Annotated in this window: 71 protein-coding genes and 2 pseudogenes; 33 read left to right on the top strand and 40 right to left on the bottom strand. The window is 60.7% G+C overall.

Annotated elements, in window-relative coordinates:
• Window positions 1–22: 22 nt before the first annotated feature.
• From B7L09_RS14220 to cbiE, 3 genes are read right to left on the bottom strand one after another with little or no spacing between them, the layout of a single operon-like run.
• Complete coding sequence (locus B7L09_RS14220; protein ID WP_094469334.1) at window positions 23–751, bottom strand: cobalt-precorrin-6A reductase; 729 nt, start codon at window positions 749–751, stop codon at window positions 23–25.
• Entirely contained in the window at window positions 748–1,845 is a 1,098-nt protein-coding gene (locus B7L09_RS14215) for a cobalt-precorrin-5B (C(1))-methyltransferase (protein ID WP_094469333.1), read from the bottom strand. The genes B7L09_RS14220 and B7L09_RS14215 overlap by 4 nt, the downstream gene beginning before the upstream one ends.
• On the bottom strand, window positions 1,838–3,049 hold the full coding sequence (cbiE, locus tag B7L09_RS14210) for a precorrin-6y C5,15-methyltransferase (decarboxylating) subunit CbiE (RefSeq protein ID WP_094469332.1): 1,212 nt from the start codon (window positions 3,047–3,049) through the stop codon (window positions 1,838–1,840). The genes B7L09_RS14215 and cbiE overlap by 8 nt, the downstream gene beginning before the upstream one ends.
• Window positions 3,050–3,291: 242 nt before the next feature.
• Between cbiE and B7L09_RS14205 the strand changes: the two genes are divergently transcribed.
• The 6 genes from B7L09_RS14205 (at window position 3,292) to B7L09_RS14180 (ending at window position 16,134) form a co-directional block, all read left to right on the top strand.
• Entirely contained in the window at window positions 3,292–3,963 is a 672-nt protein-coding gene (locus B7L09_RS14205; RefSeq protein WP_094469331.1) for a hypothetical protein, read from the top strand.
• Window positions 3,964–4,104: 141 nt separating this feature from the next.
• Window positions 4,105–5,427 (top strand): precorrin-3B synthase, encoded by a 1,323-nt coding sequence (gene cobG / locus B7L09_RS14200; protein WP_094469330.1) that lies wholly within the window; start codon window positions 4,105–4,107, stop codon window positions 5,425–5,427.
• On the top strand, window positions 5,420–6,046 hold the full coding sequence (locus B7L09_RS14195) for a precorrin-8X methylmutase (protein ID WP_094469329.1): 627 nt from the start codon (window positions 5,420–5,422) through the stop codon (window positions 6,044–6,046). Before cobG ends, B7L09_RS14195 begins: the two co-directional genes overlap by 8 nt.
• Window positions 6,046–6,777 carry a precorrin-2 C(20)-methyltransferase gene (locus B7L09_RS14190; protein WP_094469339.1) on the top strand — a complete coding sequence of 244 codons (732 nt, stop codon included), beginning with the start codon at window positions 6,046–6,048 and terminating at the stop codon, window positions 6,775–6,777. The genes B7L09_RS14195 and B7L09_RS14190 overlap by 1 nt, the downstream gene beginning before the upstream one ends.
• On the top strand, window positions 6,777–8,480 hold the full coding sequence (gene cobJ, locus B7L09_RS14185) for a precorrin-3B C(17)-methyltransferase (RefSeq protein WP_094469328.1): 1,704 nt from the start codon (window positions 6,777–6,779) through the stop codon (window positions 8,478–8,480). Before B7L09_RS14190 ends, cobJ begins: the two co-directional genes overlap by 1 nt.
• Window positions 8,481–8,991: 511 nt before the next feature.
• On the top strand, window positions 8,992–16,134 hold the full coding sequence (locus tag B7L09_RS14180; RefSeq protein WP_176457705.1) for a TcdA/TcdB pore-forming domain-containing protein: 7,143 nt from the start codon (window positions 8,992–8,994) through the stop codon (window positions 16,132–16,134).
• On the opposite strand, the gene B7L09_RS14175 is transcribed toward B7L09_RS14180, so the two are convergent.
• Window positions 16,103–16,699: a MarC family protein gene (locus B7L09_RS14175; RefSeq protein WP_007937197.1), complete on the bottom strand. Its 597-nt coding sequence runs from the start codon at window positions 16,697–16,699 to the stop codon at window positions 16,103–16,105. The genes B7L09_RS14180 and B7L09_RS14175 overlap by 32 nt on opposite strands.
• Window positions 16,700–16,958: 259 nt before the next feature.
• On the opposite strand from B7L09_RS14175, the gene B7L09_RS14170 reads away from it, so the two are divergent.
• Both B7L09_RS14170 and B7L09_RS14165 read left to right on the top strand, forming a co-directional pair.
• Entirely contained in the window at window positions 16,959–17,750 is a 792-nt protein-coding gene (locus tag B7L09_RS14170; protein ID WP_094469326.1) for a hypothetical protein, read from the top strand.
• Between the two features lie 58 nt (window positions 17,751–17,808).
• Window positions 17,809–18,531 carry a hypothetical protein gene (locus B7L09_RS14165; protein ID WP_094469325.1) on the top strand — a complete coding sequence of 241 codons (723 nt, stop codon included), beginning with the start codon at window positions 17,809–17,811 and terminating at the stop codon, window positions 18,529–18,531.
• 21 nt (window positions 18,532–18,552) lie between these two features.
• Here the strand turns inward: B7L09_RS14165 and B7L09_RS14160 are convergent, their stop codons facing one another.
• The 13 genes from B7L09_RS14160 to gcbA all read right to left on the bottom strand — a co-directional run bounded on the left by B7L09_RS14160 (window position 18,553) and on the right by gcbA (window position 36,492).
• Window positions 18,553–21,339: a hybrid sensor histidine kinase/response regulator gene (locus B7L09_RS14160; protein WP_094469324.1), complete on the bottom strand. Its 2,787-nt coding sequence runs from the start codon at window positions 21,337–21,339 to the stop codon at window positions 18,553–18,555.
• A gap of 99 nt (window positions 21,340–21,438) precedes the next feature.
• Window positions 21,439–22,734, bottom strand: a complete 1,296-nt coding sequence (gene purD, locus B7L09_RS14155) for a phosphoribosylamine--glycine ligase (RefSeq protein ID WP_094469323.1) — start codon at window positions 22,732–22,734, stop codon at window positions 21,439–21,441.
• A 188-nt stretch (window positions 22,735–22,922) separates the two neighbouring features.
• Window positions 22,923–24,530, bottom strand: a complete 1,608-nt coding sequence (gene purH / locus B7L09_RS14150) for a bifunctional phosphoribosylaminoimidazolecarboxamide formyltransferase/IMP cyclohydrolase (protein WP_064450481.1) — start codon at window positions 24,528–24,530, stop codon at window positions 22,923–22,925.
• Between the two features lie 81 nt (window positions 24,531–24,611).
• The gene (gene fis, locus B7L09_RS14145; RefSeq protein WP_002555375.1) at window positions 24,612–24,932 is read right to left on the bottom strand and encodes a DNA-binding transcriptional regulator Fis; all 321 of its coding nucleotides are present in this window, start codon (window positions 24,930–24,932) and stop codon (window positions 24,612–24,614) included.
• The gene (dusB, locus tag B7L09_RS14140; RefSeq protein ID WP_094469322.1) at window positions 24,929–25,942 is read right to left on the bottom strand and encodes a tRNA dihydrouridine synthase DusB; all 1,014 of its coding nucleotides are present in this window, start codon (window positions 25,940–25,942) and stop codon (window positions 24,929–24,931) included. Before dusB ends, fis begins: the two co-directional genes overlap by 4 nt.
• 185 nt (window positions 25,943–26,127) lie before the next feature.
• A complete protein-coding gene (locus B7L09_RS14135; protein WP_094469321.1) occupies window positions 26,128–27,345 on the bottom strand; it encodes a DUF3426 domain-containing protein in 1,218 nt (405 codons plus the stop codon).
• A 30-nt stretch (window positions 27,346–27,375) separates the two neighbouring features.
• Window positions 27,376–28,254 carry a 50S ribosomal protein L11 methyltransferase gene (gene prmA, locus B7L09_RS14130; RefSeq protein WP_094469320.1) on the bottom strand — a complete coding sequence of 293 codons (879 nt, stop codon included), beginning with the start codon at window positions 28,252–28,254 and terminating at the stop codon, window positions 27,376–27,378.
• A 270-nt stretch (window positions 28,255–28,524) separates the two neighbouring features.
• Window positions 28,525–29,889 carry an acetyl-CoA carboxylase biotin carboxylase subunit gene (gene accC / locus B7L09_RS14125; protein WP_094469319.1) on the bottom strand — a complete coding sequence of 455 codons (1,365 nt, stop codon included), beginning with the start codon at window positions 29,887–29,889 and terminating at the stop codon, window positions 28,525–28,527.
• A gap of 17 nt (window positions 29,890–29,906) precedes the next feature.
• Window positions 29,907–30,365, bottom strand: coding sequence for an acetyl-CoA carboxylase biotin carboxyl carrier protein (accB, locus tag B7L09_RS14120; protein ID WP_094469318.1), 459 nt, complete (start codon window positions 30,363–30,365; stop codon window positions 29,907–29,909).
• Between the two features lie 24 nt (window positions 30,366–30,389).
• The gene (aroQ, locus tag B7L09_RS14115; RefSeq protein ID WP_094469317.1) at window positions 30,390–30,845 is read right to left on the bottom strand and encodes a type II 3-dehydroquinate dehydratase; all 456 of its coding nucleotides are present in this window, start codon (window positions 30,843–30,845) and stop codon (window positions 30,390–30,392) included.
• 131 nt (window positions 30,846–30,976) lie between these two features.
• Window positions 30,977–32,734, bottom strand: a complete 1,758-nt coding sequence (locus B7L09_RS14110; RefSeq protein WP_094469316.1) for a protein-disulfide reductase DsbD — start codon at window positions 32,732–32,734, stop codon at window positions 30,977–30,979.
• Between the two features lie 88 nt (window positions 32,735–32,822).
• Window positions 32,823–34,769 (bottom strand): methyl-accepting chemotaxis protein, encoded by a 1,947-nt coding sequence (locus B7L09_RS14105; RefSeq protein ID WP_094469315.1) that lies wholly within the window; start codon window positions 34,767–34,769, stop codon window positions 32,823–32,825.
• A 52-nt stretch (window positions 34,770–34,821) separates the two neighbouring features.
• Window positions 34,822–36,492, bottom strand: coding sequence for a diguanylate cyclase GcbA (gene gcbA / locus B7L09_RS14100; RefSeq protein ID WP_094469314.1), 1,671 nt, complete (start codon window positions 36,490–36,492; stop codon window positions 34,822–34,824).
• Between the two features lie 288 nt (window positions 36,493–36,780).
• Between gcbA and B7L09_RS14095 the strand changes: the two genes are divergently transcribed.
• From B7L09_RS14095 to B7L09_RS14065, 7 genes are all read left to right on the top strand, one after another.
• Window positions 36,781–37,848, top strand: coding sequence for a DUF2333 family protein (locus B7L09_RS14095; protein WP_094469313.1), 1,068 nt, complete (start codon window positions 36,781–36,783; stop codon window positions 37,846–37,848).
• A 3-nt stretch (window positions 37,849–37,851) separates the two neighbouring features.
• Window positions 37,852–38,409 carry an NUDIX hydrolase gene (locus tag B7L09_RS14090; protein ID WP_094469312.1) on the top strand — a complete coding sequence of 186 codons (558 nt, stop codon included), beginning with the start codon at window positions 37,852–37,854 and terminating at the stop codon, window positions 38,407–38,409.
• A gap of 178 nt (window positions 38,410–38,587) precedes the next feature.
• Window positions 38,588–38,959 carry a translation initiation factor Sui1 gene (locus tag B7L09_RS14085; protein WP_094469311.1) on the top strand — a complete coding sequence of 124 codons (372 nt, stop codon included), beginning with the start codon at window positions 38,588–38,590 and terminating at the stop codon, window positions 38,957–38,959.
• Between the two features lie 223 nt (window positions 38,960–39,182).
• The gene (gene speA, locus B7L09_RS14080) at window positions 39,183–41,096 is read left to right on the top strand and encodes an arginine decarboxylase (RefSeq protein WP_094469310.1); all 1,914 of its coding nucleotides are present in this window, start codon (window positions 39,183–39,185) and stop codon (window positions 41,094–41,096) included.
• A 232-nt stretch (window positions 41,097–41,328) separates the two neighbouring features.
• The gene (locus tag B7L09_RS14075) at window positions 41,329–42,651 is read left to right on the top strand and encodes a type VI secretion system Vgr family protein (RefSeq protein ID WP_094469309.1); all 1,323 of its coding nucleotides are present in this window, start codon (window positions 41,329–41,331) and stop codon (window positions 42,649–42,651) included.
• Window positions 42,648–43,439 carry a DUF4123 domain-containing protein gene (locus B7L09_RS14070; RefSeq protein ID WP_094469308.1) on the top strand — a complete coding sequence of 264 codons (792 nt, stop codon included), beginning with the start codon at window positions 42,648–42,650 and terminating at the stop codon, window positions 43,437–43,439. The genes B7L09_RS14075 and B7L09_RS14070 overlap by 4 nt, the downstream gene beginning before the upstream one ends.
• Before the next feature lie 24 nt (window positions 43,440–43,463).
• Window positions 43,464–44,339 (top strand): alpha/beta hydrolase, encoded by an 876-nt coding sequence (locus B7L09_RS14065; RefSeq protein WP_094469307.1) that lies wholly within the window; start codon window positions 43,464–43,466, stop codon window positions 44,337–44,339.
• On the opposite strand, the gene B7L09_RS14060 is transcribed toward B7L09_RS14065, so the two are convergent.
• Window positions 44,333–45,682 carry an MATE family efflux transporter gene (locus tag B7L09_RS14060; RefSeq protein ID WP_094469306.1) on the bottom strand — a complete coding sequence of 450 codons (1,350 nt, stop codon included), beginning with the start codon at window positions 45,680–45,682 and terminating at the stop codon, window positions 44,333–44,335. The two genes, B7L09_RS14065 and B7L09_RS14060, sit on opposite strands and share 7 nt — an antisense overlap.
• Window positions 45,683–45,745: 63 nt before the next feature.
• Window positions 45,746–46,039, bottom strand: a complete 294-nt coding sequence (locus B7L09_RS14055) for a hypothetical protein (RefSeq protein ID WP_010463857.1) — start codon at window positions 46,037–46,039, stop codon at window positions 45,746–45,748.
• A gap of 243 nt (window positions 46,040–46,282) precedes the next feature.
• Between B7L09_RS14055 and B7L09_RS14050 the strand changes: the two genes are divergently transcribed.
• The 5 genes from B7L09_RS14050 (at window position 46,283) to B7L09_RS14030 (ending at window position 50,561) form a co-directional block, all read left to right on the top strand.
• On the top strand, window positions 46,283–46,585 hold the full coding sequence (locus B7L09_RS14050) for a MazG-like family protein (RefSeq protein ID WP_094469305.1): 303 nt from the start codon (window positions 46,283–46,285) through the stop codon (window positions 46,583–46,585).
• Entirely contained in the window at window positions 46,585–47,334 is a 750-nt protein-coding gene (locus B7L09_RS14045; protein ID WP_094469304.1) for a methyltransferase domain-containing protein, read from the top strand. Before B7L09_RS14050 ends, B7L09_RS14045 begins: the two co-directional genes overlap by 1 nt.
• A 12-nt stretch (window positions 47,335–47,346) precedes the next feature.
• Window positions 47,347–47,964: a DUF4136 domain-containing protein gene (locus B7L09_RS14040; protein WP_094469303.1), complete on the top strand. Its 618-nt coding sequence runs from the start codon at window positions 47,347–47,349 to the stop codon at window positions 47,962–47,964.
• Between the two features lie 54 nt (window positions 47,965–48,018).
• A complete protein-coding gene (locus B7L09_RS14035; RefSeq protein ID WP_094469302.1) occupies window positions 48,019–48,576 on the top strand; it encodes a DUF4136 domain-containing protein in 558 nt (185 codons plus the stop codon).
• Between the two features lie 140 nt (window positions 48,577–48,716).
• Window positions 48,717–50,561, top strand: coding sequence for a pilus assembly protein TadG-related protein (locus B7L09_RS14030; protein ID WP_094469301.1), 1,845 nt, complete (start codon window positions 48,717–48,719; stop codon window positions 50,559–50,561).
• On the opposite strand, the gene B7L09_RS14025 is transcribed toward B7L09_RS14030, so the two are convergent.
• Window positions 50,558–53,290, bottom strand: a complete 2,733-nt coding sequence (locus tag B7L09_RS14025) for a PAS domain-containing sensor histidine kinase (RefSeq protein WP_094469300.1) — start codon at window positions 53,288–53,290, stop codon at window positions 50,558–50,560. The genes B7L09_RS14030 and B7L09_RS14025 overlap by 4 nt on opposite strands.
• Window positions 53,287–53,727: a TadE/TadG family type IV pilus assembly protein gene (locus B7L09_RS14020; protein ID WP_094469299.1), complete on the bottom strand. Its 441-nt coding sequence runs from the start codon at window positions 53,725–53,727 to the stop codon at window positions 53,287–53,289. Before B7L09_RS14020 ends, B7L09_RS14025 begins: the two co-directional genes overlap by 4 nt.
• A 74-nt stretch (window positions 53,728–53,801) precedes the next feature.
• Between B7L09_RS14020 and B7L09_RS14015 the strand changes: the two genes are divergently transcribed.
• From B7L09_RS14015 to B7L09_RS13995, 3 genes and pseudogenes are all read left to right on the top strand, one after another.
• On the top strand, window positions 53,802–54,272 hold the full coding sequence (locus B7L09_RS14015; protein ID WP_094469338.1) for a prepilin peptidase: 471 nt from the start codon (window positions 53,802–53,804) through the stop codon (window positions 54,270–54,272).
• A 124-nt stretch (window positions 54,273–54,396) separates the two neighbouring features.
• Window positions 54,397–55,179, top strand: coding sequence for a response regulator transcription factor (locus B7L09_RS14010; RefSeq protein ID WP_094469337.1), 783 nt, complete (start codon window positions 54,397–54,399; stop codon window positions 55,177–55,179).
• A gap of 763 nt (window positions 55,180–55,942) precedes the next feature.
• Window positions 55,943–56,235, top strand: a pseudogene (locus B7L09_RS13995) (DUF6124 family protein).
• A 92-nt stretch (window positions 56,236–56,327) separates the two neighbouring features.
• Here B7L09_RS13995 and B7L09_RS13990 read toward each other — a convergent pair.
• The 8 genes from B7L09_RS13990 to cpaB form a co-directional block, all read right to left on the bottom strand.
• Entirely contained in the window at window positions 56,328–56,597 is a 270-nt protein-coding gene (locus B7L09_RS13990) for a DUF3613 domain-containing protein (protein ID WP_010463836.1), read from the bottom strand.
• 10 nt (window positions 56,598–56,607) lie between these two features.
• Window positions 56,608–57,321 (bottom strand): tetratricopeptide repeat protein, encoded by a 714-nt coding sequence (locus B7L09_RS13985; protein WP_010463835.1) that lies wholly within the window; start codon window positions 57,319–57,321, stop codon window positions 56,608–56,610.
• A gap of 10 nt (window positions 57,322–57,331) precedes the next feature.
• On the bottom strand, window positions 57,332–58,222 hold the full coding sequence (locus tag B7L09_RS13980; RefSeq protein WP_094469298.1) for a type II secretion system F family protein: 891 nt from the start codon (window positions 58,220–58,222) through the stop codon (window positions 57,332–57,334).
• Window position 58,223: 1 nt separating this feature from the next.
• Window positions 58,224–59,120: a type II secretion system F family protein gene (locus B7L09_RS13975; protein WP_094469297.1), complete on the bottom strand. Its 897-nt coding sequence runs from the start codon at window positions 59,118–59,120 to the stop codon at window positions 58,224–58,226.
• Between the two features lie 13 nt (window positions 59,121–59,133).
• The gene (locus B7L09_RS13970) at window positions 59,134–60,402 is read right to left on the bottom strand and encodes a TadA family conjugal transfer-associated ATPase (RefSeq protein WP_064450507.1); all 1,269 of its coding nucleotides are present in this window, start codon (window positions 60,400–60,402) and stop codon (window positions 59,134–59,136) included.
• Entirely contained in the window at window positions 60,399–61,592 is a 1,194-nt protein-coding gene (locus B7L09_RS13965; protein ID WP_064450508.1) for a CpaE/TadZ family protein, read from the bottom strand. Before B7L09_RS13965 ends, B7L09_RS13970 begins: the two co-directional genes overlap by 4 nt.
• On the bottom strand, window positions 61,589–62,848 hold the full coding sequence (locus B7L09_RS13960) for a type II and III secretion system protein family protein (protein WP_094469296.1): 1,260 nt from the start codon (window positions 62,846–62,848) through the stop codon (window positions 61,589–61,591). The genes B7L09_RS13965 and B7L09_RS13960 overlap by 4 nt, the downstream gene beginning before the upstream one ends.
• Window positions 62,849–62,869: 21 nt before the next feature.
• On the bottom strand, window positions 62,870–63,799 hold the full coding sequence (gene cpaB / locus B7L09_RS13955; RefSeq protein ID WP_094469295.1) for a Flp pilus assembly protein CpaB: 930 nt from the start codon (window positions 63,797–63,799) through the stop codon (window positions 62,870–62,872).
• Window positions 63,800–64,125: 326 nt separating this feature from the next.
• On the opposite strand from cpaB, the gene B7L09_RS13950 reads away from it, so the two are divergent.
• Together B7L09_RS13950 and B7L09_RS13945 are read left to right on the top strand one after the other, a co-directional pair.
• Window positions 64,126–64,338, top strand: a complete 213-nt coding sequence (locus B7L09_RS13950) for a Flp family type IVb pilin (protein ID WP_010463828.1) — start codon at window positions 64,126–64,128, stop codon at window positions 64,336–64,338.
• 68 nt (window positions 64,339–64,406) lie between these two features.
• The gene (locus B7L09_RS13945) at window positions 64,407–64,823 is read left to right on the top strand and encodes a response regulator (RefSeq protein WP_094469294.1); all 417 of its coding nucleotides are present in this window, start codon (window positions 64,407–64,409) and stop codon (window positions 64,821–64,823) included.
• A gap of 91 nt (window positions 64,824–64,914) precedes the next feature.
• On the opposite strand, the gene B7L09_RS13940 is transcribed toward B7L09_RS13945, so the two are convergent.
• Together B7L09_RS13940 and B7L09_RS13935 are read right to left on the bottom strand one after the other, a co-directional pair.
• Complete coding sequence (locus B7L09_RS13940; RefSeq protein ID WP_094469336.1) at window positions 64,915–65,769, bottom strand: MaoC family dehydratase; 855 nt, start codon at window positions 65,767–65,769, stop codon at window positions 64,915–64,917.
• Between the two features lie 2 nt (window positions 65,770–65,771).
• Window positions 65,772–67,124 carry a 3-oxoacyl-ACP reductase gene (locus tag B7L09_RS13935; protein ID WP_094469293.1) on the bottom strand — a complete coding sequence of 451 codons (1,353 nt, stop codon included), beginning with the start codon at window positions 67,122–67,124 and terminating at the stop codon, window positions 65,772–65,774.
• A 223-nt stretch (window positions 67,125–67,347) separates the two neighbouring features.
• Here B7L09_RS13935 and B7L09_RS13930 point away from each other — a divergent pair, with 223 nt between their 5' ends.
• Window positions 67,348–68,625, top strand: a complete 1,278-nt coding sequence (locus B7L09_RS13930; protein ID WP_094469292.1) for an acetyl-CoA C-acetyltransferase — start codon at window positions 67,348–67,350, stop codon at window positions 68,623–68,625.
• On the opposite strand, the gene B7L09_RS13925 is transcribed toward B7L09_RS13930, so the two are convergent.
• Window positions 68,612–69,640 (bottom strand): bile acid:sodium symporter family protein, encoded by a 1,029-nt coding sequence (locus B7L09_RS13925; RefSeq protein WP_094469335.1) that lies wholly within the window; start codon window positions 69,638–69,640, stop codon window positions 68,612–68,614. The two genes, B7L09_RS13930 and B7L09_RS13925, sit on opposite strands and share 14 nt — an antisense overlap.
• A gap of 84 nt (window positions 69,641–69,724) precedes the next feature.
• Here B7L09_RS13925 and B7L09_RS13920 point away from each other — a divergent pair, with 84 nt between their 5' ends.
• Window positions 69,725–70,516 carry an AraC family transcriptional regulator gene (locus B7L09_RS13920; RefSeq protein ID WP_094469291.1) on the top strand — a complete coding sequence of 264 codons (792 nt, stop codon included), beginning with the start codon at window positions 69,725–69,727 and terminating at the stop codon, window positions 70,514–70,516.
• A gap of 161 nt (window positions 70,517–70,677) precedes the next feature.
• On the opposite strand, the gene B7L09_RS32820 is transcribed toward B7L09_RS13920, so the two are convergent.
• Together B7L09_RS32820 and B7L09_RS32815 are read right to left on the bottom strand one after the other, a co-directional pair.
• Window positions 70,678–71,445, bottom strand: a complete 768-nt coding sequence (locus B7L09_RS32820; protein ID WP_438269324.1) for a methyl-accepting chemotaxis protein — start codon at window positions 71,443–71,445, stop codon at window positions 70,678–70,680.
• A gap of 90 nt (window positions 71,446–71,535) precedes the next feature.
• A pseudogene (locus B7L09_RS32815) lies at window positions 71,536–72,468 on the bottom strand (cache domain-containing protein); the annotation flags it as partial.
• A 603-nt stretch (window positions 72,469–73,071) separates the two neighbouring features.
• Here B7L09_RS32815 and B7L09_RS13910 point away from each other — a divergent pair.
• Together B7L09_RS13910 and B7L09_RS13905 are read left to right on the top strand one after the other, a co-directional pair.
• Window positions 73,072–73,965, top strand: a complete 894-nt coding sequence (locus tag B7L09_RS13910; protein WP_094469289.1) for a PA4780 family RIO1-like protein kinase — start codon at window positions 73,072–73,074, stop codon at window positions 73,963–73,965.
• A 138-nt stretch (window positions 73,966–74,103) separates the two neighbouring features.
• Complete coding sequence (locus tag B7L09_RS13905; protein ID WP_094469288.1) at window positions 74,104–75,321, top strand: MFS transporter; 1,218 nt, start codon at window positions 74,104–74,106, stop codon at window positions 75,319–75,321.
• Here the strand turns inward: B7L09_RS13905 and cueR are convergent.
• The 3 genes from cueR to B7L09_RS13890 form a co-directional block, all read right to left on the bottom strand.
• The gene (gene cueR, locus B7L09_RS13900) at window positions 75,275–75,688 is read right to left on the bottom strand and encodes a Cu(I)-responsive transcriptional regulator (protein WP_094469287.1); all 414 of its coding nucleotides are present in this window, start codon (window positions 75,686–75,688) and stop codon (window positions 75,275–75,277) included. The two genes, B7L09_RS13905 and cueR, sit on opposite strands and share 47 nt — an antisense overlap.
• On the bottom strand, window positions 75,685–78,081 hold the full coding sequence (locus B7L09_RS13895; RefSeq protein ID WP_094469286.1) for a heavy metal translocating P-type ATPase: 2,397 nt from the start codon (window positions 78,079–78,081) through the stop codon (window positions 75,685–75,687). The genes cueR and B7L09_RS13895 overlap by 4 nt, the downstream gene beginning before the upstream one ends.
• 229 nt (window positions 78,082–78,310) lie before the next feature.
• Entirely contained in the window at window positions 78,311–78,694 is a 384-nt protein-coding gene (locus B7L09_RS13890) for a hypothetical protein (protein WP_094469285.1), read from the bottom strand.
• 147 nt (window positions 78,695–78,841) lie between these two features.
• On the opposite strand from B7L09_RS13890, the gene B7L09_RS13885 reads away from it, so the two are divergent.
• A complete protein-coding gene (locus B7L09_RS13885) occupies window positions 78,842–79,039 on the top strand; it encodes a heavy-metal-associated domain-containing protein (protein ID WP_094469284.1) in 198 nt (65 codons plus the stop codon).
• 219 nt (window positions 79,040–79,258) lie between these two features.
• Window positions 79,259–80,455, top strand: a complete 1,197-nt coding sequence (locus B7L09_RS13880; RefSeq protein WP_094469283.1) for a multidrug effflux MFS transporter — start codon at window positions 79,259–79,261, stop codon at window positions 80,453–80,455.
• Window positions 80,456–80,463: 8 nt separating this feature from the next.
• Here B7L09_RS13880 and B7L09_RS31990 read toward each other — a convergent pair whose 3' ends face one another.
• From B7L09_RS31990 to B7L09_RS13870, 3 genes are all read right to left on the bottom strand, one after another.
• Window positions 80,464–80,634 carry a hypothetical protein gene (locus B7L09_RS31990; protein WP_165557415.1) on the bottom strand — a complete coding sequence of 57 codons (171 nt, stop codon included), beginning with the start codon at window positions 80,632–80,634 and terminating at the stop codon, window positions 80,464–80,466.
• A 134-nt stretch (window positions 80,635–80,768) separates the two neighbouring features.
• Window positions 80,769–81,782, bottom strand: coding sequence for a zinc-binding alcohol dehydrogenase family protein (locus tag B7L09_RS13875; RefSeq protein WP_094469282.1), 1,014 nt, complete (start codon window positions 81,780–81,782; stop codon window positions 80,769–80,771).
• Window positions 81,783–81,814: 32 nt separating this feature from the next.
• Entirely contained in the window at window positions 81,815–82,108 is a 294-nt protein-coding gene (locus B7L09_RS13870; RefSeq protein ID WP_010463795.1) for a putative quinol monooxygenase, read from the bottom strand.
• Window positions 82,109–82,226: 118 nt separating this feature from the next.
• Between B7L09_RS13870 and vimR the strand changes: the two genes are divergently transcribed.
• Both vimR and B7L09_RS13860 read left to right on the top strand, forming a co-directional pair.
• A complete protein-coding gene (vimR, locus tag B7L09_RS13865; RefSeq protein WP_094469281.1) occupies window positions 82,227–83,156 on the top strand; it encodes a transcription regulator VimR in 930 nt (309 codons plus the stop codon).
• A gap of 295 nt (window positions 83,157–83,451) precedes the next feature.
• On the top strand, window positions 83,452–84,186 hold the full coding sequence (locus B7L09_RS13860; protein ID WP_094469280.1) for an ArsR/SmtB family transcription factor: 735 nt from the start codon (window positions 83,452–83,454) through the stop codon (window positions 84,184–84,186).
• The last annotated feature ends 61 nt before the right edge of the window (window positions 84,187–84,247 follow it).

Below are 84,247 nucleotides of genomic sequence, written 5' to 3'. Positions count from 1 at the left end.
GATTCGCAGGGTTAGGCAGAAATCAGGATTCGTCTGACACCGACAGGGCTTTCAGCACTTCACCCACCGACCCAAACTCCCGATCCACCCCCGGCAACACCGGCCGCTGCAACACAATCACCGGCACCCCACGCTCCCGCGCCACTTCCAGCTTCGGCTCAGTGGCCGCACTGCCACTGTTCTTGCTGATCAGCACATCAATCCCACGCCGCTCAAACAATGCGCGCTCGTCCTCGATCAGAAACGGCCCACGCGCGCCGATGACTTCGCAGCGTTCGTTACCGGGGTAAACGTCCAGGGCGCGCAAGGTCCAGAATTGCTCCGGCGGGATTTCGTGCAGGTGCTGCAACGGTTCGCGGCCGAGGGTGAACAGCGGTCGGCGGAAGGGTTTCAGGGCTTCGATCAGGTCGGCCCAATCGCTGACGTCCCGCCAGTCATCCCCAGCCTGTGGTTGCCAGGCAGGACGGCGTAACGCCCAGCATGCAATGCCGCTCAGCTGCGCGGCGGTCGTGGCGTTGTGGCTGATTTGTGCGGCGTAGGGATGGGTCGTGTCCAGCAGCAGGTCGATGCCTTCATCGCGAATGAATTGCGCCAGGCCTTCGGCGCCGCCGTAACCGCCGACGCGCACCTGGCAGGTCAGGTCCGTCGGCACGCGACCGACGCCGGCCAGGCTGTAGATGTGTTCCGGTCCCAAGGTGCGGGCGATGGCCAAGGCTTCGGTGACGCCGCCCAGCAGTAAAATACGTTTCATTGAAAAGCGCCCGCATGGCCGACAATCCCGCCCTGGCGATCGATGGCGAACACTTCAACCTGAACCTGCGCCGGCACCACGCTGCGGGCGAAATCCAACGCGTGCTGACACACCGCATCACCGAGTGCGATGCCCGCCGCGCTGGCCATCGCCAGCGCTTGCTGACTGGTATTGGCTTCGCGAATGCCTTGCTGCAACGCCTCGTCGGCGCCAATCGCGGCGGCCCATTCGGCCAGTTGCGGCAGGTCGATGCTGGAATGCCGGCTGTGCAAATCCATGTGCCCGGCCGCCAGTTTGCTGATCTTGCCGAAGCCACCGCACAGGCTGAGTTTATCCACAGGCACTTTGCGCACGTGTTTGAGGACGGCGCCGACGAAGTCGCCCATTTCGATCAAGGCGATTTCCGGCAGGTCGTAGACGCGGCGCATGGTGTCTTCGCTGGCGTTGCCGGTACACGCGGCGATGTGCAGGAAACCGTTGGTTTTGGCGACGTCGATGCCCTGGTGGATCGAGGCAATGTAGGCCGCGCAGGAAAACGGCCGGACGATGCCGCTGGTGCCGAGGATCGACAGCCCACCCAGAATGCCCAGTCGCGGGTTCATGGTTTTCAAGGCCAGCGCCTCGCCGTCCTCGACGTTGACCGTGACCTCGAAGCCGCCGGCGTACCCGAGTTCTTCGGCCAACAACGTCAGGTGCTCGGTGATCATTTTGCGCGGCACCGGGTTGATCGCCGGCTCGCCGACGCCCAGCACCAGCCCCGGCCGGGTGACCGTGCCGACGCCACGTCCGGCGCTGAAACGGATACCCGGCTCGCCGCTCAGTCGCACCTGGGAATACAGCAACGCGCCATGGGTCACGTCGGGGTCATCCCCAGCATCCTTGATTGTCCCGGCTTCGGCGCCATCGTCGATCAGTCGGCAGAACTCCAGGCGCATCTGTACCTGCTTGCCCTTGGGCAGCACGATCTCCACGGCATCAGCGCTCATCCCGCCCAATAACAAACGGGCCGCTGCCAGGCTGGTCGCGGTGGCGCAGCTGCCGGTGGTCAGGCCGCTGCGCAGCGGGGCGGGTTGTTCGGCGGTTTCGTCACGCATCGAGGGGCTTCGTCACGTCCAGCAAGGTAATAGGCAGCGCCTGACGCCAGGTGTCGAACTCCCCCAGCGGCTGGGCCTGGGCAACGTGAATGCGGGTCAGCTCACCGCCATGGCGTTCGCGCCAGGCCATCAGGGTCATTTCGCTTTGCAGGGTCACGGCATTGGCGACCAGACGCCCGCCGGGGCGCAGGTGTTGCCAGCAGGTGTCGAGCACGCCGTCGCGGGTGACGCCGCCGCCGATGAAGATCGCATCCGGGGGTTCAAGACCGGCCAGGGCCTGCGGCGCACTGCCGCGAATCAGTTGCAAACCGGGTACGCCGAGGGCGTCGCGGTTGTGTTCGATCAGGCCTTGGCGGCCTTCGTCGGCTTCGATGGCCAGCGCACGGCAACTGGGGTGCGCGCGCATCCATTCGATGCCGATCGAGCCGCTGCCGGCGCCGACATCCCACAGCAGTTCGCCGGGCACTGGGGCGAGGCGCGCAAGGGTGATCGCGCGGACGTCGCGTTTGGTCAGTTGACCGTCGTGCTGGAAGGCCGAGTCTGGCAGGCCGGCCAGTCGCGAGAGCCTCGGGGTGTCCGGCGCGGCGATGCACTCGATGGCGATCAGGTTCAGATTGGCGAAAGCTGGAGCGTTCCAGTCATTGGCCACCCCATCGATGCGCCGTTCGTCTGCGCCGCCCAAATGTTCCAGCACCGTGAGACGGCTTGGACCGAAACCGCGTTCACGCAGCAGTGCGGCAATGGCGGCCGGGCTTTGGCCATCGTTGCTCAGCACCAACAAACGCACGCCGCTGAACAACTGCGCGTTCAGTGCGGCGAGGGGCCGGGCCACCACCGAAAGCGTCACTACCTCCTGCAATGGCCAGCCCATTCGCGCCGCCGCGAGCGAGCAGGAGGAGGGCGCGGGCAGGATCCGCATTTCAGCGTCAGGCACTTGCCGGGCCAGGCTGGCGCCTACGCCGAAGAACATCGGATCACCGCTGGCCAGCACGCAGACCGGTTCGCCACGCAGCGCCAGCACGGGCTCAAGGGAAAACGGACTGGGCCACAACTGCCGCTCGCCACGGATGCAGGCCGGCAGCAAATCCAGTTGTCGCTGACCGCCTATGATCCGCGAAGCGCGCAACAAGGCATGCCGGGCATTTCTGCCCAGCCCCTTGAAGCCGTCTTCACCGATGCCTACTACCGTCAGCCAGGGCGACATATGAATTCCTTGAACGACATCCGACGGGCAGGCTTTTCATGCCGCCGGACAAAGCAGGCATAATACCGCGCCTTTACCCGTCAACCGGTAGCCCCGTGAACCCACTTATGTGGTTGAAAACTTGTTGGGTGTTGGGTTGGTTTTGTTATTTTTGTTTTTGGGTCAAGTTTAAAGTTTGCTGTAAGGCATGCTTGATTTGTTTTCGAGTAACTACTTTTTAAGTTGGATGGATAGTCGCCTTTATGGCGTTAATGGATATGGATATGACTGTGATAACGGATGATATGAAACATAATGCAGCCCTGGTGGGGGATATCTTGCTGACCGGTGTTCAAGGACAGTCGCGCGAGGATTATCGTTTCGCATTGAATTGTACTTATCTGGCACAGCGGCAAGCGGACAATACTTACAACAGCGCAATCCGGCCCGGACGCTGGATCGATTATTACGCCGATGTACTGTGGTCGCATGGCTGGAATCGTGATCATCCGCCGATTGAGCATGTTCAAACGCAGTTTTATGGAAGTGTGCGGCAGGTCTGGTCGAAGCTGGCTTCTCCTATTCTCAGCCGGGACCAGGTGGAAGGGGTGAATCTGGGACTTGCTGCACTGGAAAAAGACGTTGAACTGTTAAAGAAGGTCAAGGGGGTAAGTGGAAAGGCCTTCGACTTTAAGATAATGCCGATTAGCTACAACGCAAATGGGGATATGGAGTTAGTGGTCAGTAATATCAGGTTCATCAAGTCAAGCATGAATACCGAATACCTTTTTTGGGATATATCGCAAGTCATGAATCAGCTGGATGTCCTGGCTCGAAAGGTAGTGATCTCACGGCGGGAGATGGACGCCGTTCGACAAAGCGTGGAAGACGCCACTCGAGCCCTGGCACTCAAGTTCAGCGAGTACGAGCTTTAATCCACACAAGTCGAAGCGTTCTTTTTTGCTGATGGATACTTCGGCAGCGTTTCCGACCGGCAGACTTTTCATGCGCTCGGGCAAAGCAGGCATAATGGCAGCCCTTCGCCCTTCACGTGCATCCAGTCAGCCGGTCACTCATTGAACGAACACCCGAAGTCCTCAGCCTTACGCCCCTCGGCCTGCCCGGGGTTGCTGCGTATTGTCCAGGCACTGGATGGCGGCATCTGCCGGATCAAGTTGACTGGCGGCTCGATCAGCGCGGCTCAGGCCGAAGCGGTGGCGGATGCGGCCGAGCATTTCGCCGGCGGGGTGATCGAGGCAACCAACCGCGCCAACCTGCAGATTCGCGGGATCGGCAGTGAGCACGCCGCTTTGATCGACAGCCTGATGGCGGCCGGACTCGGCCCGACCAGCGCGGCGGGCGATGACGTGCGCAATCTGATGCTTAGCCCCGGCGCCGGCATTGATCGGCAGATGCTGATCGATACGCGCCCGCTGGCCGAACAGATCCTCGCCACGCTGCAAAGCGATGAACGCTTTCACGACCTCAGCGCCAAGTTTGCGGTGCAACTGGATGGCGGCGAAGGGCTGGCAATGCTTGAACACCCTCATGATCTTTGGTTGTCCGCTGCTGAGCGACACGGTGAGCGAGTGTTTGTCTTCGGCCTGGCGGGTTGCCTTGTCGACCTGCCCGCAGGCGCGGTGTCGCTGGAACAGGGCCATGCGCTGGTGGTCGCGGTGCTGGAATTGTTTCTGGAACTCGCGCGGCCCGACCAGACCCGCATGCGGCACCTGCTTGCCGAATGTTCGCTAGAAAGGTTTCTCGCGCGTCTCGCCGAGCGTGTGCCGTTGATGCCCATCGAGGGGTGGCAGCGCGAGGCAACGCCAAGTGCCCTGCACATCGGCGCTCATCCTCAGCGTGACAGCGGCCGTGTGTACATCGGCGCAGTGCCGCCGCTGGGCCGCCTGAACCCGGCGATGCTCAGAGGCGCCGCACAACTGGCCCGCGAACAGGGCAACGGCACGCTGCGTTTCACGCCTTGGCAAAGCCTCTTGGTGCCCGGGGTCCATGATAACCAGGCGCCTCACGTTATCCACAGCCTTGAACACCTCGGCCTGCGCTGCTCAGCCGACGATGCCCTGGCGCATCTCATCGCCTGTACTGGCTCGACCGGCTGCAGTAAAGGCCTGGCTGACACCAAGGGCGATGCCCGACAACTGGCGGCGCTGTTGCAACGTCACGGCCAGACGCTGAACGTGCACCTGTCCGGCTGCCCGCGTTCCTGCGCGGCGGCGCACATCGCGCCGGGCACGTTGCTGGCGGTTTCTTCCGGTCATTACGACCTCTATTTTCGCGATGCAGCGCAGCCGGGTTTCGGCGCGCTGCACGCTCGCAATCTTACTATTGAAGCGGTCGCGACCTTGCTCGACGCCCGCTCACGGAGCCCTTTAGATGCTTGATTACATCCGCGACGGTCAGGAGATCTATCGCAACTCCTTCGCCATTATTCGTGCCGAGGCCAAGTTGGACCGCATCCCGGCCGACCTGGAAAAACTCGCGGTGCGGGTGATTCATGCGTGCGGCATGGTCGACGCCATCGACGGCCTGCAATTTTCGCAAGGCGCGGGCAAGGCCGGGCGTGAGGCGCTCGCCGCCGGTGCACCCATCCTGTGTGATGCGCGAATGGTCTCCGAAGGCGTGACCCGCGCGCGCCTGCCAGCCAACAATGAAGTGATCTGCACCTTGCGCGACGACAGCGTGCCGGACTTGGCGCGGGAATTGGGCAACACCCGTTCCGCCGCCGCGCTGGAGCTGTGGCGCCCGCACCTGGAAGGCAGCGTGGTGGTGATCGGCAACGCGCCGACCGCCTTGTTCTACCTGCTGGAAATGCTCGATGCCGGCGCGCCGAAACCGGCATTGATCCTGGGTTTCCCGGTGGGGTTTGTCGGCGCCGCCGAATCCAAGGCGATGCTGGCGGCCGACAGCCGTGGCGTACCGTTCGTGATCATGCAAGGCCGGCTGGGCGGTAGCGCCATGGCCGCCGCCGCCGTCAATGCCCTCGCCACGGAGATCGAATGATGCAGCAGCCTGGACGCTTGATTGGCCTGGGCGTGGGCCCCGGCGACCCGGAGCTGATTACCCTCAAGGCCCTGCGCCTGCTACGCGAATCGCCGGTGGTGGCGTACTTCGCGGCCAAGGGTAAAAAGGGCAACGCCTTCGGCATCATCGAAGCGCATTTGCAGGACGCACAAACGCTGCTGCCGCTGGTGTATCCGGTGACCACCGAAGCGCTGCCGGCACCGCTGTCGTATGAGCAAGTGATCAGCGATTTCTACGATGCGGCCGGCGAAGAACTCGCCGCGCATCTGGATGCCGGTCGTGACGTGGCGGTGATCTGTGAAGGCGACCCGTTCTTCTACGGTTCCTACATGTACCTGCACGACCGTCTGGCCGAGCGTTATGACGCGCAAGTTATCCCTGGCGTGTGCTCCATGCTCGGCGGCGCCTCGGTGCTCGGCGCACCGTTGGTGTATCGCAATCAGAGTCTGTCGGTGCTCTCCGGTGTGTTGCCCGCTGACGACCTCAAGCGGCGCCTGGCGGATGCCGATGCGGCGGTGATCATGAAGCTGGGCCGCAACTTCCCCAAGGTGCGCCAGGTGCTGGAAGAACTGGGGCTGGCAGAGCGGGCGTTGTACGTCGAGCGCGCGACCATGGCCAATCAGAAGATCGTGCCGCTGGATCAGGTCGAGCCGATGTCCTCGCCGTACTTCTCGTTGATCATCGTTCCCGGCGAACGGTGGCAAGGCTGATGGCCCGTCCAGTTCCGGCGATTGTCATTCTTGGCAATGGCAGCCTCGCGACCGCACGCAAGATCCAGCAGGTCTACCCCGGCGCCTTGATNCATGGCCTGGCCGGACGGGTTGAAGGTGCGGACCNTGTCTATCACGAGTTCGGCGCGACCGTGCGCGAGTTCTATCAGCAGGACACGCCGATCATTGCCTTGTGCGCGGCCGGGATTGTGATCCGCACCTTGGCGCCGTTGCTGCTTGAGAAGGGCGCCGAGCCGCCCGTGCTGGCCGTCGCTGAAGATGGCAGTGCCGTGGTGCCGTTGCTCGGTGGCCTGGGCGGTGTGAACGTCATGGCCCGGGAGATTGCTGACGGTCTCGAAGTGGCGGCGGCGATCACCACCAGCGGTGAACTGCGCTTTGGCACTTGTCTGCTCAATCCACCCAGCGGCTACGCCCTCGGCGATCTGGAACTGGGCAAACGTTTTGTCTCGGATCTGCTCGCTGGCCAAAGTGTGCGCATCGAAGGCACCGCGCCGTGGCTGGCGCAAGCGCAGCTGCCGGAAGATCCACAGGCGCCGTTGTCGATTCATGTCGGCAGTGCCGAGCGCACGCCGGCGGCCAATGAATTGCTGATCTACCCGCGCAGCGTGCTGGTGGCAGTGAGCGCCGAGGTGGTGAATCTGCCGAACGCGATTCGCGCGGCGCTGCATCAGGCAAACATCGCCGTGCAATCGCTGGCGTGCTTGCTGGCCAGCGATCTGCACATGGCCAATCCGGCATTGCGTGAAGCGGCGCTTGAGCTGGGCGTGCCGCTGCGGTTTGCCTCGGTCAGCGGCGGCGTCAGCGAGCTGGCCCGCCACACCGTGCCGAACGCTACCGTCGTGGCGGCGGATACCGGCATCGCGATCGCGGTGGCCAGTCAGCCACTGGAGCTTGCGCAGATCGGGCGTGCACGCGGTCGTCTGGCCGTGATCGGCCTGGGCCCTGGCGCTGCCGAACTGATGGTGCCAGCGGTGAAGACCGAACTGGCGCGCTGCACCGATGTGCTGGGCTACGAAACCTACGTGCGCATGGCCGGGCCGTTCCGCAATGACCAGGTGCAGCATTGCACCGATAACCGCGAAGAAATGCAGCGCGCGCGTCATGCCTTTGAGCTGGCCGCGCAAGGGCGGTCGGTGGTGGTGGTTTCGTCGGGGGATCCGGGCGTATTCGCCATGGCGGCCGCCGTGCTCGAAGCGCTGCACGAGTCGAGTGAGCCGGGCTGGCACAACGTCGATCTGGAGATTCTTCCAGGCGTCTCCGCGTCGCTGGCCACCGCCGCTCAAGCGGGTGCGCCGCTGGGGCATGACTTCTGCGTGATGTCGCTGTCGGACAACCTCAAGCCTTGGTCGATCATCGAAAAGCGCTTGGACCTTGCATCTCAGGCCGACCTGGCGCTGGCGTTCTACAACCCGATTTCGCGGTCGCGTCCTTGGCAACTGGGTCGGGCACTGGAGATTGTCGCGCAGCACCGCACCGCTGAAACGCCGGTGGTGTTGGGGCGAGACATCGGCCGTCCGGGCCAGACATTGCGTGTCACCACGCTGGGTGATCTGACCCCGGATCAGGTCGACATGCGCACCATGGTGCTGGTCGGCTCTTCCACCACCTGCGTGTTCCCGCGTGCCGAGGGAGGCCAGTGGGTGTATACGCCTCGGTGGTACGGCGACAAGCCCTCTTCGTGAGTGTCGGCGGCCTCGTTCTGAGGCCGCTTTTATAATGTTCTGCCGTGAATGAACAGGACGTAAATGCGGCAGGCCGTTCGATGTTTTGATGTAAGTCGATGTTTTACTCAAGTGTAAGGTAACTGCCGAATTTATTGATCAGACAATTCAATATCCGCGTTTCATGTTCTGATACAACCGACGCAGGCCGTTTGATTCGCGGCTGTGCGCAGTGTGTTAGTAACCGTTTCCGATAAAGATAAAAGTTACACTTGTTTGTCCGGTTTAAGTGTAATTAATTAATTGCGCTGTTGTTGGATTGAGGTTGTTATTTTTATCGCATAGTATTTTTTGGGTGGGCAGCTTGGACAGTGTTTTTTGCCTGCTGTTTCTGTGGTTGGCGTATTAGCAATGCCAGTGCTTTCGGCGCTGGTTTTAAATATCAGTTCAGGTTCGCAAACATCGACGGATGGCGTGTGCGCGACGCTGTGGGCTACGTGTATTTCAAGTTTGTTATAAGGGCATGGATGTGATGAATCAATATCAGGGATCAAACACGGCGGGTAAGTCGTTTCTTCAGTATTTCAGACTCGATGATATTCAAGCACTCTCGAACGAGTTTCGCGCCGCGCCGGAGTATGAAGCGCTGGTTGGCTATTACTCAGCGTGCGCAAAAGATCAGCCATGGGCTGACCAGATGGCGCCATTGTTATTGCTCAAAGAGACGCTCGACTCACTGATTGGCCAGCACGCCGGACCGATTTCCGCCGCGTTGGCCGACCTCTCTGCGCGGCTTGAAAACTATACAAACCGGCTGGTCCAGACCGTGCGAATGTTGAATCCGGTTGCGCCCGAAGTGCCGAAAATAATGCACTTCGTTTGGGTCGGCGGGAGCGCGGTTGGCGCTATTCAGCGAGACTACATCAATATATGGAAGGCGGTCATGGTCAAGGAAGGCCATACGTTCAACCTCTGGTACGACAGTGATGCAGTACTGGCCTTCGAGATGAATCGAGTGATCCTGGAAAGTGCCAGGGCGCATGCCATGGAGTCAGGGGGAGCCACTATCGCCACGCCTGTGGAGCTGGCCCGGATGATCGAACATCGAGCCCGGGTGCTGAAAATGCAAATGTCGGCTCACCTCAGGCAGGAGCGCTGGGCCGGAAAGGCGGATGAAGCGCGTATTGATCTGATGGTTCGCGCCTATGGCAAGGACGAAGCCACCCTCATTGCGTTCAGACAAAAATGCCTGGACAGCCACTTGGCCATGGTTGATCAACATCTGCGGTTACGCGACGTGCGTGAGGTCTTCAAAGAACACTTGTTATGGGATGTCTATGAGCGCGAAGTGGCAGGGCGAGGCAACTTTGCTGCGGCCAGCGATGTGGTTCGCCTGCAGGTCGAAGCACTGGAGGGCGGTCGCTACAGTGATGTGGATTACTTGCCGCAACTGAAAAACGTATTGGGCGGAGTCGATATTACGGCGTTCGATGAAAGTGCGCGAATTGGCGTATTACAACTCCTGCTCAATAACAACGAATCGCTGATGCCAGGGCGCGACCCCAGTCGATACCCTGACCGCACAATGAGTATTCCTGAACAGCACAGGACAGCATTAAACGAGTTTGCACTGCAGCGTCCGGGGCCCTCCGACATATTTTCTGCGCCGGGCAATAGTCAAACGCCCACGGACGGTATTCGCATGGCCATCCAGATCAACAGTGAAATGAACTCTCATATCGTTGCGCATGCCGGCGCTGGCTCGACCCAGGCGATTATCGAGTTGATCAGGTTCAACTACGACTTCCTGTCAGAGTTTGAGTCTCGATTGAACGCGACGGCTGTGGACTGGAGCGACAGTGCAGCCGTACAAGATATTCTCGTGGCGATGGTGAATGAAAAGATTGCCGAGGTGCCTGGACTGTCGAAAACGCGCCGAGGGTATTTAGGCAAGCTGGTTAGCGCCATTGGCGCTTACTACAGTGACGGTATTCGTTATGAATCCCGTGGGACCATTGATTTGACCGGGCCTGGAGCGGCGATTACAGGGCTTGAGGAGTATGTGGAAAAGCATCTCCTGATTGATGGGAAAAACGAAATACGAGACCGATTGAAATTGTCGGATGGCTACAACGTGGCCACCGAAGAAGAGAAGGTTTCTGGCTGGACGATCAACGCTACACCGCAAGAATGGCTGCAAAAAGAACAAGCAAACTGGGCCGACGGCAAATTACAAACACGCTATCAGGGGACTTTTTCCGAGCTGTTGAAAGGGCGCACCATCAGCTTCGAAAAAGGCTGGCCGATCATGGAAGGGCGCCCGGTTTTGTTGACCGCCATCCTGCAGCGCTGGATGGATGAGTTGGGGGAGCCCTTCATCCGTGCGATGAACGAAAAGCTCAGCGGTGAGTTGAATTTCGCTAAACCTTTTTCCCTGGACTTTGATGACCGGCAAAGGATTCTGAACCAGCCTGTAGCCGAGCTACCGGTTTCCCATGGTTTCTATCCGATTGGCAATCTGAATGAAATGATCGTTCGCATCGGTCATGGGACTCTGCCGCTCGATCAGTTGAGTCCGGTACATCGGGTGGTGCTCGGTGGCCTTTTCGGCGCATCGACGCTGGACGAAACCGGTTTCGCCGACGCCTGGCAGCAGCTCGGCGCGCTCGCGGAAAGTACGGCCGACCGGGGTATATCCGAGCGGTACATGTCTATCGAGCAGGTGTTGCTTTCGCTCAAAAGTCCCGAGTTCGAAACGGCGTTTGCCGCCGTCAAAACGCCAGTTGACCCCTCCACGGAGAGCGCTCAGGTACTCAAGATTCTTTCATTCGAGAATTCGTTGACGCTTCGTCAATGGGGCGAGAGCGTGGCTCGCATCAGGCACCAGACGGACTACGAGCTACGCCGATACATTCTCCAGCGCAGTGCCTCGGTGCGTAAAACGCTCCTGGAGGCGGGCGCGTCAATGGCCAAGTTAATGCCTCAGGGGTTGCTGGTCAGGGGCGATGGCGACCCCGGAAGACGCTGTTATCCACTGGCGCTGCTGATGGCGGCGGCGACTCATCAGGGCCGCGATGCGGTACAGGCACTCAGCGGCAGACTGGCCAATGCGCATTTCTCGCCCGGTGAAAGTGATACCCATGCATTTCTTCAGGCGCTCGACGAATTGCGCGCCATACCCCAGGCTGATTTTGGCGACAAGCTCGGCCCGTTGAGTTTCGATGGCATCTTTGAGGTGTTGGCGGCTAAACCTGCACCTTGCACGTTGATGCTCAATACCGAAAACCATTCAATGATGGTGGCCAGGACCGGGACGGCCGAACACAGTAGCTGGTCTTTCTACGACCCCAATTTCGGTGTCTTTGGTTTCGATCGGATAGACCACCTCAAGCTTGGGATGAAGGCCCTGTTCAACACGTCCGACCTGGCCAGGCAGTATGCGATCGAGTCGACGGATCGCTCGCCCTTCAATGTGATCGAGCTGGACGGCGCTCGCCTCGCCAGCAAGCACTTACCCTCGGAACTGCCAGTGTCGAAGCTGTTGGGCAATGAATCCTTGAGCTCAGGAAAAAGCATCGCACCCTGGTCCCATCACGCCCAATTACGCTCACGCGCGCTGTCTGAAAATGCGCGATTGGGACGGGGTCTTTCCGAACGGGATGCCAGCGTCTGGGCGAGCAAAATCGATCAGGTGACAAACCGGGTGAGATCGGCGAACGGACTCGGGAGCGAGTACGTCCCCGTGTTCGCAACCCTGCAGGCTCAACCGGATGACGGTTACGCACTGTCGTTCATGGACATCAAAACGCAACAGATCCGCGTGGTGAAAACCAACGAACCGTTTCTCGGGCGAATCAAGTCGTTCCTGGACACGAGTATCGAGTACCTGGCCGGCAGCAACGATGGACATAAACCTGTTGATCCAACGGATGTTTCCGAGGGGAGCCGGCTGAGTTTTGCGTTTGGTTTCCAGGCGTTGATCACCGAACTTCGAAACCGCGATCAACTGGCGCAGCCTGGAACAGAATCGAACCTGGCCGTCGCCGTTCGCCTTCATGGCTACCTGGGCCATGCACAGTTAGTCCACGGTATCGGCCTCGACACGCTGCAAATGGCGAACCTGGTTCGACAGCTGGTGAACGCCGAGCGAGCGATAGCGGTCAGGACCGCTTCGGCGGGCGGGCGACTCCTGGCGCGAATCGCTGGCCCGGGGTTGGGGCAGGTATTGGGCGTGGTCAATATCGGTTTTGATATTTACGAGTTCTACAACGCCGAAAACCACGAGCAGCAAGCGCGTTTCGGCACTCAACTGCTGTTCGATGTCAGTGCGCTTGTGCTCGACGGCGTTGCGCTGGTAGTCGGCGGGACGGCGGGTGCGGTCGCAGGTTTTCTGTCGGTACCATTGCTTGGCATCGGAATCGGCGTCACGGCGATTGCCGGCAATCTCGGGCAAATCATGGACAAGGCAGAGAAAGTTGCCGAATTGTTTACCCGGTTCAAAACGGCGTACAGCCCGCAGGCTTTCTCGGTCAAGCAAGGGGTCGTATCGATCATGCCCGAGTCGGTGGTGGACACGCTTGATCTTCGCGAAGGGGTCATCGTGTTCGGCAGCCAGGGGCTCTTTCGCTCGCTGGGTGGCTCGGGGCTCCCACGGCCCGATGGGAACAAACAGAACGCTATTGTCGTTCGAGAAAGCATGGGGCTGCCAAAACAGGTCGCGATTCCTGGCCCGCGTGTTCATGGTCGATTTAACGCTGTGCCGGCAGAATCGGCCTTGCTGCTTCCGGGTACTCCAAAGTGTTATTACGGTTACGAGTATCAACTGGGTTCCGATCCGCAGGTCTTTGAGTGGAGCAACCTGCTCCTGAACGTTGTCGGCGGCTCGAGCGTCCTGCCTCGTAAGATGTATCCGCAATATGACGTGTTGCGTGAACTTGAAGCCAGGGAAGAAGGTTTTTTCTTTACCCACGCCAGACCTTTCCCGCACATCCTGTACAAACTCAACCCTGTCTATGAGCCCACGACCATTACCGTGCGCGTTGGAAATGAAACCCGGGCGCTGTACGTTCCTGAATTACCGCGAGAGATGCGGGGCAGGGTTTCTTACCGCATCGACACGCTGAGGGGGGCTTACTCCCTCGCACTTAAACCAGGACTCGTGTCGGTCCATCTCAGCGCACTTCCCGGTGACGGAAGCGTGAGCTGGGTGTTGATCGCCGACTGGATCACGCCACAACACATCAGTGTCGGCGCGGCGGGGTTGAACATCGACGGTATCGAGCTGAGCATCGAGGCCGACATCGACGTATATGTTCGAACAAAGAACCTCGAAACCTACCGTGTTGACCGCGAACATCGGCAACTGTACCTGGCGTCACTTCAAGCGGCCGACGGACATTACTCGCAGGCGGAGCTTGACCGTTTGAAGGTGCTTCACCGGCAGCAGCGCATGGGCAATGCCTTAATTCCTGCGGGCAAGTTTCTGCTGCCTTTTGGCAATCCAGAAAAGCCGCAATACACCGCCGGTTGGTACGAAGTGGCAAAGGAACGGTTCGTTTATGGCCGTCAATTCCTGGGTCCGGTCAGCGAGAAACTTCAACTGGCGGCAGTGCAAGACGATCACGCTTACTTCTATCACCCGGATCAACCCCTGATATGGCGCGTCAATGCCGTCACGGGTTTGACCACCTGGCGCTACAGCGTTTTCAATCGTGGAAGTGAAGAGGCGCAGATCATTGGCTGCCTTGACCGGGGCGCTGGCGTTGTTCAAGTCACTCAGCGGGTACGCCTGAACAAGACCCAGCGTTACGTGGTGATTTATCTGATTCACGGCGAGGAAATCTCGTTGGTTTCGGTATCGAGCGAACCACCTGACTATTTCGATACCTTGAAGGACGTCATTGCCCTGTTACAGCAGGTTGATATTGCGGTTGTTGCTGAAGGCACCTACGCCGAACGGCAAACGTCCTGGAGACCTGCGTCCTTTGTGACGGTAACGTCCGGCGACCTCGACAAGCCGTCGCTGTCGAGATGGATCAACGGGCAGAGCCACCAGCTCCTGACCCCGCACTTGCCCGTCAGCGAAACCGCCTCGGCGCTGCCCCAGATAAGCTTGCTGCCACCGAATGATCCTGATGCTGCAGCGTTCCTGTTTCACGACGCAAACAGTCAAAACCTCTATCACCAACCCTTTACCGGCGATGAGGCACAACGGGTGCCATTGCCAGGCAGCGTCAAGCTCATGGTCAGCGACGGCGGGTACCTGGTCGTCAATGAGTCCGGGCTGATGTTTGACGTTCGTCAGGACGCGAGCTTTTTCCTTAGCGGCGTGACGGGGGATTGGCTGGATGCCCATCCATTGTGGATGAGCGATCTGGAGGCCCTTGGCAAGGAGCATGCGGTTTCGCTGATTTCGCTTTCCGGATTATCGGACGTCACCGGCCAGGTGCCTGTCTACGCGCGCTACCTGAACAACAAGCTGTTGGTAACCGACCTGATGGCTGAAAAAGGTTGCCGTCTGTTGTCCGTCACTCGTGATGGCAAGCACGCCTGGTTACTTGGCCTGAGCAGCGGCCACCTTTATCGTCAGGCGTTTATCGAGCCTGAGCAGCTGAGCCGCGCGTTCGGCAGTGGCAGGCGGCTGATCAATGCCGACGCGCTGCCACGACCAGAAAAGGTCTGGGGAACCTGGGCATTTTCTGAAGTGCTGCCTTACGGCACCGGTTTGCGGGGCCGCACTCGGGACGGGGTCAATTTCGAACTGATTGAAGGTGAGCCGGCCCGCATCATCAGTGTCGAGAACGCCTGGTCTTATCGTTACAGGGAGTCGCCTGAAGCGCTGACAAAACGCCTGAACGATTTAGTGTCCGGTCAGGCTCATGCGCCTTTTTTGCCGATTGGCCACTCGACCAACCGTTACGCTTATTACGTACCCGAACTCAATCGTGTCTTTGAGGTTAACGGCAGAGCGGATGGGCAGTGGGCAAACTTCCTCGGGACGAAACAAGGGAGTGTTCCGCTGTTGTTTGATCCGGTGGACGGCGTGATCTTCAACCGCAATACAAAAGAGGTTGTGTGGGTGGCGGCGAACAAGGCCAGTCGAGAGGGGGATGTCATGACGCTGGAGATCGCGGGAGAGGTAAAAGACCTGCTGGCTCTGGTGCCCGACGGTGTCAGTTCATTGATTCTGGGAGGCGCTGAAACGGGGTCGATTTACCACGTGTCGGAGACCGCCTGGCAGCACCTCGATTGCATCGTGGTCGATTGCACTGACTGGCCGGACATTGACGCCATACCCTCGCGGCTGATTCTGGCGACCGGAGCGCAGGATGACTGGCGTGTCGATCGGGCAGACAACCATCTGCTGCTCACCGACCCCGACAACGGCAGCAGCCTGGTTTTTCGTTCGGCACAATCTGAGGAGTGGGCATTGGCCCAGTCGCTGAACCTGAGTGTGCAAGTTCTTGGCAATACCCTTGACGGTGTTTCTTTCGCTCAATGGCTATCGGTCACAGGCGGTTTCGCACATCGTGACCGAGTTGTTGAGGCGAAAGGGCGTTTCCGGCAGCGCAACATTAGCGGAGTTGATGTCGGATTCTCAGGTCGCAGAATTGGCAATTCGGGACGTTGCGCTCCCCGGCTGATCAGGGCACCAGGTAACCTTTCACGCCCGTGAAGATAATCTGTGCCGCCAGCGCGCACACGAACAACCCCATCAACCGGCTGACAATCTGCAAGCCCTGGTCGCCGAGAATGCGTTCGATGCGGTTGGACAAATAAAGGACCACGCCGACCGTAAAGCTGGCCAGGGCAATGCTGAGAATGGCCGTGAGTTTGTCGTCCCAATGCGGCTGGCTGACGCCCATCACCAGCAGCGCACCGATGGTGCCGGGGCCAACGGTGAGGGGGATGGTCAGCGGCACGATGGTCACGTCCTGCTGCACATTGTCGGTCTGCACCGCTGATTTGCCCTGGGCCATGCCCAGAGCCGAGATAAACAGCACGCTGCCGGCACCGATGCGAAAGGCGTCCACGGTGATGCCGAACACACTGAAAATCACCCGTCCGAACAAGTACAGCAAGACGCTGGACACCAGTGTGGCGGTGGCCACTTTCCAGGCCAGCCGACGCTGTTCCTTGCGTGAATAACCGCGGGTCAGGCTGATGAAGCAGGACAGCACAAAGAACGGGCTGTAGAGCACCAGCATCTTCAGGTAAACGCTGAATAACACATGGAGCATGGTTTCGGCTCGCATCAGGAGAGAGGATGACGAGGAGTCTATCAGTCAGTTAATTGCTTGTGGGTGTGAGTTGTGACAGGTGCGTCAGTTAATTTTCCTGTTGGGTGTTTTTTATTAGTTGCCTGGGTGTTGTTGTAACTTATATTTAGTGGGTGGATATGATGTTACAGGTTTAAGTTTGTGGTTGTTCGTTTGTTTGGTTATTGTTCTATTGCAAGTTCATGATGAACTTGTTTGATATTTTTATAAGGAATTCATTGTGTATAATCAAGCTATTCGTGAAAGTTATGTTGCTGCCTGTATTGAAGCGATTGAAGAGTGTGAGATCGACGAGCAGGTCATTATTCGTCCTCGTGGCCTGATGGTTGTGGGCGACCAGATCGAAGCACCGTCGAAAGGCTCCATTGTGGGTGAAGGCACGTTGGGCTTTTCTGGCAAGCTCAGTGCCGAAAACAAGTCGGACGCTCAAAACGCCTTTCTCTTTGCATCCCGTGCAGCAAACAAACTTTACCCTGAAGAACATCAGGGCAAAGAGTGGTACTTGAGGTTCCGGGAAGTCATGACCCTCGCAGGCTGGACGCCTGTCAGCAAGTACTACAGTGATCTGGAAGTCAGCGGCACCAGCGTCCGTATGGACAAACTGGTGTTGGAGATTCTCGGTTCGGTGGTTGCCGGCGTTGCATTGCCTGGTCCAGCGACTGCGTTGATGCTCAAGGTCGCGGGTGATGCGATCGCGGCCCTGCAAAAGCGGGACACGGCTGCCCTGACTGTTTATGAGCGAAATCTGCTGCAAAACGGCGTCGGGGGAATCTCGGCAGGTGCGTGTGTCGAAGTCGAGGGCGAGGCAATCATGGCCGTGGGTGCAGTGCGTTTTCTTCGAAAGAACAGCTCCACCAAAGTAATGTTCGTTGATGTGGATATCCGCAATGTGAACCTGTATCGCGGCGAAACGGTATTTGCCAAAAATACATTGGTCGCTGACGCAGTTCGTGAGTCCATCAAGAGCAAACTTGTCCCGCATAAAGACCAGATCCTGGACATTGATATCTAATTGATCTAAATCGGCAGCCGGTTATCGGCTGCCTTTTTTTATTGTCGAGGAAGTTGATATGAGTTGCGAATATTCTGTATTGATCGTTGGAGCTTGTGTCGTGATTATTCCGGCCGCGGATGGAGCAGCCCACTATAAGGATCTGGTCGACTCCGTGTTGCTGGCGCAATTGATTGCCAATAAGAAGATCGAAAAAGCTCCGGATATCGACTGGTACAACGCTTATGTAGAATTTCTGGATGACTACTGGCTGCGACGTACAAGAATGCGACAGGAATGGCCGATTGCCCAAGGCAGTGTCGAATCTGTCAGCGACTGGGTCATTGCAGCGATTTCACAAGATGCTGGGGATAAAGGAGGCGCTACGGCGGCAACATTGCAGCGGCTGGCAAGGTTGTCCGGCAACGAGCCCGCAATGGGTTTGCTGCGCGGTCACATGCAGAAAATATCCACGGACGAGTCGGGTGATGTTCTTGCGCCCGCAAAGGCTGTGCGTTTGCTGGTGGTTACAGCTCAAACGCCGACATCGCTCACAAGCGTGTACATCGAGCTTAAGACCCGCCAGATCATCAGTGCCAATCCGCTGGCCCAGCGACATCTGGCCGAGGATGTACAAGGCAGCGTTTGCATGCGCTACGCCAGTGCTGACTTGTCCGGAATCCTCTACGGCCCCGTGCGCGACGCCATTGCCTTGAAGGTCAGGGACAAGTATCAGGACAACGTAGCGATGTTGACGCTGACCGATGATGCTTCGACCATGGAGATCTGCGCAGCAGATTGAGTCATGCCGGAGCTGATTGCCCTACACACCTGCCTGGAGCGTTGAGGCCGTGCGATTCTGCTGATCACGCTGGGCAACCCAATGCTCGATCAGATCGCGCAGTTGCGACAACTCGACCGGTTTGGCCATATGCCCATCCATCCCGGCCTGGCGCGCGCGCTCTTTATGCTCGGCAAGGATGTGTGCGGTGAGNGCNACCACCGGNGTGCGAATNCGCTGGTTGCCGACTTCCCACGCCCGCAGTTGCTGAGTGGCGGAGAAGCCATCGAGGATCGGCATTTCGCAGTCCATCAGGACCAGGTCATAGCGCTGGGCTTTCATTGCCTGCAAGGCTTCTTCGCCATTGCTGGCGGTGTCCGGTTGCAGGTTGAGCTTGCCGAGCATGCCGCGAATCACCTTGGTCGAGATGTTGTTGTCTTCGGCCACCAGGATGCGGAAATCACTCGGGACCTTGACTGGAAGCGTCGGACCGGAGGGCAGGTGCGGCGAGACGGCCGGGCCCTTGTTGCGCTGATTCAGCTCGTCCGCCAGAGTGGTCTTGAGCGTGTAGCCAGCCACCGGTTTGGCGAGGATGCGCTTGATGCCGCAGTTGCGCGCGATGATCTTGCTCGGTGCATTGCTGATGCCGGTGAGCATGATCAGCAGGATGTCGTGGTTAAGGCTCGGGTCTTCCTTGATCTTTGCCGCCAGTTGCATACCGGTCATGCCGGGCATGTTCTGGTCCAGCAGCACCACGTCGAAGTAATCGCGCAGGTGAGCTTTGGTGCGCAGCAGCGCCAGGGCCTCTTTGCCGGACGGCACGGCGCTGACGTTCAGGCCCCAGGCCGTGCATTGCTGCACCAGCACCTTGCGACAGGTGTCGTTGTCGTCCACCACCAACACCCGGGCGCCTTTGAGCGGGCCGTCGAGGTCGGACGTCGGATGCTCCAGNCGATCAGGGTCCAGCGGCAGGGTCAGCCACAACGTGCTGCCTTGGTNGNNGCCACTCTTGATGCCGAACTCGCCNTGCATAAGGCGGATCAACTGACGGGCAATCACCAGTCCCAGGTTGCCGCCCAGGCTGGTTGCCGAAAGGAAGTGCTTGCTATGCAGCTCGGCGTGCATCAGTGCCTCGCGTTCTTCGGCCTCCATCGGCAGGCCGCTGTCCTGCACGGCAATGCGCAGGCGCGGCTTGGTGCTGCGTTCGTCGAGGGCGACGACGATCAGCACTTCACCTTCATCGGTTTTTTGCAGGGCGTTTTCCAGCAGGCTTAACAGTGCCTGGCGCAGGCGCGTCGGGTCGCCGCTGATCACNCGCGGCACTTGGGGCTGGATGAAGCTGATCAGTTCGACGTTCTGCTGCTCGGCCTTGGCGCGGAAGATACTCAGGCAGTCTTCGATCAAGGCATTGAGATCGAATTGAACGTCGTCCAGTTCGATCTGCCCGGACTCGAGCTTGGAGATGTCGAGAATCTCGTTGATCAGGGTCAGCAGTTCGTTGCCGGCGCTGTGGATCGTCTGCACATAGTCACGCTGCTTGACCGACAGCGGTGTGCCCAGCAGCAGTTCGGTCATGCCCAGCACACCGTTCATGGGCGTGCGGATTTCGTGGCTGATCTTCGCCAGGAACTCGGCCTTGGCGTTGATCTCGGCGTTGCTGGCCGCCAGGTCGCGACTGACGCTGAAGCGATCTTCGGTGATGCTGCGCTGACGTTCGCTCAGTGCAATGCTCATCAACACGCCGCTGATGCAGATCAACCCCAGCAGCGTCATGATCAAGCCCTGCGGCGCGACCAGCGTCAGCCCCAGCAGGGCCGGCAACATGATCAGCGTGCCAATGTTGAACACGATCATCGCCGCGACGAACAGGCGCGCCGGGCGATAACCTTTTTGCCAGTGATAGGCACTGACGAACAACATGCTCAGACCTGCCAGGGCGACCAGGGCGTAGGTCATGATGTTCAGCGGCAGCGTATTGACGAACAGCAGCAGCAAGCCGCACATCACGATNAGCAGGATGTCGGCCATCAACAGCTTGTTCAGCGGGTGCGGGCCCAAAGGCATGAAGAATCGGTAGGCGAACATCAGGCCGCACGGCGCCGTCAGCAGCAGGGCGAGGTAGGCGCCGGGTGTCTGCACCGCGTGCCAGTTTGGCAACCAGGGCCCCGCCAGATTCAGCAACAGCAACAGGCTAAGCATCAACAGTGCTTCGCATCCGGCCAGCCAGAGACTGCTGCGCGAGCGGGTATAGGCGTAGCGGACGAGGCTGTGCAGGATGAGCATCCCGAGGCAACCAAACAGAAGGCCGTAAATCAGCATCTGGTTCTGATTGGCCGCGGTCATGATCGCCGATTGCAGGGTGATATACGGCCGCAACTGGTGTTCGGACACCAGCCGCAGGTAGACGTCGAGGGGTTTGTCGCTTTGCGGCAGCGGCAGCATGAATTCGCTGCTGGGCAGGGGACGGTCAGCCTGGGGCTGCTCGGTGCCGGTGTTCAATTGATCGATCAGCGTGTCGCCGTCGAGCACGTACAGATTGAGGTGCGACAGGTCGGGGGCAAATACTCGCAGCANTTGCTCGTGCTTGCCGGGTTGCAGCTTGAAGCGTACCCACAACGCACCGTCCGGCTCCGCGGCGGTAATCCGGTCCAGTTCGATGGGGCTGAATTGATTGGTGTAGCGGGCGGAGCGAATGTCGCTCAGCTGCAGGTCGCCCTGTTCGTCAAGCAATACCGCCCAGCCACTGCCTTGCGCGGCCTGGGCCGGAAGCATGCAGAGCAAGGTCAGCAGCCTGACTGTGAAACCTATGGCGATCCTGAGCCAGCGCACGGCGAAATCCCTTCGTAGGTTGATGCCAGATTATAACTATGCGCGGCGCCGGAACAGTCCGGCAAGGGCCTGAAGCACAAGCCCTGCCGAACGGATCGCTTATTCCTGATTTTCGCCACGTTCGCGGGCAATGGCACGGTAGCCAATGTCCTTGCGATAGAAACAGCCTTCCCAATCAATTTTTGCCGCCAGTTTGTAAGCCTGTTGCTGGGCAGCATCAACGCTGGCGCCCATGGCGGTAGCGCAAAGCACGCGGCCACCGGCGGTCACGACTTGACCGTCCTTGAGCGCAGTGCCGGCGTGGAAGACTTTGCCTTCCAGTGCGGCGGCTGCATCCAGACCGTTGATGGCGACGCCTTTAGCGTAGTCGCCAGGGTAACCACCGGCCGCCAGCACAATGCCGACGCTCGGACGTGGGTCCCACTGTGCTTCAACCTTGTCCAGCGCCTGGGCCAGGGCCGCTTCCACCAGCAGCACCAGGCTCGACTGCAAGCGCAGCATCACCGGTTGGGTTTCCGGGTCGCCGAAACGGCAGTTGAACTCGATGACTTTCGGGTTACCGGCTTTGTCGATCATCAGGCCGGCGTACAGGAAGCCGGTGTACACGTTGCCTTCGTCGGCCATGCCGCGCACGGTCGGCCAGATCACCAGGTCCATCACACGCTTGTGTACTTCGGCGGTGACCACTGGGGCAGGGGAGTAAGCACCCATGCCGCCGGTGTTCGGGCCAGTGTCGCCGTCGCCGACGCGTTTGTGGTCCTGGCTGGTGGCCATCGGCAGAACGTTTTTGCCGTCGACCATTACGATAAAGCTGGCTTCTTCGCCGTCGAGGAACTCTTCGATGACGACGCGGGAACCGGCTTCACCGAAAGCGTTACCGGCGAGCATGTCGCGCACGGCGTCTTCGGCTTCCTGCAGGGTCATCGCAACGATCACGCCTTTACCGGCGGCCAGGCCGTCGGCCTTGATCACGATCGGTGCGCCTTTTTCACGCAGGTAAGCCAGGGCCGGCTCGATCTCGGTGAAGTTCTGGTAGTCGGCAGTCGGGATCTTGTGGCGTGCCAGGAAATCCTTGGTGAACGCCTTGGAACCTTCCAGCTGTGCAGCGCCAGCGGTAGGGCCGAAGCAATCCAGGCCACGGCTGCGGAACAGGTCCACGACGCCGGCAACCAACGGCACTTCCGGACCGACGATGGTCAGGGAAACGTTTTTCTCGGCAAAATCAGCAAGCTGCTCAAGGGCCAGCACGTCGATGGCGACGTTTTCACACTTGGCTTCAATGGCGGTGCCGGCGTTGCCGGGTGCGACGAAAACTTTCTGGACCCGCGGGTCCTGGGCAACTTTCCAGGCCAGTGCGTGTTCACGGCCACCGCTGCCAATGATCAAAACATTCATTTCAAAAACCTCGGATGACGCTAATTCTGTTTTAGAACCTAAAGCGCTTTACGCTGAAGGAGGTCGCAATGAAGTCGGTAGATGCAAGGCGGAGGCTACCTTGATGAGCGGAGTTGCTTTTGGCAATGAGCATCATCAAGGTAGCCTCCAACGCAGCAGATGCCGGCTTCAGTGCGGCCGTTGTCTGATTAGTGACGGAAGTGGCGCATGCCGGTGAACACCATGGCGATACCGGCTTCATCGGCTGCGGCAATCACTTCTGCATCACGCATCGAACCGCCCGGTTGGATCACGGCGGTAACACCGGCTTTCGCAGCATTGTCCAGGCCGTCGCGGAACGGGAAAAACGCGTCGGAAGCCATCACCGAACCGGCGACTTGCAAACCCGCGTGCTCAGCCTTGATCGCGGCGATACGTGCCGAGTTCACACGGCTCATCTGGCCGGCGCCGACACCGATGGTCTGGCGGTTCTTGGCGTAGACGATGGCGTTGGACTTAACGTACTTGGCGACTTTCCAGGCGAAGATCAGGTCGTGGATCTCTTGCTCGGTCGGGGCGCGTTGGGTGACGACTTTGAGGTCTTCGCTGCCGATCATGCCGATGTCGCGGCTCTGTACCAGCAAGCCGCCGTTGACGCGCTTGTAGTCCCAGGCAGCAGCGCGTTCAGCCGACCACTCGCCACAGGCCAGCAGGCGCACGTTGGCTTTGGCGGCCACAATGGCGCGGGCTTCTTCACTTACGGAAGGGGCGATGATCACTTCGACGAACTGACGCTCGACGATGGCTTTGGCGGTTTCTGCATCCAGCTCGCGGTTGAAGGCGATGATGCCGCCGAAGGCGGATTCGGTGTCGGTGGCGTAGGCCAGTTCGTACGCCTGGCGGATACCGCCTTCAGCGTCCGGGCTCACGGCCACGCCACATGGGTTGGCGTGCTTGACGATCACGCAGGCCGGCTTGACGAAGCTCTTCACACATTCCAGCGCGGCGTCGGTGTCGGCCACGTTGTTGTAGGACAGCTCTTTGCCTTGCAGTTGGGTCGCGGTGGCGATGCCGACTTCGGCCGGTTTGGCTTCCACGTAGAACGCCGCGCTCTGGTGCGGGTTCTCGCCGTAGCGCATTTCCTGGGCCTTGATGAACTGGCTGTTGAAGGTGCGCGGGAACTGGCTGCGGCCTTCTGTGCTGAGGGTGTCGGCGGCCTGGTTCACGGTGCCCATGTAGTTGGCGATCATGCCGTCGTAGGCGGCAGTGTGTTCGAACGCCTTGAGCATCAGGTCGAAACGCTGGGCGTAGGTCAGGCCGCCGGCTTTCAGGCTTTCGAGCACGTTGGCGTAGTCGCTGGCGTTAACCACGATGGCCACGTCTTTGTGGTTCTTGGCCGCGGAGCGAACCATGGTCGGGCCGCCGATATCGATGTTTTCGATGGCGGTCGGCAGGTCGCAGCCTGGCTTGTTGATGGTGGCTTCGAACGGGTAAAGGTTAACGGCCACCAGGTCGATCGGCTTGATGCCGTGTTCGGTCATGATGGCGTCGTCGATACCGCGACGACCGAGGATCCCGCCGTGGATTTTCGGGTGCAGGGTCTTGACCCGACCGTCCATCATTTCTGCGAAACCGGTGTAGTCCGCGACTTCTACTGCGGCCACGCCGTTGTCCTGCAGCAGTTTGAAGGTCCCGCCCGTGGAGAGGATTTCCACGCCCAGGGCTTCCAGCTCCCGGGCAAATTCGAGGATCCCGGTCTTGTCGGAGACGCTGATCAAGGCACGGCGGATCGGCAGGCGGGTAGTCTGGTCGGTCATTTCAATTTCCATCAAAAGCAAAGGAGTCAGCAAAAAAGGCGTCCGTTTTTACGCGGGCGCCTTTCTGGTTTGATTGAATGCTTACAGCAAATCGTACTGCTTGAGCTTTTTGCGCAAGGTGCCACGATTGAGGCCCAGCAGCTCACTGGCTTTGGTCTGGTTGCCCTTGACGTAGTTCATCACGCTTTCAAGCAAGGGCGCTTCGACTTCGGAGAGCACCAGGTTGTACACGTCCGTGACGGAAGCGCCCTCAAGGTGGGCGAAATAATTGTGCAACGCCTTCTCGACACTCCCGCGAAGGGTCTGGCCTTCTTCGCTCGGCGTGTTCAGGTGCTGTTTCAAATTGACGTTGTCGCTCACGGGTGTTGTTCCACTCACTAAAGTCTCGGTCATCATCGTCATGCGGCCACCCCCTCTCCGTCCCCTGTCCCCAGGCTCTTGTAACGTTCGCTGAAAAACTCACGAACGTTGGCGCACTGTGCTTCCGTATCATCCAAACGATTGAAGTGGGCGCGAAACTCCCTGGCGCCCGGCAAGGTTGCGAGATACCAGCCGACATGCTTGCGAGCAATGCGTACTCCCATCACGTCTCCATAGAAGGCGTGCAGGGCGGCCAGATGCTCTAGCAGAATACGTTCCACCTCGATCAGCTCCGGTGCCGGCAACACTTCGCCGGTACGCAGAAAATGCTCGATCTCACGAAAAATCCATGGCCGCCCCTGGGCGGCCCGGCCAATCAACAAGCCATCGGCACCGGTTGCGTGCAGCACGCGCCGGGCTTTCTCGGCTGAGTCGATATCGCCATTGGCAAACACCGGCATCGACACCGCCTGCTTGATCGCGGCAATGGTGTCGTACTCGGCTTCACCGGTGTAAAGGTCGGCGCGGGTGCGGCCGTGCACCGCCAACGCTGTAATGCCTGCCTGTTCGGCGATCTTCGCCACCGTCAGGCCGTTCTTGTTGTCCCGGTCCCAACCGGTACGAATCTTCAGGGTGACCGGCACATCCACTGCGGCGACAACGGCCTGCAGGATCTCGGCGACCAATTGCTCATCTTTCAACAGCGCGGAACCGGCGGCCTTGTTGCAGACCTTCTTGGCCGGNCAGCCCATGTTGATGTCAATAATCTGTGCGCCCAGTTCGACGTTGGCCCGTGCTGCATCCGCCAGCATTTGTGCATCACCACCGGCGATCTGTACCGAGCGGGGCTCGGGATCACCTTCGTGGATCATGCGCATCCGCGATTTGCGGGTGTTCCACAGGCTCATGTCGCTGGTGACCATTTCAGAGACTACTAGACCCGCGCCCAAACGCTTGCACAGCTGACGAAAGGGCTGGTCGGTGACGCCCGCCATCGGGGCGAGAATCAAACCGTTTGGCAATGTGTATGGGCCGATGCGTACCGCCGACATAGGACTTCCCTGTTGTGGGGCCGGATCATTAGAGTTCGAAAAAGGGTTGGCATGATACCCGCTCTCGATGACTGGATAAAGGCTGAATTGGATAAAATCTGAACAGTTATTTCTTTATCGCCAGTGGTTTGGTAAGAGCGGTCAAAGTCAGAAATATGCCGTCAATGCCGTAACACTGAAGCGTTTCACTCGGGCGAATGGAAGCTCAGGCTGTAATTCACCGCTTTGGAGCCTGGATCGAGGATATCCAGTGCGATGTGGATCGGCGTTTGCGGCGGCATCTCTGCCAGGCCTTCGAGGTCGCCGTTGAGGTACTCGCCGGGCTTGAAGCGCCGGCTGGCGATCAGGTGGCCGTTAAGGTCGGCGAAGCGCAGTTCCAGCAGCGGGAAGGGCTGGGAGAAGGGCGCGCGGTTGTAGATGATCGCATCGACCACCAGCGCACCGTTGAATTCAGGGTGACTGCGGACCACCAGGTTGCTGCTTTTGATTTTCGCGATATCAACTTTCGATGGCACCGTGCAGCCGACTTGCGGGCACAGTTGCTGGAACCACGGACGGTACTGATCCTGGCGCGCCAGTTCGTCGAAATGGTAAGCGATGTATTGGCCGGCGAGAGCGCCGGCACCGAGCAGGACCAGCAGCAGCCAGAAAAGCCGTCGGCCCCAGGGGGAGCGACGTTGTTGCCAATCCAGTTGCAGCGGGTCGTCGGTCAGGTCCTGCAAGGCGTCGGCCCGTTCGGTCGACTCGCTGCGTTCGTGCCGCTTGCGCAGAGGGGCAATCGGGGGCAGGTCGTCGTCAGGTGCATCGGTTGCCGACAGGCGATCATGGTGCAGGGGCATGTCGAGCGGATCATTCAGGCGCAGTTGTGGCACCTTGGGCTCGTCGTCCAGATCAACCGGTTCCAGCGAGAACGAAGGTTCCGTGCGCGAGTGCTTGCCCGGTTCGGTCTGCGTTTCCCGTTGGTCGGCTTCGATCGCCTGGGCGCGATCGGTTGCCGATTCGCTGAAGAGGCTGTCGGACCAGGGTTCATCGTCGTGCTCGACAGAGTCGCGGCGAGCACTGAGGCCGTTTTCGTGGTGCCGGCCGAATTCCGTGGTGGGCTGGATTTCCCGCTGTTCGAGCCGGGCGAGTTCTTCGTCCAGGTCCAGGCTGTCCAGATCCAATTCGGCGGCGGACCATTGCTTTTGGCTGATGGCGCGCTGTGCCGGCGGTTCGACAATGGCGGGGGCGACCGGTTTGACCGCTTCCTTGTCGGCCCGTTGCTCAAGCAGCTGCTTGGCGGCGTTGAACACCTGCAAGCACGAGCCGCAACGAACCACTCCACGGGCCACGCTCAATTGGGCATGGCTGACGCGAAAGCGGGCTTGGCAATGCGGGCACTGGGTGACGAAACTGTCAGTCATGCGGCCATCCGGTTTATGCAGGCGCTCATTCTAGCGCCGACGGCCAGTGATGCGCACCCAGCCATCGCGATTGGCGATCGGGTCCAGATCGAAGTCTTGAGCGTAGGCTTTGGCGACTTCTTCGCCTTGCTCGGCGAGAATGCCCGACAGCGCCAAACGCCCACCTGGCTTGACCAGGCTCGACAACTGCGGCGCCAGGGACACCAGCGGCCCGGCGAGNATGTTGGCCACCAGCACGTCGGCCTGAACCTGTGGCAGATCTTCCGGCAGGTACAGCGGGAAGAGTGCGTCGGCAATGTTGTTGCGCCCGGCGTTGTCGCGGGAGGCTTCCAGGGCTTGCACGTCGATGTCGGTGCCGACAGCTTCCTTGGCGCCCAGCAATAGTGCGGCAATCGCCAGGATCCCCGAGCCACAGCCGAAATCCAGCACGTTGCAGTCAGTCAGGTCCTGGCCGTCGAGCCATTCCAGGCACAGCGCGGTGGTGGGGTGAGTGCCGGTGCCGAACGCCAGGCCCGGGTCCAGCAGCAGGTTGACTGCCTCCGGTTCAGGGGCGGCGTGCCAGCTGGGTACGATCCACAGGCGCTGGCCGAAACGCATGGGCTGGAAGTTGTCCATCCAACTGCGTTCCCAGTCCTGGTCTTCAATGATTTCACTGTGATGCTCCGGCAGCGGGCCGCCGGTGAGCAGTTCCATATGGGCCAGCACGGCGGCGGCATCGGTGCCGTCTTCGAACAGGGCCAGCAAATGGGTGTGGGACCAGAGTGGCGTGGTGTTGAGTTCGGGTTCGAAGATCGGCTGGTCTTCGGCGTCCATGAACGTCACCGATACAGCGCCCACTTCGAGGAAAGCGTCTTCGTAGGTTTCGGCTTGTTCTGGGCTGATGGCGAGACGGACTTGCAGCCAAGGCATGGCGGGCACCTTTGAAAAATATTGATTGCAGCCTAGCGGGCTGCGAGAAGCGCGCAAGTTTACGCGAGCGCGGCGCAGAAGACGACCGGGTTGCCAGGGTTCAGCGGTTAACAAATCACCTGTGGCGAGGGCGCTTGCTCCCGCTGAATGGTTTTGCGGTTGCTGCGCAGCCGAGCGGGAGCACGCCCCCTCGCCACAGGGTTTCTGTGCGTAGCAATCTCCAGAAACAACAAAGCCGCCCTAGGGCGGCTTTGTTGATCGGGCTAAAGCTTAGTGCTTTTCGCCAGCCAGCTTGTGTTCCAGGTAGTGAATGTTCACACCACCTTCGCAGAAGCCTTCATCACGAACCAGGTCCCGATGCAACGGGATGTTGGTCTTGATGCCGTCAACCACGATTTCGTCCAGGGCATTACGCATACGGGCCATGGCCTCGTCGCGAGTCGCGCCCCAGGTGATCAGCTTGCCGATCAGCGAGTCGTAGTTGGACGGAACCTTGTAGCCACTGTACAGGTGCGAATCCACACGTACGCCGTTGCCGCCGGGCGCATGGAAATGCTTGACCAGGCCAGGGCTTGGGATAAAGGTTTTCGGGTCTTCGGCGTTGATCCGGCACTCCAGGGAGTGGCCGTGGATCTTCACGTCGTCCTGGGTGAAGGACAGCACGTTACCGGCGGCGATGCTCAGCATCTCCTTGACGATGTCGATACCGGTGACCATCTCCGAAACCGGGTGCTCTACCTGNACACGAGTGTTCATTTCGATGAANTAGAACGCGCCGTTNTCGTACAGGAACTCGAAAGTGCCGGCGCCACGGTAGTTGATGTCGATGCACGCCTTGACGCAGCGAGCCAGGACTTCCGCGCGAGCCTTCTCGTCCAGGCCCGGTGCCGGAGCTTCTTCCAGTACCTTCTGGTGACGGCGTTGCAGCGAGCAATCGCGGTCGCCCAGGTGGATGGCGTGGCCCTGGCCGTCGGACAGCACCTGCACTTCCACGTGACGTGGGTTGGTCAGGTACTTTTCCAGGTAGACCATCGGGTTACCGAACGCCGCGCCTGCTTCGGTGCGGGTCAGTTTGGCGAAGGAGATCAGGTCTTCTTCCTTGTGCACGACGCGCATGCCGCGACCACCACCGCCACCGGCGGCCTTGATGATCACCGGGTAACCGACTTCGCGACCAATGCGCAGGGCGGTTGCCTCGTCTTCAGGCAACGGGCCGTCGGAACCTGGAACGGTTGGCACGCCNGCAGCGATCATGGCGTCTTTGGCCGATACCTTGTCGCCCATCAGGCGAATGGTTTCGGCTTTCGGACCGATGAAGGCNAAGCCGGAGTTCTCGACCTGTTCAGCGAAATCAGCGTTTTCCGCAAGGAAACCGTAGCCTGGGTGAATGGCGGTGGCGCCGGTCACTTCGGCCGCGGCGATGATGGCCGGTATGTGCAGGTAAGAGTGTGCGGCCGAGGCCGGACCGATGCAGACGGATTCGTCTGCCAGGCCCAGGTGCATCAGCTCTTTGTCGGCCTTGGAGTAAACGGCGACAGTCTTGATGCCCATCTCTTTGCAGGCACGCAGGATCCGCAGGGCAATCTCACCGCGGTTGGCGATCAGAACTTTTTGCATCTTCGCAGGTTTCAACATCGAAGGCGCTCCGCGGTTCAAACGATGGTGAACAGCGGCTGGTCGTACTCAACCGGCTGACCGTTTTCTACCAGAATGGATTCGATCACACCGCTGGTTTCAGCTTCGATGTGGTTCATCATCTTCATGGCTTCGACGATGCACAGAGTGTCGCCTTTCTTCACGGTCTGGCCGACTTCAACAAAGGACGGCGAGCTTGGCGAAGATTTGCGATAGAACGTACCGACCATCGGCGAACGGGCAACGGTGCCGTTCAGCGCGGGCGCGGCCGGAGCAGCAGGTGCTGCCGCGGCAACCGGAGCAGCAGCCACTGGCGCAGGCGCCTGTTGCATCGGTGCCGGTGCGTAGAACTGCTGAGCCGGGGTCTTGCTATGACGGCTGATGCGTACGGACTCTTCGCCTTCCTTGATTTCCAGCTCGTCGATACCGGATTCTTCCAGCAGTTCGATCAGTTTCTTAACTTTACGGATATCCATGAATCATCAACTCCCAAGGGTCGGTCAGGGGCGCTTGGCCGGTTGTTCAATGTGTTCCAGGGCGGCCTCCAGGGCCAGTCGATAACCGCTGGCGCCAAGGCCGCAGATCACTCCTACCGCTACGTCGGAGAAGTAAGAGTGATGGCGGAAAGCTTCGCGTTTGTGCACGTTCGACAAGTGCACTTCGATAAATGGGATGCTCACCGCCAGCAGCGCGTCACGTAATGCAACGCTTGTATGCGTAAAAGCGGCGGGATTGATCAGGATAAAGTCCACGCCTTCGCCGCGCGCGGCATGGATGCGATCAATCAATTCGTACTCGGCATTGCTTTGCAGGTACAGCAAATGGTGGCCGGCTTCACGTGCCCGTCGTTCCAGGTCCTGGTTGATCTGCGCCAGTGTCGTAGCNCCGTAGGTGCCCGGTTCGCGGGTGCCGAGCAAGTTCAGATTGGGTCCGTGAAGAACCAGTAAGGTCGCCATCGGCTGTTCCTTGTTATTGATGTGGGTACGGCAGAACTCGGCGACTATGCCGCAAAGCGTTTGTGACTGTCCAGTTCTATGCAGTAGGCAGCACGATTNCCGATGTTTGCGCGAAATATGTGACCGGGTTGTTAAATCCGGTCATTTGCTTTCGCAACACGTTCGGCGAAGTCTGCTGCGTTGATCTCGCCGATCACTCGCACATCGGCGTGTTCGACACCGTCCTTGCCGAAAAACATCAGGGCCGGAGGGCCGAACAATTTGTAGCGATCGAGCAAGGCGCGTTGTTCGGCATTGCTGGCGGTGATGTCGAAACGCACGAGGCGATAGCCTTTCAGGCGTTCGATGACGGTGGCGTTGTTGAGCACTTCGCGTTCGATGACTTTGCAGCTGATGCACCAGTCGGCGTACCAGTCGAGCAGCAGCGGAGTGCCGGCGGATTTGGCCTCGGCGAGGGTGCGATCAAGGTCGGCCGGGGTGCTGATGGTTTGCCAGGCGCTGGTGTTTTGCGGCTGTTCGGTGCCGGCAATGATGCGCGGTTGGCCAATCGGGTTGAACGGGTCGGTCTGCCCGCTGAACGCCCCGAACCAACAGGCCAGTGCGTAAAACAGCAGAAACATCCCGAGCAGTTGGCCGAGGCGTTTTCGCGGCGGTTTGTAGACGAATTCCAGCGCGCCCATGAACAAGCCGACACCGCCGGCCAGCAAACCGATCAGCAGCAAGGTGATTTGCCCCGGCAATACGCGACTGACCAGCCCGATTGCCAATCCCAGCAACAACACGCCAATCGCATTTTTCACATAGACCAGCCACGGCCCGCTTTTCGGCAGCCAGGCTGCGCCGCCGGTGGCCACGAGTAACAACGGCGCGCCCATGCCGAGGCCGAGCATGAACAGTTTCAATCCACCCCCCAGCGCATCGCCGCTGGCGCTGATGTAAAGCAGCGCACCGGCCAGCGGCGCCGACACGCAGGGCGAAACCAGCAGGCTGGACACCACGCCCAGGACCGCGGCGCCCCATAGCGAACCGCCTTCGGTGCGCCCGGCGATCCGGTCCAGGCGACTGCTGATGGCCTGTGGCAACTTGAGTTCAAACACGCCGAACATCGCCAGGGCAAACACCGCAAAAAACATCGCGAACGGCACCAGCACCCACGCCGATTGCAGGCGTGCCTGAAGGTTGAGCTGGGCGCCGAACATCCCCATCAACGCCCCCAGCAGGGCGAAGCAGGCGGCCATGGGCAGCACATAAGCGAGCGACAGATTGAAACCGCGTAACCCACCGACCTGGCCGCGCAATACCACGCCGGAGAGGATCGGTAGCATCGGCAACACGCACGGGGTGAAGGTCAAGCCCAGACCCGCGAGAAAGAACAAGGCGAGCTCGCGCCAGCTCCAGCTCCAGCTCTGGGCCGTGGCGGGCGTCGGTGCGCCAATGCCATCAATGTTCAGTCGTTCGGTTTCGGGCGGATAACACAGGCCTTTGTCCGCGCAGCCCTGATAGGTCACGGCCAGCGTGAAGGCGCGGGGATCGGTGCGCGGCACTTCCACGTCGAGCACGCCGTGATAGACCTCGACGTCGCCGAAGTATTCATCGTGCTTTTGTTCGCCCTGGGGCAATTGCGCCGCGCCAAGGCCAACCTCAGCCGGTTCGGCGCGAAACTGAAAGCGGTGCCGGTAGAGGTAGTAGCCTTCTGTGGCGACAAATCGCAGCTTGATCGATTGCGGCGTGCTGTCGACCAGGCTCAGCTGAAATGCCTCGCGCACCGGCAGGAAGTCGGCGCTGTTGTTGATCGAGCCCAACGTGGAACTGGGTCGACTCTCCAGCAACCCGGCGGCGTTTGCCGGCAGGGCGAGCACTAAAAGCAGCAGGCAGAGCAAACGGCGCATGACAATCTCGCGTATCGGAATTGGGGGCATGATAGCGGACAGTCGCGCGGATTGCCCCGCCCCTGTAGGAGCGAGGCATGGCGGTGTGTCAGACCCGGAAAGCCTGAACGGCTGTATGCAGTCGCCCACCTAACACCAACAAGTTCTCCCCTTGCACGCGCCCCTCACCAATACGCAACAAGTTATCCCCACCCAATTGGTGAATCCGCTCGCTGTTATCGCGAATTTCACTGACGGCACCACTCTGCTGAGCGGTCACATCGGCGATGCGCACTGCCGTGTCGGAAATCGTCTGGATTGCCCCGACGATTTCATCCANNGCACCGTCGGCCGCTTGCGCNTGNTGCGCGGTGGCTTCGGCGTGTTCGACCTGGGCGCGCATGCCTTCCACCGATTGCCGCGCGGCGGTTTGCAGGCCGGCGATCAAGGTCTGGATCTCTGCCGTGGCCCCGGCGGTGCGTTGCGCCAGTGAGCGAACCTCCTCCGCCACCACCGCAAACCCGCGACCCATTTCCCCGGCGCGGGCGGCTTCGATGGCNGCGTTGAGGGCGAGCAGGTTGGTCTGGTCGGCAATCGAGCGAATCACGGTCAGTACGCCGCCGATGGTTGCCGATTCTTCAGCCAGGTGCTCGATCATCTGCGCATTGCCTTGCACTTCACCCACCAACGCATGCAGGCCGGTGAGGCTCAGGCCGATGACTTTCTGCCCGTGCTCGACCGCCAGTCCGGCGTGACGACTGGCGTCGGCGGCCTGGCTGGCATCGCCGGCGACTTGTTGAATCGTTGCTTCCAGTTCACCCAGAGAATCGCGGATCAGCGCGGTGTCGCCCGCCTGGTGTTCGGCGCCGCTGTGCAAGTCGTTGCTTAATTCGGCCAGGGTGCGGCTACTGCCGGCGACCTGTTCGGCATTGAGACGAATAGTCCCGACCAGGTCCACCAGATACGCACGCAAGCGATTGAGCGAGGCTTCAATGTCGTGCAATTCGCGATTGGTCTTGCCCGGGGCAATCGGCTGGCTGAAGTCGCCTTCGGCCCAGGTGGACAGGGCCGGTGCCAGGTTGGTCAGTGTCCGGGCCAGTTTTCGTTGCAAGGTGTCGATCAACAAGGCGATCAGCAGAATCAGGCCGATCATCACGCCTTGCATCAAGCGCACTTCGCCCTGAATCTGCCCATGTTGGGCGCGGACCACCGGCTCCAGGCCGGCAATGGCCTGCTGCACGTCGGCGATTTTCAGGTGCGTCGCGGTGCTGAGGTCGGTGCGTTTCTGGATCTGCTCGCGAGTGCGCGCCAGTTCAGCGGGGTAACGCGTCAGCAGGCTGTTGAGTTCCCGTTTGAGGCCGACGCCGGCATCTTCGGCGACGGTTTTTTCGGTGTTCTCCAACCCCATCATCGCCGCGAAATCATCGGTGCCGGATTCGCTGCTGGCGGCCACCCCGAGCAGCGGCAAGGCGCCGATCAGCTCAGCCTGCGCACGAATGCTGGCGACTTCGCGCTCGACATCGGCGGCCAGTTCACTGCGACCGCTGCTGACCAGCTTATCCCGGGCCAGCGACAGCTTGCCCAAATGCTGGGACGCGGAGAGCAAGGGCGCGAGGTACGCCGGGTTGCCGTTGGCGTATTGGCTGAGTTGGTCGAGACTGGCGCCGAGTTCGCGTTCAGCTTGCAGCAGCAACGCTTGAGGATCACCGGCAAGTTTGCCGGCAGCCAGCAGGTCGGTCTTGCTGAATTCACTCAGGTTCGACAGGCTCGGGCGCAAGGTGTCGGCCAGGGCTGGGGGCAACTCACCGAGTTCCTTTTGCAGGCTGTCGATGGCCTGGCTGGCGCTGCTCAGGCGCAGGGCATCGCCGCTGGCGAGGTAATCCTCGACGTTGCGCGCCACTTCATTTTGAAATTGCTGGGACAAGCCGAGGTAGCGCTCCATCAGCAGATAGGGGCGCTCGAGGGCTTTTTGCGACCACCAGAGCGTCGCGCCAAGGGCTACGCACACGGCGACTAAAAGGAGGGTATTCAGATTGGTCAGCAGCTTCAGGCGCATCGCGGGTCTACCAACGGCAGAANGATAAGTGCCTGAAGTTATTGCGTTTCTGTTACAGGGTTATGACCGAATGGGTGAATTCAGGTGAAAAGGTGGCACTTTGCTTTGACGTGCGTGCGGCTTGTACACGGTTACGTCCCGCGCCCTTGGCGCGGTACAGCGCCTCGTCTGCCTGAGCGGCCATCATCAGGCTGTCGGAGTCGTCGCACAGCTCCACCACCCCGGCGCTGAACGTGCACCACAAATCCTGGGGCTGGGCCGGGTAGTGGATTTCGGCAAACCGCTGACGGATCTCATCGAGCACTTTGTGCGCCGATTCGAGATCGGTGTCCGGCATGACAATGGCGAATTCCTCGCCACCGTAGCGGCCGATGTAGTCGGTCTTGCGCAGGCGTTGCTTGAGAAACAGCGCCAGGCTTTTGATGACGCGGTCGCCCATGGGGTGGCCGTGGCTGTCATTGACCCGTTTGAAATGGTCAATATCGAGCATGGCAAAGCTCAGCGGCTTGTTCTCGCGGCGTGCGCGAAAGCTGCAGTCTTCGAGCAATTGCAGGATGTGGGTATGGTTGTACAAACCGGTCAGGCTGTCGCGNACCATCCGCGCTTTCAGATTGCGTGCCCGCGCTGCGCGGTTGCGTACGGTGGTGATCAGGTGGCGCGGCTTGATCGGCTTGGTGAGGAAGTCATCGCCGCCTTCGCTCATGGCGTCCAACTGCTTGTCCAGGTCATCTTCGGCCGACAGGTAGATGATGGGCACGCTGACATAACGGTCGTTGTGGCGAATCACCTTGGCCAGTTCGGTACCGGTACAGGCGGGCATGTACATGTCGAGGATGATCAGGTCCGGTTGGAAGTCCGCCAGCTCGGCCATGGCCTGGATCGGCTCGATCAGGGTGCGCGTAACGATGCCGGCGCTGTTGAGCAGGCGCTCGGTGTGCAACGCCTGGGCGCGTGAGTCATCGATGATCAGCACTTTATAAGGCTCGTACTGCGCGACACAGGTCAGGACTTCGATCTTCTCCAGCAGGCTCGAGGCTTCGAGGGTGCCGGTGAGAAATTCCTGGCCACCGGCGCGCACGGCGGCGAGGCGGGTCGGGGTGTCGGTTTCGAGCAAGCTGAAGAACAGCAGCGGTAAAGGCTCGTCCAGTCCGACCTGGGCTTCGGCGGCCAGTTTCAGGCCGATGCCGGTCCCACTGAAGTCCACGTCCATGACGATCGCTGCGGGCAAGCGCTCGATCATCGAGGAGCGAAACGCCGCAACGCTGTCCAGGGATTGGGCGCTCATGCCGAAGAATTCCAGTTGCTTGGCCAGGCGCTCGGCGCGGTCGTGATCAGCCAGCATGACGTAGATCGGCTTGCGCATCGGCGGCAGGAACGTTTGCTCGAGCTGGTCGCCGTGGCGCAGGCCGGTACGCGACAGGCGCTGCATCAAGCGATTGAGGTCGGTGATCAGGCCGCTGCTCAGGCGTCCGCGATTGGCGTCGACAGCCTCCAGCGACTGGCCGATGTGGCGCGCCAGTTGCGTGTGTTCCGGCTGCTCGAAACGTTCGGCAAACCGCAGCAGGCGCAGGTTGGCCTCGCTCAGTTCCGATAAATCGGTGGTGGACCACTCGCTGCGTTGCAGGCGTTGCCAGATCTCAAGAATTTGACGTGCCTGATGAATTACCCGCTGGGCAAAGTGCTGCTTGAGACGCTCACGGCTGGGGTCTTCTGACTCGGTCATATCCTGACTACTAGTTAGGGTGCATGCTGAGGTCGACTGATGGCTCTATGCTAGCACCTCTTTTCAATCCCATGAGCGTCGTGTGTCAATAATCTGCAAAGCGGCCTCATTCAGTTTCTGACTGGTTGGTCGCATAGGCTCGCCGCTGCGCTTCATTTATAGTGGCCCCTGATCGCGGTCATTGTAAGTCCCGCTGTTTCCCGCCGGATTTAATGCGCGGCAAACGAGGCACGATGGCGTAGGGTTGTGGTCGAACCGATGAACTCAAGTGATTGAAAGGATATCGCCATGCTGGACTGGAAGAATCGCGCGGGCAGCGCGCCTGAACGTGCCGCTGAACCGAAATCGGCCACCCGCAGTTACGTCGGCGGCCTGTTGTTCAGCCGGGCGCTGGCCACGCTGATTGGCCTTTACCTGCTGGTGGCGATCGGGCTGGGCTGGTATTGGAGCCAAGAGCCTGCGCTGTTCCCGGTTCAACAGAATGCGCAAGTGGCGGCCGAGAAAGAAGGCAAGCAGATGGTCATCGGCTACACCACCGTCGAAACCCTCAAGACTGTGGTCGGCACGTTGCTGAACAAGCCCGGTGGCTATATTTCCAACGACCGTTTCCCGCCCGGCCTGTGGATGGACAACATTCCCAGCTGGGAATACGGCGTGCTGGTGCAGGTGCGTGACTTGACCCGTGCCCTGCGTAAAGACTTCGCCCGTTCCCAGTCGCAATCGGCTGAAGACGCCGATTTGGCCAAGGCCGAGCCGCGTTTCAACTTCGACAACAAGAGCTGGGTGCTGCCATCGAGNGAGTCCGAGTACCAGGAAGGCATCAATTCCCTGAGCCGCTACGAAGCGCGTCTGTCCGACCCTAACCAGAGGGGCGCGCTGTTCTATGCGCGTGCCGACAACCTGAACAACTGGCTGGGCGATGTCGNTACCCGTTTGGGTTCGCTGTCGCAACGGCTGTCGGCCAGCGTGGGCCGGGTCAAGCTCAACACTGCTCTGAAAACCGAAGTCCTGGCCCCGGGTCAGGTGCCGCAGGTCGATGAAGAAGTGGTGGAAACCCCATGGATGCAGATCGACAACGTGTTCTACGANGCCCGCGGCCAGGCGTGGGCTTTGTCTCACTTGCTGCGCGCCATTGAAGTCGANTTCGCCGATGTGCTGGCCAAGAAAAATGCCACCGTCAGCGTGCGTCAGATCATTCGTGAGCTGGAGGCCTCGCAGGAGCCGGTTTGGAGCCCTATGATTCTCAACGGCAGTGGCTTTGGCATTCTCGCCAACCACTCGCTGGTCATGGCCAACTATATTTCCCGGGCNAACGCCGCAGTGATCGATCTGCGTCAATTGCTCAATCAGGGCTGAGTCATGGTCGATACCGCCAAAGAGGCCGCCCATCGCGCGGCCTCGGATGCCGAACACATCGCCTGGGTCGACGAGCAGGACAACCTGCTTGGCGCCCTGGTCCGTTCCGACCTGCGCGAACGCGGGCTGATCGGGCGCGGCACCTACATCATGCTGTTCAATTCGGCCGGTGAACTGTGCGTTCACCGTCGAACCCTGAGCAAAGCCATTTACCCCGGCTACTGGGATGTGGCGGCGGGCGGCATGGTGCTCGCCACCGAAACGTATGCCGAATCGGCTGCACGTGAACTGGAAGAAGAGCTGGGTGTGAGCGGTGTGGAACTGAGCGCCCACGATCACTTCTTCTTCGAGGACACCGGCAACCGTCTCTGGTGTTCGGCGTTTTCGGCGGTGTGGGACGGCCCCTTGATCCTGCAACCGGAAGAGGTGCTGGAAGCGCGCTTCCTCCCCATCGATCAGGTCCTGCTGGAAATCCAGCAAAAGCCTTATTGCCCGGACTCGCTGGCCGCGTTGAAGCGCTATCTGCGCGCCCGTGGCGAGGACGTCGCAAAAGAGCTGTAAATTGGCGCCGATTGGCTCTTAGCAAGTCGGCTTTTTGCCGTTACACTGCGCGACCTTTTCAAACTGAACCAGCGTTACCTGGCTCAGTAGCGCTGCCCCTGCCTGAGTGGGGCTTCGCGGTCGATGGCAGCTTCCCGAGTTGCCGCGACCAGTCTTTGTCCTCCCAAGAGGATTGCCGGTGGCCAAAAAAGCCGCATCCTTCGCCGCCCTTGGTGGCTTGGTATTTTCCACCGACGCAGGTCGACACTGCCCGGACTGTCGCCAGCCCGTGGATTCCTGTATCTGCAAACAGACCNTTATCCCTGAAGGCGACGGCATTGCNCGCGTTAGACGCGAGAACAAAGGCCGTGGCGGCAAGACGGTGACCACCATCACCGGTGTGCCCCTGGCCGAAGAAGCGCTNAAGGACCTGGCCACCACGTTGAAGAAACGCTGTGGCACCGGGGGAGCGTTGAAAGACGCAATCATCGAAATCCAGGGCGATCATGTCGAGCTACTCTTGGCTGAACTGATCAAGCTGGGTTTCAAAGCGAAGAAATCCGGCGGCTAGCAGCCTCTGTGAAAACCACCCTCGGCTTGATCCAGTCCCGACTCAACTCTGGCCTGGCGTCGTCTACATGGTTTTCACAGAGCCTGTTCTGACCGGTTTCTAAACTCAGTGCTGAATGTGAGGTCTATGGCCCTTGCATGCAGGCTAATCGTCATTTTCATTCTTTAGACTGCGCCGGCCTGAACCCAGGCGACGCTCTATGACTTCTTTATAGGGGACTTCGATGTCCGTACGACGCACACGCAAAGACGATGGCAGCCAATGGACAGTTGCGGACAGCCGCAGTGTTTACGGGATTCGCCATTGGGGGGCCGGGTATTTCGCGATCAATGATGCCGGTCGCGTTGAAGTCCGTCCGAACGGCCCGAACAGCACGCCCGTCGATCTGTACGAGCAAGTCGACGAGCTGCGCAAAAGCGGTTTGTCCTTGCCGCTGCTGGTGCGTTTTCCCGATATCCTGCAAGACCGTGTACGCCAACTGACCGGCGCTTTCGATTCCAACATCGAACGCCTGGAATACCAGAGCAAGTACACCGCGCTGTACCCGATCAAAGTGAACCAGCAGGAAGCGGTGATCGAGAACATCATCGCCACCCAGGACGTTTCCATCGGCCTGGAAGCTGGTTCCAAGCCTGAGCTGCTGGCCGTGCTGGCCCTGGCACCCAAGGGCGGCACCATCGTCTGCAACGGTTACAAAGACCGTGAGTTCATCCGCCTGGCGCTGATGGGCCAGAAGCTGGGCCATAACGTCTTCATCGTGATCGAGAAAGAATCCGAAGTTGGCCTGGTGATCGAAGAAGCCGCCTCGCTGAAGGTCAAGCCTCAGGTCGGCCTGCGCGTGCGCCTGTCGTCCCTCGCTTCGTCGAAGTGGGCCGACACCGGCGGCGAGAAATCCAAGTTCGGTTTGTCGGCGGCGCAGTTGCTGTCGGTGGTCGAGCGCTTCCGCGCGGCTGGCCTCGATCAAGGCATTCGCCTGCTGCACTTCCACATGGGCTCGCAGATTGCCAACCTGGCCGACTACCAGCACGGGTTCAAGGAAGCCATTCGTTATTACGGCGAACTGCGTAACCTCGGCCTGCCGGTGGACCACATCGACGTCGGCGGCGGCCTGGGCGTGGACTACGACGGTACCCACTCGCGTAACGCCAGCTCGATCAACTACGACATGGACGACTACGCCGGTGTGGTCGTGGGCATGCTCAAGGAATTCTGCGACGCGCAGAGCCTGCCGCACCCGAACATTTTCTCCGAAAGCGGTCGCTCCCTGACCGCCCACCACGCCATGCTGGTGGTGCAAGTCACTGACGTCGAAAAACACAACGACGACGTGCCGGAAATCGAAAACAAGGAAAGCCTGCCGGAAACCGTGCAATGGCTGGTGGACCTGCTGGGCCCGACCGACATCGAGATGGTCACCGAAACCTACTGGCGCGCCACTCACTACATGAGCGACGTAGCCACCCAGTACGCCGACGGCAAACTGACCCTCGCGGAAAAAGCCCTCGCCGAGCAGTGCTACTTTGCCGTGTGCCGTCGCCTGCACAACTCGTTGAAAGCCCGTCAGCGCTCGCACCGCCAAGTGCTGGACGAACTCAATGACAAGCTGGCCGACAAGTACATCTGCAACTTCTCGGTATTCCAGAGCTTGCCGGACACCTGGGCCATCGGCCAGGTCCTGCCGATTCTGCCGCTGCACCGCCTCGACGAAGAGCCGCTGCGCCGCGCCGTGCTGCAAGACCTGACCTGCGACTCCGACGGCAAGATCAAGCAATACGTCGACGAGCAGAGCATCGAGACCAGCCTGCCGGTGCACGCCTTGAATGAAGGTGAAGACTACTTGCTGGGCATCTTCCTGGTGGGCGCTTACCAGGAAATCCTCGGTGACATGCACAACCTGTTCGGTGATACCGATTCGGTGAACATCTACCAGCGCGAAGACGGTTCGGTGTACAGCGCCGGTATCGAGACCCACGACACCATCGAAGACATGCTGCGCTATGTGCACTTGTCGCCGGAGGAGTTGATGACGCATTACCGCGACAAGTGCGCGAGTGCGCGCATCACTGCCGCCGAGCGCACCCAGTTCCTCGACGCGCTGCGCCTGGGCCTGACCCGTTCGTCTTACCTGTCTTCTTGAGGTAAGGCACAGGTCTCATCAGGTTGTCGGAAAATGTTCCGCGTGCTGCGGAAATTTCAGATGACCTGGTGGGACACTTCCCTGATTTCAAGCGAAATGACTCACATCCTCGCTATCCAAGCGATGTGGTCCTCTTTTCACGTAGGTCATTTCCTAAGTTGTACTTCGGCTCTCTACTCGGCCAACTCTCTCGGAGAGAATCCCCGGCCGCCCCTCCTGTAGAGAATCGCCGATGTTCGATCCAGTCAACGAGCCGTCATTTCGTCTGGATGTAGAGGGTCTGCCCGGCCCCGTTGAGGTCTTGGCCTTTACCGGCAGTGAAGCGATCAGCGAACCCTTCGTGTTTGACGTGGACCTGCTGATCGATGACCCGACACTGGACCTGGCAAGCCTGCTGTACCGTCCGGCCTTTTTGCATTTCGGGCCGCCGGGGACCGGTTTTCACGGGCAGTTGCATGAGCTCGTCCAGGCGGGTCATGGTGCTGCGCCCAGGCTTTGCCGTGTGCGCCTGAAGCCGAAACTGGCCTGCCTGGCCCAGCGTTTCAGCCAGCGCATCTTCAGCAACCTTTCCGTGCCCGAGATCCTCACCCAGGTGCTCAAGGAGCATGGCATTACCGGTAAGGATCGGCGCTTTGACTTGAGCGGCGATTACCCGCCGCGTGATTTCTGTACGCAGTACCGGGAATCGGATCTGCAGTTCCTCCAGCGCCTGTGTGCCCAGGAACGGCTTCATTATCACTTTGAGCATCGTCGGCGCGGGCACTGTCTGGTCTTTGGTGACGGGCCTGGCCCCTTTCAGCGGGAAGCCGAGATGGTCTTTGAGCCCGACACCGAACAGCCTGGCGTGCGGCAGTTCAAGGTTCAATGCAACATGCAGACTGGCGAAGGTCAGACGAACCTGGCCACGTTGCGCAGCGGCCAGCGGGTTCTACTGTCCGGCCATCCGTGTACGGACTGGAACCGTCTCTGGCTACTGATCCATGTCGAGCATCAGGGCGGGCAGACGCCGGGGGGTGCTTATGGCAACCAGATCCGCGCTGTTGCCGGGGCGTTACCGCTCGCGGCGCCTCATTCGATCATGATCCCCCGGATGCACAGCCTGCAGCGGGCGTGGGTGGTCGATGTCGATGAGCCGCAACCCGATTCATCAAGGCCGGTTGCCGTGCAATTTGACTGGGTCTATCAGGGCGAAGGCGCTGCGCCCAGCCACTGCTGGCTGCCATTGGCGCCGGAATTGGGCGGTGCGCATGCCATGCCGTTGAGAGAAGGCGCGCAGGTGCTGGTGAGCTTTATCGAAGGGGATCCGGATCAACCGTTAATCACCGGGTTTCTTCCCGGCCCTTCTTTCCACCAAGCGTCAGGCTTGCCCGAACTTCCAGCCACCGCGACAACAGATGCCGACACTGCTGGCGACGGATTACTGCGTTTGTTGCAATCGAGCGAACCGATCGTGCTGCTGTGTCTGTTGCCTGGCGGGGGTAGTTTCAGCCATTGCGCGCAAGCCTTTTGCACCTGCCGGGCCGCGACAAGGCTTGGCCAGAGCGGTGCGGCATGATCGTCGCCCAGGCGCCCGACTCAGTCGCGCAATGGTTGTTGCTCGACGTACCGGGGACGCCCCGGGCTGGCGCGAGGCTGATCCATCAGTTTGCGCAGGCCCGGCGGTTCTGGCTGTTCGATAACACCGAGTTGCAGCCGTTACGCGAGCACGGGCCGGTGTTGGTCGACCTCAAGGGCTGCCCGGCGCTGGCCGAACTGTGCCTGCGCGAACCGCACCTCTGGAGCGGTTTGTTACTGGTCAGTGAGGCTTCGCCGTCGCAGTTGCTCGAGCATTTGCGTCGCATGCTGACCGTCACCTTTGGCCTGCATCACCGTGCGTTGTTGAGTTACTACAACCCCCACACCGCCAGTTACTTTTTTGATGCCTGCGATGCCCTGGAACTGAGTCGCTGGATGGGGCCGATCACTCAGTTGCGCTGGTTCGGCGGAACCTGGGCCGACCGGGCTATCGGCAGTCAGGGGTGGCAGCAGCTGTTCAATCCGGGGCTTGCCGTCAGCCCGTTGGCCATCGAAGAAAACCTGTCGCCGCGTCAGCGCGACACCTTGCAAACCTGCTTGCTTGAACAGCACGTCTGGCATTGGAGCCGGTCCACCGGGACCGACTACAACAATCTGTGGGCCCTCGTGCAGGAAGGGCTGGCGCTGGGTTTCAGCGAACGCCCGGTGCTCGATGGCTGGTTATGGCTACGCTTGCAGTACCCAAGGGCTACGCCCGTGCAGCCATTGCCGGGAGCAACCCAGCAGGAGCGTCTCGATAGCCTGCGCAACCTGTGGCAGAACGATTAACCCTGAACACGAGGTTCGACATTGATGGCGAGTAAAATCCGCTGGCTGTTCGGTCTGGTCATGGGCGTTTTTTTGCTGGCCATGATGACGGCGTGTTCACCGTTGAAAATGCTCAATGCCCTGACCCCCGACAGCACGTTCGACAAGACCGAGGGGATTGCCTATGGCGATGATCCGCGGCAGAAACTCGATGTGTATGTGCCTCGTCATTCTGTAGAGAGCGCCCCGGTGGTGGTGTTTTTCTACGGCGGCAGCTGGAACAGCGGTTCACGCAGTGATTACGGTTTTGTCGGCGAGGCTCTGGCGTCGCGAGGGGTTGTTGCGGTGCTGGCGGACTATCGGCTGTATCCACAGGTGCGCTATCCATTGTTCCTCGAGGATGGCGCCAAAGCCGTGGCCTGGACTCACGAACACATTCGGCAATTTTCCGGTAACCCGCAGCGGCTGTACCTGATGGGTCACAGCTCCGGGGCTTATAACGTCGCCATGCTGGCGCTGGACCCCGGTTTGCTGAGAGCGGTGGGGATGTCGCCGCACGATCTGAGCGGCTGGATCGGTCTGGCCGGGCCTTATGATTTTCTGCCTATCCAGAATCCGGATGTGCGGCCGGTATTCTTCTGGCCTGATTCACCGCCCCAGTCGCAGCCCATCAACCACGTCAGTCGAGGCGCACCGCCCGCCTTGTTGATGGCTTCGCGCGACGATGAGGTGGTCAACCCGACGCGCAACACCGGTGGCCTGGCGCGCAAATTACGCCAGGCCGGAGTGCCGGTTCAGGACTTCTATTTTGCCCGCACCGGCCACGCCACGCTGGTGGCGACGTTGTCTCGGCCCATGCGGGGTTTGGCGCCGGTGCTGGATGCGGTCACCGCCTTCATCAGAGCCACGCCGACTCAGTGAGCTTTGCCCGCAAACCAGCCGTCGTTCTTGCGCAAGTACCAGGCGAAAGCGCCGAGGGTCAGGCTACGCAACGCCATGAACAACAGGAACGTTATCCACAGCCCATGGTTGCCCAAACCTTGCAGTGCCCAGGCGAACGGCAGCAGCAGAACGACCGTCAACAGCATGCCGTTGCGCATTTCCCGGGCACGCGTGGCGCCGATAAACAGGCCGTCCAGCAAGTAACTCCACACGGCAATCAGCGGCAGCACCGCCAGATAAGGCAAGTAGATATCGGCGGTTTCGCGCACGCTCTGAATGTCGGTCTGCATCTCGATGAACAAATGCCCGGCGAAGGCGAACAGCACGGCAAAGCCCAGACTCGCCAGCAGCGACCAGCCGCAGGCAACCACCAATGAGCGACGCAGCGCCTCTCGGTCGTGGGCGCCGATGGCGTGCCCGCACAGGGCCTCGACTGCGTGGGCCAANCCATCCAGCGCGTGGGCGGTCAGCAGCAAGCCGTTGAGCAGCAGTGCGTTGGCCGCGACGGTGGCATCACCGAGTCGCGCGCCCTGTACGGTGATCAGGAAAAACACCGATTGCAGCGCCAGGCTGCGGATGAAAATGTCGCGGTTGACGGCCAGCAATGGCCGCCAGCTCTGCCACAGCGCCAGTGCGGCCCAGGCGATGTGGCCGGGATAGGCACGCAGGGCTTTGCGAGTCATCAGCAGGCCGATCAACGCACCGATCCATTCCGCGATCACCGACGCCCGGGCCGCACCGACCACGCCCCAGTCCAATCCGAGTACGAACCACAGGTTCAGCGCGATGTTCACCAGGTTGGTGCTCAGCAGAATCGCCAGTGGCGCCCGGGCGTTCTGGGTGCCCAGGAACCAGCCGACCAGCGCATAACTGGCCAGCGCCGCCGGCAGGCCGAATAGCCGTGTGTGGAAAAACTCGCGGGTGAGTTGGTCAAGCTCGGCGGAGGGTTGCATGAAGTGCAGCGCGACGCCGCTCAACGGGACGCCCAATGCGCCCAGGACAATCGCCAGCCCCATCGCCAGCAACAAGCCCTGCAACAGAATCTGCCGCAACGCCGCGCCATCCCCGCGCCCGGCGGCCTGGGCGGCGAAACCGGTGGTGCCCATGCGCAGAAAACCCATGCCCCAGGCCAGAAAGGTATACAGGCTGGCCCCGACCGCGACGGCGCCCAACTGATGGGCGTGGGGCAGGTGGCCGATGACGGTACTGTCGACCAGTGCCACCAGCGGAACGGAAATGTTCGAAAGAATCATCGGCGCGGCCAGCGCCCAGACCCGACGATGGGTAGGGCGGTCGCGCCAATCGGCAATCAGGTTGGACATGCAGGCTCCTTGGGGAGCGGGCATTGTAGCGATACATTCTCGCTCCCACAGGGATGGGTGGTGTCAGTGGATGATCCAGCTCAGCAACCAAAGGCCCAACACCAACCAGATAATCCCCATGATGATCGACGCATTCATGAACGCCCGGATCGCCGACCACAGCAGCATCAACCCCAGGATCAGCGCAATGATGCTGATGATCGACGTATCCATCCCCAGCGCACGGGACAAGCCTTCGACAAAATTGCTGCCGGCATGGCTCAACAGGTTGAACAAGCCGCTGAGACCATCAACGATAAAGCGGATGACCGAACCGAGTGCCTGGCCGAGCCATTCGAAAAAACTTTCTACCTGCATGTCGTGAACGTCCTGATGTAAGTGGAGGCATGCTTGCCGGACTTGAGCCTTGGGCCATGGATTGCGCTGGCGAGTTCCCCACAAGCATAGAGGGTTGCATAGCCCCTGTGGGAGCGAGCCTGCTCGCGATGGCGATCTGTCAGGCAACATTGATGTTGAATTTGAGGCCGCTATCGTGAGCAAAATCACCCACTTGCCATCCTCGGCCATCCCCCCGAAGCTATACGCCTTCAGGAGAGCCCGATGAACCTTGTTGAACTGACCGAACGCCTGCACGCCATCCGTGACCGCAACGACTGGCGGCAATTTCACAGCCCGAAAAACCTGGCCATGGCCGCCAGCGTGGAAATGTCCGAGCTGGTGGAAATCTTCCAGTGGCTGACCGAAGACCAGTCGCGCCAGTTGCCGGCGGACAAACTGGCCCACGCCGGGCAGGAAATTGGCGACATCGTGCTCTATCTACTGCTGTTGTGCAGCGAGTTGGGGCTGGACATGAATGACGTGGTGCGCAACAAACTCGCTGACAGCGAACGGAGGTTCAGCTGATGAGCGATCGTCATTTCGATCAACTGGCGACCCGGTTTGCCGAAAAAATCTACGGCGGCGCCAAAGGTGCGATCCGCCTGGCGGTGCTTCAGGCCGACCTGGCCGAAACCCTGCCGGACCGGCCGCTGCGCGTGTTGGATATCGGCGCGGGCCTGGGGCATATGTCGTTGTGGCTGGCCGAACGCGGTCATGATGTCACGCTGGCCGAACCCGCCGAACCGATGCTCGAAGGCGCGCGCCAGCGTTTNGCGGATGCGGGGCAGACGGCGACGTTTATTCACGCGCCCTGGCAGGACCTGCTCGGCCAACTCACCGAACCTTACGACCTGGTGCTGTGCCATGCGGTGCTGGAATGGTTGGCCGAACCCCATGCGATACTGCCGGTGCTGCACCAANTCACGGTGCCCGGCGGCTGGTTGTCGCTGGCGTTCTACAACCGTGATGCGCTGATTTACCGCAACCTGCTCAAAGGCCACTTCCGCAAAATGCGCAAGAACGACATGGCCGGCGAAAAGCAGAGCCTTACGCCGCAACAACCCCTCGACCCACGGGAATTGGCGGCGCAACTCGAAGGGCTATGGCAGGTCGAAAGCCAAAGTGGCGTGCGGGTGTTCCACGACTATATGCCGGTGGAATTCCAGGCCCGCGCCGATTTACAGGATTTGTTGGAGATGGAACTCGCTCACCGTCGTCATCCAAGTTTTGCCGGGCTTGGACGCTATTTGCACTGGATCTGTCGGCCGGTCTGATCGGAGCGCAACATGAAAAGTTGTTCAGGGTTACTGGTGATCTGTCTCGGGTTGGCGGCCTGCCAGGGCAGCAACCCTTATGTGGCGACCTCCAACCCCTTGCCACCCGCACCGCCCCAGGCGGCCAACACCTTCGACCGCAGCGCCTACCCGGCACCGCCGCGTGACTATGGGCGCTATCGCAGTTGGGCCTGGCTCAACGGTCAACTGCCACCGGGCAGTGCCTGGGCGGACTCGGCCCAGGTCGCCGAAGCGGTCAGCAACGCCCTCGATCAGCGCGGCTTGCGCCCGTTGCACGATAACAACCGCCCGGCGGACCTGTTTGTCAGCGCCAATCTGCACCTGGAAACCCGTTTGCGCCAGGTTCGGGACGACTACGGTTATTACGGCGGTGGTTATGGCGGCTACAACCGTTACGGTAATGGTTACGGCATGTACAACACGGTGCCGATCGTGCGCACGTATCAGGAACAGGTCGTAGTGGTGAGAGTGGATCTGTTCGATGCGGGCACAAGCCAGCCGGTGTGGAGCGCCAGTGCAGAAACTGGCAATCGGGGCAGTCAGAGTGAGCGTGCCGACGCGATAAGGGAGGCTGTAGAAAAGGCCATGTCGGCGTATCCTCCCAGTTAGCTTCTGTCGTCTGGAAGCCTTCCACAGGTTCATGTCTTCAACCGGAGAACCATCATGATCCGCCGTTTCTCTTTACTGGCTATGGCCGCGCTGCTCAGTGCCTGCGCCGCCAATCAGGTCAATAATGACTTCGATGCCAGCCGCGACTTCGCCGCCTATCGCAGCTGGACCTGGAAAGAACCCGCCCTGCAATATCGCCCCGATGACCCTCGGATCAAGAGCGACCTGACGGAACAGCGCATCCGCCAATCGGTGGCCGATCAACTGGATCAGCGTGGCCTGCGCCCGGCCGCCGCCGGCAGCAAGGGTAATTTGAACGTCCAGACCTACCTGATCGTTGAAGAACGCCAGCAACAGGTGACCACCAACTATGGCGGCGGTTGGGGTAATCCCTGGAACGGCTACTGGGGCGGGCCGATGTACAACGAAACCCGCAACGTGACCTACAAAGTGGCGACCCTGCAGGTCGACCTGTTGGACGGCAAGGATGGCAAGCTGGTGTGGCGTGGCAGCGATGAGCAAATGCTCAGCCGCACCACGAATCCGTCGGACCGCAGCACGGCGATACGCGAAACCGTGGGGCGAATCCTCGCCAACTATCCACCGCACTAACCACCGGGTCCTTGTGGGAATGAGTCTTGATAAATTGACGCCATCACTTTGACATTTCTATAGTGTCTAAATGATGGCTCGTGTACATTTGCCGCGCCCGAACGAGCCCCCCCGACGGTTCACCGGCAAAGGAGTGCATGATGTCTCCACGCTTGCAATTTTGCGGCCCGTCCCGGCAACGGGGGGCGATAGGCTTGATGGCGGCGCTGACATTCGCATTGGCGCTGGTGTTCCTGCTGGTGGTGATCGACAGCGGCCGGCTCTACCTGGAAAAGCGCAACCTGCAGCGCGTCGCTGACATGGCCGCGCTCGAAGCCGCCACCCGTGGCGGCGACTGCGGCGTCGGTACAACCGCGCTCATCTACGCCACTGCCAGCGCCCAACGCAATAATTTCACCGTGCCCGGCGCGGATCGCACACTGGCCGTTGACTGTGGTGCGCTGACCGTCGGCGCCAACAACCTTCGGGTTTTCGGCGTTGACCCGAGCAAAAGCGAAGCCGTCCGCGTGATCGCCAGCCATGGGGTGCCGCAAAGTCTCGTCGGTGGAATCGGCGCAATGTTCGGGGGCGCACCCGCCAACTCGACCATCACCCTCAGCGCCACTGCGGTGGCCGGGCTGCCGGGGCCGCCGGTCGCCCAACTGACCATTCGCAGCACCCTGGTCGACGTCAATTTGTTGAACGGCTTCCTTTCCGCGCTCGCGGGAGCGTCCATCAACCTGCCTGTCGCGAGTTGGAACGGGCTGTTGGGCGCCGACATTAACTTGCTTAAATACATGGACCAGTTGGCCATTGACCTGCAGGTCACGGCAGGCGATTACACGGGGCTGCTCGGTGCTGATGCCACCGTGGGCCAGTTACTTCAGGCTGCTGCCACGGTGGCGCGACTCAATGGGGCGACGGCGGACGTGCAGGCCGGTTTCGACAGCTTGGCCATCGCGGTCGTCAGCCCGCTCAAAGTGCATTTGGGGGACCTGTTGAAACTGCAGACAGGCACCACGTCTGCGGGCCTGAACGCCAACGTGAACGCGCTTCAACTGGTGCAGGCCTTTATCGAACTCGGCAACAGCAAGAGCGCCGTGGCAGGCACCATTCCGGTGAATCTGCTGGGGCTTGGCGTCGGGGCCAGCGCAAAGATCAAAGTCATCGAACCCCCGCAGTGGTCGGCGGTGGGCAATCCCGCACTGGCAAAAATGGCGCCCTTGGGCGCCAATCGAATCTATGTGCGCACCGCTCAAGTCCGGGTGCTGGTGACATTGGATTTGTCATTGGTCACCGGTCTGCTAGGCGCGGTGACGGGGACTTTGTCCGTGGTCACCGGGTTGCTCGGGCTCGACTTGTACGTGTTGCCCAGCCCCAACCTGGACGTCAGCCTGGAAGCCGGTGGCGGCAACAGTTACGTCACCGATTACACCTGCCCCAGCGAAATCAATAAAAGCCTGACCGTGAACACCACGACCACCGTGGCTGAATTGCGTGTCGGACGGGTCAATTCGGACTGGGATTCATCGTCCGTGCCCCTGACGGTCACGCCGGTCACCCTGCTCGATATCCGCAAGGCGGGCGTACCCTTTTCCGGCGGTGGCGCTGAGCTGCAAATTTACAGTCCCGTGCTGCCGGCCAATGCCACCTCGACGTTCATCAACCCGCCGAAAGTCGGTTTGGCCCCGTCGGATCCGCCATACACCTTGACTGCTACCAACGCGGTTTCCGGATTGTCGCAAACCGTCAATGACGTGAACCTGATCGTCCACGCGCCGTCATTCACGCCCAACTTCCTGTTGGCCGCGACCTTCGAATTATTGAAAACACTGCTCAATGGCGTGATGTTGTTGCTGAAGTCGACACTTGAATCAATGTTGGGCCCGCTGCTCAACCCGATTCTGAACAACTTGCTGAACAGCCTGGGGATCAGCCTGGCGAATGTGAACGTTGGCGCCAACCTGACCTGTGGCCAGACCGGCGAAGCCTACCTGGTAATTTAAGCGTCGGTGGCCCTGGGCAGCTCAATACAAAAGCGCGCGCCGTGTTCACCGTTGCTGACGCTCAGCCGCCCGCCCATGTTTTCCACGATGCCGTAGCTCACCGACAAGCCCAACCCGGTGCCCACGCCAATCGGTTTGGTGGTGAAAAACGGCTCGAAGATTCGCTCCAGTAACCGTGGGTCGATGCCGCCGCCGTTGTCTTCGACCCAGATGCGCACGTGGCGGCTGTCGTGTTCGGTGTGCACGGCGATCCAGGGACGCAGCTCGGGGTTTTTCTCGCGTTGGCTCAATAGCGCGTCGCGGGCGTTGACCATCAAGTTGATCAACACTTGCTCAAGTTGGTCGATGTAGCCTTTGACCTGCACCGGAACCTCCGCCTGGGTCAGGCGCACGTCCACGCCTTTGCCGCGCAGGCCTTCGCTGAGCAACGACAGCGTGCCCTCCAGCGCCTGCGCCGGGTCGAAGGGTTGCTGCTCGACCTCCGAGCGGCGGCCGAACACGCGCATATGGTCCACCACACGGGCCGCACGCTGCACCTGTGCGTCAATGCGCTGCAGTTTTTCGGTCAGGTAATCGACCTGCGCGTCGCCATTGCTCAGGCGCTTGAGCACATTGACGATGGCCATGCGCATCACGTTCAGCGGCTGGTTGATCTCATGGGCCAGACCTGTGGCCATTTCGCCGAGGGTGGCCATTTTCGCGCTTTGCGTCAGTTGTTGCTGGGAGCGGCGCACTTCGGTGTTGTCGCGGCCCACGGCCTGCACTTCCACCAAAGCGCCGTGCTCATCAAATACCCCGCGGTCCGACCACACCCACCAGGCATGTTCGCGCCCCGGTAATTGCAGGCTGATTTCTGCGGTGCTGACAGGAAATTCCGGCGTCAGTTGCCCGATGCGGTGCACAAATGCCCCGCGCTGTTCGGCCGACAGCCAGTCCCCTAGGTTCACTCCGTGCAACTGCGCGGGCAGGCATTCCAGATAGTTGGCCAGTGGCGTGTTGCCAAAGGTCAGGGTCAGGTCCGGGCGGTAGCGGCAAATCATCGCCGGGGAGTCTTCCACGAGAATTCGGTAGCGCTCCTCGCTGTCCTTGACCTGTTGCGCCGCCAGGGTCGCCTCGGTGACATCAAGCCACAGGCCGACCGCTTCCACCGGCACGCCTAGGTCGTCGCGCAGCAACTTGGCTTCATCGAGCAGCCAGTGGTAGTCGCCCTGCTTATTCTGCACACGATAACGACTGCGCACGCTGCCTTCACGCAGCAGTTGGCGGGTGCGCTGGAAGTACAGGTCGCGGTCGTCGGGGTGCACCCATTGCACCAGGCTGTCGTGGTTGCATTCGGCGAGCGTGCGGCCGAGCAAGGGGAGCAGGCTGTCACTGAAAAACACCGGTTGCAGGGCCCCGTTCACATAGCGCTGCACATAGATCACGGCCGGCGAGCTGGCGATCAGATTGTCCAGTCGGGCATGGGCGGTGGCGGCGTTCTGTTCCTGGTTTTTGATGTCGCTGATGTCGAGCATGAAGCCCACCAGTCGGCGGTTTTTACCCATGCCAATGGCCTGACCTTGCAGCCGATACCAGACGGGCGCTTGCTCACAGTGCCAGCGCACGCAGAGCAGCAACGGGGTGCCGGCGTCCTCCAGGGCGTGCAGGCGGCTGCGCAGTTCTTCGCGGTCGGCAGGGTGCACGTGATCGAGCCATTCGCCGAGCGTCAGGCGGGGGCTCGCCAGGTTCAGCGAGCTGGCCAGCGAAGGGGCCAGTTGCATTTCAGCGCTGTCGCTGAACACTTCCCACCAACCGGTGCCGAGTAGCGCTTGCAGCGACGCCAGGCGCTCCAGCTGCAAATGATGCCGATGCTCGCGCAAGCGTTCCAGCAGGGGGCTGGCGAGGGCGGCGGTGAGCTGCAACCAGTCGCCATCGTTCAATTCGGGCGCCCGCTGCTGCGCCGTGTAAAAACCGCAGAGTAACCAGGTGGCCACGCCGTGAGCATCGTAATAGGGCACCGCAAGTCCTTCGGCATGCCCGAAGATTTCTTGCAAACGCGGGTGCTCGCCACGCGCCAGGTGTTGCGGGAAAGAACCGTTCAGGCTGTCGAGCCCGGAACCCAGGCGCTGTCCGTTCTGCCACAGCATCGGTGCATCGAAGGCCGCGTAATACTGATGGATTTGCCAGCCCTGGTCCTGCTCATCAAGCAGCGCCACCGCAATACACGGAATGTGAAAGCGCTGAGCCAATACCTGAAGCTGCTCCTGCAACACATCGGGCAGACGGGTGAGGCTGCACAGGCGCAACTGTTCGCTGATCCTGGCCGCGAGAAGCTGGTTCTGTTCGCGGCGGCACGATTGTCGACGTTCAACCAACACATCGCTGATGTCCAGCAACTGCAACAGCCAGTTGTCCGCCAGTGGAAGGACCCAGCCGCGCAGGTGCAGTGGGTGCCCGCTGACGCTGTGAAAGTCCAGGTCGAGGATTTGGCCTTGCCAGTCGGCGGGGATACCTTCGATGACCAGGCTGCTGTGGGGCATCAGGTAATCGAGCAGCGGTGGTGCCTGTGTGGAGAGCCGTTGCGGGGCGAGCGTATGGCGCAATGGGCCGGTCAGGTGCAGCACCCGGCCTTCGCCATCCAGGTGCACCTGCAAGCCGACACTCGGCACGCTCAGGGTGTCCGGCGCAACCTGAGGTGGTGGCGATTGGCGGTTGAGCAGACGCCCGAAGAGTTTTTCCCCGGAATTCAAAATTGCAGGCTCGAACTGGCCGAGAGGGTCGTCGGCAGGTTAGGCACCGCGCCGATGCCCGGCAGCACCAGAAACGGCAGCACCTGGTTGAGTTTGGTGGTGGGGTAATCGTTGATCTGCACCGACAGCAGGCCGTTGTTGAAGGTGGTGTTGATTTGGTTGATGTTGAAGTTGAACGCCGGCGGAATCCAATACAAACGCGTGGTGATAGCGTTTTTGGCGGTGCTCTGCACTGCGGCCTGGTAGCCCGGCATCGTCGGGTCCAGGGCCACGCTCAGCCGCACGGCTTCGGCGGTTGCCTGGTTGAACGACTGCAACAACAGCAGCGGCAGGCTATAGCTGACCATGCCGTAGAACACGGCGAAAAAAATCACGAACACGGCCACGAATTCAATCGCTGCCGTGCCTTTTTGCTTTCTTGGGAGGCTTGTTTTCATCACCGCGTCTACCCTGACGGCTACTACTAGATATCAGCATAGAATCAATCAGCAAAAAGGGATGTTTTTTAGTGATCCAGGGTGCGGTGGTGCTGTTGTGGTTGGCGCTGTGTGCGGTGCAGGACGTCCGGCAACGATTGCTTGCCAATCGCCTGACGCTGGGCGCTGCCCTGTTGGCGTTGATTTATCTGGTGTGGACGGGCAACACCTGGCTCGGGGCAGAAGGGGCGCAGGGCGGCTGGGCTGCTTTTCTGGCACTGGCCTTCACGTTGCCCGGTTACGCGCTGAGGCGATTGGGCGCCGGGGATGTGAAATTAATGACAGCCTTGGGTTTGGCGACGGACGGAATGCATCTGCTGGGCAGCTTTGTCGGGGCCGCGCTGGCCAGCGTGTGCTGGCTGCTGCTCGCGCCAAAAGTATGGCCTCATATGAGTCAACGGGTTAGGGCGCGTCTTCGATATTTAGGCCCTGGGCTGTCAAAAAAGCAGCCATTTGCGCCGTTCGTGCTGATGGGTTTTTCATTGGCCCTGCTTTGGATTCGCTAGTCATGTTGTTCCATCCCCCCTATGTACATAGTCGGAAAGTGCGTCTACTTTTCAGATTGATAGTCGTACGGCCAGTGGCTTTCGTACAGGAACGGTCAGCTGTAGACCGAGCATGGAGTGGCGCGTGAACAAATTCACCTCGGCAGTAAAAGTCCTCGTGGTTGATGATCAGGCGTTGATTGTTGAAGAACTTTGCGAGTTTCTGGAGGCGAGCGGCTATCGCTGCGTTCCCTGTGAATCGAGCAAGCAAGCCATTTCCCGTTACGGCGAAGACCTGCAAATCGGCCTGGTGCTGTGTGATTTGCATATGCCTGACATGGACGGGATTGAGCTGGTGAAGGAGTTGCAGCGGATGTCCGGCAAGCACCGGGCCTTCGAGGCGATCATGCTGACTGGGCGTGCGGACAAGCAGGATGTGATCAAGGCCTTGCGGGCAGGGATTGCCGATTACTACCAGAAACCGATTGATCTGCACGAGCTGCTCGAGGGCTTGCAGCGCCAGGAAGCCGCGCTGGAAGAACGCAAAAAGGAGCTGCAACTGGGGCACCTGAACCAGAAGCTGCAATTTCTTTCCGAGTCCATCAACGATCTGTACCAGGACCTCGATAAAGTGCGCCGCAGCCCGCAAGCGCTCGAGGGCGAAGACGTGTCGGCCGAGGAGGTCGGCTCGGTGGATACTCCGGCGATCTTCAACCAGTTGTCGCCGCGTCAGTTGGACGTCGCGCGGCTGGTGGGCAAGGGGCAGACCAACTATCAAATCGCCTGCGAGCTGGGCATCACCGAGAACACGGTGAAGCTGTATGTGTCTCAGGTTTTGCGCCTGACCCACATGCATAACCGCACGCAGTTGGCGTTGGCGCTATCGCCGAACAATTCGGCAATGCGCCAGCGTGTCACTGCCCACTGACCTGTCCTTTCATACTCGGCCGGCCTTCGGGCCGACCAGGTTCTTGGCGGTTGTGTACATATCCATTTCTGCGGTAACGGCTGCTTANGGTTTCGCCCTTACGGCGGGTCACTTCTGGCAAACGCCCGGAATGCCGGCCCAGCCAAAAGGAACCAAAAGGTCTCGCCCCAAGCGTCCGGCCCCTCGCCTAGGCTCGGCGTACCTTCGCTCCGGTATCCATCCGGGGACACTGCCCTCCGGTCTGCTTCGCGACGACCTACATGCAGCGTGTTCGACTGCGTCGAACGGCGTTGCGCGCCACTCCCCGGATGAACACCTCCACTCAGCCTCCCGAAAGGGGCGGGTGGATCAAGATCAAGAGCTGCAGGCGAGCTAACGCTCGGCCTGATGAGTGGTGAGAAGCGAGCGGTACACGCCGATTCCTGTGGGAGCTGGCTTGCCAGCGATGGCAGCCTGAAAGTCGATCATTTACTTTCAGGTGTGCCCAGTCCAATTGTGGGGGGGAGCCTGCTCGCGATGGCGGCCTGACAGCCGACCATTCTCTAGCCGATGTACACCGAACCCCTGTGGGAGCTGGCTTGCCTGCGATGGCGGCCTGGTAGCCGACCATGTTCTTTCAGGTGTACATATCCATTCCTGAGGCTCGCTCCCACAGGGGGAATGTGTGTGGATTTGAGGGCTGTGTTTAATAGTGTTTAGCGTTACTTCCTGAAAGCTACAGTTTCTTGCTCCTTTGCCTACGACTACGCCAGAATCCGCCGGCTTGTGCGCTTTGACCCTGGTCTTTATCGTTTCCCCCTACGATCCGCTCAATCCCAAAAAGCTCAACGAAGCCGCCGACCGCGCGCTGGATCACTACCTCAATCCGTCTGCCCTCAAGGCCCCCGTCATCCGCAAGGTCAGCACTATGTTCATCGTCGCCCCCGATATCGATAACGAAAGCCTGTTGGCCCACGCTTGCGAGTCCTTGGCGTGGCGATCCAGCAGGTCATCATGCTGGCTGAGTTGGCGGTGAATCGAGCGCTGGATAATGTGGATGTGCCGCAAGCGGTGTAGTACCGGTTAGACCACGTCATCATTCTTCGCGGGCGCGTCGGATCGCTGCACCGCTCGCGAAGGCGATGAATCCGATGCAAGAAAGCCTGACGCTACCCCCCCGCCCCACCGTTCACTGTCCCCCCTTCCTCCTGATCGAAAAACATCGGAATCTCATGCTGATAGCTCTTCAGCCAGCGCTGCATGCTCAGCTCTCGTTCGGTCGCGGTTGAGGTCTGTGGGGTGTGTGAGGCAGCCTGGTGGCTGATCTGCAATTTCAACCAGCCTTCGGTTTCCTGTTGTTGTGGTGAGGCGGGGCCGTCGAGGGCGTTGGCGGTGAGTGGCAGGGCCAGCAGGGCGAGGTAAAGGAGGATCGGTTTCATCTGTCTGCTCCTATTGAAGGCCCGGCGTCGCGACGGCGGCGACCTGGTTTGCGGGTGTCGGAATCACCTTGGTCGGAGCCTTGAGTTTTTGTGCGCGTTCCTGGGCTTCGGTAACTTGGGCGGGGCTCAGGCCGATGCGGCTGACGAGTTCGGCGGCGCGGCTCCAGTCGTCCTGGTAAATCAGCAGCGTCACCATGTTCAACGCCGCCAGTCGATCGCTTTGCTTGAGGTCCATGGCCGTCAGGAATTCGAAGCGTGCATCGTCGACGCGCCGTTGGTTGAGGTAGACCACGCCGAGGTCGTTGCGGATTTTTTCATCGGTTGGCGCCAGTCGGGCGGCGCGTTGCAGGTGGGCCTGGGCCTGGCCGTTGTCGCCCCTGGCTGCCGCGAGCTGGCCGAGGCCGTGTTCGGCAGCGGCGGCGAGGCAGGTGTCGAGCAGGCTGCGGTAAAGTGGCTCGGCTTCGCTGCGCCCCAGCAGCCGGTTTACCTTGGCCCGGCGCAAGCGCACGTCGGCAACGTTGTCGGGCAGGCTTTGCAGGTTGGCGAGGCTCGCGTGCAGTTTGCCGTCGTTGGCCATGTCATCGGCCAGGTTCAATTTCAGCTGTTCATCGGAGCCCAGCTTGCTGCAACTGGCGCTTTGGGTCAGGGCGTTCCATGGCGCCTGGCCGTCGGTGGCGCAACCGCTCAACAGGAGCAAACTCAAACCGGCAATCATTGCTTTCATCGCGATCCCTCTATGAACCAATGGCCCGGGCCAGGGCGGTGAAGCCCGGGCCGGCCAGGACGATCAATAACGCCGGGAAGAGAAACAGCATCATCACGACGGACATTTTGGCGGACATCTTGGAGATGTATTCCTGCAAGCGCGTGAGGCGCCGGTCATCGAACAGTTGCTTGAGCGCCAGTAGCGATTTCATCGCACCACCACCCTGGTGGATCAGCTGTTGAAGGATCACGCAGGTGTCCGTGAATTCGTCGACCGCCAACAAGCGGCTGGCCTTGCTCAGCTCTTCGCCCAACTCCAGGCCGGAATCGACACGGGCCAGAACCAGGCGCAGTTCGTGGGTCAATGCGGGCATCAGTTGCTTGCCTTCCTGGCTCAGCACGCGCAGCGATTGCTCGACGGCCATGCCCGATTCAAACAGGATGCGCAGCAGCGGAATGAAGGTCGATATCTCCAGGGCCAACTGTTTTTGCCGGCGTTGAGACGCGGCGGCGAGCAGGCGTTTGGGCAGCAGGTAACCGATGGCCGTGGCGAAGAGCGGGGCGATCCAGTGGTTTTGCACGCTGGGGTAGAACACGCTTTGAATCAGCAATGCCAAGACCAGCGCCAGCACCGGCACTCCCACCTGGAACGCCGCGAACTGTGAGCGGCGGCGGGCGCTGCGCCAACCCAAGCGGTTGAGCAGGGTTTGGGTTTCGTTGTCCAGATTGACCGAACGCTGACCGATGCGGCTGTTGCCCAGCGCTTGTAGCCAATGACCCACGCGGTCGTGGTCAACGGCTTTGCCGTCCAGCCGTTGAGCCACCTGACGCGCACGCCGGCGATGTTTTATCAAGTTGGCCAGCACCAGCGCCAGAGCGGCCAGGAACAGTACGGCGCTGATCAGCAGCGAAATAGCCATCTCATACGCTCCGCAACATGCGCCACAAGGTGAAGCAGCCCAACAGCTGCATGATCAGCGCCACGAACAACAGCATGCGCCCGGTGCCGTCGTTCCACATGGTCATCAGGTAGGCGGGGTTCACCGCCAGGAAGTAGCCGATCATCGAGATCGGCAGGGCGGTGAGCACATAGGCGGTCACCCGGGTTTCGCCGGTCAGGGCGCGTAGCTGGCGAGCGGCCTGCTCGCGCTCGCGGATCATCTTGATCAGGTTTTCCAACAATTCACTGGCGTTGCCGCCATAGCGGTGGTTGACCTTCAAGCCCAACGCGAACAGCCGAAACTCATCACGCTCGTAGAACTCGGCAAAGTCGTGGGCGGACTCCGGCAGGCTGACACCCAGCTGCACATTGCGCCGGATACGGCCCATGGCCTCTTGCAGCGGGTCCTCAGTGATCTCGATACCGCCCAGCACCGCATCGGCCAAGGTTCGCCCGGCCTTGAGGCTGCGTACCGTATGGTCGAGCAATTGCGGCAGCTGTTCGATCATGCGCTTGATGCGTCGTTGGTAGCGCCAGGCGATGTACAGGCGCAACAGCAACAGCGGCAATACCAGCATCACCAGCAGGCCGACCCAGCCGGCCACCAATCCCCCCAGCACCACGCCCAGGCCCCACATCGTCAGCCACAGGCCCAGTTGTTCGTTCGGGCGCCCAAGGCCCGCGCGCAGGAACGCCCGTTCAAGGCCTGCCCAAGAGGTTTTTTCCACCACCAACTGCGGTTGCCCCTGGGCCAGGCGATTGAGCACGCGCTCGGTGCCAGTCTGGCGCAAGCCTTTGAGCAGCAGGCGAATCGACAAGGATCGAATCGACAGGCCGATCAGGATCAGGCAGATGAGCAGCAGGATGGCCCCGGTCATGGTTGTGCCTCCTTCAAGGCAGTGTCGGTTCGCGGCGCAGTTTTTCGCCGGCAGGGTTGACCGCCTCGCGCAGAAAACCGAAGCCGGTACGCCGGTCATGCCGGAACAGGGTGTTGGTCACGTAGACGTCTTCGCGGATGCCCACCACCTCGACCACTTCACTGACGCAACGACGCCCGTCCGGCAGGCGGGTCAGTTGGATCACCACATCCAGGGCCGCGCAGATCATTTGCCGCAGGGTTTTCTCCGCCACCACGCGGCCGGTCAACCCCACCAGGGTTTCCAGGCGCAGCAGCGCATCGCCGGCGTTGTTGGCATGCACGGTGCTCATGGAACCGTCGTGGCCGGTGTTCATGGCGGTCAGTACATCGAGCACTTCCACCCCTCGGATCTCGCCGAGAATAATGCGGTCGGGGCGCATCCGCAGGGCGTTGCGGATCAGGTCGCTGGCCTTGACCTCGCCGTGGCCCTCCGCGTTCGGCGGGCGGGTTTCCAGGCGCACGACGTGCGGGTGGCCCAGTTGCAACTCGGCCACGTCCTCGATGGTGACCAGGCGTTCATGGGGGTTGATCAATTGGCTGAGGATATTCAGCAGTGTGGTTTTACCGGTGCCGGTGCCGCCGCTGATCAGGATGTTGCAGCGCTTGCCGACTGCTTCCTGGAGGAAGTCGAAGATGTTCTGGTCGATGGTCTGCATCGCGACCAGGTCGCTGCTCTTGAGCATGTCCTTGCGAAATTTACGAATCGACAGGCAGGGCCCATCGAGGGCGATCGGCGGGATGATCGCGTTGACCCGGCTGCCATCGGGCAGGCGGGCGTCGACCATCGGCGATGACTCATCCAGGCGTCGGCCCAGCGGCGCGAGGATGCGTTGCATCACCCGCTCGACGTGGTGCGAATCGATAAAGCGCAGGTCGCTCAGGTGCAGCAAACCGTCACGTTCGATAAACACGCGGTGTGGGCCATTGACCAGGATTTCTGTCACGGACGGGTCGCGCAGCAGCACTTCCAGCGGGCCGAAACCGGTCAACTCGTCGACGATTTCTTCGGCCAGGCGCTCCATCTCATAACGGGAAATCGCCAGGTGCATGCGGTTGATGTATTCAGCGACTTTGTCGATGACAAACTGCGCCAACAGCTGGCGCGAGCCCTCCAGCAGGTTTTTTCCCGACTCTTCGATGGCATCGATGATGTAACGATGCAGCACCAGCTTCAGCCCGTCGTGGTCGGTGTTGCCAGCGATCCCGCGAGCCGGTGTGCCAAAGAGTTTTTCGCCGTTCATTTGCCTGTTCTCAGTAAGCGTTCAAGCCAGGTGTTGGACGGTTTCTTCATGCCTTCCGAACGCTTTGCCAGCCGCTCCCCAAGGGTTTTCAGCGCGAGGGTCAGGCTTTCTCGAGGGGCCAGTGTGAACAGGGTCTGCCCCTGGTTCTTGGCGTTAAGGCGCACCTCCGGGCTCAACGGCAACACGGCGATCACTTCCAGCCCGAAGCTTTTGCCCAAGGCCTCGGAGTCGGGCGCGCAGCCTTTGATATAGCGGTCGACCAAGAGCTTGGCGTGCTCCAGTTTCATGCCTTTTTCGCGCCACTGCTTTAGCACGCCGAGGTTGCGACGGCAGTCCAGTACGCTCTGGTCGGTGCACCACAACAGCTTGTCGCAGTGGCTGACAAACGTGCGCAGCGCTTCGCTGTCCGGCTGGCCGGCGAGGTTCACCACAATGTGCTGGAAGTGCTGGCGCAAGGCACTGAGCAGCATGTAGAGCTCGGCGGCGCTGGTCAGCTCCAGGGGCTCGTCGTTGGGGGCATAGGCAAGGATGCGCAGACCGTCTTCGGCTGAGGTAAACGCGCTGTTGATCAGGGTGGTGTCCAGCCGCCTGAGGTGGCGCAGGGCATCGCCAAAATTGAATGAGCTTTCCAGCCCCAGCAGCGCCAGGCTGTCGCCGCGGGGCAGGCCCAGGTCCAGCAGCAGGGTTTGCTGGCCGCTCTTTTGCACGACCAACGCCAAATGGCTGGCCAGCAGGGCGCCGTCGGCATTGCTTTGGGTGCCGTACATCACGGTAAGGCCGCCCAGTTGGGTATTGGTGGTGACCGGTGGCAGGCGCTTGCTCAGGCGGCGCACCAGCCCGGCGACTTCGCTGGAGCGTGAACCGTAGGCGACAAAATCCCGGGCGCCGGCGCGCATTGCATTGAGTACCAACTGGTTGTCCATGCCGTCACCGAGGGCGACGATGGCCAGCATCGGCTTGGCTTCCAGTGCACCTTCGATCAGCGCGCTTTGGGCGACCACGTGTTCACGGTCGAGGCCGATAAACACCAGGTTGGCGAAGGTTACATCCACCAGCGCCAGCAACTCGTCCAGGGTGCCGCTACCGGCACTGACCACTTGGCCAAGCGGCGCCAGCGCGCCCTGCAGCCATTCCAGGTCGGTGGTATTGCGCGTGATTGCCAGAAACGTCTGGCTCAGGCTATCGCTCATTGGGACAAACCATTGAGTCGGTCGAAATTACCGTTTTCCAGAAAGTACAGGCGGTACCAGTTCGGGTCGTAGTTGCGCAGCTTCTCGCCCGGCAAGGACGGCAACTGGGCGTTGGCCGCCAATGGCTGCACCAGGTGTGGCGTGACGATCATCAGCAGTTCGCGCTCCTCGCGCTTGATCGATGAACTGCGGAAAAACGCACCCAGGATCGGGATGTCACCGAGGCCAGGAAATTTGCTGATATTGGTGGTGTTGTTGCTGCTGATCAGGCCGCTGATCACGAAGCTTTCGCCGTCTGCCAGCGACACGCTGGTGTCGGTGCGGCGGATGGTCAGGGCCGGTACCGAGATGTTCTGGATGACCACCGCGTTGGTGTAGTCCAGTTCGCTGACTTCCGGTGCCACTTTGAGGGAGATCCGGTTGTGGTCGATCACTGTCGGGGTCAGGGTCAGGCGAATCCCGAACTCTTTGTACTCGATCGAGATGCTGTTGCTGCCGCTGCTGGGCACCGGAATCGGCACTTCGCCGCCCGCGAGGAACGTTGCGCTCTGGCCACTCATGGCCACCAGGCTCGGACGCGCCAGGGTGTAGGCAAAACCGCTGCTTTCCAGGGCGTTGATCATGGCCGACACACGCCCGCCACCGAAGCCGATATTAAAGGTATCGCCGTTGACCGGGAGGTTGCCGCGAAACGCCGTACTCACCGNCGGGAGGTTGCCGCGAAACGCCGTACTCACCGGGTTGGCCACGTTGCTGGGGCTGCCGAACAGGAAGTTGCCGCCGCGCCCGAAGATCGACGTACTGGCTTCCTTGAGCTTGGTGCGGCTGACCTCGACAAAACGAATGTCGGTCTGCACCTGGCTGGGCAGCAGTGGGTCATCGGAAGGCGACAGTGCGAGGCTGGTGAGGGCTGATGTGGCCTTGCCCTTGACGAACACCATGCTCTGGCGCGGCGTGTTCGAGCAGGCTGTCCAGACCATCAGGCTGGTGGTGCCGGAGGCCACACCGGTGAGCAGGAAACCGCGATCCCCGTTGAGGTGGACATCGGCAATTTTCGGGTCGCCTATCGCCAGGCGCGTGATCGCGACCGGTGATTGCAGCTCCTGTTGCAGGCCCTCGCCAACCGAGAGTGCTGCGGGCAGTTGGCCCAAACTGCCACAGTTGCCTGGGGCGGCCACGGCCACTCCTACAGACAAGTTCGACAGCATCAGGGCACAGGCGAGGCCTTGGAACATGGACATGGAACGTCTGCGCATTTAAAGGCGTCCTTGCTCGACTCAGGGGGTTTGTTGGGTTGCTTGATTGCCGCGTATCACTTCGACACCGGTGCGGCGTGGGCTGCCCTGGGCGAGTTTTTTCGGGGCTTGGGCGAAGGCCAGTTGAGTGAATTGGTAGAGGTCGCGGTTGGCGCTTTGCAGGTTGCCCGGCGCATCGCTTTCGCCGGCCCAGTAGTGGCTCAGCAAGCGTTCATCGGCGCTGCGCACGGCCAGGCGCAAGGTGCCAGCCTGGGTCGCCAGCATCAGTCGGCTCAGCAGTTGCTCGGGCACCGCCAGCACCACGGTGCGAGAGGGCGCGTGGCGTTGGGCTTTTTCTTCTGCGGTGAGCGCCGGTGGTGTGGCAGGGGCACCGTCGTTGGTCAGGCCCATTTGATCGCCGACGCTGAGCAGGCGCATGGCCGGGACCACCACCTGAGCCGACGGCTGAACGTTGTTGGCGTCTGCACGCAGAAACAGCATCACGTCGACATAATCGCCAGGGCTCAGTTGCCCGCCGGCATTGATCACTTCATCCACCGCGACGGCGAGCGCACGTTCATCGGGCCGGATCATTCGCGACAATGCACTGCCGGCTTCGAAGCTTTCAGCGTTGAGCCAGGTGCCTGCGGTCAGTGCGCGCCACGGCGTGCGACCAATGGCCTGATCGAGTCTGGTCAGACTGCCGGCCGGGGCGGTGCGCAGTTTTTCCAGGGTCACGTCGGCGGCGGTGATTTGAACGAAGGGCGCCACATCGCGCAGCAGCACGACAACGGGTTGACGGGTGGGATCGTCTACCGGCGCAGGTTCCGGAACAGGTGCGGTGGCGACAGCGTTCGGCGGTGTGACGGGGTCGGGGGCCGGTTGTCGACTCAGTGTCAGCCCCCAATAACCGGCAATGATGGCACCCACCAGAAAAAAACCGGCCAGACCCATGGTGACTCGGCTGTTCATCACGGCTCTCCCTTTCCTGCTGCTTGATGACTCGTAAGGTCCAACGAGATAACTTCGCAATCAGGCAGCTTTGACCTTCTAACTATTTCGCTATTTGACGTTAGCGCAGTTAGATCAAAATGCCATTACTCCTTGGAAAATATCTAACGAAAGTAAGAGGCTATCGTGCCAAACCTGGTTTTTTGGCGTCGATTGGCCGGTTAATACTTAAGTATTAATTCGTTCTTACAGTTGTTGGTAAGCGGAATGCCGACAATGCTGATGCTGGCACAGGGGAATCATGTTGCGGCCATGCAACACCCGGCACCCTCCAAGGAGAAAACGTCATGTCCCTCACTCAGTTTGTTCAGCGGCTGAAGTCTGAAGTCGTCTTCTACATCAACCTGGCGAAAGACACCGAAGGGGCTTCGGGTATTGAGTACGCCATTATCGCGGGGATGGCGGCGGTCGCACTGGCAGCTTTCATGGAGCCGATCTCGGGTTCGATTACTTCGATCTTCACCAGTATCGAGGCGCTACTGACGGCGGCGGCGCCTTGATCGATGCCGTTTGCCAACGGGCCTGAGTGGTTCTAACGTCAGCGCTTAGTCCAATGCAGGAAGACCCTATGAACGCTCTCGCATTCCCACGCCAACAACTCCTTCTGGTCGATGACGAAGAGGATGCGTTGCTGGAACTGGCGGAGCTGCTTGAGGGCGAGGGCTTCAATTGCTTTACCGCAACCTCGGTCAAACTCGCCCTGAATCATTTGACCCGCCATCCTGATATCGCCCTGGTGATCACCGATCTGCGCATGCCGGAGGAAAGCGGCATGTCGCTGATCAAACGCCTGCGCGAGCACACCTCCCGCCAGCATTTACCCGTGATCGTGACATCCGGCCATGCAGACATGGAAGATGTCAGCGACATGCTGCGCTTGCAGGTGCTCGACCTGTTCCGCAAGCCGATCTATCACGTGCGGTTGCTGGAGACGCTCAATAACCTNGAGCCACCGCCATCGCGAGCAAGCTCGCTCCCACAGTAGATCTTCAGTGTTCACAACATTTGTGGACGACAAAGATCAATGTGGGAGCGACCTTGCTCGCGATAGCGATCTGACAGACACCAATGAGCAATCAGGCAATCGGCCGCCAATGCCCCACCATGTGCTCCAGATCCCCCGCACCCATTAACTGAAAGTCCCCACTGGACCCTGCCGCACTGGCCAGCAATATCACCTCGCTGGGCAACCGCACCGGTTTCCTGAACTGCACCGCAATCTCGACATTTGCCGTGGGCAGATGCTCACTCAACGCTGCCAATGTCCGGGCCTTGTTCCACAACCCATGAGCAATGGCCGTCGGAAAACCAAACAGCTTGGCGCTTGCCGCACTCAGGTGAATCGGGTTGTAGTCCCCGGACACTTTCGCGTACTGCCGGCCAATATCCGCCGGCGCATTCCAGCGAGCCACTTCCGTCATATCCAGGGTTGATGCCAACACGTCCTCGACCGGTTCGCCTTCCAGCTTGACCCCGCGGCAGAGCATCTGGCTTTCAGCCTCCCACAGCGGCCCCAACTGATCGTCCAGCGACGTCACCAGGTCGAACGTCGCCCCTTTGGCATGGGGTTGCAGGTTCTGCACCTGCACGCTGACCCGCACGCGGTTGACCCCGCCCATGGGGCGCAAGACGCGGATGCGATTGCTCAGATGAATCAGCCCCAGCAGCGGGAACGGAAAGTCCTTGGCCGTGAGCAATTGCATCTGCAAGGCAAACGCCAGGATGTGTGGATAGGTCGGCGGCAGTAGCCCGTTATCGGCAAAACCACAGACCTTGCGATACGCTGCCAGGCGTTTCGGATCGACTTCGACCCAGCAGCGCAAACCGGTATCGGGCAACGTGGTGCCCGTGATTTTGCGCCGCGTTGCCGCCTTTACGTACAGCCCCGTCAGGCTCGGTTCGCGGTTGAGGGTGTGCCAATCGGTGATCATTTTCATGCCCCCAGGACGCTTTGGCCGCAGACTCGCAACGCTTGCCCGGTGAACGCGCCGGTCCCCGGTTGAGCAAGCCACGCGACTGCTTCGGCAACGTCTTGTGGCAGGCCGCCCTGGCCCAATGAACTCATGCGTCGCCCGGCCTCACGCAGGGCGAAGGGAATGTGTGCGGTCATCTGGGTTTCGATAAAACCAGGGGCGACCGCGTTGATGCTGATGCCGCGTTCTTTGAGCAAGGGTGCCCACGCCTGTGCCAGCCCGATCAGCCCGGCCTTGCTCGCCGCGTAGTTGGTTTGCCCGCGATTGCCGGCGATACCGCTGATGGACGCCAACAGAATCACTCGCCCGTTGTCATGCAAGGCGCCGCTGTCGAGCAGGGCTTTGGTCAGCACTTGCGGCGCGTTGAGATTCACCGCCAGCACGGCGTCCCAGTATTCCGGGGTCATATTGGTCAGGGTTTTATCGCGGGTGATGCCGGCGTTGTGCACCACGATGTCGATGCCGTCCGGCAGGTGTTCGATTAATTGCGCGGCGGCGTCTTCGGCGCAAATGTCCAGGGTGATGCTGCGCCCGCCGAGACGCGCAGCGAGTGCATCGAGATCGGTTTTGGCCGGAGGCACGTCAAGCACGATCACATCGGCACCGTCACGGGCCAGGGTTTCGGCAATGGCGGCGCCAATGCCACGCGCGGCGCCAGTGACCAGCGCCTTGCGCCCGGCCAGCGGGCGAGTCCAGTCCGACACCTGCGTAGCGCAAGCCTTCAAGCGGACCACCTGACCTGACACAAACGCACTTTTGGGCGAGAGGAAAAACCGCAGCGGCCCTTCGAGTTGATCCTCGGCGCCTTCACCGACGTAGATCAGCTGCAAGGTGCCGCCGCTGCGCAGTTCCTTGGCCAGCGAGCGACTGAAACCTTCCACTGCACGCTGTGCGCTGGCGGCGAACGGGTCGGTCAACGTCTCTGGGGCGCGGCCAAGGATCACCAGGTGGGCGCTGTGCTCAAGATTTTTCAGCAACGGCTGAAAGAACTCGCGCAGCTGTTTGAGCTGGTCGGTGTGCTNCAAGTCACTGGCGTCGAACACCACGGCTTTGAGCTTGGGGCCGTGGCCGGGAATCCACGCGGTGGCCAGGGAAGGCTCGGCGCCGTAGCTGTAGATCGCGTCGGTCAGGCGGTTGGCGAAGGCACTGACTTTTTCCGCCAGCGGGCCGCCGCCAATCAACAGCGCCCCCTCGACAGGCCGCAGCCGGCCTGCTTGCCACCGCTCCAGGCGTACCGGAGACGGCAGGCCAATGGCGGCGACCAGGCGATGGCCGAGGCTTGAGTTGGCGAAGTCGATATAACGGTCAGACATGGAACGCACTCCGGCAGCTGGGGTTCAAAGTGTGGACCACGAATGGCAATCAGTCGTTCGATCCACGAGATAAGGCCTACGCTTGAACTCAGCAGATTAGTTGGAACACCGGATTTGNAGATTAGTTGGAACACCGGATTTGTGGGCAATGAGATCACTGTGGGAGCAAGCTCGCTCCCACAAGGTTCTGTGTTCATATTTGAGTATTTTCAAGGAGCTTTTCATGACCCAACTGCGCCGCGTCGCGATTATTGGCGGTAATCGCATCCCCTTCGCCCGCTCCAATGGCCCTTATGCCACGGCGAGTAATCAGGCGATGTTGACGGCGGCGCTGGAAGGCCTGATCGAACGCTACAACCTGCACGGCCTGCGCATCGGCGAGGTGGTGGCGGGGGCGGTCCTAAAACTGTCCCGAGACATGAACCTGACGCGCGAGTGCGTGCTCGGTTCACGGTTGTCCCCCGGCACCCCGGCNTACGACATTCAGCAGGCGTGCGGCACCGGCCTGGAAGCTGCGTTGCTGGTGGCCAACAAGATCGCCCTGGGACAGATCGATTGCGGCATTGCCGGTGGCGTCGATACCACCTCGGATGCGCCGATCAGCGTCAGTGAAGGTTTGCGCCGGGTGCTGCTGCAAGCCAATCGCGCCAAGACCACCGGCGACAAACTGAAATCCTTTCTGCAGCTGCGTCCCCGGGACTTGATCCCGGAATTCCCGCGCAACGGAGAGCCGCGTACCGGTTTGTCCATGGGCCAGCACTGCGAGTTGATGGCGCAGACCTGGCAAATCCCCCGCGCCGAGCAGGATCAACTGGCGCTGGAGAGTCATCAAAAACTCGCGGCCTCGTACACCGAAGGCTGGCACAACGATTTNATGACGCCGTTCCTCGGCCTGACCCGCGACAACAACCTGCGTCCGGACCTGACCCTGGAAAAACTCGCCTCGCTGAAACCGGCCTTCGAGAAAAGCGCCAAGGGCACGATGACGGCGGGCAACTCCACGCCGCTCACCGATGGCGCGTCGCTGGTGCTGCTGGGCAGTGAAGAATGGGCGAAGGAACGTGGCTTGCCGATCCTCGCCTATTTGCGTGACGGCGAAGCCGCGGCGGTGGATTTCGTCAACGGTGCCGAAGGGCTGTTGATGGCGCCGGTGTACGCCGTGCCGCGCCTGCTGGCGAGGAATGGCCTGACATTGCAGGACTTCGATTACTACGAGATTCACGAAGCNTTCGCCGCGCAGGTGCTTTGCACATTGAAGGCCTGGGAAGATCCCGAGTATTGCAAAACCCGTCTCGGCCTCGATGCGCCGCTGGGCTCCATCGACCGCAGCCGCCTCAACGTCAAAGGCAGTTCATTAGCAGCCGGTCACCCGTTTGCCGCCACCGGCGGGCGCATCGTCGCCAATCTGGCCAAATTGCTGGATGCAGCGGGCAAGGGTCGAGGCCTGATCTCGATCTGTGCCGCCGGCGGCCAAGGCGTGACGGCGATTATCGAGCGCTGATCAGTTCGGCGTTCTGCTGCGCGATGCGTTCACGGTTGCGGTTGGCGTAGTTCTCGGCCATCACCGAGCAGACGATCAACTGCAACGGGTGATAAATCATGATCGGCAGCAGAATCAAGCCCAGGCCCGGGTTGGCGCCGAAGATCAACGCCGCCATCGGCGCGCCGGCCGCCAGGGATTTTTTGCTGGCGCAGAACACCGCCGCGATCTCATCGGCCGGGCTGAACTTCAAGGCGCGGGCGGTGCGGGTGGTCATCCACAGGATGATCGCGAGCAGGATCGCACTGCCGATCAGCGCGCTGAGAATCACGCCGTTGCCCTGTTGTTGCCACATCCCCGAGACCATCGAGTTGCAGAACGCCGAGTACACCAGCAACAGAATCACCAGCTTGTCGACGATGCTGGTGTAGCGCTTGTGGCGGGCAAAGAACTTGCCGAACAGCGGCCGCAACAGTTGGCCGAGCACCAGCGGCAACAGCAACATGGCGCAGAGGTCGAGCAGGGTCGAGCCCAGATCGATGCCGCCGGCACCGCTGCCGACCACCAGGCTTACCAGCAACGGCGTCAGGAAAATCCCCAGCACGCTGGACAGGCTCGCGTTGAGAATCGCTGCCGGCACGTTGCCGCCCGCACTGCCGGTCAGGGCCACGGAAGACGAAATGGTCGACGGCAGGGCGCAGAGGTAGAAGAAGCCGAGCATCAGCAGCGACGGAACGTGCGAACCCAACAGCTTGTCACTCAGCCACCAGATCAGCGGGAACACCGCGAAGGTGAAACCCTGAACCATCACGTGCAGCTTCCAGTTCTTCAGGCCATGGCTGATCTGCTCGCTGGACAGGTTGACCCCGTGCAGGAAAAACACCAGGAACACGCCGATGTTGATCACATACTCGGCGTGCATCCCGCCGCCCGAGGCGCCGAAGACCGGGAAGAAATACGCCAGCAGCGTGGCAATCAGCATGCCGCACAAGAACCAGTCGGTGACCACGCGTTTGAGGTGTTTGAAGGCATGCATAACGGCCACCGAATACATTTGTAAGAATTGATGACTTAGCCTAACGTCGGCCCTATCTGCCGTCTTGCGACATAAGGCCAATCAATGCCGACTAACGGACAACTTTCCCTCGAACGGGCCATCCCGACGCTGAAAGCGTTGCCGCGTCCGCTGTTCGCACGGGCGGAAAGTCTGAATGCCGGGTCGTGGACGCCCCCTCATCGCCACGATTGGGTGCAGTTTTCCTACGCCATCAGCGGCGTTCTCGGCGTGCACACGGCGGAGGGCAGTTTCTTTGCGCCGCCGCAGTGGGGGATCTGGATTCCAGCGGATCTCGAACATCAGGTGGTGACCTCGATGCGCGCCGAAATGCGCAGCCTTTACGTGCGCCGCGAAGACTGCGAATGGGCCGACGGGCGTTGTCGGGTGCTGGAAGTCACGCCGCTGGCCCGGGAACTGATCAAGAGTTTTTGCTTGCTGCCGGTGGAGTACCCGCAGGGCGACAGCCAGGAAGCGCGGTTGGTGAGTGTGCTGCTGGATCAGTTGGCGAGTCTGCCGGAGGTGGAATTTTCCCTGCCGTTGCCGCGGCATGAGCGGCTGCTCGGGTTGTGCAATGAGCTGATCGAAAGCCCGGAGCACGCCGTAACGCTGCAGGAATGGGCGCAGCGCCTGGGCACCTCGGAAAAGACGCTGATGCGCTTGTTTCAGCGCGAGACCGGGTTGAGTTTTCGCGGGTGGCGACAGCGGATGCGGTTGCTGTCGTCGCTGAGTTTGCTGGAGGAGGGTGACAGCGTAACGAATGCGGCGCTTTCTTGTGGGTATGACTCGACGTCGGCGTTTATTGCGGCGTTCAAAAGCTTGTTCGGCTTCACGCCCGGTGAACTCTTCAAACAGTGACGGCCCCATCGCGGGCAAGCCCGCTCCCACAGTGATTGTTGGTGTTTCACGATTTGTGTGGACACCCAATAACCTGTGGGAGCGGTTTGTGTGGACACCCAATAACCTGTGGGAGCGGGCTTGTCCGCGATTGGCCGCGCAGCGGCCACCGGGACTCGGGATCAGGTCCTGAAGCGACGAACCAACCCGTCCAGTTCATTCGACAATCCGGCCAGGCTCTGCGAATCCAGCCGCGCCGAGTTTGCCAGTTCCGCCACCAGTTGCGCATCGCCATGGATCTGGCTGATGTGCCGGTTGATGTCTTCGGCCACGTGATGCTGTTCTTCCGCCGCCGTGGCGATTTGCGTGTTCATGTCGCGAATCACATCCACCGACTCACGAATCAGCCCGAAACTGCTGCGCGCTTCACCGATGCGGGTCACCGATTGTTGCGACACTTCCAGGCTCGCATGCATCTGTTGAGTCACTTGGCTGGTGCGCTTGGCCAGGTTGCCCAGCAAGCCATCGATTTCCGCGGTGGAATCCGNCGTGCGTTTGGCCAGCGCCCGCACTTCATCNGCCACCACCGCAAAGCCACGNCCTTGCTCACCGGCCCGCGCNGCTTCAATGGCGGCGTTCAGTGCCAGCAGGTTGGTCTGTTCGGCAATCGAGCGAATGGTCCCGAGGATCGACTGAATGTCGTTGCTGTCGCGTTCAAGCTGTTGCATCGACTGCGCCGACTGTTCGATTTCCTGGCTCAAGCGATCAACGCTGGTTACGGCTGCATCAATCTGTTGCTGACCTTGACGCGCCTGACGCTGGCCACTGTCGGCGGATTCCGCCGCCTGGCTGCACGANCGCGCCACTTCGTTGGCGGTGGCGACCATCTCGTTGAAGGCGGTGGACACCAACTCCACCGCCTCACGCTGGCGCCCGGCGGCTTCAGCCATGTCGCTGGAGACCTGGGTCGAGCTCTTCGAGGTGGCGAGGATCTTGGTCGCGGCGCCGCCGATGCTTTGGATCAGGGTGCGAATTGCCGTCAAGAACTGATTGAACCAGTTGGCCAATTGCGCGGTTTCGTCGCTGCCACGGATTTCCAGGTTCTTGGTCAGGTCGCCTTCACCTTGGGCGATGCCTTCCAGGCCGCTGGCCACGCTGCGGATCGGTCGCACGATGACACTGGCGAAACTGGCGCCGAGGATGGCGAAGAATACTGCCAGAACGGCGGCGATGATTGCGATCAGCCAAGTCAGTTGAGTCGCGGAGCTCATCACATCGTTTTGCTTGATCAGGCCAATAAAGGTCCAGCCCAGTTGCTCCGACGGCCAGACGTTGGCCATGTAGCGTTCGCCGTTCAACTCGACTTCCACCAGGCCTTTGCCGGCCTTGCCCAGTTGCGCATAACCCTCGCCGAGGCTGCTCAAGGCCTTGAAGTTGTGTTCCGGTTGTTTCGGATCGACCAGTACGGTGCCGGTGTTTTCCAGCAGCATCAGGTAGCCGGTTTCACCGAGCTTGATCTGTTTGACGATTTCGGTGAGCTGCTTGAGCGTCACGTCGATGCTGACCACGCCACCGTTGGTGCCCAATTTGTTGTCGATGGTGCGCACGGTGCTGACGTAGGTCGCATCGTCCTGGGCCCAGTAATAGGCCTCGGTGCGGAATGGCTTGCCCGGCTTGGCCTGAGCCGCCTTGTACCAGGGGCGCTGGCGCGGGTCGTAATTGTTCAGCTTGGCATCGTCCGGCCAGGACACGTAACCGCCGGCCGCGGTGCCGAGGATGGCATAGGCGTAGGACGGATGGCTGTTGCCCAGGTCCTGCAGGAGGCTGAAGACCTTTTTGTCCATCTCGCCCTGGGGAATGCTCTCGGCGTTGGCGCTCATGTAGGTCTTGAGGCTGTCGTCGGAGTTCTTGATCAGCGGTTGTCTGGCCAGGTAGTCGACGTTCTGGCTGATGCCGTCGAAAAACAATTGCATGGCGTTGCTGACCTGACGAATTTCACGGCCACTGCCGTCGACGAAATTCTCCTTGGCGTCACTGCGCAAGTTCAGCACCACGAGGGTGGCGACCAGCACCACGGGCAGGCAGGCGATGATTGCAAACGCCCAGGTCAACTTCTGTTTGATGTTCATCCGCGCTCCAGATTTTTCTTGTAGGCCCACGCAGTGCAGATGACTCGCGGATTATTAGCAGCCGTAAACGTATTTGATCAACCCGGATCCCTGAGCGCGCCATCGTTTTTGTTGTCGGAACGATTGTCGGACAAATCACTCTGTCACTGAGGACTTCGGCTGAATTAAGGGGAAATTGAGGGTGGGTGAGAAATATCCTACGGAGGGTGTGAATTCAGGTGTCAGCTTCTGTCGCAAATGCCTTCACACCCCTTAGCCACCAAGTGGCGCTGGCTCAGCTATGATCTCGGGCGGCCCATGACGACCGAAAGGGGATAGCCGATTAATTCGGCACATTGTGTGCATCACGATGTTCATAGGTCGGCAACCCCTCCCCCGAACGAGTGGATTGCCGTATAACGAATGACTTTCGCGTATTTGGTAATAAAGGACCCACAATAAAAGCTGATGAAGACTCCTAAACGCATTGAACCCCTGATCGAAGACGGTCTGGTCGACGAAGTGCTGCGCCCACTCATGAGTGGTAAAGAAGCAGCTGTTTATGTGGTGCGCTGCGGCAACGAATTGCGTTGCGCCAAGGTTTACAAGGAGGCNAATAAACGAAGTTTTCGNCAGGCGTCCGAATACCAGGAAGGCCGCAAGGTCCGCAACAGCCGCCAGGCCCGGGCCATGGCCAAGGGCTCCAAGTTCGGCAAGAAAGAAACCGAAGACGCCTGGCAGAACGCNGAAGTGGCGGCTTTGTTCCGCCTGGCCGGTGCGGGTGTCCGGGTGCCCAAGCCGTATGACTTCCTCGAAGGCGTACTGCTTATGGAACTGGTGGCCGACGAGTACGGCGATGCCGCGCCGCGCTTGAACGACGTAACGCTGGAGCCGGACCAGGCGCGCGAATACCACGCCTTCCTGATTTCCCAGATCGTGCTGATGCTGTGTACCGGCCTGGTGCACGGTGACCTGTCCGAGTTCAACGTACTGCTCACGCCGACGGGCCCGGTGATCATCGACCTGCCCCAGGCGGTGGATGCGGCGGGCAACAACCACGCGTTCAGCATGCTGGAGCGGGATGTGGGCAACATGGCTTCCTACTTCGGGCGCTTTGCCCCGGAGTTGAAGACGACCAAGTACGCCAAGGAAATGTGGGCGTTGTATGAAGCCGGCACCTTGCACCCGGCCAGCGTCTTGACCGGCGAGTTCGACGAGCCGGAAGAGTTGGCGGACGTGGGCGGTGTCATACGCGAAATCGAGGCGGCACGCCTGGATGAAGAGCGCAAGCAAGCGGTGCGCGCGGCAGATGACGCGCCACCGGGCAAAACCGAAGAACCGCCTCCGCCGTGGATGCAGTGATCGGTTGACGAAAACCCGGCTTCGGCCGGGTTTTTTGCAACACTCCCCCTGTAGGAGCCTGCTTGCTGGCGATGAGGCCATCACATTCAAGCCGGCTGCTACAAGGATTGTGTACTCCTCCACACTCAAGGACTGAATGTGAACCCCTCCACCCGCAACGCCCAACTGATCATCGCGGCCCGTCTGGTCTCGGACTTCGGCGCCTTTCTCAACATGGTCGCCCTGGCCACTTACGTCTACCTGCTCAGCAACAGCGCCATGAGCGTTGGCATTTTCCTCGCCAGCCGCGTGGGCGGAGGGGTTTTCGCCAGCCTGATCGGCACTTCGTTCTATCGCCGCTGGGCCGGGCGCATTCCGCTGATTGCCTTTGATTTGCTGCGCGCAGGGCTGTTGGGCCTGTTGCTGGTGCTGCCGGTCGCCCAGCAAGCGCTGCTTTTACCGTTGATCGCGTTCGGCCTGGGGTTTGGCAACTCAATGTTCGCCATCGGCCTCAACAGCCAGTTGCCGCACCTGATCGAAGGCGAACACCTGCTCAAGACCAACGCCTGGATCACCTCGGCGTCGTCGGCGGCCATGGTCGGCGGGAGCCTGGTGGCAGGACTGTTGGTGGCGGCCTTCGGCTTTGAAACGGTGTTTGCGTTGAACGTGGTCACTTATCTGCTGGCCGCTTTGTTCATCCTGCCGTTGCGGTTTTCGAGACTAGCGTCCGGTACCGAGCCAATCACGCCGCGTGGTGAATGGCACGCCTTGCGCCAAGGCTTGCGCAGTACACCCGTGGTGGCCGCGATGCTCGCCGTCACCATGGCCGACACCTTGGGCAGCGCTGCACACAACGTCGGCTTTCCGATCATTTCCCGGTTACTGACGCCCGAATCGGCCAGCACCACGCTGGGCCTGATGCTGGCTGTCTGGGCGTGCGGAAAGCTGATCGGCGCGCGAATCGCCAGTCGCCTGAAAGGGTCGGACAATGCACACCTGGAGCGACGATTTTTCTTCGGGGTGTTGCTGATGTCCTGCGGCTTCATCCTGATGTTCCAGCAGCAGACCCTCTACGGTTTGCTGCTGTTCTCGTTACCGGCCGGATTGGGTGACGGCTTCTCCGAGGTCGGCCTGATGTCGCGCCTGCAACGTGAACCGGACAGCCTGCGCCTGCCAATCTTCAGCTTGCTGACACTGCTGCAAATGACCGGGTTCGGCGTCGGCATGTTGATCGCCGCGCCGTTCTATTCGTGGTGGACGCCGGGGGCCGTGGTGCTGCTGTTCCACGGTATTCCCCTGACCACGTTGCTGGCGGTGAAGGTGCTTGCGATCAGGGGCGAACGGGTGGCGCGCAGCAGCCCGACTCCAGGTTCTTGAGGATCGGGCAGTCGGGGCGATGGTCGCCCTGGCAGTGTTCGACCAGGTCCTGCAGGGTGTCGCGCAACTGACCCAACTCGCGGATCTTCTGGTTCAGCTCGTCGATGTGCTGGCGCGCCAAGGCTTTTACGTCGGCGCTGGCCCGCTGCCGGTCTTGCCACAAGGTCAGCAGCTTGCCGACCTCTTCCAGTGAAAACCCCAGGTCCCGGGAGCGTTTGATGAACGCCAGCGTGTGCAGGTCGTCGTCGCCATAAACGCGGTAACCGCTGTCGGTGCGATGGGCGGCCTTGAGCAAGCCGATGGATTCGTAATAGCGAATCATCTTCGCGCTCAGCCCGCTCTGACGGGCTGCCTGGCCGATGTTCATGGGTGTTGATCCTCCAAATCCTTGGGCTTCCAGGTTTTCAACAGTAACGCATTGCTCACCACACTGACGCTGGACAAGGCCATGGCCGCACCCGCCAATACCGGGTTGAGGAAGCCGAACGCCGCCAGCGGAATACCGATCAAGTTATACACAAAGGCCCAGAACAGGTTCTGGCGGATTTTGGCGTAGGTCTTGCGGCTGATCTCCAGCGCGGCCGGCACCAGGCGTGGGTCGCCGCGCATCAGGGTGATCCCGGCCGCGTGCATCGCNACGTCGGTGCCNCCGCCCATGGCGATACCGATGTCGGCGGCGGCCAGGGCCGGGGCGTCATTGATGCCGTCGCCGACCATTGCCACTGCACCGGTTTTTTTCAGTTCGGCGACGGTGGCGGCTTTGTCTGCCGGCAAGACTTCGGCGTGCACATCCGTAATGCCCAGCGTTTCGGCAACCACTTTGGCGCTGCCGCGGTTGTCGCCGGTGAGCAGGTGGCTGCTGATGTGGCGTGCGCTGAGTTGTTGCACCGCCTGCAGCGCGCCGGGTTTGAGCGTGTCACCGAACGCGAATAGGCCCAACACCTTCGGCTCGGGGCTTTGTTCGATCAACCAGGAGAGGGTACGGCCTTCGGTTTCCCACGCGGTTGCGGAGTCGGCCAGTGGCCCTGCGCTCAAACCGCTTTCTTCCAGCAGCCTGCGATTGCCCAAGGCCAAACGGCGGCTATCGAGCGTGCCGGCGATGCCGCGACCGGTCAGCGATTGACTGTCGCTGACATCGGCCACGGTCAAACCGCGTTCGGCGCAGGCGTCCAGAACCGCCTTGGCCAGCGGGTGTTCACTGCCGCGTTGCAGGGCGCCGGCCATTTGCAGCAGGGCGGCTTCGTCACCGTTGATGGCACTCAGATGAGCGATGCGCGGCGCACCCGAGGTCAGCGTGCCGGTCTTGTCGAACACCACGGCGCTGACTTCATGAGCACGTTCGAGAGCTTCGGCGTCCTTGATCAGAATCCCGTAGCGCGCGGCGACGCCGGTGCCGGCCATGATCGCCGTCGGCGTGGCCAGTCCGAGTGCGCAAGGGCAAGCGATCACCAGCACGGCGACGGCGTTGATCAACGCGGTTTCGATCGGCGCGCCGTACAACCACCAGCCGATCAAGGTTGCCAATGCAATCAACAGCACGGTCGGCACAAACACCTGACTGACTTTATCCACCAGCTTCTGAATCGGCGCTTTGGCGGCCTGGGCGTCTTCGACCAGGCGAATGATCCGCGCCAGCACGGTTTCCGCCCCCAGCGCTTGAGTGCGAACCAGCAACCGGCCTTCGCCATTGATGGCGCCGCCGGTGACCTTGTCACCCGGCTGTTTCGGCACGGGCAGGCTTTCGCCGCTGATCAAGGCTTCGTCGGCATGGCTCTGGCCNTCCACCACTTCACCGTCCACCGGGAAGCGTTCGCCGGGTTTGACCCTGACCAGGTCGTTGAGGCGCAAGGCGCTGATGGCGACGTCCTGCTCGCGTCCTTCAAGCACGCGAATCGCGCGCTCGGGGCGCAAGGCTTCGAGGGCGCGGATGGCACTGGCGGTCTGGCGTTTGGCGCGGCTTTCCAGGTACTTACCGAGCAGCACCAGGGCGATCACCACCGCCGAGGCTTCGAAATACAAATGCGGCATGCGCCCGGCCGCAGTGGCCCATTCGTAAAGACTCAAGCCATAACCGGAGCTGGTACCGATGGCGACCAGCAAATCCATATTGCCGGCGCCGGCGCGCACGGCTTTCCAGGCGGCGATATAGAAACGCGCGCCCAAAATGAACTGCACCGGCGTGGCCAGGGCGAACTGCACCCAGGCTGGGAGCATCCAGTGCACGCCAAACGGTTGCAGGAGCATTGGCAACACCAGCGGCAGGGCGAGGGCGATCGCCATGATCAACGCCCAGCGCTCACGGTGCAGGCGCTGCTGTTGCTGATCGGTTTGCGGGTGTTCGACTTCCCAGACGCTGGCGCTATAACCGGCCTTGGTCACAGCGGCGATCAAGGTTTGCGGATCGATGTGTCCGAGCAGTTCCAGGTGCGCCCGTTCGTTCGCCAGGTTGACGCTGACGCTTTGCACCCCNGGCACTTTGGCCAGCGCCCGTTCGACGCGGCCGACGCAGGAGGCGCAGGTCATGCCGTCGAGGCTCAATTCCAGACTTTGCTGCGGCACACTGTAACCGGCCTGCTGCACCGCGGCCATCAAGGCCGGCAAGCTGTCGCTGGGCGCCTGGACCCGCGCCTGCTCGGTGGCGAGGTTGACGCTGACGGCAGAAGCGCCGATGACTTTGCTCAAGGCACGCTCGACACGCCCCGCGCAACTGGCGCAGGTCATGCCGGCAATCGGCAGATCGAACGTAGTGGATTCGGACATCGGTCGCGCTCCCTGTAGAAGATGCCTACAGGATCAACCTTGCCATGCTGGCAAGGTCAAGCGCCATGTCTCAGATCAAAAGACCGGCACCTGATCGTTCCCACGTCGAGGCGTCGAACCGTCTGCGTGGGAATGCAGCCCGGGACGCTCCGCGTCTCATTTCAAAGCCGAACGCGGAGCGTCCGTTGAGGCACTCCCACGCAGAGCGTGGGAACGATCGGTGTGGCGATTAGTAGTCGAGAGCGGTGGGCTTGAGGTACATCCCTTCCTGCGTCATCGCAATCCGGAACTTCAACACGTCCCCGGCCTTGAGCGAGATGTTCTGCGAGCCCGGTGCGAGCATGCCCGGGTTGCAACCCGGTGCCTGGCCCGGCAACAGCTTGAGGCGCAGGGACACATTGCCCGGTGGCAAATTGAACGAGGTGCTTTGTTCCTGGAACAGCCGCGCCGACAGTTGGTCCTGGATGTAGACGCCGATCTCGCAGGAGGTCGCGACTTCGAGGCGCTCGCGGGAAATGATCAGTACGCCATAGTCCTCCCCGGCGGCTTGAACCGAAGGTGTCGCGGCAAATAGGCTGAGGAAGCCAAACAGGCTGAGAGCTGACCAGCGCATGGCTGAATCTCCTGAAGTCGAGTCATTGATGCTCGCAGCTTGGCCGAGCGCGACGCCGATTGCCAGCCCGGCAGATTTCTGCAGAACTTGACCTTGCCATGGAGGCAAGCTCGAGACTGCTCGCAACCTCATAAAAGGAGCCACACCATGCAAGTGTTCAACGTTCAAGGCATGTCCTGCGGTCACTGCGTCAAAGCCATTACCCAGGCGCTGCAAGCCAAGGATCCTGCGGCCAGCGTGCGGGTCGATCTGGCGGCAAAGGAAGTCGGCGTTGAAAGCGCGCTGACGACCGATCAAGTGATTGCCGCGATCACTGAAGAAGGCTACGAAGCGAAAATCGTCTAAAGCACACCACAAATCCCTGTGGGAGCGAGCTTGCTCGCGATGACGGAGTGTCAGTCGATATCAATGGTGAATGACACACCGCTATCGCGAGCAAGCTCGCTCCCACAGGTTTTGCATATTTCCGGGGAGTTTTAATAGTTAGCGAGCTATCGGAATGTTCAAGGCGCCCATGCGCGGCTAGACTGTCGGGCTGCCGACCCATGCCCAACTGGATGCCTGATGAACTTCCGTACCATTTTGATTCTTGGCGCCCTGAGCGCTTTCGGCCCGCTGGCGATCGATTTCTATCTGCCGGCGTTCCCGGCGATGGCACTCGCGTTCGGCACCGACGAGAAACATGTCCAGCTGACGCTGGCCGCGTACTTCCTTGGCCTGTCCCTTGGTCAACTGGCCTACGGACCGGTGGCGGATCGCTTCGGTCGACGGATTCCCTTGTTGACGGGGGTTGGATTGTTCACCGCCGCCTCCCTGGCCTGCGCGTTTGCGCCGAACCTGGAATGGTTGATCGGTGCGCGATTCATTCAGGCCCTCGGTGGTTGCGCCGGGATGGTGATCGCCCGTGCGGTGGTCAGTGACAAGTGCGATGCGGTGGGTTCGGCGAAAGTCTTTTCGCAGCTGATGCTGGTGATGGGCCTGGCACCGATTCTCGCGCCCATGCTCGGTGGACTGCTGGTCAACACCACCGGCTGGCAGTCGATCTTCCTGGTGCTGACCGGATTCAGTGCGCTGGCAGGGTTGGCCGTGGCAATCGGGTTGCCGGAGAGCCTGCCGGCCCACGTACCGCGTCAACCGTTGTCGGGGGCTTTACGTCAGTACGGTCGGCTGTTGTCGGATCCGGTCTACCTCGGCTACGCCTTGACCGGCGGCATCTCGATTGCCGGGATGTTTGCCTACATCGCCGGCTCACCGTTCGTATTCATCAAACTCTACGGGGTCCCGGCTGAGCATTTCGGCTGGCTGTTCGGGACCAACGCGGCGGGTTTCATTCTGGTGGCGCAGGTCAATGCGCGACTGCTGGCCAAGCGCGGCCCGGCATTCCTGCTGGTGCGTACCGTGTGGATTTACCTGGGGGCGGGCCTGACGCTGCTCGCCGTCAGTGCGCTGCACACCGAACAGTTATGGCCGCTGCTGATTCCGCTTTTTATCTGCATCGCAAGCCTGGGCTGCATTTTCCCCAACACCTCGGCCTGCGCCATGAGCGGGCAAGGNGCCCGCGCCGGCAGTGCGTCGGCGATGCTCGGGTGCCTGCAATTCAGCGTCGCCGCCGGAGCGGCAGCGTTGGTCGGTGTTTTACACGACGGCAGCGCCGTGCCGATGGCCATGGTCATCAGCCTGTGCGGGATTCTGGTGGTGAGCGCGGCGATGCTCACCCGGCGTTTGCAAAATGCCCGGGCATTGGCGCAAGCCCAGGTCTGAGGACGGACTCAGCCAGCGGCGCGCTGCTGGCGGTCAGGGAATTGATGGGGCGCGAGCAATCGCGCTTCAAGGGTCTTGGTGAAGGCAAGCGCTTCAGCTTCGCTGCGGAACGTTACAGCGTGTTGGTCCAGACGGACCTGCCACTGGGATTTAGCCACTTCTTTTATCAGGATCTTCATTGCTGACCTCCTTATGTAAAAGATTGCATCGCAGAGGTTCCGATTGTAGACCTGAATACGATCGCAATTGTGACAAGGGTCAACTCTCGGACTGACGGTGTCGCCCAAATGGGCAACACCTGTATCAGTTTGTTTCAGAACCCTTCGAGCACAATCTTGCCCTTGGCCTTGCCGCTTTCCAGCAGCGCATGGGCGCGGCGCAGGTTTGCCGCATTGATAGTCCCGAAGTGTTCGCCGACCGTGGTTTTCAGCGTCCCGGCGTCGATTAGCCCGGCCACGCGGTTGAGCAAGTTGTGCTGCTCGATCATGTCCGCCGTTTCGAACATCGAGCGCGTGTACATGAACTCCCAGTGCAGCGACAGGCTCTTGCGCTTGAGCTTGCTCACATCCAGCGCCTTGGGGTCGTCGATCAACGCCAGCTTGCCTTGTGGCGCCAATGCCTCGACCAGTTGATCCAGATGCTGATCGGTCTGGGTCAGGCTGGCGACGTGGGTCACAGGGTCTACGCCAGCGCGTTTGAGTTCTTCACTCAACGGCTGGCTGTGATCGATCACCAGATCGGCGCCCAGTTCGCGTACCCAGCTCTGGGTTTGCGCACGGGANGCGGTGCCGATGACTTTCAGCGCGGTGAGCTGGCTGGCCAGTTGGGTCAGGATCGAACCCACACCGCCAGCGGCGCCGACGACCAGCAGGCTCTGGCCTTCGTCCTGTTTCCCTTCACGTACTTGCAGGCGCTCAAACAGCAGCTCCCAAGCGGTGATGGCGGTCAGCGGCAGCGCGGCGGCATCGCTGAAACCCAGGCTTTTGGGCATGTGGCCGACGATGCGTTCATCCACCATGTGCAGCTCGCTGTTACCGCCCGGGCGGACCAGGGAGCCGGCGTAGAACACCTTGTCACCGGCTTTGAACANCGTCACTTCACTGCCGACGGCCTTCACCACACCGGCCACGTCCCAGCCCAGCACCTTNGCCGCGCCATCTTCAGGCTGGACATTTTGGCGGACCTTGGTGTCGACCGGGTTCACCGAGATGGCTTTGACTTCCACCAACAAGTCGCGCGGGCCGGCAACCGGTTCTGGCAGTTCGATGTCTTGCAGGGCATTGGCGTCGCTGATCGGCAACGAGGTGTAGTAGGCGATGGCTTTCATGTGGGGCTCCTGAACAGTAATAGATGAAGGGATCAAGCCACGGTGCGCAGGCGCTTGAGGTCGAAGTGCTCGAGAAAGTCGCCGGCCTTGGCGCGGAAGTTCTGCACATGGGCGCTGGCGTCGTGGGCTTGCAGGGCTTCGTCGCTGCTCCAGTGTTCAATCATGTAGAACGCGAGTGGATTGGCCAGGTCCTGATGTAAATCGTATTGGCCGCAACCGGCCTCGGCGCGGGTCGGTTCCACCAGCGCACGCAGGTGCTGTTCAAGGGCGTCTTGCTGGCCAGGTTTGGCAATGAGGGTGGCGATGGCGGTGAAAGGCTGGGACATGGTCGGCTCCGCAAACGGGGTGATTTCGATGGGACAGATGATTGGCTATTTCTCTGCAAGATAAAACCCGCTAAAAGAGCAGTCTCTTTCAATATTTTTTTGATAATCGAGGCTGAAAATGCTGCGTTTCGATGACTTGCAGTTATTCGTCCGGGCTGCGGACCTGGGGAGTCTGTCGGCGGCGGCGCGGGTGATGGACATGTCGGCGGCGGTGGCCAGTGCGGCGTTGAAGCGCATCGAACAGCAACTCGGCGCACGCTTGCTGGCGCGATCCACCCGCAGTTTGCGCCTGACCGCCGAAGGTGAGGGCTTTCTGGAATATGCCCGGGCCGCCCTGAGCAATCTCGACGAGGGTCGACGCTTATTGGCCAGCGGTCAGGATCAGGTCAGCGGGATTCTGCAGTTGTCGGCACCGTCGGACTTTGGCCGCAACCTGTTATTACCGTGGCTCGACGAGTTCCAGCGCGAACACCCCAAACTGACCGTGCGCCTGTTGCTGGGCGACCGCATCGCCGACCTGTTCCGCCAACCGGTGGACATTGCTCTGCGTTACGGCGAGCCGGAAGACTCAAGCCTGGTGGCACTGCCCATCGCGGCGCAGAACCGTCGCGTGCTCTGCGCCGCGCCGAGTTATCTGGCCAGGCATGGCGAGCCGCGGCATCTGGAACAACTGGCGCAGCACAATTGTTTGTTGTTCATGCTCGGCAGCCGGGTTCATGACCACTGGAGTTTCCACGANGGCAAACGCGAGGTCAGCCTGACGGTGACCGGGGACCGCTTCAGTGACGACGCCGATGTGGTGCGCCGCTGGGCAGTGGCGGGGGTCGGGATTGCTTACAAGTCCTGGCTCGATGTCGCCGCCGATGTGCTCGCCGGCCGGTTGAAAGTGCTGATGCCGGAGTTGCTCTGTGAGCGCGCACCGCTGAATTTGCTGTGCGCCCATCGCGCACAATTGAGTAAGCCAGTGAACCTTTTACGGGAAATGCTTGCCAGCCGATGCGCTTATTTAGGCAGTCAATTTCCGACGATATCGGGCATCGATCATTAGTCGCAGGCAAATAGCGAAATTTCTGTCAGGAACTATCACCACCCACGCTTTCCCAAGGGCAGGAACCGGCGGTTAACCCGCTTATACTAGCGCCCGCCTCATGTACGCACCGTCGATCCGCGATGGCGATGGCCTCACGGTCATCATCCGACCTTCGCCACACCTGCGAAGCAATGGCATGGGTGAGTAGGGGCTTTGCCCGGCTTATGGCGGTTTCCGCGTCTTGGCCGACGACACATTACTGGTCAAGATGTCTCTGAGCAGCAGACGAAACGATTCAACAGGGAGTGAATACATGGAACATGCACCTTGCATCAGCCAGATCGCCACATTGCTGGCTGACCCCAAGCGCAGCGCAATGATGTGGGCCTTGATGGATGGCTCGGCGCGGCAGACCGAAGAGCTGGCGCTATTGGCCGGCCTGTCACCGTCTTCGGCCAGTGCACACCTGGGGCGTTTGTCCGCCGGAGGTCTGTTGAAAGTCGAAATCCGTGGGCGCAAACGCTTTTTCCGCCTGGCCGCGCCTGAAGTGGGCGCGGCAATCGAAGCACTGGCCAGCGCGACGCTGGCCAGCACCCCGCAGCCCGTCCCGGACGTCTTCAAGCGCACCAGCCCCATCGCCAAACCTCAGGCGGCGCCATCGTCGTTGTTGCGAGCCCGACTGTGCGACGACCATTTGGGAGGCACCCTGGCCGCCGATCTTTACCAGCGGTTGCTGGATGCCGGCTGGATCGAGCAGTTCGAACAGCGCGTCATGATCACCCACAAGGGGTCCACACAACTGGCCTCGCGCGGGGTTTTCATTCAGGCCCTGGCCCATCGCAACAGTCGAGTGGCCTGCGCCTGTCCGGACTGGAGCGAAAGACGCCCGCACATGGGCGGTTCGCTGGGTGCTGCGTTGTTGCAGCTGTTCATGCAGTCCGGCTGGCTGAGCCTGCCCAACGATTCGCGCGCCTTGCAGATCACGGCCACGGGGCAGCGGGAGATCCATCGTTTCGCCAGGGAAACCGAGCTGGAAATGGCGCTTTAGCGCTGTTTGATCGACTAAATCGCTAGCCGGCTGAACACAGAACCTGTGGGACCGCCNTCGC

The organism is Pseudomonas mandelii (genome assembly GCF_002251635.1).
In the GTDB taxonomy this organism is placed as follows: domain Bacteria; phylum Pseudomonadota; class Gammaproteobacteria; order Pseudomonadales; family Pseudomonadaceae; genus Aquipseudomonas; species Aquipseudomonas mandelii_B.
This window is presented reverse-complemented; position numbering and strand designations above follow the sequence as displayed.

What these genes read in the sequence shown, in the direction of transcription:
- B7L09_RS14220 (WP_094469334.1), bottom strand. Translation starts at nt 751, where the DNA reads ATGAAACGTATTTTACTGCTGGGCGGCGTCACCGAAGCCTTGGCCATC.
- B7L09_RS14215 (WP_094469333.1), bottom strand. Translation starts at nt 1,845, where the DNA reads ATGCGTGACGAAACCGCCGAACAACCCGCCCCGCTGCGCAGCGGCCTG.
- cbiE (WP_094469332.1), bottom strand. Translation starts at nt 3,049, where the DNA reads ATGTCGCCCTGGCTGACGGTAGTAGGCATCGGTGAAGACGGCTTCAAG.
- B7L09_RS14205 (WP_094469331.1), top strand. Translation starts at nt 3,292, where the DNA reads ATGGCGTTAATGGATATGGATATGACTGTGATAACGGATGATATGAAA.
- B7L09_RS14195 (WP_094469329.1), top strand. Translation starts at nt 5,420, where the DNA reads ATGCTTGATTACATCCGCGACGGTCAGGAGATCTATCGCAACTCCTTC.
- B7L09_RS14190 (WP_094469339.1), top strand. Translation starts at nt 6,046, where the DNA reads ATGCAGCAGCCTGGACGCTTGATTGGCCTGGGCGTGGGCCCCGGCGAC.
- B7L09_RS14180 (WP_176457705.1), top strand. Translation starts at nt 8,992, where the DNA reads ATGAATCAATATCAGGGATCAAACACGGCGGGTAAGTCGTTTCTTCAG.
- B7L09_RS14175 (WP_007937197.1), bottom strand. Translation starts at nt 16,699, where the DNA reads ATGCTCCATGTGTTATTCAGCGTTTACCTGAAGATGCTGGTGCTCTAC.
- B7L09_RS14165 (WP_094469325.1), top strand. Translation starts at nt 17,809, where the DNA reads ATGAGTTGCGAATATTCTGTATTGATCGTTGGAGCTTGTGTCGTGATT.
- purD (WP_094469323.1), bottom strand. Translation starts at nt 22,734, where the DNA reads ATGAATGTTTTGATCATTGGCAGCGGTGGCCGTGAACACGCACTGGCC.
- purH (WP_064450481.1), bottom strand. Translation starts at nt 24,530, where the DNA reads ATGACCGACCAGACTACCCGCCTGCCGATCCGCCGTGCCTTGATCAGC.
- fis (WP_002555375.1), bottom strand. Translation starts at nt 24,932, where the DNA reads ATGACGATGATGACCGAGACTTTAGTGAGTGGAACAACACCCGTGAGC.
- B7L09_RS14135 (WP_094469321.1), bottom strand. Translation starts at nt 27,345, where the DNA reads ATGACTGACAGTTTCGTCACCCAGTGCCCGCATTGCCAAGCCCGCTTT.
- accB (WP_094469318.1), bottom strand. Translation starts at nt 30,365, where the DNA reads ATGGATATCCGTAAAGTTAAGAAACTGATCGAACTGCTGGAAGAATCC.
- B7L09_RS14110 (WP_094469316.1), bottom strand. Translation starts at nt 32,734, where the DNA reads ATGCGCCGTTTGCTCTGCCTGCTGCTTTTAGTGCTCGCCCTGCCGGCA.
- B7L09_RS14090 (WP_094469312.1), top strand. Translation starts at nt 37,852, where the DNA reads ATGGTCGATACCGCCAAAGAGGCCGCCCATCGCGCGGCCTCGGATGCC.
- speA (WP_094469310.1), top strand. Translation starts at nt 39,183, where the DNA reads ATGTCCGTACGACGCACACGCAAAGACGATGGCAGCCAATGGACAGTT.
- B7L09_RS14075 (WP_094469309.1), top strand. Translation starts at nt 41,329, where the DNA reads ATGTTCGATCCAGTCAACGAGCCGTCATTTCGTCTGGATGTAGAGGGT.
- B7L09_RS14070 (WP_094469308.1), top strand. Translation starts at nt 42,648, where the DNA reads ATGATCGTCGCCCAGGCGCCCGACTCAGTCGCGCAATGGTTGTTGCTC.
- B7L09_RS14065 (WP_094469307.1), top strand. Translation starts at nt 43,464, where the DNA reads ATGGCGAGTAAAATCCGCTGGCTGTTCGGTCTGGTCATGGGCGTTTTT.
- B7L09_RS14055 (WP_010463857.1), bottom strand. Translation starts at nt 46,039, where the DNA reads ATGCAGGTAGAAAGTTTTTTCGAATGGCTCGGCCAGGCACTCGGTTCG.
- B7L09_RS14050 (WP_094469305.1), top strand. Translation starts at nt 46,283, where the DNA reads ATGAACCTTGTTGAACTGACCGAACGCCTGCACGCCATCCGTGACCGC.
- B7L09_RS14040 (WP_094469303.1), top strand. Translation starts at nt 47,347, where the DNA reads ATGAAAAGTTGTTCAGGGTTACTGGTGATCTGTCTCGGGTTGGCGGCC.
- B7L09_RS14035 (WP_094469302.1), top strand. Translation starts at nt 48,019, where the DNA reads ATGATCCGCCGTTTCTCTTTACTGGCTATGGCCGCGCTGCTCAGTGCC.
- B7L09_RS14030 (WP_094469301.1), top strand. Translation starts at nt 48,717, where the DNA reads ATGTCTCCACGCTTGCAATTTTGCGGCCCGTCCCGGCAACGGGGGGCG.
- B7L09_RS14020 (WP_094469299.1), bottom strand. Translation starts at nt 53,727, where the DNA reads ATGAAAACAAGCCTCCCAAGAAAGCAAAAAGGCACGGCAGCGATTGAA.
- B7L09_RS13990 (WP_010463836.1), bottom strand. Translation starts at nt 56,597, where the DNA reads ATGAAACCGATCCTCCTTTACCTCGCCCTGCTGGCCCTGCCACTCACC.
- B7L09_RS13985 (WP_010463835.1), bottom strand. Translation starts at nt 57,321, where the DNA reads ATGAAAGCAATGATTGCCGGTTTGAGTTTGCTCCTGTTGAGCGGTTGC.
- B7L09_RS13980 (WP_094469298.1), bottom strand. Translation starts at nt 58,222, where the DNA reads ATGGCTATTTCGCTGCTGATCAGCGCCGTACTGTTCCTGGCCGCTCTG.
- B7L09_RS13975 (WP_094469297.1), bottom strand. Translation starts at nt 59,120, where the DNA reads ATGACCGGGGCCATCCTGCTGCTCATCTGCCTGATCCTGATCGGCCTG.
- B7L09_RS13970 (WP_064450507.1), bottom strand. Translation starts at nt 60,402, where the DNA reads ATGAACGGCGAAAAACTCTTTGGCACACCGGCTCGCGGGATCGCTGGC.
- B7L09_RS13965 (WP_064450508.1), bottom strand. Translation starts at nt 61,592, where the DNA reads ATGAGCGATAGCCTGAGCCAGACGTTTCTGGCAATCACGCGCAATACC.
- cpaB (WP_094469295.1), bottom strand. Translation starts at nt 63,799, where the DNA reads ATGAACAGCCGAGTCACCATGGGTCTGGCCGGTTTTTTTCTGGTGGGT.
- B7L09_RS13950 (WP_010463828.1), top strand. Translation starts at nt 64,126, where the DNA reads ATGTCCCTCACTCAGTTTGTTCAGCGGCTGAAGTCTGAAGTCGTCTTC.
- B7L09_RS13940 (WP_094469336.1), bottom strand. Translation starts at nt 65,769, where the DNA reads ATGATCACCGATTGGCACACCCTCAACCGCGAACCGAGCCTGACGGGG.
- B7L09_RS13925 (WP_094469335.1), bottom strand. Translation starts at nt 69,640, where the DNA reads ATGCATGCCTTCAAACACCTCAAACGCGTGGTCACCGACTGGTTCTTG.
- B7L09_RS13920 (WP_094469291.1), top strand. Translation starts at nt 69,725, where the DNA reads ATGCCGACTAACGGACAACTTTCCCTCGAACGGGCCATCCCGACGCTG.
- cueR (WP_094469287.1), bottom strand. Translation starts at nt 75,688, where the DNA reads ATGAACATCGGCCAGGCAGCCCGTCAGAGCGGGCTGAGCGCGAAGATG.
- B7L09_RS13890 (WP_094469285.1), bottom strand. Translation starts at nt 78,694, where the DNA reads ATGCGCTGGTCAGCTCTCAGCCTGTTTGGCTTCCTCAGCCTATTTGCC.
- B7L09_RS13885 (WP_094469284.1), top strand. Translation starts at nt 78,842, where the DNA reads ATGCAAGTGTTCAACGTTCAAGGCATGTCCTGCGGTCACTGCGTCAAA.
- B7L09_RS31990 (WP_165557415.1), bottom strand. Translation starts at nt 80,634, where the DNA reads ATGAAGATCCTGATAAAAGAAGTGGCTAAATCCCAGTGGCAGGTCCGT.
- B7L09_RS13870 (WP_010463795.1), bottom strand. Translation starts at nt 82,108, where the DNA reads ATGTCCCAGCCTTTCACCGCCATCGCCACCCTCATTGCCAAACCTGGC.
- B7L09_RS13860 (WP_094469280.1), top strand. Translation starts at nt 83,452, where the DNA reads ATGGAACATGCACCTTGCATCAGCCAGATCGCCACATTGCTGGCTGAC.